This window comes from Nocardiopsis sp. NPDC058789 (assembly GCF_042745575.1).
Classification (GTDB): Bacteria; Actinomycetota; Actinomycetes; order Streptosporangiales; family Streptosporangiaceae; genus Nocardiopsis; species Nocardiopsis eucommiae.
The window spans coordinates 186709-299505 of the sequence record NZ_JBHYOW010000003.1 but is presented as its reverse complement, the minus strand read 5'-3'; the positions used below and the strand labels follow the sequence as shown (position 1 = coordinate 299505).

At 72.4% G+C, this 112797-nt stretch carries 101 protein-coding genes, 1 pseudogene and 1 CRISPR repeat array (2 of these 103 cut by a window edge); of the genes and pseudogenes, 62 read left to right on the top strand and 40 right to left on the bottom strand.

Features of this window, described 5'->3' with window-relative positions:
- The 7 genes from ACFW3L_RS05535 to paaI form a co-directional block, all read left to right on the top strand.
- Positions 1–403 carry the 3' portion of an enoyl-CoA hydratase/isomerase family protein gene (locus ACFW3L_RS05535; protein ID WP_378736695.1) on the top strand. Its footprint begins 386 nt before the window's first position, so the window shows 403 of its 789 coding nt (coding positions 387–789); its start codon lies off the left edge, out of view; the stop codon is at positions 401–403.
- 113 nt (positions 404–516) lie between these two features.
- On the top strand, positions 517–1482 hold the full coding sequence (gene paaA / locus ACFW3L_RS05530) for a 1,2-phenylacetyl-CoA epoxidase subunit PaaA (RefSeq protein WP_378736693.1): 966 nt from the start codon (positions 517–519) through the stop codon (positions 1480–1482).
- A complete protein-coding gene (gene paaB / locus ACFW3L_RS05525) occupies positions 1479–1790 on the top strand; it encodes a 1,2-phenylacetyl-CoA epoxidase subunit PaaB (protein WP_049568999.1) in 312 nt (103 codons plus the stop codon). The genes paaA and paaB overlap by 4 nt, the downstream gene beginning before the upstream one ends.
- A 42-nt stretch (positions 1791–1832) precedes the next feature.
- Positions 1833–2711 (top strand): 1,2-phenylacetyl-CoA epoxidase subunit PaaC, encoded by an 879-nt coding sequence (gene paaC, locus ACFW3L_RS05520; protein ID WP_378736690.1) that lies wholly within the window; start codon positions 1833–1835, stop codon positions 2709–2711.
- Positions 2705–3211 (top strand): 1,2-phenylacetyl-CoA epoxidase subunit PaaD, encoded by a 507-nt coding sequence (gene paaD, locus ACFW3L_RS05515; RefSeq protein WP_378736688.1) that lies wholly within the window; start codon positions 2705–2707, stop codon positions 3209–3211. Before paaC ends, paaD begins: the two co-directional genes overlap by 7 nt.
- 2 nt (positions 3212–3213) lie before the next feature.
- Positions 3214–4314, top strand: a complete 1101-nt coding sequence (paaE, locus tag ACFW3L_RS05510) for a 1,2-phenylacetyl-CoA epoxidase subunit PaaE (protein ID WP_378736685.1) — start codon at positions 3214–3216, stop codon at positions 4312–4314.
- 41 nt (positions 4315–4355) lie between these two features.
- A complete protein-coding gene (gene paaI / locus ACFW3L_RS05505; protein WP_378736951.1) occupies positions 4356–4733 on the top strand; it encodes a hydroxyphenylacetyl-CoA thioesterase PaaI in 378 nt (125 codons plus the stop codon).
- A gap of 103 nt (positions 4734–4836) precedes the next feature.
- A CRISPR array of direct repeats spans positions 4837–5110; the repeat unit is 29 nt; unit sequence GTGAGCCCCGCGCACGCGGGGATGGACCG.
- A 153-nt stretch (positions 5111–5263) separates the two neighbouring features.
- Here paaI and ACFW3L_RS05500 read toward each other — a convergent pair.
- Complete coding sequence (locus ACFW3L_RS05500) at positions 5264–6106, bottom strand: peptidoglycan recognition family protein (protein WP_378736683.1); 843 nt, start codon at positions 6104–6106, stop codon at positions 5264–5266.
- Between the two features lie 421 nt (positions 6107–6527).
- On the opposite strand from ACFW3L_RS05500, the gene ACFW3L_RS05495 reads away from it, so the two are divergent.
- On the top strand, positions 6528–7544 hold the full coding sequence (locus ACFW3L_RS05495; protein WP_378736681.1) for a LacI family DNA-binding transcriptional regulator: 1017 nt from the start codon (positions 6528–6530) through the stop codon (positions 7542–7544).
- On the opposite strand, the gene mmsB is transcribed toward ACFW3L_RS05495, so the two are convergent.
- The 8 genes from mmsB to ACFW3L_RS05455 all read right to left on the bottom strand — a co-directional run bounded on the left by mmsB (position 7510) and on the right by ACFW3L_RS05455 (position 17944).
- Complete coding sequence (mmsB, locus tag ACFW3L_RS05490) at positions 7510–8679, bottom strand: multiple monosaccharide ABC transporter permease (protein WP_378736949.1); 1170 nt, start codon at positions 8677–8679, stop codon at positions 7510–7512. The genes ACFW3L_RS05495 and mmsB overlap by 35 nt on opposite strands.
- Positions 8680–8726: 47 nt before the next feature.
- A complete protein-coding gene (locus tag ACFW3L_RS05485) occupies positions 8727–10292 on the bottom strand; it encodes an ATP-binding cassette domain-containing protein (protein WP_378736679.1) in 1566 nt (521 codons plus the stop codon).
- Positions 10289–11380 carry a multiple monosaccharide ABC transporter substrate-binding protein gene (gene chvE / locus ACFW3L_RS05480; protein ID WP_378736677.1) on the bottom strand — a complete coding sequence of 364 codons (1092 nt, stop codon included), beginning with the start codon at positions 11378–11380 and terminating at the stop codon, positions 10289–10291. The genes ACFW3L_RS05485 and chvE overlap by 4 nt, the downstream gene beginning before the upstream one ends.
- A 79-nt stretch (positions 11381–11459) precedes the next feature.
- Positions 11460–12896: an L-fucose/L-arabinose isomerase family protein gene (locus ACFW3L_RS05475; RefSeq protein ID WP_378736675.1), complete on the bottom strand. Its 1437-nt coding sequence runs from the start codon at positions 12894–12896 to the stop codon at positions 11460–11462.
- A 9-nt stretch (positions 12897–12905) separates the two neighbouring features.
- Positions 12906–13613: an L-ribulose-5-phosphate 4-epimerase gene (locus ACFW3L_RS05470; RefSeq protein WP_378736673.1), complete on the bottom strand. Its 708-nt coding sequence runs from the start codon at positions 13611–13613 to the stop codon at positions 12906–12908.
- On the bottom strand, positions 13610–15280 hold the full coding sequence (gene araB / locus ACFW3L_RS05465; protein ID WP_378736947.1) for a ribulokinase: 1671 nt from the start codon (positions 15278–15280) through the stop codon (positions 13610–13612). Before araB ends, ACFW3L_RS05470 begins: the two co-directional genes overlap by 4 nt.
- Positions 15281–15546: 266 nt before the next feature.
- Complete coding sequence (locus tag ACFW3L_RS05460) at positions 15547–16764, bottom strand: MFS transporter (RefSeq protein ID WP_378736671.1); 1218 nt, start codon at positions 16762–16764, stop codon at positions 15547–15549.
- 196 nt (positions 16765–16960) lie between these two features.
- Positions 16961–17944, bottom strand: a complete 984-nt coding sequence (locus ACFW3L_RS05455; protein ID WP_378736945.1) for a LacI family DNA-binding transcriptional regulator — start codon at positions 17942–17944, stop codon at positions 16961–16963.
- A 148-nt stretch (positions 17945–18092) separates the two neighbouring features.
- On the opposite strand from ACFW3L_RS05455, the gene ACFW3L_RS05450 reads away from it, so the two are divergent.
- The 11 genes from ACFW3L_RS05450 to ACFW3L_RS05400 all read left to right on the top strand — a co-directional run bounded on the left by ACFW3L_RS05450 (position 18093) and on the right by ACFW3L_RS05400 (position 32019).
- Complete coding sequence (locus ACFW3L_RS05450; protein WP_378736669.1) at positions 18093–20471, top strand: protein kinase; 2379 nt, start codon at positions 18093–18095, stop codon at positions 20469–20471.
- Positions 20472–21454: 983 nt separating this feature from the next.
- A complete protein-coding gene (locus ACFW3L_RS05445) occupies positions 21455–22558 on the top strand; it encodes an LLM class flavin-dependent oxidoreductase (protein ID WP_378736667.1) in 1104 nt (367 codons plus the stop codon).
- A complete protein-coding gene (locus ACFW3L_RS05440; protein WP_378736665.1) occupies positions 22555–23172 on the top strand; it encodes an FMN reductase in 618 nt (205 codons plus the stop codon). Before ACFW3L_RS05445 ends, ACFW3L_RS05440 begins: the two co-directional genes overlap by 4 nt.
- 175 nt (positions 23173–23347) lie before the next feature.
- On the top strand, positions 23348–24646 hold the full coding sequence (locus tag ACFW3L_RS05435; protein ID WP_378736663.1) for an extracellular solute-binding protein: 1299 nt from the start codon (positions 23348–23350) through the stop codon (positions 24644–24646).
- Positions 24647–24747: 101 nt separating this feature from the next.
- Complete coding sequence (locus ACFW3L_RS05430) at positions 24748–25617, top strand: carbohydrate ABC transporter permease (RefSeq protein ID WP_378736943.1); 870 nt, start codon at positions 24748–24750, stop codon at positions 25615–25617.
- On the top strand, positions 25614–26453 hold the full coding sequence (locus tag ACFW3L_RS05425) for a carbohydrate ABC transporter permease (RefSeq protein WP_378736661.1): 840 nt from the start codon (positions 25614–25616) through the stop codon (positions 26451–26453). Before ACFW3L_RS05430 ends, ACFW3L_RS05425 begins: the two co-directional genes overlap by 4 nt.
- Entirely contained in the window at positions 26450–27271 is an 822-nt protein-coding gene (locus ACFW3L_RS05420; RefSeq protein ID WP_378736659.1) for an IclR family transcriptional regulator, read from the top strand. The genes ACFW3L_RS05425 and ACFW3L_RS05420 overlap by 4 nt, the downstream gene beginning before the upstream one ends.
- Before the next feature lie 339 nt (positions 27272–27610).
- Positions 27611–29017, top strand: a complete 1407-nt coding sequence (locus ACFW3L_RS05415; protein WP_378736656.1) for a glycoside hydrolase family 6 protein — start codon at positions 27611–27613, stop codon at positions 29015–29017.
- A gap of 82 nt (positions 29018–29099) precedes the next feature.
- Entirely contained in the window at positions 29100–30122 is a 1023-nt protein-coding gene (locus ACFW3L_RS05410; protein ID WP_378736654.1) for a glycoside hydrolase family 5 protein, read from the top strand.
- Positions 30123–30183: 61 nt separating this feature from the next.
- Complete coding sequence (locus ACFW3L_RS05405; protein WP_378736652.1) at positions 30184–31263, top strand: lytic polysaccharide monooxygenase; 1080 nt, start codon at positions 30184–30186, stop codon at positions 31261–31263.
- Positions 31264–31347: 84 nt separating this feature from the next.
- Positions 31348–32019: a maleylpyruvate isomerase family mycothiol-dependent enzyme gene (locus ACFW3L_RS05400; RefSeq protein WP_378736651.1), complete on the top strand. Its 672-nt coding sequence runs from the start codon at positions 31348–31350 to the stop codon at positions 32017–32019.
- Positions 32020–32040: 21 nt separating this feature from the next.
- Here the strand turns inward: ACFW3L_RS05400 and ACFW3L_RS05395 are convergent, their stop codons facing one another.
- The 3 genes from ACFW3L_RS05395 to ACFW3L_RS05385 all read right to left on the bottom strand — a co-directional run bounded on the left by ACFW3L_RS05395 (position 32041) and on the right by ACFW3L_RS05385 (position 35564).
- The gene (locus ACFW3L_RS05395) at positions 32041–32613 is read right to left on the bottom strand and encodes a hypothetical protein (RefSeq protein WP_378736649.1); all 573 of its coding nucleotides are present in this window, start codon (positions 32611–32613) and stop codon (positions 32041–32043) included.
- Positions 32614–32742: 129 nt separating this feature from the next.
- Complete coding sequence (locus ACFW3L_RS05390) at positions 32743–34848, bottom strand: hypothetical protein (protein ID WP_378736647.1); 2106 nt, start codon at positions 34846–34848, stop codon at positions 32743–32745.
- Positions 34849–34970: 122 nt separating this feature from the next.
- A complete protein-coding gene (locus tag ACFW3L_RS05385; protein WP_378736646.1) occupies positions 34971–35564 on the bottom strand; it encodes a flavin reductase family protein in 594 nt (197 codons plus the stop codon).
- Between the two features lie 50 nt (positions 35565–35614).
- On the opposite strand from ACFW3L_RS05385, the gene ACFW3L_RS05380 reads away from it, so the two are divergent.
- Positions 35615–36571, top strand: a complete 957-nt coding sequence (locus ACFW3L_RS05380; RefSeq protein WP_378736644.1) for a threonine/serine dehydratase — start codon at positions 35615–35617, stop codon at positions 36569–36571.
- 60 nt (positions 36572–36631) lie between these two features.
- Here the strand turns inward: ACFW3L_RS05380 and ACFW3L_RS05375 are convergent, their stop codons facing one another.
- Positions 36632–37549: a serine/threonine kinase gene (locus tag ACFW3L_RS05375; RefSeq protein ID WP_378736642.1), complete on the bottom strand. Its 918-nt coding sequence runs from the start codon at positions 37547–37549 to the stop codon at positions 36632–36634.
- 116 nt (positions 37550–37665) lie between these two features.
- The gene (locus ACFW3L_RS05370) at positions 37666–37818 is read right to left on the bottom strand and encodes a hypothetical protein (protein WP_378736640.1); all 153 of its coding nucleotides are present in this window, start codon (positions 37816–37818) and stop codon (positions 37666–37668) included.
- Between the two features lie 179 nt (positions 37819–37997).
- Between ACFW3L_RS05370 and ACFW3L_RS05365 the strand changes: the two genes are divergently transcribed.
- Entirely contained in the window at positions 37998–38303 is a 306-nt protein-coding gene (locus ACFW3L_RS05365; RefSeq protein WP_378736638.1) for a hypothetical protein, read from the top strand.
- Between the two features lie 45 nt (positions 38304–38348).
- On the opposite strand, the gene ACFW3L_RS05360 is transcribed toward ACFW3L_RS05365, so the two are convergent.
- Positions 38349–39806 carry an alpha/beta fold hydrolase gene (locus ACFW3L_RS05360; RefSeq protein ID WP_378736636.1) on the bottom strand — a complete coding sequence of 486 codons (1458 nt, stop codon included), beginning with the start codon at positions 39804–39806 and terminating at the stop codon, positions 38349–38351.
- A 270-nt stretch (positions 39807–40076) separates the two neighbouring features.
- Here ACFW3L_RS05360 and ACFW3L_RS05355 point away from each other — a divergent pair, with 270 nt between their 5' ends.
- Positions 40077–41333: a sensor histidine kinase gene (locus ACFW3L_RS05355; protein ID WP_378736634.1), complete on the top strand. Its 1257-nt coding sequence runs from the start codon at positions 40077–40079 to the stop codon at positions 41331–41333.
- Positions 41334–41412: 79 nt separating this feature from the next.
- Here the strand turns inward: ACFW3L_RS05355 and purB are convergent, their stop codons facing one another.
- Entirely contained in the window at positions 41413–42843 is a 1431-nt protein-coding gene (gene purB, locus ACFW3L_RS05350) for an adenylosuccinate lyase (RefSeq protein WP_378736632.1), read from the bottom strand.
- A gap of 137 nt (positions 42844–42980) precedes the next feature.
- Here purB and ACFW3L_RS05345 point away from each other — a divergent pair, with 137 nt between their 5' ends.
- Positions 42981–44396 (top strand): sensor domain-containing protein, encoded by a 1416-nt coding sequence (locus ACFW3L_RS05345; protein ID WP_378736630.1) that lies wholly within the window; start codon positions 42981–42983, stop codon positions 44394–44396.
- Positions 44363–45052 carry a response regulator gene (locus tag ACFW3L_RS05340; protein WP_378736628.1) on the top strand — a complete coding sequence of 230 codons (690 nt, stop codon included), beginning with the start codon at positions 44363–44365 and terminating at the stop codon, positions 45050–45052. The genes ACFW3L_RS05345 and ACFW3L_RS05340 overlap by 34 nt, the downstream gene beginning before the upstream one ends.
- A gap of 15 nt (positions 45053–45067) precedes the next feature.
- Here ACFW3L_RS05340 and ACFW3L_RS05335 read toward each other — a convergent pair whose 3' ends face one another.
- Positions 45068–45793, bottom strand: a complete 726-nt coding sequence (locus ACFW3L_RS05335) for a nuclear transport factor 2 family protein (RefSeq protein ID WP_378736626.1) — start codon at positions 45791–45793, stop codon at positions 45068–45070.
- Between the two features lie 189 nt (positions 45794–45982).
- Here ACFW3L_RS05335 and ACFW3L_RS05330 point away from each other — a divergent pair, with 189 nt between their 5' ends.
- Both ACFW3L_RS05330 and ACFW3L_RS05325 read left to right on the top strand, forming a co-directional pair.
- Positions 45983–46939 carry an oxygenase MpaB family protein gene (locus tag ACFW3L_RS05330; protein ID WP_378736624.1) on the top strand — a complete coding sequence of 319 codons (957 nt, stop codon included), beginning with the start codon at positions 45983–45985 and terminating at the stop codon, positions 46937–46939.
- Positions 46940–46974: 35 nt separating this feature from the next.
- A complete protein-coding gene (locus ACFW3L_RS05325) occupies positions 46975–47196 on the top strand; it encodes a DUF3099 domain-containing protein (RefSeq protein WP_378736622.1) in 222 nt (73 codons plus the stop codon).
- Between the two features lie 46 nt (positions 47197–47242).
- On the opposite strand, the gene ACFW3L_RS05320 is transcribed toward ACFW3L_RS05325, so the two are convergent.
- The gene (locus ACFW3L_RS05320) at positions 47243–48340 is read right to left on the bottom strand and encodes a pyridoxal-phosphate-dependent aminotransferase family protein (protein WP_378736620.1); all 1098 of its coding nucleotides are present in this window, start codon (positions 48338–48340) and stop codon (positions 47243–47245) included.
- Between the two features lie 162 nt (positions 48341–48502).
- On the opposite strand from ACFW3L_RS05320, the gene ACFW3L_RS05315 reads away from it, so the two are divergent.
- From ACFW3L_RS05315 to ACFW3L_RS05305, 3 genes are all read left to right on the top strand, one after another.
- On the top strand, positions 48503–49036 hold the full coding sequence (locus tag ACFW3L_RS05315) for a GNAT family N-acetyltransferase (protein WP_378736618.1): 534 nt from the start codon (positions 48503–48505) through the stop codon (positions 49034–49036).
- 165 nt (positions 49037–49201) lie between these two features.
- Positions 49202–50695: an aminopeptidase P family protein gene (locus tag ACFW3L_RS05310; protein ID WP_378736616.1), complete on the top strand. Its 1494-nt coding sequence runs from the start codon at positions 49202–49204 to the stop codon at positions 50693–50695.
- A 332-nt stretch (positions 50696–51027) separates the two neighbouring features.
- Positions 51028–52029: a hypothetical protein gene (locus ACFW3L_RS05305; protein WP_378736614.1), complete on the top strand. Its 1002-nt coding sequence runs from the start codon at positions 51028–51030 to the stop codon at positions 52027–52029.
- 51 nt (positions 52030–52080) lie between these two features.
- On the opposite strand, the gene ACFW3L_RS05300 is transcribed toward ACFW3L_RS05305, so the two are convergent.
- Together ACFW3L_RS05300 and ACFW3L_RS05295 are read right to left on the bottom strand one after the other, a co-directional pair.
- On the bottom strand, positions 52081–52989 hold the full coding sequence (locus ACFW3L_RS05300) for a patatin-like phospholipase family protein (protein ID WP_378736613.1): 909 nt from the start codon (positions 52987–52989) through the stop codon (positions 52081–52083).
- Between the two features lie 50 nt (positions 52990–53039).
- The gene (locus ACFW3L_RS05295) at positions 53040–54218 is read right to left on the bottom strand and encodes a saccharopine dehydrogenase family protein (RefSeq protein ID WP_378736611.1); all 1179 of its coding nucleotides are present in this window, start codon (positions 54216–54218) and stop codon (positions 53040–53042) included.
- A gap of 128 nt (positions 54219–54346) precedes the next feature.
- Here ACFW3L_RS05295 and ACFW3L_RS05290 point away from each other — a divergent pair, with 128 nt between their 5' ends.
- A complete protein-coding gene (locus ACFW3L_RS05290) occupies positions 54347–54913 on the top strand; it encodes a TIGR03086 family metal-binding protein (protein ID WP_378736609.1) in 567 nt (188 codons plus the stop codon).
- Between the two features lie 54 nt (positions 54914–54967).
- Here ACFW3L_RS05290 and ACFW3L_RS05285 read toward each other — a convergent pair whose 3' ends face one another.
- Positions 54968–56374 carry a PLP-dependent aminotransferase family protein gene (locus ACFW3L_RS05285; RefSeq protein ID WP_378736607.1) on the bottom strand — a complete coding sequence of 469 codons (1407 nt, stop codon included), beginning with the start codon at positions 56372–56374 and terminating at the stop codon, positions 54968–54970.
- A gap of 37 nt (positions 56375–56411) precedes the next feature.
- On the opposite strand from ACFW3L_RS05285, the gene ACFW3L_RS05280 reads away from it, so the two are divergent.
- Positions 56412–57413, top strand: coding sequence for a DMT family transporter (locus ACFW3L_RS05280; RefSeq protein WP_378736605.1), 1002 nt, complete (start codon positions 56412–56414; stop codon positions 57411–57413).
- Between the two features lie 6 nt (positions 57414–57419).
- Here the strand turns inward: ACFW3L_RS05280 and ACFW3L_RS05275 are convergent, their stop codons facing one another.
- Complete coding sequence (locus tag ACFW3L_RS05275; protein WP_378736603.1) at positions 57420–59048, bottom strand: BCCT family transporter; 1629 nt, start codon at positions 59046–59048, stop codon at positions 57420–57422.
- Between the two features lie 212 nt (positions 59049–59260).
- The gene (locus tag ACFW3L_RS05270) at positions 59261–60301 is read right to left on the bottom strand and encodes a LacI family DNA-binding transcriptional regulator (RefSeq protein WP_378736601.1); all 1041 of its coding nucleotides are present in this window, start codon (positions 60299–60301) and stop codon (positions 59261–59263) included.
- Positions 60302–60616: 315 nt separating this feature from the next.
- Between ACFW3L_RS05270 and ACFW3L_RS05265 the strand changes: the two genes are divergently transcribed.
- The 6 genes from ACFW3L_RS05265 to ACFW3L_RS05240 all read left to right on the top strand — a co-directional run bounded on the left by ACFW3L_RS05265 (position 60617) and on the right by ACFW3L_RS05240 (position 66729).
- Positions 60617–61660, top strand: coding sequence for an extracellular solute-binding protein (locus tag ACFW3L_RS05265; RefSeq protein ID WP_378736599.1), 1044 nt, complete (start codon positions 60617–60619; stop codon positions 61658–61660).
- 116 nt (positions 61661–61776) lie between these two features.
- On the top strand, positions 61777–62571 hold the full coding sequence (locus ACFW3L_RS05260) for an ABC transporter permease subunit (RefSeq protein ID WP_378736941.1): 795 nt from the start codon (positions 61777–61779) through the stop codon (positions 62569–62571).
- Positions 62568–63329 (top strand): ABC transporter permease, encoded by a 762-nt coding sequence (locus ACFW3L_RS05255; RefSeq protein ID WP_378736597.1) that lies wholly within the window; start codon positions 62568–62570, stop codon positions 63327–63329. The genes ACFW3L_RS05260 and ACFW3L_RS05255 overlap by 4 nt, the downstream gene beginning before the upstream one ends.
- Positions 63326–64426 carry an ABC transporter ATP-binding protein gene (locus ACFW3L_RS05250; RefSeq protein WP_378736595.1) on the top strand — a complete coding sequence of 367 codons (1101 nt, stop codon included), beginning with the start codon at positions 63326–63328 and terminating at the stop codon, positions 64424–64426. Before ACFW3L_RS05255 ends, ACFW3L_RS05250 begins: the two co-directional genes overlap by 4 nt.
- A 61-nt stretch (positions 64427–64487) precedes the next feature.
- On the top strand, positions 64488–65264 hold the full coding sequence (locus tag ACFW3L_RS05245) for an MBL fold metallo-hydrolase (RefSeq protein WP_378736593.1): 777 nt from the start codon (positions 64488–64490) through the stop codon (positions 65262–65264).
- Positions 65265–65376: 112 nt separating this feature from the next.
- Positions 65377–66729 (top strand): carboxylesterase family protein, encoded by a 1353-nt coding sequence (locus ACFW3L_RS05240; protein ID WP_378736591.1) that lies wholly within the window; start codon positions 65377–65379, stop codon positions 66727–66729.
- 62 nt (positions 66730–66791) lie between these two features.
- Here ACFW3L_RS05240 and ACFW3L_RS05235 read toward each other — a convergent pair whose 3' ends face one another.
- Positions 66792–67052 (bottom strand): PLDc N-terminal domain-containing protein, encoded by a 261-nt coding sequence (locus ACFW3L_RS05235; protein ID WP_378736589.1) that lies wholly within the window; start codon positions 67050–67052, stop codon positions 66792–66794.
- A gap of 349 nt (positions 67053–67401) precedes the next feature.
- On the opposite strand from ACFW3L_RS05235, the gene ACFW3L_RS05230 reads away from it, so the two are divergent.
- Positions 67402–69279: a calcineurin-like phosphoesterase C-terminal domain-containing protein gene (locus ACFW3L_RS05230; RefSeq protein WP_378736587.1), complete on the top strand. Its 1878-nt coding sequence runs from the start codon at positions 67402–67404 to the stop codon at positions 69277–69279.
- A 51-nt stretch (positions 69280–69330) separates the two neighbouring features.
- On the opposite strand, the gene ACFW3L_RS05225 is transcribed toward ACFW3L_RS05230, so the two are convergent.
- Entirely contained in the window at positions 69331–69894 is a 564-nt protein-coding gene (locus ACFW3L_RS05225) for a snapalysin family zinc-dependent metalloprotease (RefSeq protein WP_378736585.1), read from the bottom strand.
- Between the two features lie 365 nt (positions 69895–70259).
- On the opposite strand from ACFW3L_RS05225, the gene ACFW3L_RS05220 reads away from it, so the two are divergent.
- Together ACFW3L_RS05220 and ACFW3L_RS05215 are read left to right on the top strand one after the other, a co-directional pair.
- Complete coding sequence (locus tag ACFW3L_RS05220; RefSeq protein ID WP_378736939.1) at positions 70260–70979, top strand: class I SAM-dependent DNA methyltransferase; 720 nt, start codon at positions 70260–70262, stop codon at positions 70977–70979.
- A 413-nt stretch (positions 70980–71392) separates the two neighbouring features.
- On the top strand, positions 71393–71716 hold the full coding sequence (locus ACFW3L_RS05215) for a hypothetical protein (protein WP_378736583.1): 324 nt from the start codon (positions 71393–71395) through the stop codon (positions 71714–71716).
- Here ACFW3L_RS05215 and ACFW3L_RS05210 read toward each other — a convergent pair.
- Entirely contained in the window at positions 71703–72323 is a 621-nt protein-coding gene (locus tag ACFW3L_RS05210) for a GNAT family N-acetyltransferase (RefSeq protein ID WP_378736581.1), read from the bottom strand. The genes ACFW3L_RS05215 and ACFW3L_RS05210 overlap by 14 nt on opposite strands.
- Entirely contained in the window at positions 72316–72939 is a 624-nt protein-coding gene (locus tag ACFW3L_RS05205; RefSeq protein WP_378736579.1) for a TetR/AcrR family transcriptional regulator, read from the bottom strand. The genes ACFW3L_RS05210 and ACFW3L_RS05205 overlap by 8 nt, the downstream gene beginning before the upstream one ends.
- Positions 72940–73071: 132 nt before the next feature.
- Between ACFW3L_RS05205 and ACFW3L_RS05200 the strand changes: the two genes are divergently transcribed.
- Both ACFW3L_RS05200 and ACFW3L_RS05195 read left to right on the top strand, forming a co-directional pair.
- Positions 73072–73995, top strand: coding sequence for a UTP--glucose-1-phosphate uridylyltransferase (locus ACFW3L_RS05200; protein ID WP_378736577.1), 924 nt, complete (start codon positions 73072–73074; stop codon positions 73993–73995).
- 41 nt (positions 73996–74036) lie between these two features.
- Positions 74037–74597 carry an AAA family ATPase gene (locus ACFW3L_RS05195; RefSeq protein ID WP_378736575.1) on the top strand — a complete coding sequence of 187 codons (561 nt, stop codon included), beginning with the start codon at positions 74037–74039 and terminating at the stop codon, positions 74595–74597.
- Here ACFW3L_RS05195 and ACFW3L_RS05190 read toward each other — a convergent pair.
- Together ACFW3L_RS05190 and ACFW3L_RS05185 are read right to left on the bottom strand one after the other, a co-directional pair.
- The gene (locus ACFW3L_RS05190) at positions 74578–75930 is read right to left on the bottom strand and encodes a PepSY-associated TM helix domain-containing protein (protein ID WP_378736573.1); all 1353 of its coding nucleotides are present in this window, start codon (positions 75928–75930) and stop codon (positions 74578–74580) included. The two genes, ACFW3L_RS05195 and ACFW3L_RS05190, sit on opposite strands and share 20 nt — an antisense overlap.
- A gap of 105 nt (positions 75931–76035) precedes the next feature.
- Positions 76036–78294: an ATP-binding cassette domain-containing protein gene (locus ACFW3L_RS05185; protein WP_378736571.1), complete on the bottom strand. Its 2259-nt coding sequence runs from the start codon at positions 78292–78294 to the stop codon at positions 76036–76038.
- Positions 78295–78365: 71 nt separating this feature from the next.
- Here ACFW3L_RS05185 and ACFW3L_RS05180 point away from each other — a divergent pair, with 71 nt between their 5' ends.
- A complete protein-coding gene (locus ACFW3L_RS05180; protein ID WP_378736569.1) occupies positions 78366–79451 on the top strand; it encodes a helix-turn-helix transcriptional regulator in 1086 nt (361 codons plus the stop codon).
- Here ACFW3L_RS05180 and ACFW3L_RS05175 read toward each other — a convergent pair.
- Entirely contained in the window at positions 79345–81645 is a 2301-nt protein-coding gene (locus ACFW3L_RS05175; RefSeq protein WP_378736567.1) for a penicillin acylase family protein, read from the bottom strand. The two genes, ACFW3L_RS05180 and ACFW3L_RS05175, sit on opposite strands and share 107 nt — an antisense overlap.
- Before the next feature lie 282 nt (positions 81646–81927).
- Here ACFW3L_RS05175 and ACFW3L_RS05170 point away from each other — a divergent pair, with 282 nt between their 5' ends.
- Entirely contained in the window at positions 81928–82674 is a 747-nt protein-coding gene (locus ACFW3L_RS05170; RefSeq protein ID WP_378736564.1) for a thioesterase II family protein, read from the top strand.
- A gap of 57 nt (positions 82675–82731) precedes the next feature.
- Here the strand turns inward: ACFW3L_RS05170 and ACFW3L_RS05165 are convergent, their stop codons facing one another.
- Positions 82732–84561 carry a glycoside hydrolase family 13 protein gene (locus tag ACFW3L_RS05165; RefSeq protein WP_378736562.1) on the bottom strand — a complete coding sequence of 610 codons (1830 nt, stop codon included), beginning with the start codon at positions 84559–84561 and terminating at the stop codon, positions 82732–82734.
- Between the two features lie 211 nt (positions 84562–84772).
- On the opposite strand from ACFW3L_RS05165, the gene ACFW3L_RS05160 reads away from it, so the two are divergent.
- Positions 84773–85294 carry a GNAT family N-acetyltransferase gene (locus tag ACFW3L_RS05160; RefSeq protein WP_378736560.1) on the top strand — a complete coding sequence of 174 codons (522 nt, stop codon included), beginning with the start codon at positions 84773–84775 and terminating at the stop codon, positions 85292–85294.
- A 90-nt stretch (positions 85295–85384) separates the two neighbouring features.
- Here the strand turns inward: ACFW3L_RS05160 and ACFW3L_RS05155 are convergent, their stop codons facing one another.
- On the bottom strand, positions 85385–86263 hold the full coding sequence (locus tag ACFW3L_RS05155; RefSeq protein ID WP_378736558.1) for an aldo/keto reductase: 879 nt from the start codon (positions 86261–86263) through the stop codon (positions 85385–85387).
- A 160-nt stretch (positions 86264–86423) separates the two neighbouring features.
- Entirely contained in the window at positions 86424–87281 is an 858-nt protein-coding gene (locus ACFW3L_RS05150) for an NAD(P)H-binding protein (protein ID WP_378736556.1), read from the bottom strand.
- 113 nt (positions 87282–87394) lie between these two features.
- Here ACFW3L_RS05150 and ACFW3L_RS05145 point away from each other — a divergent pair, with 113 nt between their 5' ends.
- Complete coding sequence (locus ACFW3L_RS05145) at positions 87395–87973, top strand: TetR/AcrR family transcriptional regulator (protein WP_378736554.1); 579 nt, start codon at positions 87395–87397, stop codon at positions 87971–87973.
- 28 nt (positions 87974–88001) lie between these two features.
- Here the strand turns inward: ACFW3L_RS05145 and ACFW3L_RS05140 are convergent, their stop codons facing one another.
- The gene (locus ACFW3L_RS05140; RefSeq protein ID WP_378736552.1) at positions 88002–88160 is read right to left on the bottom strand and encodes a hypothetical protein; all 159 of its coding nucleotides are present in this window, start codon (positions 88158–88160) and stop codon (positions 88002–88004) included.
- Between the two features lie 26 nt (positions 88161–88186).
- Here ACFW3L_RS05140 and ACFW3L_RS05135 point away from each other — a divergent pair, with 26 nt between their 5' ends.
- The 5 genes from ACFW3L_RS05135 (at position 88187) to ACFW3L_RS05115 (ending at position 93929) form a co-directional block, all read left to right on the top strand.
- Positions 88187–88735 (top strand): CGNR zinc finger domain-containing protein, encoded by a 549-nt coding sequence (locus ACFW3L_RS05135; protein WP_378736550.1) that lies wholly within the window; start codon positions 88187–88189, stop codon positions 88733–88735.
- Between the two features lie 77 nt (positions 88736–88812).
- A complete protein-coding gene (locus ACFW3L_RS05130) occupies positions 88813–90705 on the top strand; it encodes a helix-turn-helix domain-containing protein (RefSeq protein ID WP_378736548.1) in 1893 nt (630 codons plus the stop codon).
- 121 nt (positions 90706–90826) lie between these two features.
- On the top strand, positions 90827–92095 hold the full coding sequence (locus ACFW3L_RS05125) for a hydroxymethylglutaryl-CoA reductase, degradative (protein ID WP_378736546.1): 1269 nt from the start codon (positions 90827–90829) through the stop codon (positions 92093–92095).
- Positions 92092–92544 carry a hypothetical protein gene (locus ACFW3L_RS05120; protein ID WP_378736544.1) on the top strand — a complete coding sequence of 151 codons (453 nt, stop codon included), beginning with the start codon at positions 92092–92094 and terminating at the stop codon, positions 92542–92544. The genes ACFW3L_RS05125 and ACFW3L_RS05120 overlap by 4 nt, the downstream gene beginning before the upstream one ends.
- Complete coding sequence (locus ACFW3L_RS05115) at positions 92541–93929, top strand: tripartite tricarboxylate transporter permease (protein ID WP_378736542.1); 1389 nt, start codon at positions 92541–92543, stop codon at positions 93927–93929. The genes ACFW3L_RS05120 and ACFW3L_RS05115 overlap by 4 nt, the downstream gene beginning before the upstream one ends.
- A gap of 60 nt (positions 93930–93989) precedes the next feature.
- Here the strand turns inward: ACFW3L_RS05115 and ACFW3L_RS05110 are convergent, their stop codons facing one another.
- Positions 93990–94793 carry an IclR family transcriptional regulator C-terminal domain-containing protein gene (locus tag ACFW3L_RS05110; protein ID WP_378736540.1) on the bottom strand — a complete coding sequence of 268 codons (804 nt, stop codon included), beginning with the start codon at positions 94791–94793 and terminating at the stop codon, positions 93990–93992.
- 179 nt (positions 94794–94972) lie between these two features.
- On the opposite strand from ACFW3L_RS05110, the pseudogene ACFW3L_RS05105 reads away from it, so the two are divergent.
- The 6 genes and pseudogenes from ACFW3L_RS05105 to ACFW3L_RS05080 form a co-directional block, all read left to right on the top strand.
- A pseudogene (locus ACFW3L_RS05105) lies at positions 94973–95128 on the top strand (CoA transferase subunit A); the annotation flags it as partial.
- Positions 95129–95332: 204 nt separating this feature from the next.
- Positions 95333–96085 (top strand): protocatechuate 3,4-dioxygenase subunit beta, encoded by a 753-nt coding sequence (pcaH, locus tag ACFW3L_RS05100; protein ID WP_378736538.1) that lies wholly within the window; start codon positions 95333–95335, stop codon positions 96083–96085.
- Positions 96082–96663, top strand: coding sequence for a protocatechuate 3,4-dioxygenase subunit alpha (pcaG, locus tag ACFW3L_RS05095; protein ID WP_378736536.1), 582 nt, complete (start codon positions 96082–96084; stop codon positions 96661–96663). The genes pcaH and pcaG overlap by 4 nt, the downstream gene beginning before the upstream one ends.
- A gap of 30 nt (positions 96664–96693) precedes the next feature.
- Positions 96694–98070 carry a 3-carboxy-cis,cis-muconate cycloisomerase gene (gene pcaB / locus ACFW3L_RS05090; RefSeq protein ID WP_378736534.1) on the top strand — a complete coding sequence of 459 codons (1377 nt, stop codon included), beginning with the start codon at positions 96694–96696 and terminating at the stop codon, positions 98068–98070.
- Positions 98060–99202 (top strand): 3-oxoadipate enol-lactonase, encoded by a 1143-nt coding sequence (gene pcaD / locus ACFW3L_RS05085; RefSeq protein ID WP_378736532.1) that lies wholly within the window; start codon positions 98060–98062, stop codon positions 99200–99202. Before pcaB ends, pcaD begins: the two co-directional genes overlap by 11 nt.
- Positions 99203–99293: 91 nt before the next feature.
- On the top strand, positions 99294–100127 hold the full coding sequence (locus ACFW3L_RS05080; RefSeq protein ID WP_378736530.1) for an oxaloacetate decarboxylase: 834 nt from the start codon (positions 99294–99296) through the stop codon (positions 100125–100127).
- A gap of 18 nt (positions 100128–100145) precedes the next feature.
- On the opposite strand, the gene ACFW3L_RS05075 is transcribed toward ACFW3L_RS05080, so the two are convergent.
- The 5 genes from ACFW3L_RS05075 to ACFW3L_RS05055 all read right to left on the bottom strand — a co-directional run bounded on the left by ACFW3L_RS05075 (position 100146) and on the right by ACFW3L_RS05055 (position 107145).
- Entirely contained in the window at positions 100146–100982 is an 837-nt protein-coding gene (locus ACFW3L_RS05075) for an SAM-dependent methyltransferase (RefSeq protein ID WP_378736528.1), read from the bottom strand.
- 109 nt (positions 100983–101091) lie between these two features.
- The gene (locus ACFW3L_RS05070) at positions 101092–101835 is read right to left on the bottom strand and encodes a hypothetical protein (RefSeq protein ID WP_378736526.1); all 744 of its coding nucleotides are present in this window, start codon (positions 101833–101835) and stop codon (positions 101092–101094) included.
- On the bottom strand, positions 101832–104849 hold the full coding sequence (locus tag ACFW3L_RS05065; RefSeq protein ID WP_378736937.1) for a DEAD/DEAH box helicase: 3018 nt from the start codon (positions 104847–104849) through the stop codon (positions 101832–101834). Before ACFW3L_RS05065 ends, ACFW3L_RS05070 begins: the two co-directional genes overlap by 4 nt.
- 73 nt (positions 104850–104922) lie before the next feature.
- Positions 104923–106320 (bottom strand): MFS transporter, encoded by a 1398-nt coding sequence (locus tag ACFW3L_RS05060; protein ID WP_378736524.1) that lies wholly within the window; start codon positions 106318–106320, stop codon positions 104923–104925.
- Between the two features lie 9 nt (positions 106321–106329).
- Positions 106330–107145 carry a glycerophosphodiester phosphodiesterase gene (locus ACFW3L_RS05055; protein ID WP_378736522.1) on the bottom strand — a complete coding sequence of 272 codons (816 nt, stop codon included), beginning with the start codon at positions 107143–107145 and terminating at the stop codon, positions 106330–106332.
- Between the two features lie 158 nt (positions 107146–107303).
- On the opposite strand from ACFW3L_RS05055, the gene ACFW3L_RS05050 reads away from it, so the two are divergent.
- From ACFW3L_RS05050 to ACFW3L_RS05030, 5 genes are all read left to right on the top strand, one after another.
- Positions 107304–107765: an Rv3235 family protein gene (locus ACFW3L_RS05050; protein ID WP_378736520.1), complete on the top strand. Its 462-nt coding sequence runs from the start codon at positions 107304–107306 to the stop codon at positions 107763–107765.
- Between the two features lie 373 nt (positions 107766–108138).
- Positions 108139–110037 (top strand): S9 family peptidase, encoded by a 1899-nt coding sequence (locus ACFW3L_RS05045; RefSeq protein WP_378736518.1) that lies wholly within the window; start codon positions 108139–108141, stop codon positions 110035–110037.
- 478 nt (positions 110038–110515) lie between these two features.
- Positions 110516–111523: an NlpC/P60 family protein gene (locus ACFW3L_RS05040; protein ID WP_378736516.1), complete on the top strand. Its 1008-nt coding sequence runs from the start codon at positions 110516–110518 to the stop codon at positions 111521–111523.
- A gap of 89 nt (positions 111524–111612) precedes the next feature.
- Positions 111613–111789 (top strand): hypothetical protein, encoded by a 177-nt coding sequence (locus tag ACFW3L_RS05035; RefSeq protein ID WP_378736514.1) that lies wholly within the window; start codon positions 111613–111615, stop codon positions 111787–111789.
- Positions 111790–111952: 163 nt separating this feature from the next.
- Positions 111953–112797: the 5' portion of a glycosyltransferase gene (locus ACFW3L_RS05030; protein WP_378736512.1), read on the top strand. Its footprint extends 859 nt past the window's final position; 845 of the gene's 1704 nt are visible here — the first part of the coding sequence; its start codon is at positions 111953–111955; the stop codon falls past the right edge of the window.

Here is a 112797-nt window from a genome sequence, read left to right as displayed (position 1 = left end):
GTTCGGCACCGCGTTCACCGGGATCGGCCTGGCTTCGGACTCCGGCCTGGCGTATCGGCTGGTGCGGTCGCTGGGCCAGGCGCGCGCGATGGAGCTGATGCTGCTGGGCACGGTGTTCGGTGCTGAGCGCGCCCTGGAGCTGGGCCTGGTCACCGAGGTCGTGGCCGACGAGGACTGGGAGGCGCGCGCCCGTGAGGTCGCCGCGGGACTGGCCTCGGGGCCCACGGCGGCGTTCGTCGCGGCCAAGCGCGAGGTACGTTCGGCCGCCGACGGTCAGAGTGACCTGCCCGAGCTGCTGGAGGAGGAGGCCGACCTCCAGAACCAGCTCGGGGTGACAGCCGACCACGTCGGTGCGGTCTCGTCCTTCCTGAACAAGCAGAAGCCCACCTTCACCGGGCAGTAGCGGGCCCGCTCGCCCTTCGGCTGATCGCGGGGGTCCGGGGACTTGCGTCGGGCCCCCGCGTCCGGGGATACTAATTACTGACCGAACGTTCGGTTATGAATGGGGAGGGATCAATGCCGACCACGGCCCAGGAAGCGCCCCCCGGCGCCGACGAGGCTCTTCAGGCGGAGTTCGACGCCCGGATCGCCGCCAACCAACGCGTCGAGCCGCGCGACTGGATGCCCGAGGCCTACCGCAGGACCCTCGTCCGCCAGGTCTCCCAGCACGCGCACTCCGAGATCATCGGCATGCAGCCGGAGGGCGACTGGATCGCCTCCGCACCCAGCCTGCGCCGCAAGGCGATCCTCCTGGCGAAGGTCCAGGACGAGGCCGGGCACGGCCTCTACCTGTACGCGGCCGCCGAGACCCTCGGCGTGGACCGCGACGACCTCACCGAGCGGCTCATCGAGGGCCGCCAGAAGTACTCCTCGATCTTCAACTACCCCTCGCTGAGCTACGCCGACGTCGGCGTCATCGGCTGGCTGGTGGACGGCGCCGCCATCTGCAACCAGGTCCCGCTCTGCCGGACGTCCTTCGGCCCCTACGCCCGCGCCATGGTGCGCATCTGCAAGGAGGAGTCCTTCCACCAGCGGCAGGGCTACGAACTCCTCATGCGCATGATGGAGGGCACCGAGGGCCAGCGCCGGATGGTCCAGGACGCCGTCGACCGCTGGTGGTGGCCGTCCCTGATGATGTTCGGCCCGCCCGACGCCGAGTCGCCCAACACCCAGCAGTCCATGACCTGGGGCATCAAGATCGACACCAACGACGACCTGCGCCAGCGGTTCGTCGACATGACCGTCCCGCAGGCCGAGAGGCTCGGCGTCACCCTGCCCGACCCCGACCTGGTCTGGAACGCCGAACGCGGCCACCACGACTTCGGTACCCCCGACTGGGACGAGCTCAAGCAGGTCATCAAGGGCGACGGCCCCAAGAACGCCGAACGCGTCTCCCGCAGGCGCGCCGCGCACGAGAAGGGCGCGTGGGTCCGCGAGGCCGCCACCGCCTACGCCAGGAAGCAGCAGGAGGCCACGGTATGAGCAGGAACGACGACGCCACCCCGGCCCGTCCCGAGTGGCCCCTCTACGAGGTCTTCGTCCGGGGCAAGCGCGGCCTCAACCACGTGCACGTGGGATCGCTGCACGCCCCCGACGCGACCATGGCGCTGCACAACGCCCGCAACCTCTACACCCGCCGCAACGAGGGCGTGAGCATCTGGGTGGTGCTCGCGGAGGACGTCACGGCCTCCAGCCCGGACGAGAAGGACCCCTACTTCGAGCCCAGCGGCGACAAGGTCTACCGCCACCCGACCTTCTACCCCATCCCCGAGGACGTCCCGCACATCTAGGCGACGGGGACGACGGTCGGCACGATTCTTCAAGGAACAGGCATGAGTGGCGAGAACATTTTCACCGGACTCACCGAGGAGCACGACGGCGACGCCCGCTGGGCCTTCGGCACCGGCTTCACCGAGGCGCTCGCGGGCGTGGACACCACCCTGCCCGCCGGGGTCGACGGTGCGGACCTGGCGGTCTACTGCCAGATGCTCGGCGACGACGCCCTCGTCCAGTCGCAGCGCCTGGTCCAGTGGGTGACCGACGCCCCCGAACTGGAGGAGGAGGTCGCGCTGGCCAACATCGCCCTCGATCTGCTCGGCCAGGCCCGCCTCCTGCTGGCCCGCGCCGGTCAGGCCGACGGTTCCGGCCGCGACGAGGACGCCTTCGCCTACCACCGGGACCCCGAGCAGTTCCGCAACGTGCACCTCACCGAGGCCCCGCGCGGCGACTTCGCCCGGGCCGTCGCCACCCTCCTCGTGCTCTCCTCCTGGCGGCTGGCCGTGTTCACCCGGCTCGCCGACAGCGCCGACCCGGTGCTGGCCGCGATCGCCGCCAAGGGCGTCAACGAGCTGGCGTACCACCGCGAGTACGCCGTCGCGTGGACCCTGCGCCTGGGCGACGGCACCCCGTACTCCCACGAACGCCTGCGCACCGCCGTGGCGGACGTGTGGCCGCTCACCGGTGAGCTGTTCGCCACCCACCCCCTCGAAGCGGCGCTGGCCGCCCAGGGCGTGGGCGTCGACCCGGCCTCCGTCCGCGACGAGGTCCACGAGGTCGTCACCCGGGTGCTGACCGCCGCGACGCTGCCCGCCCCCGAGCCCTTCCCCGGCCAGACGGTGGCCGGACGCGACGGAGAGCACTCCGCACACCTCGCCCCGCTGCTGGAGGAGCTCCAGCGCGTGGCCCGGGAGCACCCGGAGGCGACATGGTAGCCACCCGCGAGCGCCTGTGGGAGGCGGCCGCCTCGGTCACCGACCCCGAACTTCCCATGCTCACCCTCGCGGACCTGGGCATCCTCCGTGAGGTCGCCGTGCAGGAGGACGGCACCGCCGCCGTGTGGATCACCCCCACCTACTCCGGGTGCCCCGCTCTGACGGAGATGCGGGTCGACGTGGACCGCGCCGTCCGCGCCGCAGGGTTCGACCGGGTGGAGGTGCGCACCGCGCTCTCCCCGGCCTGGACCACCGACTGGATCACCGACGAGGGCAGGCGCAAACTCACCGAGCACGGCATCTCGCCTCCCGGAGAGGCGCCCCGCAGGGGGGCGGGACCGGTCCCGCTCACCCTGATGCCCACCCGCACCGTCCCGCGCTGCCCGCTGTGCGGCGCGGCCGACACCGAGGAACTGTCCCGGTTCGGCGCGACCTCCTGCAGGTCGTTGCACCGCTGCCGGTCCTGCCTCGAACCGTTCGAGCACGTCAAGGAGATCTGACCGTGTCCACACCCGTCACCACCGCCGGGGCGCCGCTTCGCGGTCGCGCCGCGTTCCACCGGCTGCGCGTGGCCGACGTCGAGCGCCTGTGCGACGACGCCGTCGCGGTCACCTTCGACGTCCCCGACCACCTCGTCGAGGAGTTCGCCTTCGCGCCGGGCCAGTCGTTGACCCTGCGTCGCGAGGTCGACGGCGTGGAGGAGAGGCGCAGCTACTCCATCTGCGCCCCCGTGGGAGAGGCACCCCGCGTGGGTGTGCGCCTGGTCTCCGGAGGGCTCTTCTCCAACTGGCTGGTCCGCGAGGTGGAGCCGGGCCAGGAGATCGAGGTGGGCGTTCCCACCGGGAGGTTCAGCCCCGACCTCACCCAGACCGCCCGCCACGTGCTCGTGGCCGCCGGTTCGGGGATCACCCCGGTCCTGTCCATGGCCGCGTCGCTGCTGCGCCGGACCGGTTCCCACGTCACCCTCCTGTACGGCAACCGCCGCAGTGACACGGTGATGTTCGCCGACGAGATCGCCGACCTCAAGGACTCGTTCGGGCCCCGCTTCGAGCTGGTCCACGTGCTCTCCCGTGAACCCCGCGAGTCGGAGCTGTTCACCGGCCGCCTCGACGGCGCGAAGCTGGAGGCGCTGCTGTCCACCATCATCGCGGCCGACGCGGTCGACCACTGGTGGCTGTGCGGTCCCTACGGAATGGTCACCGACGCCCAGGAGGTGCTGGCGCGCCACGGAGTCGAGGGCGAGCGCGTCCACCAGGAGCTGTTCTTCGTGGAAGGGGCCGAACCCCCGCCCCAGGCCCGCCACGAGGACCCCGGGGTCGAGGGACCGGCCAGCGAGGTCACCGTCGTCCTGGACGGACGGACCACCACGCTCACCCTGCCCCAGGGCGTGCCGGTGCTGGACTCCGCGCAGCGCTACCGCCCGGACCTGCCGTTCGCCTGCAAGGGCGGCGTGTGCGGGACCTGCCGGGTCAGGGTCTGTGACGGTGAGGTGAGGATGCGCCGCAACTACGCGCTCACCCCCGCCGAGGTCGAGGCCGGGTACGCGCTGGCCTGCCAGTCCCTGCCGCAGACCGACACCCTGACCGTGGACTTCGACTCGTGAGCGGCACCGCGTCCGAGGGGCGCAACGAGACCGCGTGGCGGATGTTCGAGGCCGACCGGGCCTCCAAGGGGCTCGGGATGCGCCTGGTCGAGGCCCGCGACGGGTTCGCCGTGGTGGAGATGGTCGTGGGGCCCCTGATGCTCAACGGCTACGACATCACCCACGGCGGGTTCGTGTTCGCGCTCGCTGACACGGCCTTCGCCTGCGCGTGCAACCTGGACGGCGGCGACGTCACCGTGGCCTCCGGCGCGGACGTGACCTTCGTGGCCCCCACCAAGGAGGGGGACCTGCTGGTGGCGACCGCCGAGGAGAGGGTCCGGTTCGGGCGCAGCGGCGTGTACGACGTCACCGTCCGCCGGGGTGACGAGGTCGTCGCGGAGTTCCGTGGCCGCAGCCGGAGTCTGCCGCAGAGGAGTTGAGGTCCGGGGAGGCCGGGATCCCGGCGTCTGCCATCATGAGGACGAAGTGCGGCCACGAAGGTCAAGCGGAGATAACGGCCCGCGTTGTCGCAGGTCGTCAAGCGTGAGCCCCGCGCACGCGGGGATGGACCGACGGGAGGGCACCTCTTACGGGGTCAGTCCGTGTGAGCCCCGCGCACGCGGGGATGGACCGGGCTGGTGGCCACCCAACCGCAGCTGCAGGCCGTGAGCCCCGCGCACGCGGGGATGGACCGGTCGGGGGCCCGAGCGCGGACGAGGCGGGGGTGTGAGCCCCGCGCACGCGGGGATGGACCGATCCACGGGGGCGCTCCGGCCTCGACGCGCGCAGTGAGCCCCGCGCACGCGGGGATGGGCCGACGAACACGTTCGCGGGAACGTCAGGCGGCGGAGCCAGAGACAGGTGAACCCTGCGGGCAGGGGGCGCAGGCCCCGGGATCGGGGTCCCGGGTCGTCATTGGAGCCTGAACCCCGGTGCTTCGGGCATGGTCACGACACTTCCGGGGAGGGGATCAGCTCCCGTGGTCGCCGTCGACCGGGGCGCCCAATCCACTGACCGCGCGCTCCGCTTCCCGGCGGGCACACGCCCGGATCAGTTGTGCGTAGGACTCGCCGGTCATGCTCTTGATCGAGCTGACACCCGACCCGACGTACCGGCGGGCCTGGAGAAGACCCTCCGAGGTGGCCGGGCCCCATCGACCGTCGACGCCGTCCGGGTCGAGGGTCGAGCCGAATCCGGCGGCCACGATCAGTCGCTGGACGGCCTTGACGCCTTCGACCGGGGCGCCGGGCAGCAGGCCGTCGCCTTCCTTGAGTCCGAGCAACGAACCTTCTCCTCCTGTGATGGGCCCGGGGGCCTGGGTGAACGTGCCGTCGCGCACCATGGAGTACGCCCGGTCGCCGGGGCACGAGGTGGCGATGAAGTCGCGGTGCCCGAGCACGGTGCCCGCGTTGGAGTAGTCGTCCGCGAGCCACCGGCGCAGCTCGCGGACCGCGTTGATCTGAGCATCCGTGATGGTGTCGGTGGGACCGGTCGCCAGGGTCACGCTGTAGTGCGTCCGGTTCCCGCCGGGCTGCGCGGCCTGCTCACGGCGGGGACCGCGCCCGTCGATGACGTAGCCGTGGGCACAGGCCAGCCAGCTGTAGCCGATGTCCACCCAGCCACGCGAGGGGCCGGTGTGGAACGCGCGGGTGTTGCGCCAGTAGGTGAGACAGGCGGAGTGGTCCCGGTTGGCGAGGTTCTGGTTGCTGCTGTCGTAGTGGACGACCAGACCGGACCGGGGATCGGCGGACGCGGCTGGGGACGTCCCCCATCCCAGGTCGGACCGGGAGACGTACTTGCTGGGTCGGGCCACGTAGGGCCTCCTCCTGGACGTGGCGGACACCGACCGATCGGCGGTCGGGGCTGGGGGCTGCGGGGGCTGGGCTACTCGTGGCTTCCACGGGTCAGGGGCGGGAACCGGTCGTACGTACTCGGTCACCTTGAGGGAATGGTGCCCGGCGAGCCCCGCGACGAACCGGTCCCGGTGCTCTTTGTGCTCTGCCCGGAGCGCCGATCGCGGCACCGTTCAGGTGACCACCCTGCCCGGGTCCCAGCGATCCCCGGCCCCAGATCCGGCCCGAGCGCCTCGCCGGAGCGCACCGCGGTGTTCCGTGAGCGCTAACAAGTTGAGTGCTGGAGGGTCCTCGCAGGGCCCCGGAACATTGAACCTTTGGGGTGAGTGGGATATGTTAGCGCCAACTCAGCCCCCGATAGCAGCAGCCAAGGAGTCATGGGTGGACCACACCTCCTCCTCCACCCGGACCAACCGCGACCCCGCGATGACGGACGTCGCCCGGCTCGCGGGGGTGTCCCACCAGACCGTCTCCCGCGTGCTCAACGGGCACCCCAACGTGCGCGAACAGACCAGGCTGCGGGTGCGCGCCGCCATCGAACAGCTCGGGTACCGCCCCAACCGCGCGGCCCGCACACTGGCGACCGGCAGGTCACAGCTCATCGGTGTCGTGGCGCAGAACTCCACGCTCTTCGGCCCGTCCTCGTTGCTGGCCGCCTTCGAACTGGCCGCCGCCGCCCAGGGCTTCGTGGTGAGCGTGCGCCGGGTCCGGGTCCTGGACCGGGGCTCCATCACCGCGGCCGTGGAACACCACCGTGAGCAGCGGGCCGCGGGAATCGTGGTGATAGCCCCCACCGCCGCCGCCGACGCGGCCCTGACGGAGGTCCCGACCGACGTGCCCCTGGTGACGGTCGACGGCGATCCCGAGCGCGCCGGGGCCGCCCTGGTCACCGTCGACCAGGAGGCCGGGGCCCGACTGGCCACGCGGCACCTGTTGGACGCGGGGCACGAGACGGTCTGGCACGTCTCCGGTCCCGAGGACTGGTTCGACGCCGCCGGACGCCAACGGGGCTGGCGGCAGACCCTGGAGGAGGCGGGCGTCGAGGTCCCCCCGGTCAGCCCCGCCGACTGGAGCGCCGCCTCGGGCTACCGCGCGGGACTGATGCTCGCCCGCATGCCCGAGGTCACGGCGGTCTTCGCCGCCAACGACCACCTGGCCCTCGGAATCCTGCGCGCCATGTCGGAACGCGGCCGCTCCGTTCCCGGGGACGTCAGCGTGGTCGGGTTCGACGACGTCCCCGAGGCGGGCTACTTCATCCCGCCCCTGACCACCGTGCGCCCCGACTTCGACACTGTGGCCGCCGAGGCGCTCAGCCTGCTGCTCTCCGGGATCTCCGGCGAGCAGCGGGCCGAGCGCCGCATCGTCACCCCGACTCTCGTCGAGCGGGAGAGCGCCTAGTCAGCCCCGGAAGGATCGGCGCGGAACCGCCCACCCGCTTCTTGTTGTAGATGTCGAAGGCCACCGCCAGCAGCAGGACCAGGCCCTTGATGAACTGCTGCCAGTCCACACCGAGGCCGATCAGCGACATGCCGTTGTTGAGCACGCCCATGAACAGGGCGCCGATGACCGCTCCGATCACACTGCCCACCCCGCCGGACGCCGAGGCGCCGCCGATGAAGGCCGCCGCGATGGCGTCCAGCTCGAACATGGTGCCCGCGCCGGGGGTGGCGGCGTTCAGCCGGGCGGTGAAGATGAGCCCGGCCAGCGCCGAGAGCACTCCCATGTTCACGAACACCCAGAACGTGACCCTCCTGGTGCGGATCCCCGACAGCGCGGCGGCCCGCTCGCTGCCGCCCACGGCGTACACGCGCCGTCCCATGGTGGTGGAGCGCATCACGAACGCGTAGCCGCCGATGAGCGCGATGAGCAGCACACCGACGAGCGGCAGACCGTTGTGCCCGGCCAGCGCGTAGGTGAACGCGACGATGGCGGCGGACACCACCACGGAGCTCGCGGCCGTCACCGCCGTGGGAGGCACCGGCAGGTCGCGGGCGCGGGAGCGGGCCCGCGAACGCCACTGGACCCACACGATGGCCGCCGCTCCGGCCGCTCCGAGGGCCAGGGTGGGCAGGTGGAGCCCGTCCGACTGTCCGGGCAGGAATCCGCTGGCGATGACCCGCAGCGACTGCGGGAGCGGGGCGATGGACTCCCCGCCCAGCGCCGCGAGGGTGGCGCCCCGGAAGATCAGCATCCCGGCCAGGGTCACGATGAACGCGGGCACGCCCACGTAGGCGACCCAGAAGCCCTGCCAGGCACCGATGGCCGCTCCCAGCAGCAGCGCGATCGGGACCACCACGGGGGTCGGCAGCCCCCAGGAGGTGAGCATGATCGCGGACATCGCGCCGGTGAAGGCCACCACCGAACCCACGGAGAGGTCGATGTGGCCGGTGATGATCACCAGCATCATCCCGATCGCGAGGATCAGGATGTAGGAGTTCTGCATGATCAGGTTGGTGATGTTCAGCGGGGTGAGCAGCAGGCCCCCGGTGAGGACCTGGAAGAGGATGATGACGGCCACCAGGGCGATGGCCATGCCGTACTGGCGGGTGTTGCCCCGCAGCAGGGATCGGGTCGGGAGTTTCACGTCGGGTCCCCGGTTCGGGTCATGAGTCTCATCAGGGTTTCCTGGTCGGCGTCGGCCGCCGCGACCTGGCCGGTGACGCGCCCCTCGCACATGGCGTAGACGCGGTCGCTCATGCCGAGGATCTCCGGCAGCTCGGAGGAGATGAGGAGGACGCAGGCCCCCTCGGCCGCCAGTCGGCGCACGATCAGGTAGATCTCGTACTTCGCGCCCACGTCGATGCCGCGGGTGGGTTCGTCCAGGATCAGCAGTTCGGGCCGGGTGAACATCCACTTGCCCAGCACGACCTTCTGCTGGTTCCCGCCGCTGAGCGTGCGCACGGTCTGGTCGATCCCGTGGCTGCGCACCCGCATGCGCTCGCTCATGCGCCTGGCCTCCACCGTCTCCAGGCCCGGGTCGAGGACGCCTCGGGTGGAGACCCGGTCCAGGGCGGCCAGGGTGGTGTTGTGGCGGATGTCGTCGTCCAGGACCAGGCCCAGCGACTTGCGGTCCTCCGGCACGTAGGCGACGCCCGCGGCGATGGCGGCGGCCACGTCGTTCACTCGCAGCTCGGCGCCGTCGCGGAACAGGCCGCCCCGGACGTAGCGGCCGTAGGAGCGCCCGAACAGGCTCATCGCGAACTCGGTGCGCCCCGCCCCCATGAGTCCGGCCAGGCCCACGACCTCGCCCCGGCGCAGGGTCAGGTCCACGCCCTCGACCATGCGCCGACCCGCCTGGGTGGGGTGGTCCACGGTCCAGTCGCGCACCTCGAAGCGGACCGGGCCGATCTCCCCGTCGGGGTCGGGGTAGCGCTGGTCCAGGTCCCGGCCGACCATCCCCCGGATGACGCGGTCCTCGTCGATCGAGGCCCCGCCCCGGTCGTCGCGTTCCACGGCGAGGGTCTCCACCGTGCGGCCGTCGCGCAGGATGGTGACCTCGTCGCTCACCCGCATCACCTCACCGAGCTTGTGCGAGATGAGGACGCACGCCACCCCCTGCTCACGCAGGTCCAGGAGCAGGTCCAGCAGGCGGTCGCTCTCGGCCTCGTTGAGCGCCGAGGTCGGCTCGTCGAGGATGAGCAGCCGGACGTCCTTGGCCAGCGCCTTGGCGATCTCCACCATCTGCTGGGCACCGATGCTCAGCGCGGAGACGGCGGTGGCGGGGTTCTCGTCCAGCCCGACCCGCAGCAGCAGTTCGCGCGCCCGGGCGTGGGTGGCGCCCCAGTCGATGACGCCGTACCGGGTCTCCTCGTGGCCCAGGAGCACGTTCTCGCTGAGGGACAGCTGGGGGACGAGGGCGAGTTCCTGGTGGATGATGGCGATCCCGGCCCGCTCGCTGGCGGCGACGTCGGAGAAGGCGCGGGGTTCGCCGTCCACCTCCACCAGCCCGGTGAAGGAACCGGCCGGGTGCACGCCGCTGAGCACCTTCATCAGAGTGGACTTGCCCGCACCGTTCTCGCCCATGAGGGCGTGGATGCTTCCGTGGGCCACGTCCAGCGCGACTCCGTCCAGGGCCCGTACGCCGGGGAACTCCTTACGGATGTCCCGCATGCGCAGCAGCGGAGACGCGGGGTTCGGGGCACTCATTCGAGGTCGGTCTCCTCGTAGTAGCCGCTCTCGACCAGCACCTCGTGGTAGTTGTCCAGGTCCACCGAGACCGGCTCCAGCAGGAACGAGGGGACGACCCTGACGCCGTTGTCGTAGGTGTCGGTGTCGTTGACCGGCACCTCGTCGCCCGCCAGGATCGCCTCGGACATGTCGACGGTCTGGGTGGCCAGCGCGCGCGTGTCCTTGAAGACGGTCTGGGTCTGCTCCCCGGCGATGATGGACCGCACCGAGGACAGGTCGGCGTCCTGGCCGGTGACGATCGGCAGCGGGCGGGAGTCGGAGCCGTAGCCCACCGCCCGCAGGGACTCGATCACCCCGAGGCTGATGCCGTCGAAGGGTGACAGGACCGCGTCCACCTCCTCCTCGGAGTAGTTGGCGCTGAGCAGGTTGTCCATCCGCGACTGGGCGACGGCGCCGTCCCAGCGCGGCGTGGCGATCTGCTCCATGGAGGTCTGCCCGCTGCGCACCTCCAGGGTGCCGTCGTCGATGTGCGGCTGGAGCACCGACATGGCGCCGTCGTTGAAGAAGTAGGCGTTGTTGTCGTCGGGGGAGCCGCCGAACAGTTCGATGTCGAACGGACCGTCCTCGTTCTCCAGGTCCAGCGAGTCGACGATGTACTGGCCCTGGAGCACACCGACCTCGAAGTTGTCGAAGGTGGCGTAGTAGTCCACGTTCTCGCTGCCCATGATGAGCCGGTCGTAGGCGATCACCGGGATGTCGTTGTCGGCGGCCGTGTCGATCACGTCGCCCAGGGCCTCACCGTCGATGGACGCGATCACCAGGAGGTCCACTCCGCGCGTGATCATGTTCTCGATCTGGGAGATCTGGTCCTGGACGACGTCCTCGGCGTACTGGAGGTCGGTGCCGTAGCCGCGCTCCTCGAACTCGGCGACCATGTTGGCGCCGTCGTTGACCCAGCGTTCGGACGACTGGGTGGGCATGGCGATGCCGATGACCCCGTTCTCACCCTGGGGGCGGGCGGCGTCACCGACCCCGTCGCAGGCGGTCAGGGCCAGGGTCGCGCCGACGAGGGTCGCGGCGAGGGGTAGGAGTGGTGGTCGTGACATCGGTCCTGCTTTCCTGGGGAGTGTCGTGAGGGGGAGGGCCGGCGCGGGGGCGCCGGTCCGCTGCGGGGCCCGGGCCGTCTCAGACCTGGACGTACTCGATCCCGGCCAGCTCGCACAGGACCTTCCAGTCCTGGGCGATCCGACCGGCGTTCATGACCATGTGGTGGGTGCCGCCCGCGCGCAGCCAGGCGTCCATGCATCCCCGGACACCCGACGCGGGGCGGAACTGTCCGTAGGGCATCTCCAGGGCGGGTAGTTCGGGGGAGTCCAGAACCTCGCCCTCGGCCACCACCAGGCGGAAGCGCTCGCCGCCCAACGAGACCAGGGAGGCCAGGGTGGCGGGCCCGGGCCGGTACCGGAACAGGATGGTCGGCGGATCGGCCAGGCCCCCGATGCCCAGCGGCCGTTTGATCATCCGGGTGGGCTCGTCCTCGCGGGCCAGCCGCCAGTTCCCCTCGCCCATGTGGCTCATCAGGATGGAGTCGCTGGGGAAGTCCATCGCGTACATCTCGGTGAAGTGGCCGTCCCCCGCCAGCCGGTGCCCGGCGTGGACGATGGCGGCCGCCAGGACGTCGCCCTCCCCGGCGAACCCGTAGCCCTGGGCCATGAGGGTGGAGGCGGCCGCCATGGGGAGGCGGGCGAAACGGCCGTCCTCACCGATGGCGTCGAAGTGGGTGGAATAGGCACCGCACCCCGACTCCTCCAGGAGGTGTTCGATGCCCAGCTGCATGCGGGCGTGGTCCTCGCGTTCCTCCCGGGACAGACGGACGTCGACGTCGAACACCTCGTCCTCCCACGAGAGGAGGTCGTTGACGGCCTGTTCGGGCAGGTCGGCCATGGTGCGGTGCAGGGTGCCGGGGGCGATCACGTGCACCTCGGGGCCGAGTGCGCGCAGCAGGGCGGTCTCGTCCACCCGGGCGTCGCCCATACCGTTCATCGGGTAGCCGAACACGCCCACGCGCAGCCGCCGCAGTGCGCTGACGGTGTGCGCGGCCCGGGCCCAGCGGTCCACCCGCTCCGCGAAGTCGGGGCTGTGCCAGTCACCGGTGACGACCTCGAAGTCGACCCCGGCCCGGACCAGTGCGTTGGCGGTGTCCTGGGCCCCGTGGATCCCCTGGTTGTAGGTCATGTCGGCCATGTCCCAGGAGGCGCTGACGGCGGGGTCGGGCTGGGTGTTGGCGAGGGCGAGGGGGAGTCGGGTCCCGGTCAGGGCCCGTGTCACACGGAGGGAGGGGCCGTAGGTGAGCATGACGACGAGGACCCCGTCCAGGTCCCGGCCCTCGAAGTCACGGATCGCCGCCTCTGCGTCCTCCCGGCCACGGACCGGTGGGGCGAGGGTCCACTCGGCCACGTCGGAGAGGCTCTCGGTGAGCCGTCGGGCGTAGGCGGCCTGGTGCTCCGTGATGCCGGGGATCATGGCGTCGTAGAGCGGCTGCATGACGCCGAGGAGCCCGATCCGGGGGCGGCGCGTGCGCACCGCCGGGTTGCTGCTCGCGGGGGGCGTGGGTGGGGGCACGGGGCTTCCTTACTGTCCGTAGGCGTTCTGGTAGCGGTGGTGGAGGGCGTCGATGTCGGCCTGGGGCAGGCGTTCGACGGGGCCGCCCTGGCGGGCGATGTGGATGGTGCGGGCCACGTCCTCGCACATGACCGCGGCCTTGACCGCCGCCTTCGCGGAGGCGCCGACGGTGAACACGCCGTGGCCGCGCATGAGGACGGCGGGGGAGCGGTGGCCCTCCAGGGTCGCGACGATCCCCCGGCCGATGGAGTCGTCCCCGATGAGCGCGAACGGGCCCACCGGGATGTCGCCGCCGAACTCGTCCGCCATGGCGGTGACCGCGCAGGGGATGGCCTCCCCCCGGGCGGCCCAGGCGGTGGCGTAGGGGCTGTGGGTGTGCACGACCCCGCCGACGTCGGGCCGGGCACGGTAGACGTGGGCGTGGGCGTCGGTGTCGCTGGAGGGGTTGTGGTCCCCCTCGACCAGCCGCCCGTGCAGGTCGCACACGACGACGTCCCGGGGCCGCAGGTCGTCGTAGGAGACGCCGCTGGGCTTGATCACCATCAGGTCGGTACCGGGGACGCGGGCCGAGACGTTGCCGCTGGTCCACGTGACCAGGTTCCAGCGGGGCAGCTCCGCGTGGAGCTCGCAGACCCTCAGTCGGAGGCGTTCGACCTCCGTGCGGTGCCGGTCCAGCTGCTGCCGTGTGTCGGTGCGGAGCGGGTCGGTGGGGGTCATCGCTTCCCTTCGGGGGTGGAGCCGGTGGTGAACGCGGCGCCGCGCAGGGCGCGCAGCCGACGCAGGCTGTCGCTGCCGCCCCGGCCGAAGTGGTCGTGGAGTTCGGAGTAGATCGCGAAGAGCGCGTCGTAGGCGGCGGCCCGATCCGGGTCGGGGTCGACGGTGTCCGCGCGGACCCGCCCCATCACCTGGGAGGCCGCGTGGACGTCCGGGTGGGCCCCGGCCGCGACCGCCGCGTGGATCGCGGCCCCCACCGCGCAGCTGTGCTCGGTGTCCACCACGTGCAGGGGCCTGTTCAGCACGTCCGCGTAGACCTGGAGGACGAAGGGGTTGCGGACCATCCCGCCGCCCACAGTGAAGTCGTGCACCGGGATCCCGGCACCGGTGAAGGCCTCGACGATGGTGCGGGTGCCGAAGGCGGTGGCCTCCACCAGGGCCCGGTAGACGTCCTCGGGCCGGGTGGCCAGCGTCATGCCCACCAGCACCCCGGACAGGGAGTGGTCGACCAGGACCGAGCGGTTTCCGCTGTGCCAGTCCAGGGCCACCAGGCCGTGTTCGCCCACGGCCTGGTGGGACGCCCTGTCGGAGAGCAGTTCGTGGACGGAGACCCCCTCGGAGGCGGCCTCCTCGTGGTACGCGGGGGGAACGTGGGTGTCGACGAACCAGCCGAAGATGTCGCCCACGCCGCTCTGCCCGGCCTCGTAGCCCCACATGCCCGGCGTGATCCCGCCCAGGGTCATGCCGCACATCCCCGGCACCTCGGCCAGCACCTCGGAGTTCATCACGTGGCAGGTGCTGGTGCCCATGATGGCGAGCATCCGACCGGGGCCGGTGGTCCGGGCGGTGGCCGCCGTGACGTGCGCGTCGATGTTGCCGACGGCGACGGGGGTGCCCTCCCGCAGCCCGGTCCAGGCGGCGGCGCGGGCCGTGAGCCCGCCCGCGCGCCCGCCCAGCTGGGAGAGCGGGTGGTCGAGCCGTTCGCTGACGAAGTCGGTGAAACGCGGGTCCAGGGCGGCGAGGAAGTCCCGGGAGGGCCACGCGCCGTCCTGGTGGATGCCCTTGTAACCGGCGCTGGACACGTTGCGGGTCTCGCGGCCGCACAGTTCCCAGACGATCCAGTCGGCGCCCTCGATCCAGCGCGCGGTGCGTTCGTAGACCCCGGGATCGTCGCGCAGCACCTGGAGGGCCTTGGCGAACTGCCACTCCGAGGAGATCCTTCCGCCGTACCGGGGCAGCCACGACTCGCCGCGTTCGGCGGCCAGGGCGTTGATCTCGTCGGCCTCGGGCTGGGCGGCGTGGTGCCGCCACAGCTTGGGCCAGGCGTGTGGGCGGTCGGCCAGGTCGGCCAGTTCGCACAGCGGGGTGCCGTCGGCGGTCACCGGCAGCACGGTGCAGGAGGTGAAGTCGGTGCCGACGCCGACGACCCGCTCGGGCGCGACCCCGGCCTCCCGCAGGGCGGCGGGGACGGCGCGCCTGAGGACCTCGCGGTAGTCGTCGGGGTCCTGGAGGGCGGTCTCCGGTTCGAGGGGGCGGTCGTCGCCGGGCAGGTGGTCCGTGATCACCCCGCGCCGGTAGACGTGCTCGGCCGTGCCCAGTTCGGCCCCGTCGCTGACGCGGACCACGACGGCACGGCCGGAGAGGGTCCCGAAGTCGATTCCGAGCACCACGGAGTCGGGCGCCGCGCGGCCCTCCCCGACGTCCGCGTCAGAATTGTGGGCGTTAACATTCGTGGGCAACGGGGGGTCCCTTCGCGGCTGCGCGTGCTGCATGGTTCCTCCCAGGCTCGGTTTTCCGAGACCTGGGGCCATCAGTGTGAGCTGGCCAACATTGTTGGCGTTAACAATCCATGAAGTCAACCCCCCGAGCCCACTCCGTCGTTCCACGACCGAGCGCCCGCACCCCCTGGGGGTACGGGCGCTCGATCGGCGTGGGGTCAGCCGTGGGACACGGGCTCGGCGTCCGCCCCGGCCGCTCGGTCCCGGTGCTCGGGGGTCGGGGCGGCGCCCGGGCCCTCGCGGTCCACCAGTCCGGCCGTCACGGCGATGCCGAGCCCGACCAGGGCGAGGACCACGCCGATCACGGCGGGGGACACGTACCCCAGCCCCATGCCGATGCCCAGGCCGCCCAGCCAGGCGCCACCGGCGTTGGCGAGGTTGAACGCCGAGTGGTTGGTGGCGGAGGCGATGGTGGGCGCCGCCTCGGCCTTGCTCATCACCAGGACCTGCAGCGGCGCGGTCACGCCGAAGCCGACGGCGCCGAGCACCACGACGGTCACGGCCGCGGTCCAGGGGTTGTGCACGGTCAGCGTGAACAGTGCCAGGACCCCGGCCAGCGAGGCGAGGGAGACGTAGATGGTCGGACGCAGCCACCGGTCCGCGATCGGACCCACCACCAGCGATCCCAGGGTCATGCCGACGCCGAACAGCGCCAGGACGATCGGGACCCCCGCGCTGGGCATGCCCGCCAGCTCGGTCATCATCGGTGAGATGTAGCTGTAGACGGCGAACACCCCGGCGAAGCCGAAGACCGCCGTGGTCAGCCCGAGGACCACCTGCGGGTGGCGCAGGGCCGAGAGCTCGCCGCGCAGGCCGCCCACGCGGGAGGCCGGGGTGTGCGGCACGAAGCGGGCCACTCCGAGGATGGTCAGTGCGGACAGGGCGACCACCACGAGGAACGCCACCCGCCAGCCGAGGAGCTGCCCGAGCAGGGTTCCGGCCGGGACCCCGACGATGTTGGCGACGGTCAGGCCGAGCATCACGCGCGCCACGGCCGTCGCTCGGCGGGCCGGGCCGGCCAGGTGCGCCGCGACCAGCGCGGCCAGGCCCAGGTACGCGCCGTGGGGCAGTCCCGCGAGGACGCGGGAGGCGAACACGGCGCCGTAGGAACTGGTCAGGACGGTGGCCAGGTTGCCGACGAGGAACACACCCATGAAGACGAGCAGCATGGTCTTGCGCGGCAGGCGAGTGCCCAGGGCGGTGAGCAGGGGAGCCCCGATCACCACGCCGAGCGCGTACGCGGAGATCAGGTATCCGGCGGTGGAGATGGGCACGTCGAGGTCGGTGGCGACCTCGGGAAGCAGACCCATGATCACGAACTCGGTGGTGCCGATGGCGAAGGCCCCGAGGGCCAGGGCGAGGATGGCCAGAGGCATGGCGGTGCCCCCTTCCGGAGGGTGGACGGCGTGCGCACGGGCCGGGACGGACCTCGCGGCATGGAGTGGTGCGGCGACGGGGAACCGGTCGCCCGGTGGGGAGGGGACGTGATGATTTGGCACGTGCTAAATCAACAATGACACCCGCTCCGGAGAAATTCCAACGGCCCGGTACGTGATCTGCCTCGCGTGGGGCTCAGGTCCGAGGGGGAGCGGTGCTCTCCCGCACGGTGAGCGTGGTCGGGAGCAGCACGTGCGTGCTCTCCGTGCGTCCCTCCTCCAGGCGCTCCGCGACCGCCCCGAGAGTCAGTTCCGCGATGCGGGTCACGTCCTGGCGGACCGAGGTCAGGCTCAGGAACGACAGGCGGGCGGCCCGGCTGTCGTCGTACCCCACCACGGACACCTCGCCCGGGACGGAACGGCCCGCGCGGATCAGGGTCTCCATGAGGCCGCGCGCCGACTGGTCGTTGCAGCACACGACGGCCGTGGGCAGCTCGGACCGGTCCAGGAGCACCGAGGCCGCTCGGGCCCCCGCCTCCTCGGTGTAGGCGCCCGGGACCAGGTCCACGTACGTCCCCAGCCCGTGCGCGCGCATCCCCTCCAGGTAGCCGGTCCGGCGTTCCGGGGCGCTCGGCAGGTCTCCGCCGAACACGTGCGCGATCCGCCGGTGACCGAGGGCGACCAGGTGGTCGACGGCCCGCCGCACCCCGGACACGGCGTCGGTGCGCACGCTGTCGGTCCCGGCCGCGTTGGTGCGCTGGCCGATCTCCACCACCGGCACGCGTTCGGCCACCCTGGCCAGGTCCTCCGGTGCCTGTGCCGACATCCCGATCAGGACCAGCGCCTCACAGCGCAGCCCCACGAGCTCGTCGATCGCCTGCCGTTCGGTGCGGTTGGCGAGCATCGCGCTCAGGGCCACGCCGTAGCCGAGCCGGGCCGCCTCCGGGTACAGCGCCTCGACGAGGTCGGCGTCCATCGGGTGCTCCATGGTGAACAGCACCCCCACCTGGCGGCTGCGGGCACGGCGCAGCAGCTGCGCCGCGGTGTCGGCACGGTAGCCGAGCTCCTCGGCGGCGCGCAGCACGCGTTCACGGGTGGCCGCGCTCGGACCGGGCCGGTCGGCCAGGACCAACGAGACCAGCTGCCGGGAGACGCCGAGGTGCGCCGCGACGTCCGCCATCGTCGGTCGTCCGCCAGTCGCCATCGTGCCCCCTCCCGCGCAGGCGCATCGTACCGTCTGTGGGAGCCGTCGACCCGCGAACCCCGCGTGTCACGGACGCATCAGAGTGACCGCACGCAGTTCCCCCACCCCTGTCTGAAGGGCCCCGATGTCCCCCACCCCTGACACCGTCCCCCCGCCGCACGGACTCTCGCCGCTGGAGGCGGGCGACCCGGCCACGATCGGCCCCTACCGGGTGGTGGGGAGGATCGGCGCCGGAGGGATGGGCGCGGTCTTCGGAGCCCTGGACGGCCAGGGGGTGTGCGTGGCGGTCAAGACCGTGCACGCCGACTTCGCCGGGCGGCCCCGGTTCCGGGAGGCCTTCGCCCGGGAGGTCGAGATGCTGGGGCGGGCGGACGGGATCAGCACGGCCCGGCTGCACGCCGCCGACACCGAGGCGACGGTCCCCTGGTTGGCCTTCGACTACGTGGCGGGGCGGGACCTGCGCCGCCACGTGCGCGCGTTCGGGCCACTGGAGGGCGACATGCTGCGCACCTTCGCGCTGGGCACGGCGGAGGGTCTGGCCGCCCTCCACGCGGCGGGGATCGCGCACCGTGACATCAAGCCGGGCAACGTGATCCTGTCTCCGGGCGGACCGAAGATCGTGGACTTCGGCATCGCGGTCGACATCGGCACGGACAGGACCACGGACGCCTCGGCCTCCTATGGAACACCGGGTTGGAGCGCGCCCGAACGCTACACCGGGGTGAGCGCGGATCCGGCCGCCGACGTGTTCGCCTGGGGCGGGCTGGTCACGCTGGCCGCAAGCCGGCGTGCCCCGTTCGGGACCGGCGACGCCGGGGAACTGGCACGGCGCGTCCGTCAGGGTGAGTACGACGTCACGGGTGTGCCGGAGGAACTGCGGGGCCTGGTCGAGGCCGCGCTGTCGGTGGACCCGCTGCGGAGGCCGACCTCGGAGGAACTGGTCCGGGCGCTGCTGCCCGAGGCGGAGCCGGACGGCCGTACCGGCGGGGGCGCGGTCACTGACGGCCTGCGCCGTATGCTCCGCGACTACTGGCGTGGGGTGGACGACGCCGGACACGACCCCGGACGCTGGGCGGCGGCGCTGGGCGCCGTCTCCGCGGCCGGTCTGGGCGCGAGCGTCGTGGGTGGGGGCGCGCTGGGCACGGGCGGCTCGGCGGGAACCGGCGCGGCGGGGGCGGGAACGGGAGCGGGGGGTTCCGTGGGTGCGGGAACGGCCACGGCCTCCGCCTCGGCTGGCAGCGGTACCACCGGCGGGCTGTTGAGCGCGGTCGCCACCTCCAAGGCGGGCCTCGCGGCCGCGGGTGTGCTCGCGGTGGCCGCGGTGGCCGCGGGCGGCTACGTCGTCTACGAGCAGGTGGTCGGCGGTCCTTCGGAGAGGGTCGCGGCCGCCGCGAGCCTGTTGGAGGAGGGTCCGGGGTTCACCGCGCGGGTGACCCGGAGCTACACCCGGGCGCACGCGGAGCGGGTCGAGGAGGAGACGGGTCAGCCGGTGGAGGCCGTGCTGGAGGAGAGCCGTGCCGAGGAGGAGTACCTGTACTCGGCGGCGGACCAGAGCTTCCTCATCCGGGGCGCGGCGATGGGACCCGACACGACGGCGGTCGCCAGCCACCAGGGCGAGCTGTACGTGTACGCACCTCGCGAGGCGGCGCCCGGGCTGTGGGAGGACTCACCGCAGCAGCTGTCGGTGACGTCCGAAGGGGTGAGCCTCTCCTTCGGTGAGGAGGGGGACCACGGCCTGTGGCGGCCATCGGCGGAGCCACACGGACTCGGCTCCGATGTGAGTCCTGACTCCGTGGCCGCCACACTGGTCACCGCAGGGCTCAGGGCTCTCGCCGACACGGGTGGCGCCGAGGCGGTGAAGGGTGAGGACCGGGTCTACGAGGGAGCCACCGTTCTTCCGCTCTTGGTCGAAGGGGAACTCGTGGAGGAGGACGCGATCGGAAGAACCGAACTCGACGCGGAGGGCGCACCTGTGTGGGCCGAGTACGGCTCGGACCGTTGGGACGTGCGGTTCGACTTCCAGGACGTGGACGTCGACACCCCGATGGAGGACCCGCAGGTGTGGGCGGCCGAGAACGACGGCTTCGGCTGGGAAGTGGTGCACGCCCCCGTCTGCGGTTCGGTGGGTCTGCCGGAATGGGCCGACGAGTGGGACGCGGCGAAGGTGTGGGACGTCCAGGCCAGCGGTTGGGGCGTGGACTGCGACGACGCGATGGACCTGGCGGAGCTGAGGGAGGATTCGAGTCTGAGCCCGGACCGGTCGGAGATGCTGCACGGTTCCCGAGGCACCAGGAGCGGCATCTGGCAGTACGATGACTCGATGACCTGCGGCATCTACTGGAACGAGTACGTCAGGCCGGAGAGCTACCCCGCTCCCTCCTACGAGTACGGGCCGTGTCAGGAGTCCGCTGTGCTGTCACGGGACGACAGCGATCCTCTCAACAGGCTTTCGGAGGTCGACTTCGGCCCCGTGACCCTGATCGACTTCCACGAACGGGCCTGATCCAGCTGGTCCGGCACAGAGAAAGGGGGCGCGCCCTGAGGCGCGCCCCCTGAAGCCTGGCCGGGTCCCACGTCCCCCAACGTGGGACCCGACCGCGCGGCCTGCGCACTAGGTGCGGTCTGGCCGCTGGGAAGGCGGTTGTAGCGATGGTTTCGTGTCAGAAACCCCCATTGCCGACACGAACGCGTACAACCGCGCATGGTCTTGAGGTGATCTCAGAAGCTTCGCACAGACTCGGTGGGTGTGTTGGGGTCGGGGTCGGTCTGGGGTGCTTCACCTGTGAGAACGCTTCTCTGAGCATAGGTGTTCCCGGCCAGTGGACCGATTTTCGGTCCGGCCGGTAAAAAGCGGGTGCGGACTCGGGCACGGGCGTCCTAAGCTCCCCCGATTCGGGTCCGGGATGGGGGGCGATCACGTCCGGGACGACGTCTCCCGGTGCGCCCCGCCGGGGCCGAGGAACGCGCCCTGGTCGGGGATCCCGGCTGGTGGGGAGTGGTCGCGGCGCCCGTTCGCGCGCATCCGCTGACGTCCCCTGGGAACCAGGACCGCGTGACGCGGACCGCCCGGAAGTGGAGCCTGACACGCGGCGGTGAGGGACACGTCACCCACGGGCGTCTGGAGGCCGGGTGCGTCCCGCCGCGACTCCGCCCGACGGGTGGCCGGGACGATCCTGGCAGCCGTGTGTGCCCGCCGAGGAGTGGGTCGCGTTCCACGCGCACCTTGTCGGTGGGAGCGAGTCGGCGCGGTCCCTTCCTGCTCGGGACGGGGTCGACGGGGGAGCGGGATGGTGTCGGTTCCGCTCGGTTCGGTGGAATCCGGGGCATAGTGACCCTTGACGGGCGTTCCCTGTGGCGCGGGGTGCGCGCCACGACCCCGCGCCCGCACGGTACGCGGGCGGGAATACCTGGCTCCCGGACGGGGTTCCGCATGATAGTTTCATCGAAAGCATTTTCCTAGGAAGCTATTTGGATCGGGGAACGGCCATGCAGTTCGGAATCTTCTCGGTCAGCGACGTGACGACCGACCCCACGACGGGACGTACGCCGACCGAGGGCGAGCGGATCAAGGCGATGGTGCGGATCGCGCTGAAGGCCGAGGAGGTGGGGCTGGACGTCTTCGCCACGGGTGAGCACCACAACCCGCCCTTCGTGGCCTCCTCGCCCACGACCATGCTCGGTTACGTCGCCGCGCGGACCGAGAAGATCATCCTGTCCACCTCCACCACCCTCATCACCACCAACGACCCGGTTAAGATCGCGGAGGACTACGCGATGCTCCAGCACCTGGCCGAGGGGCGCGTGGACCTGATGATGGGCCGGGGCAACACCGGCCCGGTCTACCCGTGGTTCGGACAGGACATCCGCCAGGGCATCCCGCTGGCGCTGGAGAACTACAACCTCCTGCACCGGCTCTGGCGCGAGGACGTCGTCAACTGGGAGGGCAAGTTCCGCACCCCGCTGCAGGGCTTCACCTCCACCCCGCGCCCGCTCGACGACGTGCCGCCGTTCGTCTGGCACGGCTCCATCCGCTCACCGGAGATCGCCGAACAGGCCGCCTTCTACGGCGACGGCTTCTTCCACAACAACATCTTCTGGCCCGCCACCCACACCAAGAAGCTCATCTCCCTGTACCGGCGCCGCTTCGAGCACTACGGCCACGGCAGGGCCGAGCAGGCGATCGTCGGGCTCGGCGGCCAGGTGTTCATGCGGAGGAACTCCCAGGACGCGGTCAGGGAGTTCCGGCCCTACTTCGACAACGCGCCGGTCTACGGCGGTGGCCCCTCCCTGGAGGAGTTCACCCGGGAGACCCCGCTCACCGTGGGCAGCCCCCAGGAGGTCATCGACCGTACCCTGGGCTTCAGGGAGTCCTTCGGTGACTACCAGCGCCAGCTCTTCCTGATGGACCACGCGGGTCTGCCGCTCAAGACCGTCCTGGAGCAGCTGGACCTCCTCGGTGAGGAGGTCGTCCCGGTGCTGCGCAGGGAGTTCGCCGCGAAGAAGCCGGACCACGTGCCCGACGCCCCGAACCACGCCTCGCTCCTGGCCGCGAAGGAGCGCGCCACCACGAACACGGAGGTCCAGGAATGACCCGCAGGCTCGTCACCGTCACGGCCGGGCTCAGCAACCCCTCCTCGACCCGCCTGCTCGCGGACCGGCTGACCGCCGCCGCCGAGGAGGCCCTCACCGACCGCGACGAGAAGGTCGAGGTCCGGGTGGTCGAGCTCCGCGACCTGGCCCACGACATCATGAACGCCATGACCACCCGTGTCCCCACGGGCGACCTGCCCGGGGTCCTGGCGGACCTGGCCGAGGCCGACGGGATCATCGCGGTGACCCCGGTCTTCAACGCCTCCTACAGCGGGCTGTTCAAGTCGTTCTTCGACGTGGTCGACACCGAGGCGCTGGACGGCAAGCCGGTCGTGGTGGCCGCCACCGGGGGCAGTCCGCGCCATTCCCTGGTGCTGGAGCACGCGCTGCGGCCCATGTTCACCTACACCCGCTCGGTGGTGGTGCCCACGGGCGTCTACGCCGCCTCCGAGGACTGGGGCGCGGGCGAGGGCGGCGGTCGGGAACTGTCCGAGCGCATCGCGCGGGCCGCCCGCCAGCTGGCGCTGCTCGTCACCGACAGCGCGCCCACGGGGACCGACCCCTACGACGAGCCCACCCCCTTCGCGGACCTGATGTCCGGTCTGGGTCGGTGAACCCGACCCCCTCAGGGGAGCCCGCTCCGCGACCACGTGCCCTGCACTGCGCATCCCGCGTTGTGCAGGGCACAACTTTGTCCCCGCTCCCTTCTGCCTGGTCCGAGCGCGTCCCTAGAGTCATCCCACCGATGGTCGGCTCCCGCTTTCCCTACCTCCGACCTGGGGAGTTTCGATGCGACTCACTACCCCCGCGCGCCTGTGCGCGCTCCTCGGACTCGCGGCCCTGACCACCGCCTGCGCGCCCCTCCAGACCCCCGGGGCCGCCTCCGGTGTGGACGAGCCGGACGGCACCCTGCGCGTCTGGCTCTTCTCCGAGGTCGACCAGGCCCCGAAGGAACGGGTCGTCGACGCGGCCGTCGCGGAGTTCGAGGCCGCGCACGACGGGGTCGACGTCCAGGTCCAGTACATTCCCGTGGAGACCCGGGCCGAACGCTTCCAGGGCGCCTTCCTCGACCCCGGATCGGCCCCCGACGTCGCCGAGTACGGCAACACCGACCTGGCGGGATACGTCGAGTCGGCGGGGTTCGTGGACCTTACCGAGGACCTCGCCGACTGGGAGCCGCACGAGGACATCGCCGCCGACGTCGCCGCCACCGCACAGGTGGACGGCGCCTCCTACGGTGTGCCCTGGTTCCTCGGCGCCCGCGCCCTCTTCTACCGCACCGACGTGCTGGAGGAGCTCGACCTGGAGGTCCCCCGGACGCTGGAGGAGGTCGTGGAGACCGGCCGCGCCGTCCGGGAGGCCCGCCCCGGGATGCTGGGGATCTCCGCTGGCGGCGCCTACACCTACGCCATGATGCCGTTCGTGTGGGCGCACGGCGGCGACATCGCGGAGCTCCGTGGCGACACCTACGCCGCCACCATCGACTCCGCCGAGTCCCGCAGGGGCCTGGAGCTGTACGGACGCATCCTGTCCGACGACGTCTGCCCGCCCCAGACCTGCTCACAGCTGACCGGCGACGCCTCCGTGCAGAACTTCCTCGCCGGGAACGCCGCCATGACCATCGGCGGCAACTTCAACCTCAACGCGCTGCGCGACAGCGAGGTGGCCGAGAACGCCGCCGTCGTCCCGCTTCCCGGAACCGAACCCGGCACCGTGGCCCCCGCCTTCGCCGGGGGCAACAACCTCGGCGTGCTGGCCGGTACCGAGCGCCGCACCCTCTCCGTCGAGTTCGTGAAACTCCTGGCGGGCAAGGAGTACCAGCTGAAGATGTACGAGGCGATGGGCAACCTGCCCGCCTACACCGACGTCCGCGAGGAGCTGGCCTCCTCCGACGAGGAGATCGGCCCCTTCGTCGAGACCATCGACGCCGGGACGCGGTTCGTTCCCGTCACCGGCGCCTGGGCCACGGTGGACGCCGAGGGCATCCTGCCCGGCATGGTGCAGCGGGTGGCGGCCGGGAACACCGACGTGGACCAGGCCACCGACGAGGCCGCGCGCGCCCTCGACACCGCGTTCGGGGGAGAGTGACGCCCGTGGACGCCAGACCCCCCGTCTCCGCCCCCGCCCCCGCCGTACGGCGCCCCACCGGTCGACCTCCGGGATCCCGGAGCCGCCGCGTCGAACCCTGGATGTACCTGGTGCCAGCCGCGCTGGTGCTGGGCGTCATGCTCGTCTACCCGCTCTACCAGCTGGTCCTGGTGTCGTTCTTCGACTACGGCCAGCCCCAGGTCACCGGCGCCGAACCCCTGGAGTTCGTCGGCTGGGCCAACTACCGTGCGCTGCTGGCCGACCCCCAGTTCTGGGAGGTGCTGCTCAACACGGTCGGCTTCGCCGCCGCCTGCGTGCTCGGCACCCTCGCCGTGGGCGGCGCGCTCGCGGTGCTGGCCACCCGCCTGACCCCGTGGGTGCGCACGGTGCTCTTCCTGGCGGCCCTGGGAGCCTGGGCCACCCCCGCCGTCACCGGCAGCGCCGTCTGGCTGCACCTGTTCGACCCCACCCTGGGTCCGGTGAACCAGGCCCTGACCTGGCTGGGCCTCGGTGACTTCTCCGGGCACTCGTGGACCTACGACAAGTGGTCCGCGTTCGCCCTGGTCGGAGCCCAGGTGGTGTGGTGTTCGTTCCCGTTCGTCATGGTCACGCTCTACGCCGGGATCCGGGCCATTCCGGAGGAGGTGGTGGAGGCCGCCCGGCTGGACGGAGCCTCCACGTCCAGGATCGCGTGGTCGGTGATGCTGCCGATGCTGCGCCCGGCCGTCACCATCGTCACCATCCAGTCCATCATCTGGGACTTCAAGATCTTCACCCAGATCTACGTCATGACCGGGGGCGGCGGGATCGCCGGACAGAACCTGGTCCTCAACGTGTACGCGTACCAGAAGGCGTTCGCCTCCGGGCAGTACGGCCTGGGATCGGCGATCGGCGTGATCACGACCCTGCTCCTGCTGCTGATCACCCTCGTGTACCTGCGCGCGCTGCGCCGCCAAGGGGAGGTACTGTGACGCTCCGCAGACTCAGGAACGACGTCGCCGGGCTGCTGGTGGCGCTGGTCGTCGCCCTGCCGCTGTACTGGATGCTGCTCTCGGCGCTCAAGCCGCGGGCGGCCCTGGAGGCAGGTGACCCCACCCCCTACACGCTCGAACCGACCCTGGAGTCGTTCCGCAGGGTGCTGCTGATCGACGGCTTCGGGCAGTACCTGCTCAACAGCGTGCTGGTGGCGGTCGTGGTCGTGACCGCCTCCACCCTGTGCGCCTTCCTGGCGGCGGTGGCGCTCACCCGCTACCGCTTCCGGCTGCGCACGACCCTGCTCGTCATGGTGCTGACGGCGCAGATGGTGCCGGTGGAGGCACTGACCATCCCGTTGTTCTTCCTGATGCGCACCCTGGGGTACGGCATCCCGGGGATCGGGCTGAACCAGCTGGGTTCGCTCATGCTCGTGCACACCGCTTTCGCCATCCCGCTGGCCGTGTGGATGCTGCGCGCCTTCGTCGCGTCGGTGCCGCGGGAGCTGGAGGAGGCGGCCTGGCTGGACGGCGCGGGCAGCCTCACCTTCGTCACCCGGGTGCTCTTCCCGCTGGTCGCCCCCGGCGTGGTGGCGTGCAGTATCTTCTCGTTCATCATGACGTGGAACGACTTCCTGTTCGCCCGCACCTTCATCATCTCCGCGCAGGAGAACCAGACCCTGCCCATCGCGCTGCTGTCCCTGTTCAAGCCGGACGAGAACGACTGGGGCGGCATCATGGCGGGGTCGGTCCTGATGACCCTGCCCGTCCTGGTGTTCTTCCTGTTCGTGCAGCACCGGCTGGCCAACGGTCTGGGCGGGGCGGTCAAGGGGTGAGTTCCGAGCCCGCGCCCCGCCGCAACGCGTCGGCGTCGCTGCGTCGCGCCCTGGCGGTGGTGGAGCAGGTCCGCTCCACCCCGCCCGAGCGCGGCGGCACCACCCTGACCGAACTGGCCGAGGGCCTGGGCGTGAACAAGAGCACCGTGCTGCGCCTGTCCGTGCCGCTGGTGGAGTACGGCCTGCTCACCCGGGACCGGCGCACCGGCCGGTTCCGGGTGGGCACGGCCGCGCTGCTGCTGTGGCAGTCCTACCTCGACCACATGGACCTGCGCTCGGTCGCCTCGGAACACCTGCGCGGCCTGATGCGCCACACCGGTCACACCTGCCACCTGGTGCTGTTGGACGGACACGACGTCGTCTACGTGGACAAGGTCGAGAACGCCGCGACGGTGCGGATGGCGTCGCGGATCGGCGCCCGGATGCCCGCCTACCGCACGGCGGTGGGGCGGGCGATCCTGGCCTTCGGCCCGGACGACCTGGTGGCCGACGTCGTGGCGGCGGGGCTGCCCGCCGTCACCGCCCGGACGGTGACCGATCCGGTGGTCCTCGCGGAGGAGCTGCGCCGGGTGCGCGAGCGGGGGTACGCGATCGACGACCGCGAGAACGAGCCCGAGGTGCGGTGCGTGGCCGCGCCGGTCTTCGACCACAACCGCGATCCCGTGGCGGCGATCAGCGTGTCCGCGCTGGCCAGCCAGTTGCCCGTGGCGCGGGTGCGCGGGCTGGGGCCGGAGGTCGCCGCCGTGGCGGCCCGGGTGTCTGCCCAGTTGGGCGGCCGGGCCGTGGACACTTCGGGCGGAGGGCACGGGGCTCCGTAGGCCGGAGGTGGTACGGACCGGTCACAGCTCGGCGGGCGGACCAGCGGCTTCCGGAATCGGACGAAACCTCCGCAGAGTTTTCTGTCCGTCACCCATTGCAGCCGGTTTTCAATGGTGTTAACTTTCCGGAAAGCGAAGCATGGGAGCGCTCCCGAATCCGGGGTGGCGCCCTCGGCTCGCAGTCCGGACAGCGCCACGACCGACCGGTGCGCGACCGGATCCGAGGGGTCAACCCCGGCCGGGTCCGCACGTCGCGTCGCCCTCCCGGCCCCCTCCGGGACCGTGCGACGCCCCCGCAAGCTCACTCTCCTTGGCACCCCCCTACGCGAGGAAACGACGATGAGCAGATTCTCTTCCCACGCACACCCGACCAGGTCGCGGCGCGCGCTCGCCACGGCCTCCGCCCTCCTGCTGGGCGCGACCACCGCGCTGACCGCCGCCCCCGCGGTCGCCGCCCCCGACGGGGCGTCCGCCGCCAACGAACGGGTGGACAACCCGTACGTGGGCGCTGACGTCTACGTGAACCCGATCTGGTCCGCCAACGCCGCCGCTGAACCCGGCGGTGAGGCCGTCGCGGACGAGCCCACCGGGATCTGGCTGGACCGCATCAGCGCCATCGAGGGCAACGACAGTCCCACCACAGGTGACATGGGGCTGCGCGACCACCTCGACGAGGCGGTCGCGCAGGCCGCCGGAGAACCGCTGGTCTTCCAGCTGGTCGTCTACAACCTGCCTGGTCGCGACTGTGCCGCTCTGGCCTCCAACGGCGAGCTCGGGCCCGACGAGATCGACCGTTACGAGTCCGAGTACATCGACCCGATCGCGGACATCCTGAGCGACTACGAGGACACCTCCCTGCGGATCGTCACGACGATCGAGCTCGACTCGCTGCCCAATCTGATTACCAATGTGTCCCCCCGCAACACCGCCACCCCCGAGTGCGACGTCATGCTGGCCAACGGCAACTACGTCAACGGCGTCGGTTACGCGCTGGCCCAGCTCGGCGCGATCGACAACGTCTACAACTACGTGGACGCCGGCCACCACGGCTGGATCGGCTGGGAGGACAACTTCGCGCCCTCCGCGGCCCTGTTCCACGAGGCCGCCAACGCCAACGGGGCCACCCCCGACGACGTGCACGGTTTCATCGCCAACACCGCCAACTACTCGGCCCTGAAGGAGGAGCACTTCGCGATCGGGGAGACCATCAACGGGACCCCGGTGCGCCAGTCCAGCTGGGTGGACTGGAACAACTACGTCGACGAGCTCTCCTTCGCCCAGGCCCTGCGCGGCGAACTGGTCTCCCAGGGGTTCGACCCGGGCATCGGGATGCTCATCGACACCTCCCGCAACGGCTGGGGCGGTGCCGAACGGCCCACCAGTGCCGGACCCACCACTGACGTGAACGCCTACGTCGACGGCGGCCGCTTCGACCGCCGCATCCAGTACGGGAACTGGTGCAACCAGGCCGGTGCCGGTCTGGGCGAGCGGCCCACCACCGCGCCCGAGCCGGGGATCGACGCCTACGTGTGGATGAAGCCCCCGGGTGAGTCGGACGGCTCCAGCACGGAGATCCCCAACGACGAGGGCAAGGGGTTCGACCGGATGTGCGACCCCACCTACGAGGGGAACCCCCGCAACAACCACAACATGAGCGGCGCGCTGCCCGACTCGCCCGTCTCCGGCCACTGGTTCTCCGCACAGTTCCAGGAGCTGCTGGCCAACGCGCACCCGCCCGTCCAGTAGGAGGCCCTCCCGGATCGGGCGCCCGCCGCCGTCCCCCCGCGGCGGGCGCCCGGCAGGGGCCACCCCTCCGAACGGAGCCCTCGTGAAGCAACGCCTGACACTCGCCCTCACCACGGTCCTCGCACTCGTGACCGCGCTGTTCGTACACATGATCCCCGCCCACGCCGACACCGGGTTCCGGGTCAGCGACGGGCGCCTGGTCGACGCCGCGGGGAACGACTTCGTCATCCGCGGGGTCAGCCACCCGCACACCTGGTTCACCCACGAGACCGGAGCCCTGGCCGACATCGGGTCGCTGGGCGCCAACACCGTCCGCGTGGTCCTCAGCAGCGGCGACCGCTGGCAGGAGAACGACGTCGCGGACGTCGCGGCGGTCGTCGCCGACTGCAAGGAGAACCGACTCGTCTGCATGTTGGAGGTGCACGACACCACCGGCTACGGGGAGGACCCCGAGGCCGCGACGCTGGACCAAGCCGTCGACTACTGGCTGCGGATCCAGGACGCGGTCGCGGGGGAGGAGGACCACGTCCTGGTCAACATCGCCAACGAGCCCTTCGGCAACGACGAGGCGACCAACGCGTCGTGGGCCTCCGCCACCTCGGAGGCGATCCAGCGCCTGCGCGCGGCGGGCTTCGACCACACGTTGGTCGTGGACGCCCCGAACTGGGGACAGGACTGGACGCACACCATGCGCGACGGCGCCCAGGGAGTCTTCGACGCCGACCCCCACGCCAACACCGTGTTCTCCATCCACATGTACGGCGTCTACGAACAGGAGTCGGTGATCGTCGACTACCTGGAGTCCTTCACTGACCGTGGTCTGCCCCTCGTCGTCGGTGAGTTCGGGTTCGACCACAGTGACGGCGACCCCGACGAGGACGCCATCATGCGGCACACCGAACGGCTCGGCCTCGGCTACGTGGGCTGGTCGTGGAGCGGAAACAGCGGCGGGGTCGCCTACCTGGACATGGTCGAGGACTTCGACGTCGACTCCCTGACCCCCTGGGGAGACCGGATCTTCCACGGGCCCGACGGCATCGTCGAGACCTCGGTGCGGGCTCCCGTCTACGGAGCGGAGCAGCCCGGCCCACGAGCACGTACGTGAGACCCCCGGCCGCGCGCCGTGCGCGGCCGGGTTCCCCCAACGCACACACGAGGAGTGACCTATGCGGTCACGTCAGACCATCGCCGCCCTGGCGCTCGGAGGCCTGGCCGTCGGCTACGCCGTCGTCGCCGCGCCCGAACCCGCCGAGGCCCACGGGGCCTTCACCTATCCCGCGTCCCGCACCTACGCCTGTTTCCAGGACGCCACCGGGGGAAGTTCCGGGGGCGCCCTCCAGCCCGTCAACGCCGCCTGCGCCGACGCCCTCTCCGAAGGCGGCGACTACGCCTTCTGGAACTGGTTCGGCAACCTGATCAGCAACTCCGCCGGCCAGCACCAGGAGTTCGTGGCCGACGGAGAGCTGTGCGGCCCGACCGAGCAGTTCGCGGCCTTCAACGCGGCCCGCACCGACTGGCCGTCCACCCCGTTGCAGCCGAACACGACCGTGGAGTTCCACCACAACGCGTGGGCGCCCCACCCGGGAACCTTCTTCACCTACGTCACGGTGGACGGCTGGAACCCGAACTCGCCCCTGACCTGGGACGACCTGGAGCTGATCGACGAGGTCGTCGACCCCCCGCTGCGCAGCGGGGGAGTGGCGGGCGCCGAGTACTACTGGGACGTGGACCTCCCCGACCGGGAGGGGCGTCACCTCGTCTACTCGGTCTGGGAGCGCTCCGACAGCCCCGAGGCCTTCTACAACTGCTCCGACGTGGTCTTCGGCGACGACCCGGGGTCCGAACCCGGGCCCGGCCCGGACCCGACGGAGCCCGAGCCCACGGACCCGCCCGTCACCGAGCCCACGGACCCGCCCGGCCCCGACCCCACTGACCCGCCCGCGCAGGACTACTGCACGGCGGAGTACCGGGTCACCAACGCGTGGAGCGACGGCTTCCAGGCGGAGGTCGAGGTCACCGCGGGCGAGGACGGCGTGACCGGGTGGATGGTGGACTGGGTGTTCGCCAACCGCCAGGAGATCACCAACGTCTGGAACGCCTCGCTCGTCAACCACGGCGCGCACTTCGAGGCCTCCAACGTGGCCCACAACGGCACGCTCGCCGCCGGTGACTCCACCTCCTTCGGGTTCACCGCGACCTTCGAGGGAGCCAACATCCTGCCCGGCGTGGAGTGTCAGCGGCCCTGACCGGTGACACGTCGGACCGGTCCCGGGGCGTCGTGCTCCGGGACCGGCCCCACCCTTCCTAACGCTGTTAGGTAGCCTGGGCCGATGGACTCCGCGCGCATCTACGAGAACTGCCAGGACCGCCTCCTCGACCTGGCCCCCACCCTCGACCGTGACCAGCTCTCCACCGTCGTCCCCGCCTGCCCGGACTGGACCGTCCAGCAGGTGTACGCCCACCTCACGGGGCTCGGCGCCGACGTGGTGAGCGGAGCGGTCACCCCGCCGGTCGGCGACGAGGTGACGGCACGCCAGGTCGCGGACCGCGCCCACCTGGACATCGGTGCCATCACCGACCAGTGGCGCGAGAGCGCTCCAGCCCTGCTGGAGCTGTTGCGGACCCGGACGCGCAGGCGCTACGCCCTGCTCGCCCTGGACCTGTGGCACCACGAGAACGACCTGCGGGGCGCCCTGGGCCTGGCCGCGCTGACCGAGGACGCCGACCAGCTCGCGGACTTCCCGCTGGGCGGGCTGGCGAAGGTCTGGTCGGCCGACCGCCCCGCCGTGCGGGTGGTCGCCACCGACACCGGGCAGGAATGGGTCCTCGGAGAGGACCCCCGGCTCACCCTGCGCGGCACCGCCTACGAGCTGGCGAGGGCGGTGACCGGACGGCGCGGCGTCCGCCAGATCCTGGCCATGGACTGGACCGGCGGCGACCCCGCGACCGTGGCCCCGCTCCTGCCCACCCTCCCCGCGCCCGAGGCCGACCTCACCGTCTGACGGCCCCGGGGACGGGTGGCCTCAGCCCTCGCGGAGGAACTGCTCGGCCTCGCTGCGAAGCGGTTCGGGAGCGACAGCCCAGATCGGGAGGGTCATCAGGGCGCGCAGCTTCACTTCCTTGACCTCACGAGGAGCGTCCCGAGCCAGTCCTACATGGGACCACAGCTGCTCCAGACGGTCATAGGTGAAGTCCCAGGTCGCACCCACGCTGTCCTCGTCGAGAGCCACAGGCGGGACCGACACGACATGGACCTCGTCCGCGGTCGCCGCCGGGGTGATCTCGATCAGCTCCAGCCCGAACCACTCGGTGAGTCCACGGAAGAGGGCGCGGTGAGCCTCCACCGTCGCGGGTGAGGGCCGCCGGCCGTCGAAGTACAGGGCGAAGATCCATCCGTCGTCCTCGAGCCGTCCCAAATCAAGGACCAGCGGGTTCCCGGTTTCGTCCGTGAACCCGCGGTGGGCGATGCTCGCCTCGGCTCCGTGGCCCTCGGTTCGGGCCGTGCCCCGCTGGAGCTGGAGCATGTCATGCAGTTGGTTCAGGCGTTCGTCCGTCAGTTTCCCGTGGGAGAGAGCCACCAGTGCGGGCAGAAGCATGGGCGTTCCTTCGTCAGTCAGGTAGTCGAGAGATGAGGACTGCGGGGTGAGACGCGGTGTTCGGTGCGGTGCCGTGCGTGCAGCGTGGAATACTCGGCAGCTGTCGGTGGTGAGACGGGTGCCACTTCGTCAGCGGTCCATACCCTGGTGCCTGTCGGGCCCTCCACCGGGCTGGCCGGCACTGCGGCCGCTGCCCCTGGGCGGCCTGCTGGCCGGAGAACCCTGGTTGCGTTTCGCCAGATTCGCCAGATGAGCCGCCGTGGTGCCTCGCCCGCCCCCCTGTCCCGCTCCGGGAGATTCCCGCTGCGGCTTCCTCCGAGCGGGTTTCATGGCCAGTGACGGATGAGGCTGTCCAGGATTGTGAATGATCCAGTCGGCGTCGCTGTGGTGACCCGAAATGCTGCGCCCGAGTTTGGCTGTGTTGACGGGTCCGCTGGATTCGAAGGCGCCCAAGGAGATCTCCCGACCCAGTTGCCCCTCCCACTTCTTCGCCCATTGCGTGAGCGCTGGGAAGGCGTCGTGGACCGCCTGTTTGTCGAGGTAACCATGGCCACCCATGAAGTCGCCCGAGTATCTGTCGAGATTCTTCTCCTGCCATTTCCTGCGAGCCGAGCGGATCATGGCGGTGCTGTTGATGTCGATGTCGAAGTCGCTCGGCACCTCCTCCAGCCCGAGTCTGAACATGGCGTCGTGCGGTCGCCTCAGAGGTCGGACGTCAGTGTCTCCGAACCACTCCCGATACCGCCGACTGGCCTCCGGGTCGTTGGCGATCTCCTGTTCCGTCGGCAGCGTCTTGTGCTTTCCGGAGAAGAACCCGGAGCCGGTTCCCTTCAGCCGGATGTCGACCTGTCGCGGATCGAACCCGTCACGACCCAGCGCTTCCATCATCTCGGAGCCGAAACGGTCGTAGAGCGCCGGAGTCATGCCCATGGGGGCCTCTTTCTTGCCCATCCACCGCAGCTGGATGGGACTGATTCCCAGGAAGTCGAGATCACGCTTGGTGATGGAATAACCCGAGTCGTCCTTCGGCCACCATTCGGGCGGGTTGCCCCTTCCGTCGAGGTACCGGAGAACCTGGATGTCGTCCGGGTTGCTGGGGTCGAGTTCGCCGGTGATCCTCATGGGATGCCAGTCCTTGCCGGCTTCCTGAGCGGCTTGGCCGGAGTTGCTTGAAGGGGAGGCGGTGTCGTCGCCCAGAGCAGGGGCTCCGACGTTCACGCTGCTCGCCGCGGTCCTCTCCGCGGAAAGATCTCGTGACTGCCCTGCAGACAATCCGTCCAGAGTGCTCGGACGGTTACCCGGGAGGGTGACCCACTCCTTCTGACCGAAGTAGCCCATACCTGTCGAGGGGACGGAGAGGACGTCGCTTGCCGGGGTGCGGTCCACGAGAACGACTCCGGGGCCGCCACGGGTTTCCAGCCAGTCGGCGACGATCTGGCGGTCGGCGGACCAACTCGCGAGTGGTCTGTGCCGCGCCTCGAAGCTCTCGCCGACCTCCAGCCCGGACCACTCCGGACGTGGAGCGCCCTCAGGCCAGGTCATGGCCCGATAGCCGACGACCTCGGTCACTCCGCGCTCCCGCAGGAGCTCCTGGGTCATTTCGTACTGGGTGCGCACGAAGTCCTTCAGCGCGTTGCGGTTGTAGAGGAGTTCCAACCGCACGGCCTGACGATCCTTGGGATCCATGTGCCAGTCCATGGCTTCAGTCAGGCCGAACTCCTCCTTCGTGGCCTCCTGGATGGCCAACACGCGGATGTTGTTGTTGGAACCGTAGGACCAGGCGCCCATCACTTCACTGACCGAGATCTGGCGAACCAGTGTGTCCGCCTCCGGCAGGTCCATGCGTATCGCCTTCGAGCTGGCCTGGTCCCGTTGCTCCGGGCTCAGCTCGTCCCGATGGCGGACCTCCGCACCCATCGAGGGGTATTTCTCGTTCTCGGGGACCAGGTAGTAGTCCTCGTCCCCGAGCCTTTCGATCATGTCGGTGCCGACCTTGAGACCGAATGCGGAGAGAGCGAGCTCCCGTGTGGCCGATCGCATACGACGTGCGAGAGCTTCGATCGCGATTGTCTTGGCCTGAGGGGTGTCACGGATGCTGCCGTCCAGGCTGAGGAGGTCCTCACCCTTCTGTTGTTGTACGACTCGCTCCGGTGAATCCAGGGGAGGAGGGGGAGCGTGCTCCTCGAACACCGGATCGGACTGGTTCTGTGGCTCATTCGACCGGGGGGACACCATGATCCAATCGTTCCTTGGCGCCGGGGCCAGAGATGGGGGGCGAATTCAGAATGCAGCCTGGTAGATGCCACAACGCCTCCGCCGGTTCACTGCCTGCCGGTAATCGAGTGGGTTTCCGGGGGTCAGGGCCTGTAGGGGATGCGGTCGACGGCCCGCACCTCTCCCAGGGTGGACCACTCGTTGCGCCCGAGCCGCGCCATCGGACGCAGCAGCGTGGCCTCGGGAAGCCCGTCCACCACGACGGACTCGTCCACGGCCACCGTCTGGACCCGGCCGAACACCACGGTGGAGTCACCCAGGCGCAGGGTCGAGTGCAGGGCGCACTCCAGCGCCACGGGCGACGCGGCCACCCGGGGAGGCCGCACCGTCGTGCTCGCCTCCCGCTCGATGCCCAGCTCGTCGAACTCGCTCAGGTGTGGCGGGTACTCCGTCCCTGTCGCGTTGACCTGGTCCTGGAGCGGCTCGGTGGCCAGGTTGACCACGAACTCCCCGGTGGCCTCGGCGTTGCGCAGGGAGTCCTTGCGCCCCACCGAGGTGAACTGCACGATCGGCGGTTCGGTGCAGGAGATGGTGAAGAAGGAGTGCGGCGCCAAATTGTCCACGCCGGACTCGGAGGTGGTGGAGACCCACGCGATCGGGCGCGGGAGGATCACCGACGACATCAGCTTGTAGAAGTCCCGGCCGGGCAGGGCGGCGGGGGTGTGTTCGGTACGCATCACCGACGAGTATCCCGTGTGCCGGGGGTGGGGGCGGGCATACCCACCGGATGGAACTGGTCACCGCCGAAGACGTCCGCGCCGCGGCCTCCCGGATTCGGGGCCACGTCGTGCGCACGCCCCTCACCGTGGGTCCCCACGGGACGGACCTCCTCCTCAAGCCGGAGAGCCTGCAACCCACCGGCGCCTTCAAACTGCGCGGCGCCACCAACGCCGTCGCCCAGCTCACCCCGGTCCAGCGCGAACGCGGGGTGGTCACGCACTCCTCGGGCAACCACGGTCTCGCGCTGGCCCTCGCGTCCGCCCGTCAGGGTGTGTCCTGCACCGTCGTGGTGCCGCAGGGCGCCCCGGAGGTCAAGGTGGAGCGGATTCGCGCACACGGCGCGCGTGTGGTGACCGTGCCGCCCGCCGAACGCCTGGCCACCGCCACCGAGCTTCGCGACCGTGAACTCCGCGCGCTGATCCCGCCCTTCGACGATCCCCGGGTGATCGCCGGGCAGGGCACCGTGGGCCTGGAGGTCCTGGAACAGTCGCCCGAGGTCGCCACCATCGTGGTGCCCGTGGGTGGCGGCGGACTGGCCTCCGGCGTGGCCACGGCCGCGCGGGCGGCGCACCCACGGGTGCGCGTGGTGGGTGTGGAGCCCGAGCTGGCGGCCGACGCCGCCGAGAGCCTGCGCGAGGGGCGCCTGGTCGCCTGGGCACCGGAGCGCACCCACCGGACCATGGCCGACGGGGTCCGCGTCTGCCTGTCCGAACGCACCTTCGCGCACCTGTCGGCCCGGTTGGACGAGATCGTCACGGTCTCCGAGGAGGAGATCGCCCGGGCCGTGTCCGCGCTCGCCCACGGGGCCCGACTCGTCTCCGAACCCAGTGGCGCGCTGGCCACGGCGGCGGTGCTGGCGGGGAAGGTGGAGACGGTGTCGGGGCGGCCCGAGGCCACGGTCGCCGTGGTGTCGGGGGGCAACGTCGACCCGGCCCTGTTCACACGGCTGACCACGGTGGACTGAGCCGGGGGCGACCGAGGTGAGGGACCCACGTCTCGGGGCCCCTCACCGGGCTCCTCGGCCTCAGGCGGAGCGCCATCGGAAGCGTGAGTCCTCCGCTGTGGTGGTGCACTGCATGAGGGTGCCGTTGCTGGTGTGCCCGTACTGCCAGTGCTGCGAGCAGAAGGATCCGGGGTGCACGCCCTGGACCGGCGCGGGTTCCGGGTCCGGCGCGGGTGCCGGATCGGGGTCGGGTGCCGGTGCCGGTTCGGGCTCCGGGTCCGGCGCGGGTTCCGGCTCGGGTTCGGGTTCGGGTTCCGGAGTCGGGCTGGGGTCACCGATCTCCCCGGGGCAGTCCAGGTCCCCGGGGACCGCGAAGAGCTCCACCGCGAAGGCGTCGGAGAACGGGGCGGTGGCATCGTTCCCGTCCGGTTCCTGACCGCACACGGTGTGCCCGTCGGCCCGTGCCGGGTCCGGGGCGTCCGTGTCCCCGAAGGCGCTGGTGACCTCCACGGTGAGGCCCGCGCCCTCGATCCACGCCCGGGCGTCCCCGACACTCCCGTCGACGAAGTCGGGCAGCGTCGGCCACTCCTCGGAGGCGTCGGGGGCCTCGGGGCAGTCGACCCCCTCGGGCGCCACGGTGAGCGCCGCCGTGTCCCGGTCGACTTCCTGGCCGCACACGGCCATGGCCGATCGGGTCCAGGCCACGTCCTCCGCGAGCGCGCCGAGTACGAGGTCACCGAGGTCCAGACCGGCCTCGTCCAGTTGGTCCTCGGCGTCCGGGAGGTCGAGTCCCACCAGTTCGAGGACGGGCTCCTCCGTGGGGGACGCGGACGCGGGTTCCTCGGCCGTCGGCGGCAGGAGGAGTGCGAGCACGACCAGGGCGACGAACCCGAGAAGGGTCAGGGTCGCGCAGCCGCCGCATCCCAGGCCGACCATGGCCAGGGGGGAGAGCTTCTTCCGTCCGGGGGCGGGCCCGGGCACGGAGGGGGGAGGGTTCATACGGCTCCGTCTCAGCTTCTGGGAAGGCGGAGCGGGCGCCGATCACCGTGCCGCACCATGCGGCCGAATCCCACCATAGTGGGGCGGAAGGGGAGAGCGGTCAGTGTGGCGGAGGGTCAGCCGTCGGTGGACCGACGGTCGGAGGCCGCACGGTCCTCGCGTCGGCGCATGGCCATGTCGGACAGGACGGCCAGGCCGAAGGCGATCACCATCGCCGCGATGACCGCCAACGTGGTCAGTGCGGTGCCGAACGAGGTGGGGTCGATCATGGGGAGCTCCGGGGGTCGAGGGCGCCAACGCTCGTGCGTCCGACATGCCGGGCATGTCGGCGCCTCCAACCGTAATAGGTGTTAACTTTCAGACCCAGTGTAAGCCCGAGTGAACTGCGTCATATCCGCGCTCGGGGGGTCCCGGTTGGGGAACGGCGATCCAGGGCAGGTTCCGGGGCATGTCGGACGCCGAACGCACCCCCGACGGACGCCACGTCGTCGTCGGGGGCCGAAGGTGGCGGGCCAGTGACCCCGAACTCCCGGAGTCGGTCCGCCAGCGCCTGGTCGACCTCCTCATGGAGGCGCGCCGCGGTGTGGCCTCGGCCCTGCGCGCCGGGGACGCCGAGGCCGAGGAACGGGCCAGGGCGAACGTGCGGCACGCCAAGGAGGGGCTGGGGGAGAGGGGCACACCCTGGTGGGAGATGCCCGTCGAGGAGCGCCGACACCGCTGGGAACGCGCGCTGCGCGACCTGGGCGCGGAGTGACCACCGGTGTGCCCTCCCACGGGGCGGAGGACACACCGGCCGTGCTCAGGGGGTGGGCGGAGTGGTGCCCGGGCAGGTCTCGGTGACCGGCTCCCGGGTCTCGAAGAACTCCACCGCCACCTCGGCGCAGGGCAGCTCGTCCAGCGTGCCGTGGCCGTCGTCCTCCACGCTCAGCACCCGTCCGCCGACGACCTCGCGCATGTCCAGGGCCCAGCGGTGGGGGGTGACCATCTCACGGGTGTGGCCGACCAGCTGGAGCGGGCTCTCACCCCGGCGCAGCTCCGGAGCCCGGCCCTCCGTGGGCCAGCCCACGCACAGGTGCTCGTAGAAGCCCAGGGTGCCCATGGCGGGCAGGCGCTCGGCCCGTTCGGTCCGGTGCCGCCACACCTGGTCGAAGTCGCGCGGGCTCTCGGAGTCGTTGCAGAGCAGCGCCATCTGGGCGAAGAACGTGCCGCCGTCGGTCTCGGTGTCCCAGCCGAACCCCTGCACCGGAGGCCGCCCCGGCCCGGGGACGCCCCCGTCCAGCAGGGTCACCAGGGCGGCGGCGTTGTCGGGCCACTCGCGTTCGGGCGTGGGCAGCAGCGCCGTCACGGTGTCGCCGTCCACCACCGTCCCGTCGGGCGCGGTGCGCGGATGCTCCGCCAGCTCGTCACGGAGCTCCAGCACACGCGCCCGCACCGGCCCGCCCACCGTGCCGAGACCGTAGACCGCGTCGTGCTCGGCCACCCAGTCGGTGAACCGGTGGAAGACCTCCTCGCCCGCCTCCGCCTGGCCCTCCTCCAGCCGGGACACACTGGTGTCCGGGGAGACCACCGAGTCCAGGAGCATGGCCTCGACCCGGTCGTCGTACAGGGAACGGTAGGCCGCGCCGAGCAGGGACCCCCACGAGATCCCGTAGAAGCCGATGGTCTCGGCGCCCAGCGCCTGACGGACCAGGTCCATGTCACGGGCCGCGTTCTCCACGGTCAGGGACTCGACCAGCTCCGGGTCGTGGGCGTGGCACTCCGCGTTGATCCGGGCGTGCTCCTCGGCGAGTGCACGCGCCCGCTCCTCCGCGCTCGGATCCCCCGTGGGATCGGTCGCGCGGTAGTCGTGGTCGCACTCCAGCGCCGCGCTGTGGCCGACGCCGCGCGGATCGAGCCCGACGAGGTCGTGCCTCAGCCCGAGGTCGCCCGCCTCACTGTCCAGGATGGCTCCGGGCATGGTCACGCCCTGCTGTCCAGGTCCGCCGGGGTTGAACAGCACCGGATAGGTGTTCCCCTCCGCTGCCGGAACCCGGGTGACGGCGAGTTCGATGGTGCGGCCGCCGGGGTCGTCGTGGTCGACGGGCACGGTCACGGTCCCGCACAGGGTGCGTTCGTCGTCCTCGTCCCAACCGGCGGCCACCTCCGCGCAGAGCCGCCAGTCCGGTTCCGGGTCGGGCGCGGCCCCGGCCGGGACGGCGCCGGCGGTGAGCAGCAACCCTGACAGGGCTGTCAGCGAGGCGGCGCGTACAAGGGGCATGAGGGTCTCTCCGCTCGTGGGGGTGGGGGCCGGGAGGGGCGCGGGGGGCGCCGCACGCCCCGGTGTCCCGGAGTCGCCGTCATGCTACGGTCGGCCACCACCTCCGGGCATGCCCCCGGCGAAGGATCCTCGTGGTCTCGGAAGTACCGGGTCGCGGCCGTACCTCCGTCTCCTTGGTCGGTGCCGACACCCACTTTCGTGGGGGGAGCGTGCCCCGGGGATCCGTCCCACGGTCCGGACACGGGGGTGGGCGTCCTAAACTCAGCCCCCATGCGCACCCGGATCCCTCACCCCAGCCGCTGCCTCGCCCGGTGGCGCGGCCTGGACCCCCTCACCCGACGCGAGTGGCGCTGGACCGTCGCCGACTGGCTGTACGCCCTGGGGACCGTGCTCCTGACCCTCCAGTTCCAGATCCAGTCCATGGACGGCTGGGGCCTGGCCGGAACCTGGATGAGAGAGCTCTTCGAGGCCGAGTCCGCCCGCTACGGGCCGGAGCTGCCGGGGCTGCTGTACTACGTGCTCCCCGTGCTGGTCGTGACGGCGACCATGCTGGTACGGCGTGCCCGGCCCCTGTGGCTGCTGGGGTCGGCGCTCGTCCTGCTCCTGGGGTTCGGCAACGTCGTGCCGGTCCTCGTGGCGGTCTACTCCCACGCCGTCCACGCCAGGGGCCCGCTCTCCCCGGTGGTGTGGTCCGCGGCCTACGCCGCCGGGATCGTGCTGGCCTTCCGGGAGGCCGCCGACATCGTCTTCATGGGAGTGACGGCCGTGCTGTTGCTCCTGGCCGTCGGGCTGTACGTGGGCACCCGCCGCGAGCTGGTGGACGGGCTCAGGGAGCGTGCCGAACGGCTCGACCGGGAACAGCACCTGCTCGCGGAGCGCGCGGTGAGCGCCGAACGCAACCGCATCGCACGCGAGATGCACGACGTCGTCGCCCACCGGGTCAGCCTCATCGTCCTGCACGCCGGGGGGTTGGAGGTCTCCACCAGCGATCCCAGGGCCCTGGAGACCGCCGGACTCATCCGAGGAACGGGACGCCAGGCCCTGGGGGAGCTGCGCGACATCCTCGGTGTGCTGCGCGAACAGCCCTCCGCCCCGGCACCGACGCGGCCGCGACCGCAGCCCACTCTGGGACGGGTACGGGAACTGCTCGACGAGTGGCGCGCGGCGGGGATGACCGTCGAACTCCGGGACGGGCTCACGGGAGGGCACGACCTCCCGCCCGCCGTCCAGCGCACCGCCTTCCAGGTGGTGAAGGAGGGCGTCACCAACGCCGCCAAGCACGCCGCCGGGGCCGACGTGACCGTCACGCTCCAGCCGGATGCGGGCTGCCTGACCGTGGACGTCACCAACGCGGAACCGCCGGGCGACCTCGTGCCCCCGCCAGCGAGCGGGTACGGACTGTCCGGTCTACGGGAGCGGGTGGACGCGCTGGGGGGCCGACTCACCTCCGAGGGGACCCCCGACGGCGGGTGGCGGCTGAGCGCCGCACTGCCCACGACGGTGGACGCGGAACCCGAACCCGTCTGACGGGCGGACACGCGACGGTCCGGGAACCACGAAGGGGCCCGGGGACGCCGCGCGCCCCGAGCCCCGACGACGTACGGGCCTACAGGATCGAACCGGGCGTGTAGGCGGCGGCCTCCGGGCGGGCCGAGGTGACCTCCTCGATCCGCGCCACCACGGCGGCCACCTGGTCGGCGGCGGCACCGGTGAAGGTGATCCGGTCGGCCAGCAGCGCGTCCAGGGCGGCGCGGTCCAGCGGGAAGCGCTCGTCGGCGGCCAGCCGGTCCAGCAGCTGGTTGCCCACGCCCTCCTGACGCATGGCCAGCGCCGAGCCCACCGCGTGCTCCTTGATGAGCTCGTGCGCGGTCTCGCGGCCCACCCCGGCGCGCACCGCCGCCATCAGCATCTTGGTGGTGGCCAGGAACGGCAGGTACCGGTCCAGCTCCGCGGAGATCACGGCGGGGAAGGCACCGAACTCGTCCAGCACCGTCAGCATGGTCTCGACCAGCCCGTCGAAGGCGAAGAACGCGTCCGGCAGCGCCACCCGGCGCACGACCGAGCACGACACGTCGCCCTCGTTCCACTGGTCGCCCGCCAGCTCACCGGTCATCGACGCGTACCCGCGCAGGATCACGGTGAGGCCGTTGACCCGCTCGCACGAGCGCGTGTTCATCTTGTGCGGCATCGCGGACGAGCCCACCTGGCCCTCGGCGAAGCCCTCGGTGACCAGCTCGTGCCCCGCCATCAGGCGGATCGTCCTGGCCAGGGAGGAGGGACCGGCGGCGAGCTGCACCAGCGCGGTCAGCACCTCGAAGTCCAGCGAACGCGGGTACACCTGGCCCACGCTGGTGAAACGGTGCTCGAAGCCCAGGTGGGAGGCGACCTCGTCCTCCAGCGCGTCCAGGGCCGCGCGGTCGCCGCCGAGCAGGTCCAGCATGTCCTGGGCGGTGCCGACCGGGCCCTTGATCCCGCGCAACGGGTACCGGGCGATCAGCTCGTCCAGGCGCCCGAGGGCCACCAGGACCTCGTCCGCGATCGACGCGAACCGCTTGCCCAGGGTCGTGGCCTGCGCCGCCACGTTGTGGGACCGGCCCGCCATGACCGTCTCGCCGTACTCGGCGGAGAGCCGACCGAGCCGGGCCAGCAGCGCCACCACGCGGTCGCGCACCAGCAGCAGGCTGTCGCGGATCTGGAGCTGCTCGACGTTCTCGGTGAGGTCGCGCGAGGTCATGCCCTTGTGGACGTGCTCGTGACCGGCGAGGGCGTTGAACTCCTCGATCCGGGCCTTCACGTCGTGCCGGGTGACCCGTTCGCGCGCGGCGATGGAGGCCAGGTCGACCTGTTCGAGGACCTTCTCGTAGTCCTCCACCACACCGGCCGGAACGTCCACGCCCAGACGCGCCTGGGCACGCAGCACGGCCAGCCACAGCCGCCTCTCGGCGACCACCTTGTACTCAGGGGACCACAGCCGGGTCAGCTCCGCGGACGCGTAGCGGGCAGCCAGGACATCGGGGATCACAGGTTTCGCGCTCACGTCGTCCGACCCTATCGCCCCGGGCGGGCCGGGTGCGCGTCGGTCCAGCCCCAGTTCACCGGTAGTGCCGTCCCTACCCCGAACCGGTGGGCCCGGCGGATGTCCCCGCCCCCGCGCCGCGCCCTAGCGTGGGGGACATGATCACCCCGAACGTGCGCCGCAGAGGGCCGAGCACGCTCCTCCAGTCGCTCGCCAGCCCCCGGTACCTGCTCTCGGCGTGGCCGTGGCGGTCCCTGGCCTACTCGCTCACCACCCTGGCTGTCGGGGGCGCGCTGCTCCTCGTGGCGGCGCCCGTGTACGCGCCCTGGGCCGTGTTCGTGGCCCGGCTGGGGAACGGCCACGGCGCCGGAGAGCAGGCGTCGTGGTTCCTGTTCGGACTGCTCATGGTGCTCTGCTTCGCGCCGCTGGTGGCCATCCCCCTGGGTGCGCTGGAGCGGCGGCGCCTGTACCTGGTGATGCCGGAGGAGAACCGCAGCGGGCACCGGTCCCCTCCCGCCGGGCTGTGGGGCTGGGCGCGCACCCGCTACTCCGAGGCCGCCACCTGGCGTGAGGTCGCCTACGCCGCCGTCATGTTCCCGATCTTCGGCCTGGTCCTGCTGGTGACCACGACGCTGACTGTGGCCACGGCCGTCCTGGCGGCCGGCCCCTTCCTGCTGCTCGACGAGAACGAGGGTCCGATCGCCCTGGGCTGGACCACCCTCACCACCCCCTCCGAGGCCCTGCCCTACGCCCTCGCCGCCCCGCTGACCGCCCTCCTGCTCCTCTACGTGTGCGGGCTCACGTCCTATGGCCACGGGGTGATCGCCCGCGCCCTCCTGGTCGGGCCGCCCAAGGAGGTGCTGCGCGCCGAACTCGACCAGGTCACCGAGTCCCGTGCGCGCCTGGTCAACGCCTTCGAGTACGAGCGCCGCCGGATCGAAAGGGACCTGCACGACGGCGCCCAGCAGCGTCTCGTGGCGCTCAGCATGGACCTGGGCATGGCCCGAGTGGACCTGGACGAGGGCACCCCGGCCGACCTCCGCGTGGCGGCGGCCCAGACCAAGGTCGACGACCTCATCACCGAACTCCGCGAACTGGTGCGCGGCATCCACCCGCGCGTGCTCACCGACCGGGGACTGCGCGACGCCCTCCAGGAGCTGGCCGACCACTGCCCGGTCCCCGTCACCGTGGAGACCGCGATCCCGCACCGCCTTCCCCCGCACGTGGAGGGGACCGCGTACTTCGTGGTCGCGGAGGCACTGACCAACGTCTACAAGCACGCCCGGGCCCACGCCGTGACCGTGCGCGCCCACCTGGCACCCGGCGACCCCCGGGCCGCGACCAACGGCACCCCCGGCGGGGCGCGGGAGGACGGAACCGCCGTCCTCACCGTGGAGGTCACCGACGACGGGGTCGGCGGGGCCGACGCCGACCGCGGGAGCGGCCTGACCGGCCTCGGTGACCGGGTCGCCGTGATGGGCGGGACAATGGGACTCACGAGCCCCGAAGGCGGGCCGACCCGAATCCGAGTGGAGCTGCCGTGCGGTCCGATTCCCGCGAACCCGACGCCGTGACCCCCGTACCGACCGTGCTCGCGGAGGACGGCGTGCTCCTGCGAGAGGGCCTGGTGGGTGTCCTGGAACGCTTCGGCTTCCCCGTGGTGGCGGCGGTCGAGGACGGCGACGCCCTGGTCGAGGCGGTCACCGAGCACCGGCCCCGTCTGGTCGTCACCGACATCCGGATGCCCCCCGACTTCACCGACGAGGGGCTGCGCGCGGCCGTTCGCCTGCGCAAGGCCGACCCGGGACTGGCGGTGGTGGCGCTCAGCCAGTACGTGGAGCTCAGCTACGCCACCGACCTGCTCGACTCCGGCGACGGCAAGGGCGTGGGCTATCTGCTCAAGCAGCGCGTGGGTGACGTCCGTGAGTTCGCCTCGGTCCTGCGCAGGGTCGTGGAGGGCGCCACCTTCGTCGACCCCGAGGTGGTGCGGCAACTGCTGCGCCGCAGCTCCGACCCGCTCGAACGCCTGACCGCCCGGGAGCGTCAGGTGCTCGAGCTGATGGCCGAGGGCCACTCGAACGGGGCCATCGCCCGCAAGCTGGTGGTGAGCGACGCGGCGGTCGGCAAGCACGTGGGCAACATCCTCGCCAAGCTCGACCTGCCGCCCGACGACGACGTGCACCGCCGGGTCCAGGCGGTCCTGGCGTTCCTTCGCGCACAGGCCGACTGAACCCGGAGCGATGGCTCAGGCGTCCATGGTCCGGTCCACGACGACCACGGTCTCGTCGCCCACGACCCACGCGTCGTGGCCGGGCGGCACGAACGCCACCTGGCCCGCCCGCAGCTCGCTCTCGGACCCGTCGGACGTGCGGATCCGCAGGGTCCCGCTCATGAGCGTGAGCGAGTGGGTGGCCATGCACAGGTCCGTGCCCGCGGCCGGGCCGATGTGCTCGCTCCACCGCCACCCCGGTTCCAGGGTGAGGCGGTTGAAGCTCTGGCCGCCCAGGTGCACGGACTCGGCGTGCCCGTGGTCGAACTCCATCCGTTCGTCGGAGGCGTCGAAGTCACCGATCCGCACGGCCCCCGGGGACTCCTCGTCCCAGGCCTGCACCATGGACTGGTGGACGATCCGGCCGCCCTCCAGGTCCAGCATGGAGATGCTCCTGACGGTGAGGCCGTCCGGGTAGGTGCACCGTTCCGTGTAGGCGGCGCGGTCGCCGTCCGTCACGCACTCCAGGACCTCGTGGTCCAGGTCCATCGAGTAGACCTGCCGGATCTGCTCCTCGATCGACGCGCGCCCGTGCAGGACGGTGGGTGCGCTGGGCGGGGTGCGACGGTCCACGGTCTCCATGTCCGCGTCCTCCGCGAACTGGCCCACGAGGGTGGCGGTGTCACCGTTCTCGACGGCCCGCCGGAACGCCTCGATGTCGAATTCCGTGCCGCTGCCGCTGCCGCTGGTGTTGACAGACATGGTGCGGACCCCCTTCCGCTGGGAACTCAGAAGGCACGTCGGATTCACGGGTGCCTCTCCCTCCACTCTCCTCGCCCCCCTGCCCCCGGTTCGACCAATCCCGGGTCAGGCCTGGGTTTGCCCGGACCGGGGGAGGGGATCGACCGGTGACGGAGCACGGGGAGCGCGCAGCACCCCGAAGGAGGCAGGATGAGGCCCACGGTCGCCGCACCCGAGAGCGTCACCTGGAGGGTGCACCTGGACCGCGCCATGTGGGTGGCCGGCGTGCGGGCCCTCATGCTCCAGGCACTGCACCCGATCGCCATGCAGGGGGTGTGGCAGCGCTCCGACTTCCGCACCGACCCCACCGGGCGCCTCATGCGCACCGCCCACTTCGTGGCGGTCTCCACCTACGGCAGCCCGGCCGAGGCCGAGGCCCTCGGTCGGCACGTGCGCCGCGTCCACCGCGCGCTGAGCTTCACCGACCCCTCCGGCGGTCGGCTCCACCGGGTCGACCAGCACGACCTCCTCGTGTGGGTGCACTGCGCGGAGGTCTCCTCGTACCTGGAGGTCTGCCACCGGGCCGGGGTGGAACTGGGCGCCGCCGACCGCGACCGCTACCTCGACGAACAGGCGCACACCGCCACCCTCGTCGGGCTCTCACCCGGCGACGTCCCCCGCGACGTCGCCGCCATGCGCCGCTACCTGGCCGCGGTCCGGCCCAGCCTGCGTGTGACCCCCGAGGCCCGCCGGGCCGTGCGGTTCCTGCTGTGGCCCAGGATCCCCGACCGGCTCGCCTGGCTCACGCCGCTGCGACCCCTCTGGTTCCCGGTCGGCGCCCTGTCCTACGCCACCCTGCCCCGGTGGGCGCGCCACGCCTACGGGACGCTCCCGGAGGTCCCCGGGTCGGACGCGGCGGCCACCGTGAGCCTGCGCGCGCTGCGCTCGGGGCTGAACCGGGTACCCGACCGCCACTACGACCGGATCTTCGACGAGGCCACGGTGCGCAGCGCGCACGACGCCAAGCGGAGGCTCCTCGCGGCCGGGTACCGGGTGGAGGACGGCCTGCGCGGGGTGCGCCGTGCCGCCGACCCGCGGGGGCTCCGGGCCACCGCGCCCGGAAACGGGTCTCGACCCTCTCCGACCCCACGGACTACCGTGGAATGAGGGGACGGCCTCACCATCGGTGCACCGGAGGTGACATGGTCAAACGCAGGAAGATCCGGTACGCGCTCGTCATGGGGACGTGCCTGGTGCTGTTCGTCGGAGCCACCCCCGTGTACTACCTGTTCGGCACGGGGTGGGCGGTGGCGATGTGCCTGGTCGCCATGGTGCTGCCGCCGATCGCGGTGACACTGGGGAGCATCTCCGACCCCGACGACCCGCGCGACCACGACAACAGGTACGGGCCCAACGCCGAGTAGGCCGGGCGACCACGCCCGCTCCCCGCGTCGGGGCCCGTACCCGGTGTCAGCGTTCCAGGACGCGCCGCAGGGCGCTCAGGACCAGCTCGGCGCGGTCCAGACGGGCGTTGTGTCCCATCAGGCCGATCCGCCACACCGTCGCCGCGTGGGGACCCACACCCGCGCCGATCTCCAGGCCGTAGTCGCGCAGCAGCCGCTCACGCACCTTGCCCGAGTCCACGCCGTCGGGCACGCGCACCGACGTCAGCTGCGACAGCCGGTGGCCCTCGGCGGCGAACAGCTCCAGGCCCATCTCCTGAAGGCCCTCGCGCAGACGCGCACCGGCCGCCTCGTGGCGGGCGGACACGGAGTCCACACCCTCCTCCTCGATCCGCGCCAGCGCGGCGTCCAGGGAGGCGACCATCGCGGTCGGGGCGGTGTGGTGGTAGGCGCGCCCGCCCGGGCCGCCTCGCACGTACGCGCCGAGCAGACCGAGGTCCACGTACCACACGGGAGGCGCCTGCACCCGGCGCTCCCAGGCCCGTTCCGAGAAGGTGAAGGGGGCCAGCCCCGGAGCCACGCCCAGGCACTTCTGGGTGCCGGAGTAGGCGATGTCCACCCGCCACTCGTCCAGGGCCATCGGCATGCCGCCCAGCGAGGTGACGCAGTCGGCCAGCAGCAGGGTGTCGTCGGACCGCTCACGCAGGGCCCGGCCCAGGGCGCCGATGTCGCTGACCACGCCGGTGGAGGTCTCCGCGTGCACGGCCGCCACCAGCTTCGGCGCGGGGTGGGCGTCCAGGACGCGCTGGACGTCCACGGGCCGACCCCACTCGTGGTCCACCCGGACCACCTCGGCGCCGTAGCGCCCGGCGACCTCGCACATCCGCTCGCCGAACAGGCCGTTGACCGCCACGACCACGACGTCACCGGAGCGGACGGTGTTGGCGAAGGCGGTCTCCATCCCGAGGGAGCCGGTGCCGGAGAGCGGGAGTGTGAGCGGGTTCTCGGTGCCCCAGAGGGAACGCAGGCGTTCGCAGGTGCGTTCCAGCAGGGTGATGAACTCGGGGTCCAGGTGTCCGAGGAGCGGGGCGGCCAGACCCAGAGTCGCCTCCGGGTAGGGGTTGCTCGGACCGGGGCCCAGTAGGGTGCGTTCGCTGACTGACATGGTCGAACACTAGCCGGGAAGGGCCGGTCGGGCCCAAACGGGGGTCACGGGGCCCGCGCGCCCCCGCCCACCTCGAAACCGCCGCCCGAGTGGGCCCGAACCAGGAAGGAGACGGGTGTCCACCACCCAGCCGGAGGCTGGTGCGCGCACACCCGAACCACCATGACCGAGACCAACACCGAGACGGCCACCGGAGCCGACACCGACGGCGTGCGCATGCTGCGGGTGGCCCACGACGACCCCCGGGTGGCGGGACTGCTCGCGGGACTCCTGGCGGAGTACACCGAACGCTACGGGGCCGAGGGCGCCGCCACAGAGCTCAGCCGTTACCCGGTCACCGAGTTCGTCGCCCCGCACGGCTGCCTGGTCCTGGCCGAGCTCGACGGAGAGGTCGTGGCGGGGGGAGCGCTGCGCCCGTACCGGAGGGACCGCGCGACCCAGGCCGAGACGGTCGAGTTCAAACGGGTGTGGACCAGCGCGCGGCACCGGCGGCGCGGACTGGGACGGCGGATCATGACCGCGCTGGAGGGCGCCGCGCGTGACCTCGGCTACTCCCGGGTCATCCTGTTCACCGGTCCCTCGCAGCCCGAGGCCGTCGCCCTGTACGAGCGGATCGGCTACCGCTGGGTGGACCCCGCCACCGTCGAGGACCTGCCCTACCCGAAGGCCATCCCCTTCGCCCACGACCTGGTATGACACGCGCACGCACGGGCCTGTCGGCGCCGCTCCGGACGTTATGGGCAGCGCTATGTCCGGCGTGCGGACAGGGGTACGAACGCCCCCGTACGATGAGGAGGAGGCGGCCGCCACCAGCGGTCCCCGCTCCCCGCACCCTTTCGACGAACTCTGGAGAGTCACAACGTGAGCGAGCAGCAGCGTCCCGAGGCCGAGGTCGACGCCCCCGTGTTCAGGCCACGCAAGAACGGCCAGGCGCAGTCGGTCTCCGACGAGCTCGCGGCGTGGATGACCACCGGCTGGGCCGACACCGAACTGCGGGACCTCGCGCCGATCGAGCAGGCCGAGCACACCGCCCGACGCCGGGCCGCGCTCAGCGCCGCCTTCCCCGGCGACCGGCTGGTCATCCCCTCCGGTCAGCTCCTGACCCGCTCCAACGACACCGAGTACCCCTTCCGTGCCGCCACCGACTACGCCTACCTCACCGGTGACACCACCGACGGCAACTGCCTGGTGTTCACCCCGAGGGCCGACGGTGGCCACGACGTGGTCCTCCACCTCAAGCCGCGCTCCAACCGCGACAACGGCGAGTTCTGGCTCGGCGGCTACGGCGAGCTGTGGACCGGCCGCCGCAACAGCCTCGGTGAGGCCTCCGACCTCCTGGGCGTGCCCACCGCCGACGTGCGCCGGCTGCCCGCCGAACTGCGCGCCGACGCTTCCGTCACCACCCGCGTGGTCCGCGGCCACGACGCCGAGATCGACGCCCTGGTGGACGAGCTGCGGGCCGACGCCGACGACGAGGCCCGCGCGAAGTCCGCGCGGCTGGACGAGGACCTCGGTGTCGTCCTGGCCGACCACCGCCTGGTCAAGGACGAGTGGGAGGTCGCCCAGCTCCAGCTCGCGGTGGACGCCACCGTGCGCGGCTTCGGTGACGTCGCCAAGGCGCTCCCGCAGGCGAAGGACACCTCCGAGCGCTACGTCGAGGGCACCTTCTTCCTGCGTGCCCGTGTGGAGGGCAACGACGTCGGTTACGGCACCATCGCCGCCTCCGGTGCCAACGCCACCACCCTGCACTGGACCCGCAACGACGGCCCCGTCCGCGAGGGCGACCTCCTCCTGCTGGACGCCGGTGTGGAGACCACCACCCTCTACACCGCCGACGTCACCCGCACCATGCCGGTCTCGGGCACCTTCACCGACCTCCAGCGCAAGGTCTACGACCTCGTCTACGAGGCCCAGGAAGCCGGAATCGCCGCCGTGGCGCCGGGTCGGCCCTTCACCGCCTTCCACGAGGCCTCCCAGCGCGCGCTGGCCGAGGGCCTGGTCGAGTGGGGCCTGCTCGAGGGCCCGGTCGACCGCGTCCTGGAGCTGGGCCTCCAGCGCCGGTACACCCTGCACGGCACCGGCCACATGCTCGGCATGGACGTGCACGACTGCGCCGTCTCCCGCCAGGAGAACCACCTGTACGGCGACCTGAGGCCGGGCATGGTCCTCACCGTGGAGCCGGGCCTGTACTTCCAGCCCGACGACCTCACCGTCCCCGAGGAGCTGCGCGGCATCGGCGTGCGCATCGAGGACGACGTCCTGGTGACCGAGGAGGGCCGCACCGTGATGTCGGCCGGTCTCCCGAGGTCCTCGGCCGACGTCGAGGCCTGGCTGGCCGAGCGCCTGCCGCGCTGAGCGCGACGTTCCCGAGCGCACGGGCCGTCCTCCCCTGACGGGAGGCGGCCCGTCGCCGTTCACGCCGTCGGGAGCGTGCGCAGCCGAGATTCGGTCACCGGAGACCCGGTTCGCCGGACGTGGTCGACGGGTTTCGGCTGTCCGTAGCCCGAGCCCTTTCCGGGGCCGGAGTGGGGCATGACCGCCCTGTCCGGATATTCACCGGGGCGGGTGTGGAACCATCGGTGCTGATCCACCTACGGGCTGCCCGATCAGTGGGCGGTCCGATCTGGCACCCGCTACGGTTTTTGTGGCGAGCGGATACGTAGGACGGAACTGGGGGAGGTTCACGCGTGCGCGCGGAACGGCTGTGGCGCAGGGGGTTGAGGTTTCCCCGCCTGTTCCTGGCGGAGCGGACGGTCCTCGTTCACGGCGACGTCGACCCGAACCCCGATCCCCGGAAGTCGCGGTACGAGGCCCGGGCCTTCGACACCCGCTCCCTGCGTCCCCTGGGCACCGCCTTCGAGGCGCAGGGACCGGTCAACCTGGCGCGGTCACCCGAGGGACAGGAGTGGCCCGGCACGGTCCTGGTGCAGGCCTCCCGGCGCTCGGTGACGGTCCGCGACCCGAGCACCGGAACTCCCCTGCTGGAGACCGACCTCGCGGAGCCCGGCGAGCTGTGGCCCGACGACGTGGCCCTGCGCGTCCTGGACAAGGAGGCGGTGGTCCTGCTCTTCGGTGAGGACGGCGACGGCGGGACCCGGTGGTGGGCGGTGGACCCGTTCACGGGAGCCACCGTTCCCGACCTCACGGACTCCCGCCCGGGCCACGAGGCACGGGGGGAGCGGATGTCCTTCGCCGGTGACTTCCTGGTCGCCCCGGGACAGGACCCGGGGTTCGACCCGGTCATCCTCGCTGACTACGAACACCCCCGCGAGCGCGTGTACCGGCTGGAGGACGGCGAGTACCTGGGCGAGGTGGAGAGCCACGCCGACTCCGAGACCGTGGCGGCCCGGGTGGGCGGGCGCTCCCTGCTGGCGGTCGCGGGGCGGATCCACTCCCTGCCCGACCTGGAACTGGTCGCGGAGCTGGGCGGTCCCCGCACGCTGGTGTCCCTGGTCGAGTGGGAGGGCGAGGCGATCGCGGTCTACCAGGAGGAGGACGCCCGGCCCGGCGGCCTGGGCTCCTGGTACCTGGACCGGCTGCGCGTCCGGTATCTGGACCGCCCGGGACAGCCGGTCGTGGAGATCCCCGGGACCTGGCCGGGCGAGCTGGAGGACCTGGTCGCCGCCCCGGATCGGGTGGTGGTACTGGCCACGACCGAGGGAGTGTACGCCCTGCACGTGACGGTCTAGGGCCGACTCCCGGGGGCATCGCGCCCGCCCGTCTCCCGACACCGGTCGGGGTCAGGTCGCCCCGGACCGGGCCAGGTAGCCCCGGGAGGCCTCGTAGGCGCGGTCGATCCGCTCCCGCACGGTGTCCAGCCGCCGGAACGCCAGGGGCCTGTCGTCGCCGTCCAGGGATCCCCCGCTGGGCAGCACGTGCAGGCGGACGTCCTCCGGCAGTGTCGCCAGATCCCGTGCGAAGCGGTGGCGGCGCGCGATCTCGAAGGCCACCCGCGCTGTCTCCACCGGATTGGTCGGCACTGAGAGCGGCTCCTCCACCCGGCCCACCTGCAACACGTACACCGTGCGCGCGCCCGCCCGCACGGCCGCCTCGATCGGGATGGAGTTGACGATCCCGCCGTCCATGAAGTGCTCGCCGTCGATCCGGACGGGCGGCAGCAGCCCCGGGACGGCCGAGGAGGCCAGGACCGCCTCGATCAGCGGCCCCTCCGAGAACCAGTGCTCGGCGGCGCGCTCGATGCTGGCCGCCACCACCCGCAGCGGTACCGCCAGATCCGCGAACACGGGATCCGGCCCCAGCGTCCTGACCAGGAGACGGCGCAGCGGCTCGGGCGAGATCAGGTGGGTGCGGGTCGTCACGATCCGGTGCAGCTGACGGCCCACCGCTTCCCCGAACACCGTGTTGGCCTCCTCGGAGGTCCAGGTCCGGGTCAGCCGCTCCACCGCCGTCCAGGAGGGGTCGGCGGCCAGCACCGCGCCGTTGATCGCCCCGATGGACGTCCCCACCACGAGGTCCGGGGTGATCCCGTCCTCCAGCAGGGCGCGGATCATGCCCACCTCGACGGCGCCGCGCACCCCGCCGCCGCCGAGGACGAAGGCCACCGGTCCCGGGCCCCGTCGGTCCGGAGGGGGTGTGGGGGCGTCGGGAACGGGCGTGGTGCCACGGGGGGTCTCGGGCGTGTCTGTCACCCGGACAGTCTAGGAAGGGAACCCCGACCGGGCGGGGACGCCCGCCTCCCTCAGCCCTCGACCGTGCGCAGGACCTCGAAGTCGACCCCGGCCCGGTGCAGCCGCCGGATGAGGGCCCCGCCCATGGCCACGGCGGTGGTCACCTGGCCGGAAGTCGGCGGCAGGTCGTCCTCCCACAGGCACAGCGCCGACTCCGCGAGCATCCCCGAGGTGGCCCCGTACCCGGGCTCGCCGCCCGACACCAGCGTGTGCACCCGGCGGCCGCCGCCCGAACCCGAGAAGTGCACGGTGAACCACCCGTTGGCGAGCTCCTCCTCGGTGGGTCCCGCACCGGGTGGGCGCAGCGACTTCAGCCGGTCCCGCAACGGCCTCACCTGGGCGGCGGCCATCACCCCGGCCGCCCCGCCGACCGCGCCCAGGGCGCTGCCGAACCGCCGGAAGGCCGCGTAGTGGCCGTAGGTGAAGTCCGGCCCGTACCGTTCGAGGGCCGCCGCCGACCTGACCACCACCCGGGGGTCCAGGGTCGGCAGCGGGACGGTCCACCCCCGCGCCAGCCGGGTGCGGGGACGGCCGCGGTGGTCGATCCGGACCCTACGGTCCCGGGGGCCGTCCTCGACCCGGTGCCGCTCCCGGGCCGCCGCCAGCATGCCCGCCGGGTCCGCGAAGGCGTCCACGGCCGAGTGCAGGGTGCCCCCCGAGACGTTCCCCCGAGCCCGGACGAACCCCTCCACGTGCAACGGCACCCCCTCGGGCAGCCGCTCGACGGTGAACAGCGCGCCGAGGTCGTGGGGGATCGAGTCGAATCCGCAGGCGTGCACGATCCGCGCCCCGGTGCGCACGGCGGTGGCGTGGTGCCGGACGTACATGAGGTCCACGAAGGCGGGCTCGCCGCACAGGTCCACGTAGTCGGTGCCCTCGGCCGCGCAGGCGGCCACCAGGGGTTCGCCGCGTTCGCCGTAGGGGCCCACCGTGGAGACGACCACCCGCGCCGAGGCCGCGAGGGCGCGGATCGAGGCGGTGTCCTCGACGTCGGCCAGCAGCAGCTCCGGCAGCGGCCGGTCCGGGTCGATCTCGGCCAGCTCCGCCCGCACCGCCTCCAGACGGTTCCGGTCCCGGCCCGCCAGCGCCCACCGCAGCCCGCGCGGGGCGTTGGTGGCCAGGTACTCGGCGGTCAGCGCCCCGGTGTAGCCGGTCGCGCCGAACAGGACGATGTCATGACCGCGTTCCACGGGGGTCCAACCTCTCAGATCTGCTCCATGCGCCGCCCTCAGTCTCGCACGCCGGGTCCCACCGGTTTGGCGGGCCGGGGGCACCGGGTAGGCAGCTCCGGAACGGCATCCGATCACGGGGAGACACCATGGCCGACCTGGCCGACCTGCACGGCACCGCGATGGCGGAGTTCGACCGCCGCGTCGCGGAGGTGGCCCTGACCGACTGGGCACGGCCCACCCCCTGTACGGACTGGGACGTGCACGACCTGGTCAACCATCTCACCACCGAACAGATGTGGGTCCCGTCCCTGCTCGACGGCGCGACCATCGAGGAGGTGGGGGACCGGTTCGACGGCGACATGCTCGGCGAGGAACCCGCCACCACCTGGTCCGTCGCCTCCAGGGAGGCCCGCACCGCCTGGCTGGCCCCCTCCTCACTGGAGCGGACGGTCCACCTGTCCTTCGGTGACGTCCCGGGCCGCGTGTACCTGTGGCAGATGACCTTCGACCTGGGGATCCACGCCTGGGACCTGGCCAGGGCGGTCGGCGCCGACGAACGGCTCGACCCCGCCCTGGTGGCGGAGCTCCTGGCCTGGGCCAGCGAGAACGCCGGGGTCCTGTCCGGGAGCTCCCTGTTCGCGGGGCCGGTCCCCGTGGACGACGACGCCGACCCCCAGACCCGCCTCCTGGCCCTGACCGGGAGGAGGGTGTAGGGCGTTCCCCGGACCCACCGAAGGGATCCGGGAGGCGGGGACCGAAGGGAGCCCTCAGCCGTGCGCCAGGGCCCGGCCCAGCACCCGCGCCCCCTCGGGGAAGGCACCGGGTCGGGGACCGGCGTAGTTGAGTCGAAGGTGGGGGCCGGTGGGTTCGGCGGGAAACCACTCGCCTCCCGGAGCCACGAGGACCCCCGCCTCCTCGCACTCACGGACGACACCGGAGAGGTCGGTGGCGTCCGGCAGCCGCAACCACAGGTTGAGCCCGCCCTGCGGGACCGCGTCCAGGTAGGCGGTGGGGGCGTGCTCCCGCAGGGCCTCGACCAGCAGGTCACGGCGGGCGGCCAGCTGTTGCCGCAACCCCCGCAGGTGGGTGCGCCAGGCGGGCTGGGTGACGACGTCCAGCGCCACCTCCTGCAACACCCCGCTGACGTACATGGCCTCGGCCTGGACGTCGGCGAGGACGCGTTCCCGGGCGGGGCCCCGGACGACCATCCCGGCCACGCGCACCGACGGGGACACGCTCTTGGTGAGCGAACGCAGGTACACCACGTGCCCGCCGTCGTCCCGCGCGGCCAGTGGGGTCGGCTCCGCGTCGATCCCGAGGTCGTGCGCCCAGTCGTCCTCCACCAGGAACGCGCCGTGGCGCCGCACGGTCTCCAACACGCGGTCGCCGAGGTCCGTGGACCATCGGGCCCCGGTGGGGTTGGCGAAGTTGGGCTGCGCGTACAGCACCCGGGCTCCGGTCCGTTCGAAGGCGCGGTCCAGCTCGTCCGGGTCCGGGCCGTCGGCCCCGCTCGGGATCGGGACCGCCTCCACGCCCGCACGCGCGGCGGCGCGGGTGGCGCCCCAGTAGGTGGGCGACTCGATCAGGAGCGGGCGTCCGGCACCGACCAGCGAACGGAAGACCGAACCCAGCCCGCTCTGGCTTCCCGGAAGCACGATCACGTCTCCGGCGGCGGGCGGTGTGACCCCCACGGGAGTGTGGGAGCCGAGGCCGTGGGCGAACCAGGTCTGGAGGTCCGGCAGTCCGGTGGTCGGGGGTCGGCTCACGGTCGCCTCACCCCGGGCGGCGCGCGCGAAGGCCGCGCGCACCAGGCGCTCCGGAAGCAGGTCCCGGTCCGGGTATCCCGAGTGGAGCGCGACCGCGTCGTTGGGCGGGGTGCGCAGCGCCGTGTTCAGGCCGGGGGAGTGGTGCCGTGGGGCGCCGAGAGCGGCGGTCTGCCAGCCGTAGTCGTGGGGTCGGGCGACCCGGACCGCGCGCACGAAGGTGCCCACGCCCGGGCGGCTCTCCACGACCCCCTGGGCGGCGAGTGTGCGCAGGGCCCGCTGCACCGTGACCGGACTCGCGGCGTACTGGGCCACAAGTGCGCGGGTGGAGGGCAGGCGGGCCCCGGGCGGCGCGCTGGCGATCCACGTGCGCAGCCCTTCGACGATGCGTGCACTGCTATCGTTGGACATGAGGATCAATAGTAGCGCTACTCTCGATCAGCCCCGGGTGCTATCCACGCGAACCGGGCTCTGGTGGGGGCTTCTCGGGGTCGGGGCCTTCTCCCTGACGGTGCCCCTCACCCGTGTGGCCGTGGCGGGCGGGACTCTGTCGCCCCTGTTCGTCGGCTCAGCTCGCGCTGTGGTCGCGGCCCTGTTGGCGGCCGTCGCGCTCACGCTCACCCGGCAGCACCTGCCCCGGGGTAACCAGTGGGTCCGCCTGGCCTTCGTCGCCGGCGGTGTGGTGGTCGGGTTTCCGCTACTCACCTCGTTCGCCCTCACCACCGCGTCGGCCAGCCACAGCGCGGTCGTGATCGCCCTGCTGCCCGCCGCGACCGCGGTGACGGCGGTGCTGCGCGGCCACGAACGGCCCCCGGTGTTGTTCTGGACCATGGCGGCGGTGGGCGCGGTCGCGGCCGTGGGATTCGCGGCCGTCCAGGGGGCCGGGGGCGGGCACGGCCTGGTCTGGTCCGACCTGCTCCTGCTCGGCGCGGTGGTCGCCGCCGCGATCGGCTACGCGGAGGGCGGTCTCCTCGCCCGCGAGCTGGGCGCCTGGCAGACCGTCTCCTGGGCGCTGGTGGTCGCCGCGCCGCTCATGATCGCCCTCTGCGGCGTCGCCGTGGCCCGGCAGCCGCCGAGCGGGACCCCGGCCGAGTGGGCCTCGTTCGCCTACCTGGCGGTGGTCAGTATGTACCTGGGGTTCTTCGCCTGGTACCGGGGGCTGGCGATCGGTCCCATGACCCGGGTGAGCCAGATCCAGCTCACCCAGCCCGTGATGACCCTCGGATGGGCCGCGCTGCTGCTCGGTGAGCAGCTGACCTGGCCCACGGTCCTCGGCGGGGCCGCCGTGGTGCTGTGCGCGACGGTCGCCGTCCGGGCCAGGCTGGGGCGGGTGTCCGCCGGGGCGCGCGGTTCCGCTGGCGGGGCCCGCGACCAGGACCGCGGGAACGCACGAGGGCGTCGAAGCCGGTCTCACCACCGGTCATCGACGCCCCGTGTGCCCCGTCGCTGACGGGCCCTAGCCGACGGTCACCCGCTCAGCCTCGGTGCCCTCGGTCCCGGCGGAGGACCCGGGCTCCTCGTCTTCCGACTCCGGGCGGGAGGCGGGAGAGGAGACGATCCCCTGCTCCACCGCCATCTCCCTGACCAGGCGCGGCGCGCTCCACAGCGTGGGCAGCAGGATCAGACCCACCGGCACGGCGGTCACCACGATGAACGACTGGAGTGCCTGGACCCCGTTGTCGCCCACGGTCAGCAGCGCGATGGCGGCGGCGCCCATGCCCACGCACCAGAACGCCCGCACCCACGGGATGGGCTCGCCCGCGCGCATGCTGGAGGACGAGATCGAGTACGACATGGCGTCGAGGGTGGCCGCGAAGAAGATGAGCGTCACGACCACCATGACCAGCGCCAGCACGGCGCTCATCGGCAGGGCCTGCACGATGGCGAGCGCTGCGGCGGGCAGGCCGTGCTCCTCGTACGGGCCGGAGATGGCCCCCGGGTCGCGCTGTTCGAGCCACAGACCGCTGCCGCCCAGCGCCGTGAACCACAGGGAGGTGATCACGGCGGGCAGTACGGTGGCGCCCACGTAGATCTGTCGGACCGTGCGGCCCTTCGAGATGCGCGCGATGAAGATGGCCATGATCGGGCCGTAGCCGATGAACCAGCCGAAGAAGAAGACCGTCCAGTAGCCGAGCCACTCGGTGTCGCCCCGGAAGAGCGCCATCGGCACGAACTCACGAACGTGCACGGCGCTGGCCTGGAGGAACAGGTCGACCACGAAGGGCAGGGAGGACAGACCGACGACGCACACGACCAGCGCCAGCGCGGCCCAGACGTTGATCCGGCTGAGCAGCTGGATGCCCCGGTCGAGACCGCTGAGCACCGACACGGTCGCCACGACTGTCAGACCCACGATGATCGCCACCTGGGTGCCGAACCCGGATCCGACCCCGAACATCTCGCCGCCGATGTAGGACATCTGGAGGCCGAGGAAGCCGATCGGGCCGACCGTTCCGGCGACCACCGCGACCACGCAGCTGATGTCCGCGACGGTGCCGATCCAGTGCGTGCGGATCCGGTCACCCATGACCGGCCACAGCAGCGTGCGGGGCCGCAGGGGCAGGCCCTTCTCCACGCCGCGCATCATCACCAGCGTGGCCAGCGAACCGCCGATCGCCCAGGCGGGGAAGCCCCAGTGGACGAAGGTCTGCGCGAGGGCGACCGAGGCGCCCTCCATGCCGCCCGCCGTGTCGGCGTACTGCGGCGGCGGGTCCACGTAGTGGGCGAGGGGCTCGGCGGCGGCCCAGAAGACACCGCCGGCGGCGAGCAGGGTGGTCAGGACCATGGCGACCCAGCGGAACCAGGTGAACGCGGGGGCGTCGGTCCCGCCCATACGTACCCGCCCGTAGCGGGAGAAGGCCAGCACCGTGGCGACGCCGACGGTGGCCAGGAGCAGGACCTGCCAGTAGGCGCCGAACCAGCGCGCCGACCACGCGAACGCCGTGTCGACGGCGGAGTTGACCCCGGCGGGGGCTATGAGCGCGGCCAGGACGAACGCGATCAGCAGGCCGCCGGAGACTCCGAGCACCCAGGGATCGGGACGTCGGCCGGTTTCGGGCACAGGTGTGCTCGGGGTGGAAGACATGGAGAAGAGGTTGCCCCTCAATCGGAAGCGCCCACCGGAGGCCCCGGTAGACCGGCCGAGTCTACGTGCGTTTGTCCAGGTTGGGCCCGAGACGCCGGGGTGCGACCCACCACGCTGGTGTGTGGCCGTGAACGCTTTCACGGTGTGGTCCCCGTCCGGGGACGCCGCGCTGGCCCGGTTCACGGCGTCTCTCCGGTCCGGGGGCTGGTGCGTCAGTCGTGGAGGAGGGCCACCGAGTTCCGCTCCACCAGGTGCACGGGAAGCCGCACACGGCGCCCCTCGGGGGCCTCGTCAGGGGAGACCAGCAGGCGCATGGCGTGGTCGCCCAGCAGCTCGCGATCCACCCCCACGGTGGTCAGGCCGGGGTCGAGCAGCTCCGAGGTGGCCAGGTCGTCGTGCCCGACCACGCTGAGGTCCCGGCCCACCCGGCTCCCCAGGGAGCGGGCGGCGGCGTACACGGCTGAGCCGAGGTAGTCGGAGTTGACCACGAACGCCTCGTGTCCTGCCGTCCCGCCACCGGCGGACGCGCCCACCCGCTCCACGACCATGCGGGCGACGCTGTCGTGGTCCAGCGGACAGCGCACCACCGTCCCGGCCAGCCCCCACTCCGCGCAGCGGCGGACGAACGCCTCCTCGCGCCCCCAGTCGGCGGCCAGGCCCTCGGGTGCCATGACCAGCGTGGGAGCACGGTGGCCCCGGGCACGCAGGTGCTCCAGCGCCAGGTCGACGGCTGCCCCGTCGTCCGGTCCCACCGTGGACAGCCGGTCGCCCTCGGGCGGCGCGGGTTCGGGCGTGCGGTTGAAGGCCACCACGGGCACGTCGGGGTGACGGGGGAGCCAGGCGGCCAGCGGACCGTGGCGGCCGATCGGGCTGATGGCCACCCCGCCCACCCCCTCGGCGGCGAGCCTGCGCAGCGCCGCGGCCTCGCGGTCCACGTCGTAGTCGGAACTGAGGATGAGCAGGAACGCGCCCTCCCGGTGCGCCCGCACCTCCATACCGCGCAGCACGTCGAGGAAGAAGGGGTTGCGCATGTTGCGGATGACCACGCCGTAGGCCGACCGCTGACCCGTGCGCAGCGCCCGCGCACGGCCGTCCACCTGGTAGTCGAGGTCGCTGGCGGCCCTGCGTACCCGTTCCACGGTCGCCGGAGCCACCCGGCCCTGGCCGTTGAGCGCGAAGCTGGCCTGGGCGACCGAGACCCCGGCCCTGGTGGCGACGTCGCGCAGGGTCACGCGCTTGCGGGAGGCGGGCATGGAGGTCCTTCCGAAGGGGAGGTGTCCGGCCATGATGCCGGACGTCGGCGGACGCTCCACGAGCGAGCGGGGCGGGCGGGAGCGGTGTCCACCGGGCGAACACGGCTCGTACCAGGGCCCGCGTCGGATGGTCGGCGGGCGGGTCGCCCGCGGCGGGGCGTCGGGATTGGCCGAGGGTTCCCGGGCCGTTGGCCCTCCGGACACCCGTCACGACCGCGCAGGTCACCCCTGTGGTGAATCGTTTCATCACGAAGCGCCCCCCGACCCACTCCCCGGCCCGCCGCCCGGGCCGCCCGACCACCCTTCGGAGCCCTCATGTCCCACCGACGCACGGCGCTCACCGGCGCCGCCGTGACCCTCTCCGTGCTGGCCCTGGCCTCGTGCGGGAACGTCGACGCCCCGCCGGGGTCGGCCTCGGGTGACGGCGGGGTCGTCATCACCTACAACTCGCCCTCCGAGTGGGGGAACTACGGCGAGGTCCTGCGCGCCTTCACCGAGGAGACGGGAGTCACCGCCCCGAACGACCCCAAGAACTCGGGGCAGGCCCTGGCCGCGCTCCAGGCGGAGAAGGGCTCCCCGGTCGCGGACGTCGCCTACACCGGTATCGCCTTCGGCGAACAGCTGGTGGAGGCGGGGGTCCTCCAGGAGTACGTGCCCGAGGGCGCCGACCAGGTCCCCGACGAGCTCCGTGACCCCGACGGCGCCTGGACCAGCGTGCACACCGGAACCATCGCGTTCATCGTCAACGAGGACCACCTCGACGGCGCCCCCGTCCCGCGCGGTTGGGACGACCTGCTGGACCCCGCGTACGAGGGGAAGGTCGGCTACCTCGACCCCACCCAGGCCGCCGTCGGCTACTCCGCCGCCACCGCCGTCAACGTCGCCCTGGGCGGCGACTTCGACGACTGGGGTCCGGGCCTGGACTACCTCAACGGCCTCAAGGACAACGGGGCCTCCACCTCCGCCCAGACCGCCACCGCCAAGGTCGCCCAGGGCGAGATCCCCATCCTCGTCGACACCGACTTCAACGGTTACAAGCTCCGCGACGAGGGCGCCAACGTGTCCGTCGTCATCCCCGAGGAGGGCTCGCTCCAGATCCCCTACATCGTCGGTCTGGTCGAGGGCGCCCCCAACGAGGACAACGGCCGCGCACTCCTCGACTTCTACTTCTCCGAGCGGGGCCAGGGCCTGTTCGCCGCCGGGTACATGCGCCCGGTGATCGGAGAGATGCCCGACGAGCTGGCCGACAAGGTGCTCCCGCCCGAGGAGTACGAGCGGGCCACCACCGTCGACTACGTCGAGCAGGGCCAGCGGCAGCAGGAGTTCATCGAGCTCTACCAGGACGAGGTCGGCTTCTAGTGCCCTCCCGTACCGCCGCCGGAGGTCGCGCGGCCGTCGTCACCGGTGCGGGCGTCGGACCCGCCACCCGCAGGGGCGCGCCGCACGCCCCCGCCTGGCTCGCCGCCCTCCCCGCCCTGGTCGTCATCGGACTGTTCAGCGCCTGCCCCGTCCTGGTCATGGTCGCCAACTCGCTCGGCCTGGGCCAGCCCCCGGCGGACGGCGGCCCCACACTGGAGCACTACGCTCGGGCCCTCGGCTCGGTGACCGTCCGCGAGGCGCTCCTGAACTCCCTGTACATCGCCGTGGGCTCGGTCCTGATCACGCTCTGCGTCGCGGTGCCCGTGGTGCTGCGCCAGGCGGACGACGACCGCGCGGGCCGCCGGGGCGGCGCCGCCACCGACGCCCTGCTCACCCTGCCCATCGCGCTGCCCGGCATCATCATCGGGTTCTTCGCGATCGTCCTCACCGGACGCACCGGGCTGCTCGGCCTGGCGTGGGACGGCTTCTCCGGGCTGGCCTACACCTTCTCGGGGCTCCTCATCGCCTACCTCTACTTCTCGCTGCCCCGCGTGCTGGGCCCGCTGCGCGGTGCCGCCGCCACCCTGGACCCCTCGCTGACCGAGAGCGCCCGCACCCTGGGCGCCTCCCGCCCGCGCGTGTTCCTCACCGTCACCCTGCCCCTGCTGCTGCCCGCCGCGATCGAGACCAGCGGCACCGCGATCGCGGTCGCCCTGGGCGGGTACGGCACGGTCGCCACCCTGTCCGAGGGGGTGCGGCTCCTGTCGCTCAACGTTGCCAACGAACTCACCACCGGGTACCGGCTCGCCGCCTCGTCCACCCTCGCGGTGATCCTCGCCGCGACGGCCGTGCTGGCTCTGGTCCTGGGCCGTGTCCTGGCCCGTGCCGTCCGCAGGGCGGTGGCCTCGTGACCCGACTCATCACTCGCCTGACCTGCGCGTTCGTGGTCATCCCGCTCCTGGCCACCCTCGTCGCCGCCACCAGCGTCGACTTCTCCCAGGGGCCCTGGGGAGGCGGCCTCACCCTGGACTGGTTCGCCCACGCCTGGCCGCCGCTGGCTCCGGTCATCGGCCGCAGCCTGGCCGTGGCGGCCCTGGTGGTGGTGCTGAACCTGGCCGTCGGCGGCCCCCTGGCCTGGTGGGTGGCCCGCCACCCCTCGGTCCTGACCCGCCTGACCGGCTACCTGGTGAACGTGCCGCTGGCCGTGCCCGGCATCGCGCTGAGCGTCGCACTGGTCGGCACCTACCCGATGCTGCGCCCCAGCGGTCTGCTGCTGGTCCTGGGCCACCTGGTCTTCACACTGCCGTTCACCCTCGCGGCCCTGGTGCCCGCGCTGGCCGACGACGAGCTGCGCACCAACGAGAGCGTCGCGCGCAGCCTCGGCGCCGGTGCGGTCCGTGTCCTGCGGACCATCACCGTCCCGGCCTGCCTGGTCGCCGTCACCCAGGCCGTGACGATGGTCTTCGCCCTGTCCTTCGGTGAGTTCAACGTCAGCTTCTTCGTCAACCCGCCCGCCACACCCACCGCGCCCTTCGCGCTGTTCGACTCCTACTCCACCCAGCGCCTCGAACTCGCCTCGGCGCAGTCGATGATCTTCGTGGCCTTCGTCGCGCCGGTACTGACCGCCATCGTCCTGGCCCGGCGCCGGGCCCCAGGGAGGACCCCGTGAGCACCCCAGCCGCCGTACCCACCACTGACCCCACGCCGACCGCCGTACGCCCGGCCGGGCTGACCGTGGACGACCTCACCGTGCGCTACGGCTCCACGACGGCGGTGGAGCACGTCTCCCTGGACGTGGCCCCGGCCGAGACGGTCGCCGTCATCGGCCCGTCGGGCTGCGGCAAGAGCACGACGCTGCGGGCCGTGGCCGGGCTGGTCCCCGTCGCGGAGGGGGCCGTCGGCCTGGCCGGGCGCGACATCACCGGCCTCAGCCCGGCCCGGCGCGACATCGGCCTCGTCCCACAGAACTACGCGGTCTTCCCGCACATGAGCGTGGCCGCCAACATCGGCTACGGGCTGCGCGCCCGTGGCACCGCGACGCCTCGCCGCGAGGAGCGGGTCAGGGAGATGCTGGAGCTGACGCACCTCTCCGACCTCGCCGAACGCCGCCCCGACCAGCTCTCCGGAGGGCAGCGCCAGCGGGTCGCCCTGGCTCGGGCGCTCGCCATCCAGCCCGACGCCCTGCTCCTGGACGAACCCCTGGCCGCGCTGGACCCGCAGCTGCGCGGGGGACTGCGCCGGGAACTGGCCGCCATGCTGGCCGCCACCGAGTGCGCCACCCTCATCGTCACCCACGACCAACGCGAGGCCCTGTCCCTGGGATCGCGGATCGCCCTGCTGCGTGACGGGAGACTGGTCCAGTTCGACACGCCCCAACGGCTCTGGGACGACCCGGTGGACGCGTTCGTCGCGGACTTCCTGGCCGGCGCGGTGCTCCTGGACGCCGAAGTCGCCGACGGGCACGCCGTGACCCTGGACGGACGCTGGCGGATCCCGGTCGGCGACCTGGCGGTGCGACCCACCGGGCACGGGGCCGTCCGGCTGCTGCTGCGCCACGACAGTCTCACGGTCACGGACGACGCGGACGCGGCGGCACTGCTCGCGGAGGTGACGCACTCGGAGTTCACCGGCGACGGCGTGCACCTCACCGTCCGGGCGGGGGAGCGCCTCCTGGGGGTCCGGGTGCCACCGGACGCCCGGATCGGCCGGTCGGTGTCGCTGGCGGTGGCCCCGGGGCGGGCCACCCTGCTCTCACCCCGGGCCTGAACGGACCCCGGCCCCGCCTCGCCCGACGACCACCGTCACCCCGCACCACGAGAGGAACACGATGCTGGAACTGGAGATCCTCGGATCGAACGCGACCGCCCCCACCAAGGAGGGACCCGCCTCCTGCTACCTGCTCCACACGGAGACCGGTCTGGTCCTGGTCGACGCCGGGCCCGGGTCGCTGCTCGCCTACTGTTCCCGGTACGGGCTCGACCAGCTGCGCGGGATCGTCGTGACGCACATGCACGCCGACCACAGCCTGGACCTCATGGCCTGGGCCTACCGGTGGACCTTCCCGGAGGTGCTGCCCCGCGTCCCGCTGTTCCTCCCGGAGGGCGAGGCCCACCGGGTGGCCGCCTTCGACGCGGTTTTCGGCATCCCCACCCTGCCGACCATGAACCAGCCCATCACGCAGTCCTTCGGGATCACGGCGATGCCGAGGGACGGCCGGACCGTGCACGAGGTGGACGGGGTGGCGTTCCGCTCGTTCGCGGCGCACCACAGCGTGCCCTCGGCCGCGCTGCGCTTCGAGGCACCGGACGGCCGTACCGTGGCGTTCTCCTCCGACACCGGCCACTGCGCCCCGGTGGCGGAGGCCGCCCGTGAGGCCGACCTGTTCGTGTGCGAGGCCACCTACCTGGAGGCGGATGAGCAGGCCCTGCACGGACACGGCCACCTCACGGCCCGGATGGCGGGGGAGCTGGCCGCCGAGGCCGACGCGCGCCACCTGGTGCTCACCCACTTCGCCAGCCCCGCCGACTGGGACGAGGGCCGCCGACACGCGCGGGAGGCCTTCGGGGGGAGGGTCAGTGTGGCCGTCCCCGGGAGCCGGTTCTGAGCCGACGCTCCCGCCGCGTCCGACTCCGGAGGTCGGTGTGGACTATCCTCGCGTCGGGTGTCGCACCTCCGAACGCGGTGTCGACGGCGTGCCCCGCACCAGGATGGGAACCATGACTGAACAGACCTCCGTCGCCCGGGACGAGCTCCGCCGCGTCGAGACCCCGACCGGACCCGTCGTCGGCGTGGTGCGGGGCGAGGTGGTCCGCGCGCTCGGCGTCCCCTACGCGCGCGCCGAACGGTTCGCGCCGCCCCGGCCCGTGCCGCCGTTCACCGAGCCCTTCCAGGCCACCCGGCCCGGACCCGCCTCACCGCAGCTCACCTCCAAGGTGGTCTCGGCGGCGGTCGACGGGGTCTCGGTGGGCCGCCACGACGAGGACTGCCAGCGGCTCTCGGTCACCTTCCCCGCTGACGTCACCGAGGACGAGCGCCTGCCCGTCATGGTGTGGATCCACGGCGGTTCCTATGTCACCGGAGCCGGGGACATGGAGATCTTCGACCCCACCCGGCTCGTCACCGAGCAGCGCGTCATCGTCGTGGCAATCACCTACCGGTTGGGGGTGCTGGGCTACCTGCGCCTCGGAGACACCGCCCCCGCCAACCTCGGCCTCCTCGACCAGATCCAGGCGCTGCGGTGGGTCCGGGCCAACATCGCGGCTTTCGGCGGCGACCCGGAGCTGGTCACCCTCTTCGGTCAGTCCGCCGGAGGCGACGCCGTCGCCCACCTCATGATCAGCCAGGGCGCCGAGGGTCTGTTCCGTCGCGCCGTGGTCCAGAGCGCCCCGCTGGGCATCATCACCGGACGGTCCCGGATGTCCGAGGCCATGGGGCGGGCCGTCGGCGTGCCCGACCCGGAGGCCAGCGCCGCCGACCTGGTCGCCCTCGAAGAACGGGCGAGTGCCGCCGCCAAGGGGCACGGCCTGGCCAGCGCCATGCCGTTCGGCACCCAGTACGGGCACGCACCCCTGCCCGCCGAGACCCTCCGGCTCCGCGCCTGGGAAGCGGCGGCCCCCGGGATCGACCTGCTGATCGGGGCGACCAGCGAGGAGACCGGGCTGTTCGCCGAGTTCCTTCCGCCGATCCAGCGCCTGGCCGCCCTGCCCCTGGCCGGCCCGGTCCTGCGCCGGATCCTGGTGTGGGCCACCACGTACCGCATCTACACGGGTCCGACCAAGCGCTTCGCCCGTCACCACCGCAGGTCCGGCGGCAGGGCCACCCGCTACACCGTCACCTGGCGGCCGGAGGGCAGCCCCTACGGCGCCGCCCACATCGTGGACCTCCCCCTGCTGCTCGGCAACCGGGAGGCCTGGGAGAACACCAGGCTCGTCGGCCGCACCGGCTGGGCGGAGCTCGACCGGCGCGGCCGAGCGGTGCGGCGGGTGTGGGCGGACTTCGCCCGCACCGGGGCGGTCTCCGCGAGCAGCGCCGAAGCCGCCACGGAGAGCCTCACCGTGCACCGTTCCTGACCCCCGACACGAGGACGGGCCCGAGCCCCGGACGGTGGCTCGGGCCCGTGCGCGGCGGAGGGTCAGCGGTACCCGTACTGCTGGGCCGGAACCCGGTTCCGTCCGATCAGGAACCACAGGATCGCGCCGATCAGGGGCGCGAGGAAGACGAGGATGATCCAGACGAGCTTCATGGGGACGTCCAGCCGGGAGAACAGGATGCTGAACACGGCGGCGATGATGAGCACGATCGCCGCCAGACCCACCAGCAGGGCGCCGATCATGAGAACCAGGGCGATCCCGGTCTCGGGGGTCATCGACTCGAACAGGTTCAGCAGTGTCATCGCGGGACTCCTCAGTCTCTTCCGGGGTCCGGCCCCCGTCGTGGTGCGGGACCGGACCCCCTGGCTACGTACTCCACGCTAGGCCCGCCGCACCCTCCCGGACATCCACCTGCGGGACGCTCCGTCGTGTCGCCTAAGAAGACGACACGCGGCCCCGGGTGGGCCCTTTGGTGGAGGGTCCGTACCGACTTTCGTCGGGGGTGCCCGGTCACCGAGTGAGACCAGCCGTCACCGAACCGTGGGTGTCCGTTCGCTGGGGCCTGTGCCCGCGTTCAGCCGTGTCGAGGAAGGTGGCGTTGGTCCGGTCCCCCGACCGGACAGGTCCCCTCACGTATCGGAGAGCAACCGCATGCTCACGACACACACCCCCACCGAACACACCCGCCGCGGCCTCCGCGCCGCGCTGACCGCCTCGACGGTCGTCGCCCTCACCGCCTCCCTGACCGTGGCGATCGCCCCGGCCGTGGCGGCGCCCGCGAACGACGGGGACGACTCCGTCTACCGAGGCGGGATCGAGGTCGTCCGCACCCCCGCCGACGCTCCCGACACCCCGCTGCTCCACGGAACGGTGTTCGTCGACACCGACCGCGACGGCGCCAGCGAGGGCGAGACCGGCCTCGCCGGTGTCGTGGTCACCAACGGCCGCGACGTGGTCCGCACCGACGACCTGGGCCGGTACGAGCTGCCCGCGTTCGACAACATGACCGTGTCGATCACGCAGCCGTCCGGCTACCAGGTGCCGCTGGACGAGCACAACGTCCCGCAGTTCCACTACAACCACCTGCCCGAGGGCTCCCCGGACCTGCGCTACGGCGGCATCGAGCCCACCGGCCCACTGCCGTCGGAGGTCAACTTCCCCCTCGTGGAGAGCGAACTGACCGCCGCCGAGGAGCAGAGCTGCGTCATCGCCGGTGACCTCCAGACCTATGACCGGCAGGAGATCGAGTACGCGCGCGCCGGGGCCATCAAGGACCTGTCCGAGCGGGACGACTACGCGGGCTGCGGCACGCTCTTCGTCGGTGACGTCGCCGGTGACGACCTGTCGCTCTACCCCGACATCAGGGAACTGGTCGCCGAGACCAACGGGCCGGCGCGCTTCCTGCCCGGCAACCACGACCTCGACTTCGACGCCCCCGGCGCGGAGCACGCCTTCGACACCTTCCGCTCGGCGCTGGCCCCCGCGTACTACTCGTACGAGGTCGGTGACGCGCACGTCGTGGCCCTGAACACCGTCGACTACCCCTGCACGGCGGCCGACGACAGCCCCGAGGGCATCGAGGAGCACTGCGCCCCCGACGGCCGGGCGTCCTACAACGGCCGGATCAGCGACGACCAGCTCACCTGGCTCGAACAGGACCTGGCCCACGTGGACGAGGACAAGCTGGTCGTCGTGGCGGGCCACATCGGACTGCTCAACTACGCCGACGAGGGCTCCCCGGTCCACCAGGTCGACCAGGTCGCGCGGGTCCACGAACTCCTCGAAGGCCGTGAGGCCGTCGCGGTGGCCGGACACAGCCACAGCATCGAGAACCTGCGGACGGGCGACGACGTCGAGGGCTGGCGGGAGCTCTTCGGGATCGAGGGTCTGCCCTTCCCCCACCTCACGGTGGGCGCGATCTCGGGTGACTGGTACTCCGGCGAGGTCGGTGAGGACGGATACCCCACGGCCCTCGGCCGTGACGGCGGGCGCCCGGGCGTGGTGACCCTCGACATCGAGGGCAACCAGTTCCGGGAGCGCTACACCGTCACCGGCGAGCCCGACGACGTGCAGACCCAGCTCGGTCTGAACAGCCCGACCTACCGCGCGTGGTACACCGAGCGCCGCGAGTGGAACTCCGACCCCGTCGGTGACGCTCCCGAGCTCGCGGAGCCACTGGTGGTCGGCGCCGAGGACCTGGCGGGCGGCACCTGGCTGACCACCAACCTCTTCCTCGGCTCCACCGGCGCCACCGTGGAGGTCAGCCTCGACGGAGCCCCCGCCACGAAGGCCGAGCGCACCCAGCGGCTCCGTGGTGAGGGCGTCAACGTCGGCGCGGAGTACTCCGACCCCCACGCCGTCGCCCAGCAGCTGGTCCACGGCGGCAGTGTCGCCGACCGCACCATGCACCTGTGGCGGTTCGACCTGCCCGAGGACCTCGAGACCGGTGGGCACACCGCCGAGGTGACCGCCACCGACGTCCACGGACGCACGTTCACCGACACCCTGGAGTTCGAGGTCGTGGAGTAGCCCGAGCGACAGGAGGAGGGCCGGCGCGACAGCGCCGGCCCTCCCGTGTTCCTAGTGGCGGTCGACCAGGAGCTGTCCGTCAGCGACTTGCTGACCGGCGAGCCCGCCACCGTAGTTGGCCTCGACCCGCGCCTGCTCGGAGGCGTTGGGCTGGGCGTTGGTGCAGCCCACCCCGCCGGTGGAGCCCGACATCAGGGAGGAGCAGGGGCCGGGCTTGGCGTCGGGCAGACCCAGGCTGTGGCCCAGCTCGTGCGCGGCGATCCGCAGCGGGTCGTGGCCCTCGGCGGTGCCCTGGCGGCCCATCCAGACGGTGACCTGACCGCCGGGACGCACCGGCCCGAGGTGGGCGCGGGGCCAGCCGTCGTCGGCGATGACACGGATCTCTGCGCGCTGCCCGGCGGAGGCGGGCTCCAGACGGACGTTGTCGACGCTGGAGTTCCACACGTCGACGGCCGAGGCGACGACGGAGGTGAACTCGGCGGCCTGGCTGGAGTCGTAGTAGAGGACGGTGGGGTTCTGGGACTGCTCGGCGGCGCTCGCCGTGACGGTGCCCGCCAGCGTGAGTGCCAGTGCGCTCAGCGCGACCAGGAGGGGTGTGAGGACGCGTCTCAGCATGGGGTCTCCCTGGGGTGAGGGTGCTGATGATCTTCGTGACCCGGTGGGGCCGCGCTGATGCTATGCGTAGTGACATAGGACCACAAGGAGGGCAGAACGCTAAGATTCCGCAGTGGGAAGCCGGTCGCGGGACCGTTCCGCGTCCGGGCGGGCCGCGAGGTCGACCGGATGCGCGGTCACCGCCTCCGGATCCCCGCCCCGGAGGCCGCTGACCGGGACGCGGATCCCCGACGTGCTGGGGATCCGGACCCGAAATCCCCTGGCGCTCGGCCGCGGACCGGCGCTACCGTGCCCGGATGACTGACGCTGAACCGGTACCGGAGCCCCGCGCACCGTCCGCCCCGTCCCCGGTGTGGGACGCCGAGATGGCGCGTTCCTACGACACCCCCGGTGAGGGGATGTTCGCGCCCGAGGAGGTGGATCCCGCCGTGGCGGCGCTGGCCGCGCTCGCGGGGAACGGCGGGGCCCTGGAGTTCGCGATCGGCACCGGGAGGATCGCGGTGCCCCTGGCGGCCCGGGGCGTCCCGGTCACCGGAGTCGAGCTTTCCCCGGCGATGGTCGAGCGGCTGCGCACCAAGGCCGACGAGGCGACCATCCCCGTGGTGGTCGGTGACATGGCCACCACGAGGGTCCCCGGCGACCACTCGCTGGTGTACCTGGTCTACAACACGATCTCGAACCTGCTCACCCAGGCCGAGCAGGTCGAGTGCTTCCGCAACGCCGCCCGCCACCTCGGGCCCGGCGGACGGTTCGTGGTGGAACTGGGCGTGCCCAGCCTGCGGCGGCTTCCTCCCGGCCAGGACGGCCTGGTGTTCGCCCACCGCGACGGGTACGTGGGGCTGGACACCTTCGACCTCGAACACCAGCACCTGGTCTCGCACCACATCCGGTTCGAGAAGGGCGGCGAGCCCAGCGTGATCCGCGTGAAGCAGCGGTACGTGTGGCCGTCCGAACTCGACCTCATGGCGCAGATGGCCGGTTTCGAGCTGGAGTCCCGGCACGCCGACTGGAAGGGCGCCCCCTTCACCGGTGACTCCCGCTCGCACGTGTCCGTCTACCGGCTGCCGGAACGGGAACGGGCCTAGGGGCGGTCCTGGCCACTCGCCGTACTCCGGGGTGAACACGTCGGTTCGGCTGGAGGGCCCACTCGGCCGTCATCACCGGGACGGGGTGCGGACCTTCGGGCGGGAGGCGGGCGTTCCGTGGCCACGGGCGCCGCGCTGCGCCGACTCCGCGAGGAGGGGTCGTCGTCACCGGAACCGGGGCCGGTCACCCGAGTGTCGAGCTCATCTCCGGGACGTGGGCGCGGGTGCGGGCCCGCCGGGTGCCAGGCGCGGGTGCCGGGTCACCAGGGTGTCCGGTTCTGCGCCCCCTGGACTCTCTGAGGGAGTTGTCCACAGCCGGGAACCCCGCGCTTGTGGCCCACGCACCCGCCGCGCAGACTGGGATCGGGGGTGACCACGCCCCTCCTCGCCCCCTCTGACCAGTAGGGACGTCCATGCCGGAACCCCTCTTCGCCACGCACGCCTGCCTCGACGCCATCGTCCTGTACACCTCCCGGGCGCAAGAGTGCCGGGACTTCTACAACGCGCTCGGCCTCGCCTTCGGTGAGGAGCCCGGCCCGGACGGGCCGAGGCGCTACTCCAGCAGGCTTCCCCTGGGGCCGGTCCTGGAGATCCACCCGGCCCCCGACGTTCACCGGGCCGGTGACCTCAGGCTGAGCCTGGCCCTGGACGTGACGGAGACCGACCCGCCGCTCTCCCGGGGCGAGCACCTGCTGACCGACCCCGACGGCCGCAGGGTGGACGTCACGGTCCTGTAGTGCGCCTCATGGACACGTAGGCGTCGAACCCGCTCCACCGGGCGTGCCTGGTCGGGTTCCGCCTGTACTCACGGAAGCCGAGGTGTTCGTAGAGCCCGAGGGCGGGCGCGTTGTTGTCCTTGATGTCCTCCAGCGTGTACTCGTCGTACCCGGGCAGGGCGAGGAGGTGGTTCAGGACCGCCTTGGCGGCGCCCCGGCCCCGGAAACGCCGCGCGCTGGCGACGAAGCCGATCTCGGCGCGGCCCGGTCGGGACGTGGCGGTGCCACCCTGGAAGTGCGTTCGGAAGACCCGGTCCGCGATGGTGCCCTTGACCAGGCCCAGGTGCCCGCGCAGCGTGCGGGCGTCGTGGTCGATCGCCTCCTGGTCACCCTCGGTGAGGCTGGCCAGCGCCGCCGGTCGGCCGTCGATCAGCGCCACGTGGAAGCGCTCCAGCACCAGCATGTGCTCGACGGCCTCGGTGAGTCGGGCCGGATCCCTGGCGAAGTACGCCAGGTCGTCACCGAAGCCTTCGACGAACACCTCCGCGATCGCCCTCCGGTACTCCTCGCCCAGCTCGTCGCCGCGTCTGACCTCGATCCGCATCGTTTCCCCGCTTCCGTCAACCATCGTTTCCCTCCTTGAGGAGCAGACCCATCACCGTGGACGTGCTCGGCAGCACACACCGCTCGCCCAGGGCGGACCGCATCGTCACCAGACCGTCCAGCAGGGCGAAGTAGCAGGACGCCAGCTCGTCGGCGGGGCCGGGGCGCAGCGCCCCGCGGGACTGCCCGCGCTCCACCAGCTCCACGGTCGCGCCGAGGAGCTCCGAGTTCCGGCTGACCAGTGCGGCCACGGCGGGGGCGCCTCCCTCAGGGGAGTTGCCCTGGGTGAACGCCTGGTGCATGAGCTGGAAGAACTCGACGAAGTCCCCGGTTCCGGCCAGATCGGATAGGAACTCCTCCGTGAACGCCCGCAGGGACTCCACGGGGTCGCCGGGCCCCCGGAACAGGGCGACGACCTCGCCCATGCCGGTGGCGGCCTCGGTGACCAGGTCCTCGAACAGCTCCTCCTTGGTGGTGAAGTGGCGGTAGATGGAGCCGGTACTGATGCCCGCCTCCTCCGCGATCCGCCGCATGTTCACCGCCGCGAACCCCTGGCGCGCGAACAGCCGAACCGCGGCGGACCGCACCCGTTCCCGGGTCGCGGCGCGCATCGCCTCGTGCTGTTCCGGAGTCCGTGGCATCGACCCTCCTGTTTTTGAATGAACACATGTTCATTCTATACCCGAGGTGCACCGGCCCTGTCCTCCGTGCCCGCCGACGTCCGCGCGGATACGATCGGCCTCCACCGCACCTGCCACGACCAGGGGAGACACATGACCAGGACGATCCGACGCGCCGTGATCCCCGCGGCCGGTATGGGTTCGCGGTTGCTGCCGCTCACCAAGGCCACGCCCAAGGAGATGCTCCCCGTCGGTGACAAGCCGGTCATCGAACACACCGTCCGCGAACTCGTGTCCTCCGGCATCACCGACATCACGATCGTCGTCTCCGGTGGCAAGTCCCTCATCCAGGACCACTTCCGCCCCGACCCGACCCTGGTCGCGCGGCTGCGTGGCGACGGAAAGCAGGAGTACGCCGACGCCGTGGAGGAGGTCGCCGAACTGGCTCGCCTGGGGCACATCACCTATCTGGACCAGCACGGTCCCTACGGCAACGGCACCCCGGTCCTCAACGCCTACCGGGACGCCCGTGACGAGCCGACGCTCGTCCTGTGGCCCGACGACGTCTTCGTCGCGGAGGTCCCCCGGGCCCAGCAGCTCGTGAGCGCCTTCGAGCGCACCGGCCACCCCGTGCTGGCCCTCATGCCCATGGACAGGGAGGAGTCCCGCCGCTACGGGGTCCCCCGCGTGGCGGAGGACCTCGCCGACGGGCTCCTGCGCATCTCCGGACTGGTCGAGAAGCCCAAGCCCGAGGACGCGCCCTCCGCCTACGCCGCGATCGGGGGCTACGTGGTCACGCCCGACGTCGTCGCCCAGCTGCGCGCCCAGACCGAGCGTTGGTTCACCCACCGCACCGGCGAGATCTACCTGACCGACGCCATCAACGCCCACGCCGCCGATCACCCGGTCTACGGTCAGGTGATCCAGGGGCGCTGGTACGACACCGGCAACCCCGCCGACTACCTGGTCGCCCAGTTCGCGTCCGCCCTGGCCCACCCCGAGTACGGTCCGCTGCTGCGCCGCCTCGCCGCCGACCCCGTCCCGTCCGTACGACCGGACGCGGAATCCGCCGGGTGACCGGCCCCCGGCCTGGGCCCGGCCGCGCGTAGCATGCGCGCATGCTGCTGCACATCAACGGACCCTTCGGCGGAGGGAAGACGACCACCGCCGAACTGCTGGTCGAACGCGTGCCCGACAGCCGTCTCCTGGACCCGGAGGAGATCGGCTTCATGCTCCGTCACCTGCTGCCCGACCACCCCGGAGACTTCCAGGACCTGCCGCCCTGGCGCGCCCTGTTCGCCACCGTCGCAGCCCAGGTGCACGCCTTCACCGGCCAGACCCTCATCGTCCCGATGAGCGTCCTCCGCCGGGAGTACGCGGAGGAGATCCTCGACGGCCTGCGCGTCGAGGAGATCGAGGTCCGCCGGGTCCTGCTGCGGCCGGACCGTGCCGTCCTGGAGGCGCGCGTCGCCGCCCACGACGTCGCCCCGGACCACCCCGAGGCCAACGAGGGCGCCCGGGCCTTCCGGCGGTCCAGGATCGACCCCTTCTACCGGGCCGACCGGGAGTGGCTGGGCGCGTGGGCGGACCTGGCCGTGGACAACACCGACCTCGGCCCGGCCCAGGTGGTGGACCGGGTGCTCCAGCGGTTCCCCGAACTCACCCGGAACCGGACCTGAGCCGCCGGGCGCCCTCGGAGAACCGGCCGACCAGGACGTCGACCACCAGGAAGACCAGCAGCGAGACCCCCAGCACGGGCAGGGCCAGACCGACCCCCGCGCAGGTCAGAACGACCGCCACCCTCAGGGGCCAGGACAGTGCCAGGAACGAACCGCGCTGGTAGGGCCGCCCCAGCCCCCAGGCGCCGCCGCGCGTGGGCCTGCGCTGCCACCACATGCGGTAGCCCAGGACGATCACCCAGAGCAGCCCGCCGCAGACCGCCGTGAGGACGAGCTGGTTGGGTACCCCGAACAGCAGGCCCATGTGGGCGTCCACGCCCCAGCGGCTGAGTTTGGCCATCAGCGGGTGGTCCTCGAAGCGGACGACGTCCACGACCTCGCCCGTGTCCTGGGCGACGGCGACCGAGTCCGCCTGGGTCGGCCAGGAGCGTTCGAGCTGGGTGACCACGTAGGGAGAGGTGTGGTCGGAGGGCAGGTCGACGGTGACCCGGCCGTCGAGTCCGGCCTCCCGTGCGCTGGCCAGGACCTCGTCCGGGCCGACGTCCACACCGGGGCTGGCGGAGGGGACCTCCGTGGACGCCGCCGGAGTGGTCCAGGACATCCGTTCACGCAGGTCGGAGATGTTCGACCCCGCGTACTGGGACCAGGTCAACCCGGTGGCGGACAGGAACAGCAGCCCCAGAAGGACCCACGCCCCCACCGTGGCGTGCAGGGAGACCGAGCGTGCCCGGCCCGACCGCTGACGGCCGCGCCGACGCCGGGCCACCCACAGGGCCAGGCCGCCCAGGGCGACCACCCCGAGCCAGCTCGCGGCGAGCTCGCTGTACAGCCGGCCGACCTCCCCCAGGTGCAGTTGCCGGTGGAGCAGGTCGATCCAGGTGCGCACCGGCAGCGCCCCGCTGGTCCCGTAGCTCTCGGACACCCCCAGGACCTCGCCCGCGTGGGGGTCGACGAACACCGTCGTGCGCGCCCCGTTGCCGCTCTCGGCCAGGTCCATCAGGACCCATGTGGAGTCCTCCGGGGTGGTGGCCGGGCGCACCGAGTGGACGCTGGCGTCGGGCGCCTCCGCGCGGGCGATCCGCACCTGTTCGGCCAGGGGCAGGGACCCCTCGGAGGCGGGGACGCGCAGCTGGTCGGCGTACAGCACCTGCTCGACCTGGGGTGTCCACACGTACAGCAGCCCGGAGACCGTCGCCACCAGGAGGAAGGGCGCCACCAGCACGCCCGCGTAGAAGTGCAGCCGCAGTACGAGCGGCCTGAGCTGCTGCCACACGCCCGTCCTCGGCGGGGGTGTTCCGTCCTCGGTCACGGGTCTCGTGCTCGCCGGGTCCATGGATCTCCTCCGCCGTCGCCGTTCCGGTCGACACTGACGTCGTTCGGAGGGGTCCGTGAGTTCCCGCGACTTACGAACCGGTCGTGGGAACCCGGGGGGCGGGCGTCACCCGGACAGGTGGGCGCGCAGGGCGTCGGCGGTGGCGCCCCTCCCCGCGTCGGCCATCCGCGCGGGCGTTCCCTCGAACACGACCCGGCCGCCCTCGTGTCCGGCTCCGGGGCCGAGGTCCACCACGTGGTCGGCGGCGGCCACCACGTCCATCCGGTGCTCGACGACCACCACCGTCGCGCCCGCGTCCACCATGCCGTCGAACAGGTTCACGAGCCCGGCCACGTCACCGCCGTGCAGGCCGGTGGTGGGTTCGTCCAGCACGTACAGCCGTGCGGGCTCCGCCAGCTCGCGGGCCAGCCGGAGGCGCTGCCGCTCCCCGCCGGAGAGCGTGGTCAGGGACTGCCCCAGCCGTAGGTAACCCAGCCCGACCCGTTCCATACGGTCCAGCGACTCCGCGACGGGCCCCGCGAGGACCTCCCGGGCGCGCGCCGCCGTCAGCGCCAGCACCTCCGCGATGGTGCGGCCGTCCAGGGTGTACGACAGCGCGCGGTCGTTGAACCGCAGCCCGCGGCAGCGCTCGCACTCCGTCTTGACGTCGTCGAGGAAGGCGAGGTCGGTGATGATCACCCCGCGTCCCCGACAGGTCGGGCAGGCGCCCGTGGAGTTGGCGCTGAACCAGCCGGACGCCACCCCGTTGGCCCGCGCGAACAGCGCGCGCAGGGTGTCCTGGATCCCCAGGTAGGTCACGGGGGTGGACCGGGGTCCGCCGTGCAGGGAGCCCTGGGTGAGCACCACCGCGTCCGGGCGCACCCGGGGCAGTTCCCCATGGGCGAGTGAGCTTTTGCCCGACCCCGCCACCCCGGTCACGGCCGTCAGCACCCCGGTCGGAACGGACACGTCGATCCCGCGCAGGTTGTGCAGGCGGGCGCCGCGAACCTCCACCGAACCGTCGGGGGTGCGGGTGCGGGACCGTACCGAGCGGGGTCGGCGCAGGTAGCGGCCGGTGGGGGTGGGCGCTCGGCGGAGCCCGGCCACGGGGCCCTCGTAGACGACGCGGCCGCCCTCGTGTCCGGCTCCGGGGCCGAGGTCCACCACGTGGTCGGCGGCCTCGATCACGTCCGGGTCGTGTTCGACCACCAACACCGTGTTGCCCTTGTCGCGCAGGCGGCGCAGCAGAGCGGTGAGCCGGTGCACGTCGGCCGGGTGCAGCCCGGCACTGGGTTCGTCGAGCACGTAGGTCAGGCCGGTCAGCGCGCCCCCCAGGTGCCTTACGAGCCGCACGCGCTGGGCCTCGCCACCGGACAGCGTGGCCGAGTACCGGTCCAGGCTGAGGTAGCCCAGGCCCACCTCCTCCAGCCCGCGCAGGCGCTCCAGGAGCGCGGAGGTCACCGGGGCCACCCGCGGGTCGTGGATCGCGGCGATCTCCGGGACGAGCCGGACGACCGGCAGGGCGGAGAGGTCCGCGATGTTGTGCCGACCGATCCGGCAGGCCAGCGCGGCCGGGTTCAGCCGCGCGCCCCCGCAGGCGGGGCAGGGGCCGCGCCACACCACCCGTTCCAGTTCGTCCCTGTCCCTCGCGTTGACCGACGTCGCGTCCAGCAGGCTGCGGGTGATGCGGGGGACCACCCCCTCGAAGACGCCGCTCGCCGGGAACTCCGGGTCCGGGTCCGTGAGCCTGACCCCCTCGGCGTGCAACAGCAGGTCGCGTTCCCGGGCGGTGTAGCGGCCCACCGGTTTCTCCCTGTCGAACAGTCCGGCGTGCACGTAGCGCTTCCACCGCCAGGTCCCCGGCGCGAAGGTCCGGAGTCGGATGGCCCCCTGGTCCAGGGAGAGGCCGTCGTCCAGCAGGGCGTCGGCGTCGATCCGGCGGAGCGTGCCCAGGCCCTGGCAGTCCGGGCACATACCGCCGGGGTCGTTGAAGGAGAAGGCGGGCGAGTACCCGGTCCAGGGCCGACCGATCCGGGAGAACAACAGGCGCAGGAGCGGTGCGAGGTCGGTGGCGGTGCCCAGGGTCGAGCGCGCGTTGCCACCGAATCGCCGCTGATCCACGGCGACGGTGACGGTGAGGTTCTCCCACCGGTCGGCGTCGGGCACGCCCAGGTGGGCCATCCGGCTGCGGGTGAAGCTGTCGTGGGCCTCGTTGAGCTGGCGCTGCGCCTCGGCGGCGATGGTGCCGTACACCAGGGAGGACTTGCCCGATCCGGACACGCCGGTGAAGACGACGAGTCGCTCCCGGGGCAGGGTCAGGTCCACCCCGCGCAGGTTGTTCTCGCGGGCTCCGGTCACGGTGATGCCCGTGGTCGTGGTGCTCATGGCCGTCACACTAAGTCGGATTGTGGTCAGAAACCGGCCACAACTGCTCGGCGATCGGGAAGAATGCGGGTATGGCCGACACCAGTCAGCGCATGCTGCGCCTGCTCTCCCTCCTGCAGAACGGACGGGCCTGGTCCGCCGCCGCCCTCGCCGAGGCGCTGGGCACCAGCCCCCGGTCCCTGCGGCGCGACATCGACCGCCTGCGCGAGCTCGGCTACCCGGTGGAGAGCCTGCGCGGCCCCGGCGGGCACTACCGCCTGGTGGCGGGCAACGCCGTTCCTCCGTTGATGTTCGAGGACGACGAGGTGGTCACTGTGGCGCTGGGGCTGCGGATGGTCGCGGGCGGGCTCAGCGGCGTCCAGGGTGCGGAGGAGGGCGCGGAGCGGGCCCTGGGCAAGATCGAACGGGTGCTGCCCTCCCGACTGTCCCACAGGGCCAGCACCCTGGCCTCGGCGGTGGAACCCGGCCGGAGCGTGTGGCCCGGGGCGTCGGTCGACGTGCTCACCGGGCTGAGTGACGCCGTCGCGGCGGGCCACCGGATCCGGATGACCCACCGGGGCCGCGACGGGCGGGAGCTCCACCGCCACGTGGACCCCTACCGTCTGGTCCTGCTGCGTCGGCGCTGGTACCTGTTCGCCTGGGACCGCGACCGCGAGGACTGGCGCTCCTTCCGGCTGGACCGGATCACCGAGATCACCCCGACCCGCGCCGCGTTCACCCCCAGGGCGCTCCCCGCCGAGGACCTGGCCGCGCACCTGGAGGAGGGGTTCGGTCCGGGCCGGGAGAGGCACACCGTCACGGTCCTCTTCCACGCGACGGCGGCCGAGGTGGCCGCCCGTCTCACCCGGGTGGACGGTTCGCTGGAGGCGGTCGGCCCCGACCGCTGCCGGTACGAGGCCCTCGTGGACTCCTATGAGTGGATCGTCATCGTGCTCGCCCTGGCCGGTCTGGACTTCACCCTGGAGGCACCGGAGGAGTTCGTCGCGCGCACCGCCGAGCTCTCCACCCGGCTCGCGCGGGCGGTGCCCCCGGAGGCCCGGCGGGGGCCGCTCACCACGCGGGCGGGAGCAGGTGGAGGGTCGAGGCACGGTGCCGGTCCACGGCCGCGCGGGAGTAGAGCAGGGGGAAGTGACGGCCCCGAGCCCACGGTTCGGTGAGGTCGTCGTGGTGGGGACTGCGGGGGTCCCCGGACTGGCCCGGAGCGTTGACCGCGACGGACTCGTCCCACGCACCGACGTCCACCACGATCCGGAAGGACGCGCCGTGGTACTGGCGGCCGGAGGCGTCCGCCGCCGTCAGGTCGACGGTGTCCGCGCTTCCCGGGCGCGCGATCCGCCGTCCCCGTGCCCACGGCGGGGGGTCCGGGAGCGCGGCGAGGGGGTGGTCCAGGCGGGCGAAGTGGTGTTCGCCCCAGTGCCAGGCCGGACCGGGCGGACCGAGCCGCTCGCACAGGTCCCGGTGGGCCGCCCCCAACGAGCGCGCCACCAGCGCGCGTCCCTGTTCGCTGAGGACCGCCTCCGCCAGCAGGCGCAGCGGAACACGCGGGTCGGCGGCCCGGTCCGGATCGGGGGTGAGGGCGGCCACCGCCGCGTCGACACGGTCGGAGGAGACCAGCTCCGGCAGACGCGCACGCAGCAGCGCGGGACGCAGACGGTGCGCGAACCAGTGCTCGAACAGGGTGGGCTGGGGCAGGTCGACCGCCATGGTCCCGTCCCAGCCTCCGGCCCGCAGCAGCTCCAGGGCCGGGGCGGTCCCCGGGAAGCCGTCCGGCAGTGCGTCCAGCACGGACAGGGCGGCGCGCGCGACCGGGCTCCGGTGGTCGCCCTGGAGGCGGCAGGCGTCCTCGACGGTCCAGTCGGAGCGTGCGGACAGCTCCTCGGCGATGCGCTCGTACCGCAGGGGGGCCGCCCAGTCCCGGGTCACGGTGAACGGCTCCCAGCCGGGCGCCCGCTGCGTGTTGTGTTCGTTGGCGGAGGCGAACCACCCCTGCCCGGGCCGGTGCGCGGAGGGCATGCGGCCGTGGAAACCCGCCCACTCGTGGCTTCCGTCGCCGGGAACGGGCAGTGAACCGTCCCAGTTCGGGCGTACGGGGACGCGGCCCGCCGCGATCCAGCCGAACCCCTCCGCGTCGGCGTACACCTGGTTCTCGCCGGGAGCGCCCCACACCCGCAGGGCGTCGCGGAACTCCTGGCTGTCCCGGGCCCGCATGTACTGGACGCTGCCCAGGTAGGGAGCCATTCCGGGACCGAGCCAGGCGGCGCGTACGGCGAAGGCGGCGTTCCGCTCGGGGTCGGAGCGCACGAGCGGACCGTGCACGGTGAAGTCCAGCCGCACCTCGCGGTCGGGACCGCCCCGCACCGGGACGCGTTCGGTGACCGTCTCCAGCTCCCGCCAGCCGTCGCGGTGACGGTACCGACCCGGGTCGTCCGGGTGGAGTTGGTAGACGTACAGGTCCTCCTGGTCGATCGGGAAGATGGTGAGCCCGAAGGCGACGTGCCCGTTGTGCCCGATGGAGACCCCGGGCAGGGCGGGCTCGCCCGCGCCGATCACGTCGAACTCCGGACAGCTCAGATGGGTGACGTAGCGCAGTGCCGGGGCGCCGACCACGCGGTGCGGGTCGTTGGCCAGGATCGGGCGGCCCGTGGCGGTGCGCTCGGCGCCGATCACCCAGTTGTTGCTGCCGTCTGGTTCGGGTGGGGTGGTGCACGGTGCGGCACCCGACAGGTCCAGGGGCGCGCAGGCCAGCCGGTACACGTCCAGGACCTCGGGGTGGAGGACGTCCAGGTCCAGGCCCTCGGGTACGCGCAGGGGACCTTCGGGCTCGCGGACCGCGCGCAGGTCCTCGACACCCGGGCCGAAGTCACGGAGGGTGAGGGCGCGCGCCAGCTCCTTCTCGACGTTCGCGTGGAGGCCGTGGGACCGGATCCGGGCCAGGTCCTCGGGGGCCCAGCGGGCGGGGGTGAACCCGAGCTCCGCGAACTCCGGCCCGAGCAGCGCGGGCTCGCGCTCGGTGAGGGCGACGTAGGCGTTGATCCCGGAGGTGAAGAGCTCGGCGGTCCGGCGCACGCCCGCGCCGTAGGCGGCCCACTCGGTGTCCATGTCCCCCCGGTAGAGGAAGAGCCGGGCCGCGCGGTCGCGTTCCAGGTACCGCTCGCCCAGGACCTCGGAGAGCAGGCCGAGGCCGCGGCGCCGCCAGAGGTCGAGCTGGAACAGCCGGTCGCGGGCGGCGGTGAAGCCCTGGGCGACGAACGCGTCGTCGGCGTCGTGGGCGCGCACGTGGGGGACGCCCCAGCGGTCGTACACCACCTCGACCGGTGCGGTGAGCCCGTCGACGACGTGGCCGTGTTCCATGCGAACCTCCCAGTGGGCGGGCGGGGGACGGGCGCCGTCGGACGGGGGCCGAGGACGCGGGAGCTTCGTACCCCGCGTGGGCCTTTGTCACCGTGGGGGAACGGGAAGGTCTCCGGGCACGGCGTGGAGCCGTGGGGGTCCGCCACGGGCGAGGGGTGGCGACCGGTCGGTGTGTGGCCCTGCTCACGCGATGGAACGGTCCGGGTTCACCGGGTTACCCGAAGCCGATTACCGACTGGTAGGTTCGCGTTGTTACCCATCGGTAGAAAGGAGGGGAGGGCCGTGCACGAGGGCGCCCTGAACCGGCTCAGACCCGTCCCCCACAGCCGGTTCCGGCTCTTCGTCCTCCACCACGCGGGCGGCTCCCACCTGGGCTACCGGGGCTGGGTCCGGCACTTCCCCGAGGACTGGGAGATCTGCCTCCTGGACGCGCCCGGACGCGTCCGCAGCGCCCACGAGCCGCCCCTGCGCGACGCCGACGCCCTGGCCGAGCGCATGCACGAGGTGATCCGCCCCGAACTCGACCGGCCCTTCGGCCTCTTCGGGCACAGCATGGGCGCGCTGGTCGCCTACGAACTCACCCTCCGCCTGACATCCGCCGGGACGCCGCCGGTCTGGCTCGGAGCCTCCGCCTGGAGCCCCGCTCCCGGACCCGAACGCGCCGCGCCGCGCCACCTGGTCTCCGCCGACCGTCTGCGCGAGACCATCGCCCGCATGGGCGGCACCCCCCGGCGCGCCCTGGACGACCCAGACCTGTGGTCCTTCGTCGAACCCCTGGTCCGCGCCGACCTGCAACTGGTGGACACCTGGAGCCCCGACCCGCGGACCCCGCCCCTGAGGGTCCCGCTCTCGGTCTTCGGCGGCGCGCGAGACCAGGGGATGACCCCCGAACGCCTCGCGGGCTGGTCCGACCACGTAGAGAGCGGCTTCGCGCACCACACCCTGCCCGGCGACCACTTCTACTTCACCGGTCGGACCGTGGACGTGGTCACCCGCATCACCCAGGACGTGGAGCCCCTCCTGAGGTGAGGACCGGCCCGCGGCCCGGCGGTCCGGGCGGGGGCGGTCGCCCCCCGCCTGGAGGAGTCAGCCCTCCGAACGGGTGCCGACCGCGAACAGGTAGCCGGGGCCGTCGGCGGACAACGCCACCACGCCGTCCAGCCGCACCCGCACCGCGCCGTCGCTCTCCACGACCTCCCATCCCGTGGCGTCCAGGTCGCCCGTGGCCGCGACCCGTTCCCCGTGCGGCCCGTCGGTCAGGTGCACCAGCACCACCTGGTCGCCCAGCGTCCGCAGGAACGTCATGTGGTGCTCGCCCGCGTCGAGCCAGCGGAGTCCGCCCTCCTGGAGCGCGGGCAGGTCCCGGTGCAGGGCGAGCAGACGGCGGTGGGAGTCCAGCACCCTCTGGTCCCAGTCCTGGGGACGGTGCCAGGGCATCGTGCGGCGGGAGTTCTCACCGTCGCGCCCCTCAAGCCCGATCTCGTCCCCCGCGAAGACGAACGGGACACCCGGCAGCGCCGCCTGCGCGGCCACGCCGACCGCCTGGCGGAGCGGGTCGCCCACCACGGTGCGGAACCGGGCGGAGTCGTGGGTGCTCAGCGCGTTGACGCTGTGGGTGCGCACCCGCCAGGGGAGCCCCGCGTTGGTGGCGCGCATCGCCCGCACCGCCTCGACCGCACCGCTGCTGGGCAGCGGCGCCGACGTGTGCGTGGCCGCGTACCGGACCCCCTCCGGGCCGGTGTTCAGCCAGGCCCACACCGGCCGCGTGAAACCGGCGTAGTTCATCACCCCGTGCCATCCGTCGTGGCGGGTGTCGGGCCCGGCGTCGTAGAAGTGCTCGGCCAGCAGCCAGGCCTGCGGGGCGGCCTCACGCATCCGCGCGGCGATCTCGCCGGACACCTCGTGGTTGACGTCCTGGCTCCCCAGGCGCCCGGTCATGTTGGCCACGTCGATCCGCCAGCCGTCCAGCCCCTCCTCCCCACCCAGCCGGTCCACCAGGACCGAGTCGTCGGCGCCGTAGACACGCTCGCGCAGAGCGGTCGAGGAGTAGTCGAGCTTGGGCAGGGACCGCACGCCCAGCCAGCTCACGTAGGAGTCGGGGTGCTCCTCGAAGTAGTAGTACCCAGCCTCCTCCGAGTCCGGGTCGGACCGGGCGGTCAGGAACCACTCGTGCTCGTCACCGGTGTGGTTGGTGGTGAGGTCGCCCATCACCCTCATGCCGCGCGCGTGCGCCTCGCGGACCAGGGCGAGCAGCGCCTCCTCGCCGCCGAGCAGCGGATCCACCCGGTCGAAGCTGGAGGCGTCGTAGCGGTGGGTGGAGCGGGCGGGGAAGAACGGGGTCAGGTAGACCACCCGGGCTCCGAGCTCGGCCAGGTGGTCCAGATGGCGACGGACCCCCTCCAGGGTGCCGCCGTAGTACTCGCCGGGCGCGGCCGGTCCGAACCCCGAGGGTTCGTCGTCCCAGGCGCGCGGGACCGCCCAGTCCGGGTGCTCGGTGAGGGGTTCCAAGGTGTCCTCGTCGCGCGCGAAGCGGTCGGGGAAGATCTGGTAGACGGTGGTCCCCGGGACCCAGGAGGGCGGGCGCGGCGCGTTCACCAGCCGGAAGTCGGCGTCGTCGGTGACCTCGTGGTCGTGCGCGCCCTCCTGGTTGAGCCAGGTGTAGCGGCGGTCGCGCACGATCGCGAAACGGTAGGGGGTCGCCACGGGCAGGAGGGGGATCTCCACCACGAACCAGCTCACCCCGTTCGCGGAACTCTCCAGCACCCCCTCGACCAGGCCCGCCTCGCCGTCCTCCACCACGTACGCGTACACGGAGTCGGCGCCGCCGGGCACCCGGACCCGGAGGCGCGCCCGGTCCCCGTCGAGGGTCACGTGGTCGGGGGAACCGTCGTGGTGGGGGTCGTGGGTGAAGAGCATGCGGGACTCCAGGGGACGGAGGAAAGTTCACGTCACATAATGGCAAGAAAACGTCGTTGAAGCGAAAGGTTTTGCGTCCTGCTCTTGCGGCTTCGGTGTTCGACCTCCTCCGCGGCCCCGATCGCGCTCCCTGACCAGGTTCGCCGGGCGCGGGGCAGTCTCTTGGTCCGCACCCCTGTCCCGCCGGATTCTTCCGGGTTACCGTTGGTATATGAGCCTTGAGCTGCCAACCGAAAGACTCCTGATCAGGGAGTGGGAGCTGGGCGATGCCGACGCGGCCCTCCAGATCTACGGGGCCGAGGAGGTCGCGCACTGGCTGACACCGGAGTGGCACCCGGTGACCGACATCAGCGCGATGCGCTCGGTGCTCCACGCGTGGATCGAGGCGGGACCGAACCTCATCCCACCCGCCGGGCGCTGGGCGATCGTGGACCAGAAGGACGGACAACTGGTGGGAGGGCTGTCCCTGAAACTCCTCCCGCCGTTCGAGGAGGACTTCGAGCTCTCCTGGGTGCTGCGTCCGGACGTGTGGGGCCGGGGCTACGCGACCGAGGCGAGCCGGGCCATCATCGGCTGGGCGTTCAGTCAGGGGATCGAGGAGGTGTTCGCGGTCGCGCGCCCCCACAACGAGCGGGCGATCGCCGTGGCTCGCAGGCTCGGGATGGAATGGGTCGGTGAGACCGAGAAGTACTACGACATGCGCCTGCAGGTGTTCCGCATGCGTCCCGGTTGATCCGGGACGGCACGGCCTCCGTGTGAACGGACGGCCGCGCGGGCGCGGCCCGTCGGAGGGTTCCTCCGCCGGGCCGCGCCCGTGTTCGGGTCAGGACAGGAGCTGACTGATCCGCTCGACCTCCTCCTCAGAGAGCCGCACCGTGGCCGCCTCCGTGTTCTCCTCCAGGTGGGACACCCGTGAGGTGCCCGGGATCGGCAGCATCACGGGGGAGCGGTGCAGCAGCCAGGACAGCGCGAGCTGTACCGGGCTCACCCGGTGCTGGGCGGCGATCCCGGCCAGCGGGGAGTCGGTCGCCGCCATCTCGCCCCGGCCGACCGGCGCCCACGGCAGGAACGCGATCCCGTCCTTCTCGCACTGCTCCAGGACGTCCTCGGACTGGCGGAAGGACGGCGCGTACTGGTTCTGCACCGAGGCGATCGGGGCGATCGCGCGGGCCGCCGACAGTTCGTCCACGCTCACTTCGCTCAGTCCGATGTGCCGGACCTTGCCCTCCGTCTGGAGGTCGGTGAGCACGCCGAGCTGGTCGGCCAGCGGCACCTCGGGGTCGATCCGGTGCAGCTGCATCAGGTCGATGCGCTCCACCCCCAGGTTGCGCAGGCTCAGCTCCACCTGCTGCCGCAGGTACTCCGGGCGTCCCAGCCGGTGCCACTCGGCGGGACCGGTGCGCACGAATCCGGCCTTGGTGCCGATCACCAGGTCGTCCGCGTACGGGTAGAGCGCCTCGCGGATCAGCTGTTCACTGATCTGGGGGCCGTAGGAGTCGGCGGTGTCGATGAAGTTCACCCCGAGCTCGGCGGTCCTGCGCAGGACCGCCAGGGCGCCGTCCCGGTCGCGGGGCGGCCCCCACACCCCCTCACCGACGATCCGCATGGCTCCGAAGCCCAGGCGGTGGACGGGCAGGTCCCCTCCGAGGAGGAGGGTGCCCGCCTGTTCTGCGACGGGGGGAGTGGTGTGTGCGTCGGTCACTGTCTTCCTTCCACTGCGGCACGACGGCCGGGTTCGTGCCATGGTGCCAGGTCGGCGGGGGCGCGACCCGTGTCCGCCGCCCCGTGTCGCCCCGGCCGGGGTCCGCAGGATTCCAGGTGGCGCGGGAGCACGCAAGGCGTTCGGGGCCCGGACGCGGGGGCTACCGGAAGGCGTCGAGGTGGTCGTCGACCCACCGGGCGTAGGTGCGCCCGGGACGGCCCATGACCCGTTCGTAGTCCGGTGACACACAATCGTCGGGGGCGGCCGCGTCCTCCTCGCCGGGATCCGACTCCCACAGCAGCCAGTCGCAGATCTCCGGTGGGACGCCCTGGGCGAGCCACAGGTCGCGTGCCTCGGCCAGGGTCAGCGCCACGAACGTGATCTCCCGTCCCAGCGCCCCGGCGATCACGGCGGCGCGTTCGGCCGGGGTGATCGGTTCGGGGCCGGTGATCTCGTATGCCCGTCCGTGGTGGCCGTCCTCCAGCAGCGCGACCGTCGCCACGTCCGCCATGTCCGCCTCGTGCACGGGCGCCCCGGGCTCGTCTCCCCGGGGAGCCCGGACCACCCCCTCGGTCCGGATCGAGTCGGGGAGGGAGTCGAGGTCGTTCACCATGAACTCGCCCCCGCGCAGGTGGGTCCACTCCAGACCGGAACGCTCCACCGCCTCCTCCACGGGGCGGTGGTGCAGGTGGCCGAAGTCGTGCTCGGCGTCGGGGTCGGTCCGGACCGAGGCCGAGGACATCAGGACGATCCTGCGTACCCCGGACCGACGGATGCGGTCGACGACCTCCTCGGCGGTCTCGGGGTGCGGGTAGAGCAGGACCGCCTCCACGTCGTCGAAGACGCCGTCCAGGGTCGCGGGACGTTCCAGGTCGCCCTCGACGGGGTCGACGCCCTTGGGGAAGATCCGGCGGGCGGGGTCGCGGCTGAGCGCGCGGACGGCGGCGCCGCGATCGAGGAGTCTCCGGATCACCAGCGAGCCGACGGTTCCGCTGGCTCCGGTCACCAGTACGCGCATGGCGCGGGTTCCTCTCCATGAGTCGATGGGGTCACCGTCGATCATAATGGGACATGAGAGTCCCATAAAGAGGGTTCAAGGTCCCTTTTTGGAGCACGCGGTAGGTTGGCGCCATGACGAGCACGGAGAACCCGAGGGCGGGGGTGCGGGCCCGGACGCGGGGGGCGATCCTGCGCGCCGCCGCCACCGTCCTGGCCCATGACCGCAACGCCCCGCTCTCGGAGGTGGCCGAGGCTGCGCGCGTGGGTCGCAGCACCCTGCACCGCTACTTCCCCGACCGCGACGGGCTGCTGGCCGCGACCTACGAGGAGGCGCTGTCGGAGATCGGGCGGGTCATGGAGGAGGCGCGCGTGGAGGAGGGGTCGGCTCTGGAGGCCATGCGGCGCGTGGTCGCTGCCCACGTGGAGGTGGGGGACTGGGTGGTCTTCGCCTTCGGTGACACCGCCAACGAGGTCTTCGACGACGCCCCCGACGCCGCCGACCCCGAACCCGAGATCCTTACGGATCTCGTGCGCAGGGGGCAGGCGGAGGGCGTCTTCGACCCGGACGCCGATCCGGCCTGGGCGGTCCAGGTCCTGTGGGCGCTGGTCTTCACCGGGCTGGAGCGGGCCGGGCGCGGGCAGATGCCCCGGCACGCGGTGGCTCCGGCGGTCGTGCGCACCCTGGAGCGGGGGATCGGCGTCCGGACGTGAGCAGGGGGCGATCGGGGAGCGGGACCGTTCAGCGGCCGTGCCGCTCGGGGGCGGTCGTGTGCGCCTGGAGGACCGGTGGGGTCAGGGCCACGCGGTGCTCTCCGCAGTGGCACCGCTGGTAGACGACCATGCCCTCACTGGTCGGATGGGAGGAGTCGGTGGTCCAGAGGTGTTCGTGCTCGGTCATGGCACCCAGTCTGGTGTAATGGCATTATGCATCTCAACCCTTACGGACAGGGGCCGCTCTCCCTGGCCGTGGACCTGGCCAACCGGCCCTGCTCCGACACCGCGGACCTGGAACGGCGCTGTGCCGAGGTGGGCTTCCTCCTGGAACGCCCGGTGGGGGAGCACGACCTCTCCGAGGTCCGCGCCTTCCTGACCGGGTGGGCCGCGGTCGTGGACAGCGCGGACCCGCCCGCCCGGGCCGAACGCCTCAACGCCCTCCTCACCGAGTACTCGGGTCCGCCGAGGCTCACCGACCACGCGGGCACCGGCTGGCATCTGCACTACCGCCCCGACGACCTGCCCGCCCACCGGCAGATCGCCTCCCTCATCGCCGTCGGCACCGCCCTGCACCTGACCGGTCGCGGTATGCACCGCCTCGGCCGCTGCGCGGCCGGAGGCTGCGCGCACGTGTACGCCGACTTCTCCCGCAACGGGAGGCAACGGTACTGTTCCCCCGCCTGCGGCAACCGCGACGCCGTCCGCCGCCACCGCGCCCGCACGGGCGCGGAGACCGAGGGAGCCGACGCCGGGCTCTGAGCCGTGCGCCCCCTGTCACCGCCGGGGACGCGGGGTCGCCCGTACCGTCTCACCAGCGAGGATGTGACACTGGTGCGATGGAAGAAGGTCTCCCGCGTTTCGACGCGAGCAGCCAGCGCGCGCTCGCGGATCTGCTGGTCCGGTTGGAGGAGGGAACGCACCCGTCCACGGACGACGTCACCGCCCTCCTGGGGCCCGTGGACGGCGCACTGGTCGAGCGGGTCAGGAGCCTGTCCTCGCGCCTGGCGCGCCTGCGGCGGCGCGAGGGCGAACTCTCCGCGCTGATCGCCAGCACACGCGACCTCGTCGAGGTGCGGGACGTGGAACCGCTGCTCAGGCGGCTGGTCGACCGCGCGCACGACCTCGTCGGAACGGACGTCACCTACCTGTCCGTCCACGACAGGGAGACCGACGAGCTCTTCGTGCGCGCCAGCCGGGGGACCGTCTCCCCGCGCTTCCCGGGCCTGCGGGTCCCGGCCGGAGCCGGGATCGCCAGCCGCGTGGTGCGCACCAACACCCCCCAGTGGACCTCCGACTACGGCGTGCGGGACGACTTCGACCGCGATCCGGGGATCGACGCCGCCATCGCGGAGGAACAGCTGCGCTCCCTCGTCGGGGTGCCGATGTCCGCCAACGGCGAGATCCTCGGGGTCCTCTTCGCCGCCGACCGCGCCTCCCGTCCCTTCGCCCGTGAGGAGATCGCCCTGCTGTCGGCCTTCGCCGACCAGGCGGCGGTCATCCTGCACACGGCACGCCTGTTCGCCGCCGCCACGGAGGCGGCGGACCGGGCCGAACGCCACTCCGAGGCGATGGCCGCCGCCGCCCGTGTGCACGAGCGGCTGACCGCGCTGGTCCTGTCCGGGCACGGACCACACGAGGTGGCCCTCACGCTGGCCGAATCCCTGGGACGTCCCGTCGCGGTCGCGGACCGGGACCACCGCACGGTCACCCGCACCTCGGAGGCGGCGGACGCGTGGTGGCCGGGCGGGCGACTCGCCCCGGCGGTCGCGAGGGCCCTCGCCCGCAGCCGCGAGTCCGGACACTGCGCCTCGGTGGAGGGCCCGGGCCCGGACGTGGTGGTCGCCGTCTCCGCCGGGGCCGAACTCCTGGGGGTGCTGCTCGTGGGGGCCGGCGACGCACCTCTGAGCGACGTCGAGCGCCGCACCATCGAACGGTCCGGGCAGATCCTCGCCCTCCTCACCATGCAGAGCGAGGCGGTCACCCACGCGGAGGAGCGGGTACGCGGGGAGCTCGCCCTCGACCTGTTCTCCGGCGCCGCGGACACCGACACCCTCCGACGACGGGCCTCGGCGCGCGGCATCGTCCTGGACCAGCCCTGGACCGTGGTCGTCGTCCCCGTCCCCGACCGCCACCGGCACGCGGCGCACCGGTCCCTGGCCGTCCACGAGGGGTGGATGGCCGCGGCCCAGGGGGAGGGCGTGAGCGTGCTCGTCCCCGGCCGGGACCCGACCGCCGCCGCCGAACAGGTCGCCCAGCGTGTCGGGGCGGCCACGGAGGCGCCCGTGCTGGCGGTGGGCTCCGCCGTCGGCTCCCTCGCCGACCTGCCCGCCGTCCTCACCGAGGTTTGGGAGTGCGCGGCGTTCCTGCCCGCGCTGGGCGTGCGCCGTGGGGCCTTCGAGGTGGACGACTACGCGCCCTACCTGGCGATGTTCGGCACCGACGGTGGTCGTGCGCTCTCCTTCGTGGACCGCGTGATCGGACCCGTCGTCGCCTGGGACGCCCGGCACCACTCCGACCTCACCGGAACCATCACCGCCCTCGCCGGAAACGGCGGGAGCGTGACCCGTGCCGCGCGCGCCCTGTACGTCCACCCCAACACGGTCAAACAGCGACTGGAGCGGGTGACCTCGCTCCTGGGCGAGGACTGGCGGTCCGCCGACTCCCTGTTCCGGGTGACCGTGGCCACCCGCCTCCACCTGCTCCGACAGGGCGGGAAAGTGACAGGGTGACCGCGGGTTTCCTGTCCGTTTCGGACATGTCGCCGAGGTGAACGGCGCTGCTTGGATGGACCAATCCGCAGTGACGTACCCCACACCGGGGGCGCCCCTTCCCTCAGGAGTGAATCCACACGTGGTGCAAACCAGCAGGTTGTCCGGTTTCCGTTCCCTCAGCGTCCAGGAGCGGCGCGCGAGCCTGGCCTCCGTCAGCGGCCTGGACGCGTCCGTGTTCGACGCCCTCGACCAGCACGGCCTGAGCGTGGCCGCCGCCGACCACATGATCGAGAACGCCGTCGGCGTGATGGGTGTCCCGGTCGGCGTCGCCACCAACTTCACCGTCAACGGACGTGACGTCCTGGTGCCGATGGCCACCGAGGAGCCCTCGGTGGTGGCCGCCGCGAGCAACGCCGCCCGCATCGCCCGGGTCCTGGGCGGCTTCCACACCAGCGCGACCGGCCCGGTGATGCAGGCACAGATCCAGGTCGTGGACGTGGCCGACCCCGAGGCCGCGCGTCTGCGGGTCCTGGAGGCCCGCGCCGAACTCGTCGCGCTGGCCAACGAGCAGGACCCCCGTCTCGTCGAGGTCGGCGGCGGCGTGCGTGACCTCACCGTCCGCACGGTCACGGCGTTCGACGAGACCTACGTCGTCGCCCACCTCGTGGTCGACGTGCGCGACGCCATGGGGGCCAACGCCGTCAACACCATGGCCGAGGCGGTGGCGCCCCGGCTGGCCGAGGCCGCCGGGGGCCGTCCGGTCCTGCGCATCCTCACCAACAAGGCCGACCTGCGACTCACCCGCGCGCGGGCCGTGCTGGACACCGAGGCCCTCGGGGGCGAGGCCATCGCCACCGACATGATCCACGCCTACCGCCTGGCCGCCGCCGACCCCTACCGCGCGGCCACCCACAACAAGGGCATCATGAACGGCGTCTCCGCCGTCGTGCTGGCCACCGGCAACGACACCCGCGCGGTCGAGGCCGGGGCCCACTCCCACGCCGTCGACGCGCAGGGCCGCTACACCTCGCTGTCCGCCTTCGAGCGCGACACCGACGGCAACGTCGTGGCCACCCTGGAACTGCCCACCCCGGTGGGCCTGGTCGGAGGCGCGACCCGCACCCACCCCGCGGCCCAGGCCGCCGTCGCGCTCACCGGGGTCGCCGACGCCACCGCGCTCGGTGAGCTCGTCACCGCCGTGGGCCTGGCACAGAACATCGCCGCCGTGCGGGCCCTGGCGGGCGAGGGTATCCAGCGCGGCCACATGTCCCTGCACGCCAGGAACATCGCCGTCGCCGCCGGAGCCAGCGGCGACGAGGTCGACCGCGTCGTGGCGGTGCTCGTCCAGGAGAAGGCCATCCGCCAGGACCGCGCCGAGGCCGTCCTCAGCCAGATGAGGGGTCGATGATGTCCGGGCCCGCGACGGAGCCGGAGGAGGACGGCGGCCGCCTGCTGGAGATCTGGGGCGACACCGTCGACTCCCGTCACACGATCTGGGCCATCGCCCTGGGCGTCGGCCTGACTGTGCCCCTGTACCTGGGCGCCGAACTGCTGTTCTCCCGGCTGGTGGACGACGCGACGGTCGCCGGGACCTACGCCCTCCTCGTCGGGCTGGTCGGCTGCCTGCTCGCCGGGTTCGTCGGTGCCCTGCTGTTCGCGCCCAAGCGCGTGGTCACCGAACACGCGCCCACCGAGGAGAGCCGCCGCGCGGCCATGGACGCCGTCGAGGCCGACTACGGCCCGCTCGGCGACCCCAGCGAACTGTCCGAACCCGTGCGGAGTGAGCTGCGGGCGCTCGGGCTCTACGACGACCTGCTGGCGCAGCACCGCCGCCGCGAGGAGAGGGAGGCTCCGTGAGTCCCGAACTGCTGACCGACGCCTCCTGGGCCCTGGGCATGGGCCTGATCGGCGCCGTGGTCTTCGCCTTCATCGGCCTGGCCTCCTACACCGACGAGACGGCCACCATCGCCCCGCTGACCCTGCTGGTGGTCCTGCTCGGTGTCCCGCCCGCGGGTGTGTTCACGTTCTTCATGGCGGGGATCGTCGCCAAGCACATCACCCACGCCATCCCCACCGCACTGCTGGGCATCCCCGGGGACACGCTGGCCGTGCCCATGCTCAGGGACGCCCAACTGCTCCGTGAGCTCGGGGTGCCGCACATCGCGCTGCGCAAGGCGATCTCCGGTGGCGTGGTCGCCGCCTTCCTGTCGGTGCCCCTGGCCGTGCTGTTCGCGTGGGCCCTGAGCCCCTTCGCGGACGCCATCGGAGAGGCGGCGCCGTGGATCTTCGTGGTCGCGGCCGTGCTCATCGCCTACACGTCCAAGGGCCGGCTGGCGGCGGTGCTCGCCCTGATCCCGTTCGTGCTGCTGGTCGTGGGCATGCAGGCCTTCGTCTCCCAGACGACCGGAGGGACGCTGACGATCAGCTTCTTCCTGGGCATCGCCACCGGGCCGCTGATCGCGGACCTGTTCCTGTCCCTGGCGCCCTCGGGGCGGGAGTCGCTGCGGCGCCGCGCCCGTCGCCGCTTCGACCTGGCGCCCGACACCCGGACCTGGTCCGGCCGCATCCCCAACCCGCTCAAGGTCCTGGACCGCAAGCAGGTCGGGTACACGAGCGCTGCCGCGGGCGTGTCCAGCGCGACCTTCGTGTTCTCCCCGGTCGCCATGACGGTCCTCATGGGCGAGATCGTCGGCGCCCGGATCAAGAACGGGTACCACCGGCTCACCACGGTGATGTCGGTGCGCAACGGCACCACGGAGTCCACCTACATCGCGGAGACCCTGATCCCGCTGATCGCGCTGGGGCTGCCCCTCTCGCCGATGGCCGCCGGACCGGCCGCGCCGCTGTTCAACGCGCCGCCGGTGCACACCGTCAACACCGAGACGGGGGAGACGCACAACCTGCACGACCTGCTGTCCAGCGGCGAGTTCCTCCTCTACGGACTGCTGGGCGTGGTCATCGCCTCCGTCATCGCCTACCCGTTCGCGATGACCTACGCGCACCGGGCGGCCTCGTTCGTCATGCGACGGATCTCGCACGAGGCGATCATCGGCGCCTTCGCCGGGCTGATCCTGGTGATCTGCCTGTACGAGGGCGGCCTGCTCGCGGTGGGAGTGACCCTCACCGTGGGCCTGGTGGGCGGGCTGTTCGGGAAGATGTTCAACATGCACAGCGGCGTGCAGTTCATGGGCTTCTACGTCGCCGTCCTGACCGTCCCCCAGCTGCTCGCGCTGGCGGCCTGAACCCCCGGACGCTCCGCGGCCCGACCCCGTCCTGGTCGGGCCGCGGAGCCGTGTCCGGGGTCAGCGAGCGGTGTCGCGTCGGGCCACCGAGGCGAGGTCGGCCTCGATGCGCGCGGTGGTCTCCAGCAGGGCGGGGAGCAGGTCGCGCCGGACGTCCTCGATCGAGGCTCGGTTGGCCTGCGCGGACACGTTGGTCGCGGCGATGACGTGACCGCTCGCGTCGCGGACGGGGGCGGCCAGCGAGCGTAGCCCCTCCTCCAGTTCCTGGTCGACGATCGCGTACCCCTGTTCGCGCACGCGCAGGATCTCGGACCGCAGGTCGGCGGGGCGGGTGAGGGTGAACCGGGTCAGCGGCCGCAGCTCCACCCGGTCCAGGTAGGCGTCGAGCTCGGCGTCTCCGTACCCGGCCAGCAGCACCCGGCCCATGGAGGTGGTGGAGGCGGGGAAGCGGGTGCCCACGGCGATGGACACCGCCATGATCCGCGAGGTCGCCACGCGGGCGACGTACAGGACGTCGTCCCCTTCGAGCACCGACACCGAGGCGGACTCGCGGACCTTCGCGGAGAGGTCCTCCAGGTGCGGTTGGGCCACGTCGGGCAGCCCGGCCGAGGCGACGTACGCGTACCCCAGCTCCAGCACGCGCGGTGTGAGGGCGAACATGCGGCCGTCGGTGCGTACGTACCCGAGGTCCACCAGCGTCAGCAGGAACCGCCGGGCCGCGGCCCGGGTGAGGTCGGTGACACGGGCGACCTCGCTGAGGGTCATCGACGGGCGCTCGGCCGAGAAGGCGCGGACGACCATGAGGCCCCGCTCCAGGGACTGCACGAAGTGTGCGCCGCGTTCGGGGGCGTCTTCGGTGGTCATGGGGCCTTCCAGGTCCGGGTGCGGGGGTCGTGTCGGTGCCGCGTCGGGTCGCGGCCCTCGCGATGTTCTCATACCGAACAGTCGGGCCGTGTCTTGACCCGTCCAGGGATCGGCGCTAACGTCGTACCCGATTGTTCGCACTGTGAACATTGATTCGCTATACGAACGGGAGGGTCGCCATGGCCGTGCCCCTGGACGAGGCGGTCCGGCGGCTCGTCCGCGACGGTGACACCGTCGCTCCGGAGGGGTTCACCCACCTCCTTCCCGTGGCGGCGGGGCACGAGGCCATCGGCCAGGGCCTGCGGGACCTGACCCTGGTCCGGATGACACCCGACCGCACCCCCGCGCCCACCGACACCGAACCGCCCGTGCTCCGCGCCCTGACCAGCGTCGCCTGAGACCCGGTGGGCCCTCACCACCCGGGCCCCGAACCGCGTCCTCGGCCGGGACGGACCGGCCCCCCACCACCCCCCACGGCGGCGCCATCGCGCCGAGCCACCCCCTCGGGGCCTCCGGGCCCGTCCGAATGGAAGGACCACATGTCCACCACCCCCGACGGCGGCGGGCCGTACGTGCCCGGCTACGTGCGGGACCACGGTTCCCACCCGCCCCTGGACTACCCCGGCTACCGGAGCACCGCGCTGCGCCACCCCCGGCGCCCGCTCACGCCGCTGCCGCACACGCTCACCGAGATCACCGCGCCCGTCCTGGGGGAGGACCGCCTCGGCCCCCACGACCACGACCTCACCCGACAGCACGACGGCGAACCCCAGGGACAGCGCGTCATCCTGCACGGCCGGGTCCGCGACAGCGGAGGCCTCCCCGTCCCGCACACCCTCGTGGAGATCTGGCAGGCCAACGCCGCCGGACGCTACCGCCACGCCGGGGACACCTGGCCCGCCCCGCTCGACCCCCACTTCAGCGGGGCGGGGAGGGTCCTCACGGACGCCGAGGGGCGGTACCGGTTCGTCACCGTCCGGCCCGGTGCCTATCCCTGGAAGAACCACCGGAACGCCTGGCGTCCCGCCCACGTCCACTTCTCGCTGTTCGGACGCGCCTTCACCCAGCGCCTGGTCACCCAGATGTACTTCCCCGACGACCCCCTGTTCTTCCAGGACCCGATGTGGCAGTCGGTCCCCGACGAACGTGCGCGCGAACGCATGCTGGCCCGGTACGACCACGACGCGACCGAACCCGAGTGGGCCCTCGCCTACCGGTGGGACATCGTGCTGCGTGGACGCGAGCAGACCCCGTTCGAGTCCGAGGAAGAGGTTCAGGAGGAGGACGAGTGAACGCCCGGACCACCGAAGACGAGGTGCCCACCACCCCGTCCCAGACCGTCGGCCCCTACCTGCACCTCGGCCTGCCGTGGCCGGACGGCCCCTTCGCCGTGGCGGAGGGCACGCCCGGCGCGGTCCACCTGCGCGGCACCGTGTACGACGGGGCGGGCGCCCCGGTCACCGACGCCCTGGTCGAGACCTGGCAGGCCGACCCGGACGGGCGCTTCGACCACCCCGACGACCCGCGCGGGGCCCGCTCGCTGCCCGGGTTCCGGGGGTTCGGCCGGTGCCCCACCGACGCCACCGGCTCCTACGGGATCCTCACCCTCAAGCCGGGCGGCGTCCCGGGACCCACCGGCGCGCAGGCGCCCCACGTCGACGTCTCCGTCTTCGCGCGCGGCATGCTGCACCGGGTCGTCACCCGCCTGTACTTTCCCGAGGAGGAGGCGGCCAACGCGGCCGACCCCGTCCTGAACTCGATCGAGGACCCGGCGGCCCGCGCCACCCTCGTGGCCCACAGGGAGGAGGACGGCTACCGCCTCGACATCCGCCTCCAGGGGGAGGGGGAGACCGTCTTCTTCGACGTCTGACCGCGCGCCCGTCCGACCCAGGGAGCACCCATGACCGGCCTGTTCGACGGTGTCCTCAACCACGGCCCCCTCGGACCGCTCACCGACGACACCGCCTGGATCCGGGCCATGCTCGACACGGAGGCCGCCCTCGCCCGAGCCCTGGCCGACACCGGTGTCATCACCCGGGAGCGGGCCGAGACCATCGCCGCCACCTGCGTCGCCGCCCACTACGACCCGGCGGCCCTGGGGCGGGCCGCCGAGGGCGGTGGCAACCCGGTCATCCCGCTGGTCGGGCAGCTCACCGCGGACGTCCGTGAGGTGGACCCCGAAGCGGCCCGTCACGTCCACCAGGGCGCCACCAGCCAGGACGTCATGGACACCGCCGCCATGCTCCTGGTCCGCAGGGCCGGTCACGCCCTGCGCGCCGAACTCGCCGCCCTCACCCAGGAGCTGCGCGCCCTGGCCGACCGGCACCGCACCACCCCCGTGCCCGGTCGCACCCTGCTCCAGCAGGCGCTGCCCACCACCTTCGGAGCCGTCGTCGCGAGCTGGACCTCGGGCCTGACCGGTGCCGCCGAGCGGCTCGGCGAGGTGCTGGACCACCGCCTGGCCACCCAGCTCGGCGGAGCCGTGGGCACCCTCGCCTCCCTGCACCCGCACGGTCCGGCGGTGGCGGCCGCCTTCGCCGCCCGCCTCGACCTGCCCGAACCCCTCCTGCCCTGGCACACCGAACGCGGTCGCGTCACCGAGATCGCCGGCGCGCTCGGCCGGGTGAGCGGAGCGGCGGGGAACGCCGCACAGGACGTCGTGCTGCTCGCCCAGACGGAGGTCGGTGAGGTCAGCGAGGAGGGCGGGAGCGGCGTGGGCGGATCCTCCACCATGCCGCACAAGCGCAACCCGGTCGCCGCCGTCAGCGCCCTCGCCGCCGCCCGTCAGACACCCGGGCTGGTGGCCACCCTGTTCGCCGCGCAGATCCAGGAGCACCAACGCGCCGCCGGTGCGTGGCAGGCCGAGTGGCTGCCCCTGACCGACCTGCTCCGGCGTACCGGCTCCGCGGTCTCCTGGTTGCGCGTGAGCGTCGAACGGCTCCGCGTGCACCCCGACCGCATGGCCGCCAACCTCGACCTCACCGGCGGGTCCGCGCTCAGCGAGCGCCTCACCGCCGACCTGACCCCCGAGCTCGGCCGCCTGGCGGCCCACCAGCGCGTCGGCGCGGCCTGCCGGGCCGCCGTGGACGAGGACCGCGACCCGGTCGAGGTCCTGGCCGAACACCTCCACGACCTGCGCACCCGTGACCGGATCAGATCCCTGCTCGACCCCGTCGACTACCTCGGCGCCGCACCGGTGTTCACCGACCGGGTGACGGGTAGGACCGGCCGGACGGCCTCCACCGACCAAGAAGAAGTAGGAACCGATGAGCGTTGACCTCCACCACGTCGTGAGCGGACCGGCGGACGCACCGCCCCTGGTGCTGGCCGGATCCCTCGGCACCACCCATCGGATGTGGGAGCCGCAGGTGGACGCGCTCTCCGCCGTCTTCCGGGTGATCCGCGTGGACCTGCGCGGACACGGGGCGTCGCCCGCGCCCGAGGGCCCCTACAGCATGGCCGACCTGGGCGGGGACGTCCTCGCCCTGCTCGACCGGCTCGGGATCGGTCGCGCCCACTACGTGGGCCTGTCCATCGGTGGCATGGTCGGCCAGTGGCTGGCCGTCCACGCCCCCGAACGGGTCGACGGGCTCGTGCTCCTGGCCACCTCCCCACACATGGGGCCCGCCCGGAACTGGCGGGACCGCGCCGCCCTGGCCCGGGACCAGGGCACCGTCGCCCTGGCCGACGGGGTCGTGCAGCGGTGGTTCACCCCGGCCTTCGCCTCGGAACACCCCCACGACGTCACGCTCCTGCGCGACCAGATCGTGGACACCCCCGACGAGGGTTACGCGGGCTGCTGTGGCGCCATCGAGCACCACGACGTACGGGACGACCTGCACCGCGTCACCGCTCCCACACTGGTCGTGGCCGGAGCCGACGACCCCTCGACCCCGGCCGAGGAGCACGGGGCGCTCATCGCGGAACGCGTGCCCGGGGCGCGGTTCGTGGTGCTGGAGGGCGCCGCCCATCTGCTCTCGTGGTCGCACGCGGCCCGGGTCAACACCCTCATCACCCAGCACCTGGCCGCGATCGACCGCCATGGCGCCGGGACGCGGGTGCGCCGGAGCGTGCTCGGTGACGCCCACGTGGACCGGGCCGAGGCCCGCACGAGCGCCTTCACCGAACCCTTCCAGGACCTCATCACCCGCTACGCCTGGGGCGAGGTGTGGACCCGGCCCGGCCTGGACCGGCGCACCCGTAGCTGCATGGTGCTCACCGCCCTGGTGGCCAAGGGCCACTGGGACGAGTTGGCCCTGCACGTGCGGGCCGCCCTGCGCAACGGCCTGACCCCGGACGAGGTCGGGGAGGTGTTCCTCCAGGCGGCCGTCTACTGCGGGGTCCCGGCCGCCAACAAGGCGTTCGCGATCGCGCAGGGGGTCTTCGACGAGGATGCCAAGGAGGCGTGAACCGGCGCCGCGCCGGAGGGGGCGGACGGCGCACCGCCCAGGAGCGCGGCCGTTCCCCGCTCCGTCGGTGGTCGGGTGTACAAGGGAGGGCATGGACCACAACGGACAGGATCTGACGGCGCGGGGCGCACGCCTACGCGAGCTGCACCGGGGGCCGGAACCCTTCGTGATCGCGAACGTCTGGGACGCCGGGTCCGCCCGGCTGCTGGGCGGGCTCGGCTTCGCGGCCCTGGCCACCACCAGCGGGGGGCTGGCGCACGGGCTGGGACGCCGGGACGGCGCCGGGCTGGTCTCGCGCGAGGAGACCCTGCGCAACGCCTCGGTGATCGCGGCCGCCACGGACCTGCCGGTCTCGGCGGACCTGGAGGACGGCTTCGGGCGCGCCCCCGAGGAGGTGGCCCGCACCTTCATGGCGGCCGGAGCCACGGGGATCGTGGGCGGTTCGGTGGAGGACACCACCGCCGACCCCGACGCGCCGATCCACGAGTTCGGGCTGGCGGTCGAGCGGGTCCGGGCCGCCGTGGAGGCGGCGCGGACCCTGCCCTTCCCGTTCACGGTCACCGCCCGGGCGGAGAACCACCTGTACGGACGCCAGGACCTGGAGGACACGATCCGAAGGCTCAGAGCCTTCGAGGAGGCCGGGGCCGACGTGCTCTTCGCCCCGGGGCTGCCGGACGCGGACGCCATCCGGGCGGTGTGCTCCTCGGTCGGCCGCCCCGTCAACGTGCTGGCCTCGGGGGCGGCGGCCGGGATGTCCGTGGCGGAGCTGGGTGCCCTGGGGGCCCGGCGGATCAGTCTCGGGTCGGGGCTGTCGCGGTCGGCGCTGGCCGGAGCGCTGGCGGCCGCCCGGGAGATCGCCGAGGAGGGGACCTTCGGGCGGATGTCGGCCGCGGCGTCGAAGTCGGAGATCGACGGAATGCTGTGAACGGGACGGCGTGAGGGGTCAGCGCTTGTAGGCCACCCCGGCCGTCTCCCACCGCTTGACGTCGGGGTCGACGGGACGTGGACGCGGCTCGTTCCCGGGGTGGCGCCAGCTGGCGCAGTCCACCAACGTCGGGTCCGCGTCCCGCCCGTCGGTCCAGGGGCTGACCGGTTCCAGGCCCTCGAACACCTGGGAGGCCTCCGCGGGGGTACGGACCCGCCCCCAGGCGGTGCCGAACTCCAGCATCATGCCGTCCATCCAGGCGGCGGCAGCCGGGTCGTCGGAGACGACGTGCGAGTAGATGACGGCGGAACCGGGCACGACCCGCTCCATGAGGGAGCGCACCATGCCGAACGGGTCGCTGTCGTCGGGCAGGCAGTGCAGCAGGGAGACCAGCATGACGCAGATCGGCTGGTCGAGGTCGATCAGCTTCTCGGCCTCGGGGGAGTTCAGGATCTCGTCCGTGTCGCGGACGTCGGCGTGCAGGAAGGCGGTCGACTGGCTGTCGCCCAGGAGCGCCCGCCCGTGCGCGAGCACGATGGGATCGTTGTCGACGTAGAGGACCCGGGCCCTCGGCTCGGTCCGTTGCGCGACCTGGTGGGTGTTGTCCGTGGTGGGAAGGCCCGCGCCCAGGTCCAGGAACTGGTCCACCCCCTGGGAGACGACGTGGTCCACGGCACGACCGAGGAAGGCCCGGTTGTCGTTGGCACAGGCGACGAGCTCGGGCATGTGCTCGGCCAGCGCCTCACAGGCCTTGCGGTCCGGCGCGAAGTTGTCTTTCCCTCCCAGGAGGTAGTCGTACATCCGCGCGATGCTCGGAGTGTCCATGTCGATGTGTGGGGGGAAGCGATCGGCCATAGAGAGAGGTACCAATCAGGACTAGTCGTGCGGGGTCATCTCCAGGCGAATCGTAACCGTGTTTCGGTGTCCTTACCGGCGTTTTCCACAAGAAAATCGATCGGGAACGTCAAGTGCCATCCCCGGTTCCCGAATAGCGCTTCGCGGAACGGTCGAAACCGGGCAGGTGATCCGCGACATGCCCTGGGGCCACGGCCCTGACACGGTCTCCGACCCCCTCCGGCAGGGGAGGTGGCGGGGGTGTGACGGGAGAGGACCAGAAGCCCGCCGGGGAAAGGGGATTGGTTGTTCGTGCCTGTGCGGCGACAACATCGATTCCGGTTTCACCGTGTTCCCGGGAATGGTCTCCGTCCCCGCCGTTCCCGAACTCGGTACCCACGGAGGAGGAGCCCTTCGCGCCGCCCGGCAGGCCCCGGACCAGTCCCACCAACGCGCGCCGTTCCCGGCCCGCCCACCGGGTCAGGACGAAGGGGTCGCGGTCGGCCTCGGCCCCCAGCGCCGCCGCGACCGCTCCCAGGTGCGCGCAACGTCCGTCCCAGTGGTCGCAGGAGCACGTCGCGACCAGACCGGCCCACCCGTCCGGCACCAGGTCCAGACCGAGCAGCGCGAACACGCGGGCCGCCGCCTCGGGCAGTTCCCCGGCGAGAACACGGGCGCGGAACAGCGACTGCGAGGCCAGCGCCGCGCCCACCCGATCCCACTCCGGTCCCTCCCAGACGGTCCGGATCAGGCTCACCTCGTGCCCCAGGACCCGGGCCGACACCTCACCGGGCCGCACCGAGAACCGCTCCACCGCCGAGCCACCGCCACCGGCCCCGCCCAGCGCTTCGCGCACCAGCTCCGACCAGCTCATCCCGAGACCGCCTCCGGCGCCAGCCGCACCACCTCGCGCAGGTCCTCCACCGACAGTCCGCCCAGCCAACCCTCGCCGGTGGCCACGGCGCCGTCGGCCAGCACGCTCTTGCGCGTGATCATCTCGTCCACCCGTTCCTCCACGGTGCCCACGCACACCAGCTTGCGTACCTGCACGTTCCGGCGCTGACCGATCCGGAAGGCCCGGTCGGTGGCCTGGTTCTCCACCGCCGGGTTCCACCACCGGTCCACGTGCACGACGTGGTTGGCGGCGGTCAGGTTCAGCCCGGTCCCGGCGGCCTTGAGCGACAGCAGGAACACGACCGGCCCCGCCACCGTCTGGAAGTGCTCCGTCATCCGCTCGCGCTCGGCGCGGGAGGTCCCGCCGTGCAGCCACAGCACGGGCACCCCCAGCCGGGACCTCAGATAGGGAGCCAGGCGCTCACCCCAGCGGGCGTACTGCGTGAAGCACAGCGCCTTGTCCCCCTCGGCCACCGCCTCGCCCAGGATCGACTCCAGACGATCGAGCTTGCCCGAGCGGCCCGCCAGCGCCGAGCCGTCCCCGAGGAACTGCGCCGGGTGGTTGCAGATCTGCTTGAGCCGGGACATGGACGACAGCACCAGCCCCTTGCGCTCCTTCTCGTCGGCCTCCGCCATCCGCTCGGACAGGTCGTCCACCACCGCCTTGTACAGCGAGGCCTGCTCGGGGGTGAGCGTGCACCAGGTGCGCATCTCCTGCTTCTCCGGCAGGTCCGCGATGATCGTACGATCGGTCTTCAGACGTCGCAGCACGAACGGCCCGGTGAGCCGCCGCACCAGGTCCGTTCCCTCGCCGGTGCCCTCCTCCGCCTCGGCCCGGTCGGCCACCGCGCGCTGGAAGTCGGCCGCCGTCCCCAGCAGCCCGGGGTTGGCGAAGTCCATCACCGACCACAGCTCACCCAGGTTGTTCTCCACCGGGGTTCCGGTGAGCGCGATCCGCGTCGCGGCGGGCAGCGAGCGCACCGCCCGCGCCTGCCGGGTGGCGTGGTTCTTCAGCGCCTGGGCCTCGTCGCAGACCACCCGGTGCCAGGGCATGCCCGACAGCTCCTCGGCGTCGCGCGCCACCACCCCGTAGGTGGTCACCACCAGGTCGCAGCCGCCCACGAGGCGCGCCAGGGCGTTGCCGGTCGGCCGGTCGGGCCCGTGCTGGACGTGCACCCGCAGCCCCGGGGCGAACCGCTCCGCCTCCTTGCGCCAGTTGCCGACCAGCGACACCGGGCAGACCAGCAGGGTCGGGCCGGGCACCGCCTCCCCGGCGCGCTCGTCGGTGAGCAGGGCCAGCAGCTGCACGGTCTTGCCCAGCCCCATGTCGTCGGCGAGCACGGCGCCCAGCCCGAGCTCGCCCAGGAACCGCAGCCAGGCCGAACCCCGGTCCTGGTAGGGGCGGAGCGTCCCCTCGAACCCCGGTGGGGAGCCCATGGGGCGGAGCGCGGCCTCGGCCCCGCCGTCCAGCAGGGCACCCAGCGGACCTCCGGCCACCACGTCCGCCACCGGCAGCGGGGTCGGCTCGGCGCCGATCGCCGTCCGCAGCGCCTCCTCGCGCCGGACCGGCCCCCGGCCGCTCCGGCGCATCAGGTCCAGGGCGGCCTCGACGCGTCCGGGATCCATCTCCATCCACCGGCCGCGCACCTGGACCAGTGAGCGCTTGAGCCGCGCCAGTTCCGCGAGCTCGGCCAGTTCCGTCTCGTCCAGCGGCTCCTGCCCGCCGGGGCCGCGCAACAACGCCTCGAAGGACACGTCGACCAGTGCGGTGGGGCCCACCCCGCCGCGACCGCGCCGTTTCGGTTCCTCGCTGACCGTCATGCGCAGCGCGAGGGCGCCGCGGCCGCTCCACTCGGGCAGGACCACGCCGAACCCCGCCGAGGTGAGCCGGGCGGCGGCCTCGCCCACGAAGTTCTGCGCCCGCGCAGTGTCCATGGTGAGACGGGCCGGGGCCAGGTCCGCCAGGGCGCGCCGGAGGGCGGGCAGGTGGCGGGCGGCCCGGCGCAGGTCGGCCAGGGCGGCCGACCCCACGTCCTCGGGAAGCCAGGCGGCGCCCTCACCCAGCCAGACCCGTTCCAGGGGCAGGCGCAGTCCGGGGTCGGAGGTGGAGCGCACCCAGAACTCCAGGGTCCAGGGGCGCGGGCCGCCGTGCGCGCCCTCGGGCTCGGGTTCGCGCAGGACGAAGAGGAGTTGGGCCCGGCCCCCGCCCCGGACCCGGGAGCGCCACTCCCGCAGCGGCCCGCGCAGCGCGCGTGCGGTGTCGGTGTCCACCCGGGTGTGCCGCCCTGTGAGGGCCGCCGCCAGCCGGGCGGCCGGCGGGACCTCGGGGCCCGGGAGTGTGTCCTCACCGGTCGCCCCGGGCGCGGCGGTGGCCAGGCGCCGGGCGACGGCGTCGGTGAGCAGTTCGAGCGGGGCCAGCACGCACAGCCGGGCCGCCTCGGCCCGCTCCGCCGGGGGCAGGTGGGCGACCGCCGCCGGAGGGAGCGCGCGGGTGAGGGCCGCCAGGTGCTCCTCGGCGGTGTCCAGGGGGGCGGGACGCCACCGGGCCAGGGGCGGGTCACCGACGAGGTCGGGCAGGACGCCTCCGGCCCGGACCAGGTTCTCGGCGAGGACGTGCACCGCGCCCAGGTGCGTCAGGGCGGGCCCGGCCGCCACGGGCAGGGAGTCGAGCGCCGACAGCAGGGTGTCGGCCTCGGCAGGGGTCAGCTCCAGCCCGGGCACCGTCCAGGCGCGGAACTCGGCGGGCGCGGTGTCGTCGGTGTCGGACGGGGCGGGCGCCCCGGAGCTCCCCGGCAGCCACAGGAGCGGCGCGGTCGCGCCGGGGGAGTCGGGATCGATCCCCGCCTTGGCGGCCACCGCGCGCAGCTGCGCCAGCCCGGCGGCCCCGGGGTGCGCCCCCGCGTCAGAGGCACCCGAGGCCTCTCGGGCCCCGTCCCCGCCCTCACCCCAGAGCACCAGCGTGTCCCTGGACCACACCGCGTGCAGAACCCGCACCACACCCCCCGCACCGAACACGAACGTCGTCGGCACCCAGTATCACCGGGGCCGACGACGTTCCGGGACGCGGTCAGAGGTTGTTCGGCACGGTGTTGCCGACCGACTCGATGCCCTTCCTCAGGTCGGTGCGCCACAGCAGGACGCCGCCGATGACGAAGAAGACCACCAGCGAGAAGATGGCGGTGCGGAACCCGCCGGTCAGGTTGACCACCAGGGTGATCGAGGCCGCGCCCAAGAGCACCGACCCCCGGTCGGCCAGCTGGAACAGGCTGAAGTACTCGGCCTCGCGCCCGCGGGGGATGAGCAGCGAGTACAGCGCTCGTGCGAGCGACTGGGTCCCGCCCAGCACCATGCCGATGCCCGCGCCCAGCAGCAGGAACAGCGCCGGGTCGTCGGGCGGCAGGTAGTAGCCGCAGGTGACCAGGGCGCACCAGACGACCAGACTGGCCAGGACGGTGTTCTTGGTACCGAACCGGCGGCCGATCCACCCCATCAGCAGGGCACCCGCGAAGGCGACGAACTGGATGAGCAGGATGGTGGCGCTCAGGATGGCCAGGGACAGGTTGAGGTCCTGACTGGCGAAGCTGCCCGCGAAGTAGATGACGGCCTGGATGCCGTTGTTGAACAGGACGAACGCGATGAGGAACTTCAGTGTGTTCGGGAAGTGGCGCATCTCCCGCAGGGTGCGCCAGTACTGCTTCAGGGAGGCGCCCAGTCTCGGGGGGCCCGGCTCTGCCGCCAACCTGCCGTAGCGGTTGCGCAGCATTCGGATGCCGATCACGGAGAAGACGAACCACCACAGGCCCACCGACGCGAAGGCGATGCGGACCGCGTGTCCCTCCGAGACCCCGAGGGAGTCGGCGGAGGCGAGCAGGCCCATGTGGGCGGCGAGCAGGAGACCGCCGCCCAGGTAGGCCATCGCCCACCCGGTCACGGACACGCGGTTGCGTTCGTCGGAGGTGGCGATCTCCGGCAGGAAGGCGTTGAACACCACCAGGGACATGCCGTAGAAGGTGTTGCCCGTGATGAACAACAGCGCCGCCAGCTGGTAGTCGCTGGTGAAGTACAGCGAGCTGACACACAGGGAGCCCGCGGCGGCGAGCCAGAACAGCCAGCGCTTCTTGTGCTGGGTGTGGTCGGCCAGGGCGCCCACGACCGGCAGCATCACGAGAAGGAGGAGACCGGCGACCGTGGTCACCATCGGGTGCAGGGAGTTCGGGTGCATGCTGATCCACTCGACCCCGAGCGGGTAGAGCACCAGGCCCGGCTGTGAGCAGTCACCGGCAGCCCCCGCCTCCGAGCAGGCCAGCCCCGACAGGTAGGGGCCGATGAGCACGGTGACCACCGAGGTGATGAACACCTGGTTGGCCCAGTCGTAGGTGTACCAGCCGCGCTGTTCGCGTCTGCGCTGGGCGGGGTCGGACGCGGGGGAGTTGTCCGCCGCCGGTGGCGAGGGTGTGGTGGACATGGAGGGGGGCTATCCGTTCTTCGTGGTTCTGGGGCCGGGCTGGTTCCAGCGTCCCCGCCGGACGAGCACCTCGCGCAGGGCGACGGTGTTGTCGGTGATGATTCCGTCCACGCCCGCGTCCAACAGGCGCTCCATCACCTCGGGCTCGTTGACCGTCCACACGTGCACCTGCATGCCGAGCCGGTGCGCGGCGCGGATCACGTCCCGGCTGAGGATGGGGAAACCACCGTGGCTCATGGGGATCTGCGCGCAGACGGGGACGCGGCTGGCGGTGGGGCGCAGCAGCGGAGAGAGCGAGGCCAGCCGGAGCCGGGCCACGTCGACCGGCCCGCAGGAGGTGGCCACCCGGGGGCCGTAGAGGCGTCGGGCGCGCTCCAGACGGGCCTGGTCGAAGGAGCCCACGCACACGCGGTCCCAGGCCTGGGTGCGGCGCAGCACCTCGAGCATGGGCAGGACGGCGCCGTCCGACTTCAGGTCGATGTTGAAGCGTGCCTCGGGCCAGGCACCGAGCAGGTCCTCGAGGAGGGGGACCGGTTCCTTGCCCGCCACCCGCGCGCGTGCGACCTCCCGGTGGGGCAGCGCGGAGATGGCGCCGTTCCGGTCGGTGGTGCGGTCCAGGGTGGCGTCGTGGAAGGCCATGAGCACGCCGTCACTGGTGGCGTGCACGTCCGTCTCCAGGTACGTGTAGCCCAGGTCGACGGCGTGCTGGAACGCCACCGCCGTGTTCTCCAGCTCGGTGCGGCGCACACCCTGGTCGTCGGTGAGCCACCCGCCCCGGTGGGCGAGGGCGACGGGAACGGGGGAGGAAAGGTACGCGTGAGTCACGTCTTGAAGTATGACGGTTCCCAGGTGGCGGACGCTCGCGGAGGGGCGGCCGTGTCGACGCTCGTGAGGAACCTGGAATGCCAGGTGGCACGGACCCGTCCCCGCGCGCTCCTGGAAGGGCGTCAGGGTGTCGTTCCTCCTCCGGAAGGAATCCGTTCATGTCGCACGCCTCCCACGGCCACCCCTGCCGTCAACGGCTCTGCTCCCGCGCCACCGCCAACCCCTGGCGGCCGGTGCGGACCCCCGCCCGCACCCCGCGCGGGGGCATGACGACGGGCCGGTGCGCCGCGTCGCCGCTGGCGGGCCATCGGACCCCCGGTGACGTGCACCGGCTGGCCCAGCAGATGGCGGAGGTCCTGGTGGGCAGGCGTGCCCCGGAAGTGCTGCGCGACCACGTGACCGTTCCGGTCCGCGAGGAGCTGCGTCGTCTCCGTGGCACGGTCGACTGCGCGATGGCGCCCCGGTTGACACGCGTGTTCCACCAGCCGCTCGGTGCCGGAGGGATGGAGGCCAGCGCCGTGATCGCCTGCGACAGCCGCACCCGGGTGTTCGCCTTCCGCCTCCGCCGTGAAGGGGACCGCTGGGTCTGCACCCGCCTGGAGACCGACCGGACCGGCTGAGCACGCGTCGCCACCGCCCTCACCCGCTCCGCACCCGCCCCGCCCCGCCCCGCGCCGGACGCGGGGCGGGTCCCGGCGGGGCCGGATCCCTGCCCGCGTTCCTCAAGGGGCTCCGAGCCGTCGAAACCGGGCGGGGTCCCGGCGTGCTCGCGCCGCGGCCGAGGCCCCCCGGGAGCCGTCCGCCCAGCGGGCGTGGCGCGGCGGAGGCCGGTGCGGACGCACTCAGGACGCGAAAGGTATGGATGTGACGAATCGTGCGTCGATAGGGTCCGTGTGGGATGACCCCCTGACCGGGGGCACCTTCGGTCACCGGCATCCCCGTACCCCAAGGGAAGGAGACGGCGGACCGCGCCCGCGCGGCCGCCACTCGTGTATGAAACCCGTTGACATCGCTCGCCTGCACGGCCTCAGCGCACCCTCACTCTCCCCGGACGGCACCCGAGCCGTCCTCGCCGTGTCCCGCCCCGACCTGGAGGAGGACGCCTACCTGGGTTCCCTCTGGAGCGTTCCCACCGACGGCTCCGAGCCCGCCCGCCGGATCACCCGGGGCACCCGCGACAGTGCCCCCGGCTTCTCACCCGACGGTCGCTGGATCGCCTTCCTCCGCCCCGACGAGGACAAGCGCCCCCAGATCCACGTCCTGCCCTCCGACGGCGGTGAGCCGTGGAAGATCACCGACCACCCGCTGGGCGCCGGGGCGTTCGCGTGGAGCCCGGACTCCACGCGCCTGGCCTACAACGCGCGGGTCCCCGAGGAGGGCCGCTACGTGGACGGCGCTCCGGACCAGGAGCCCCCGCGCCGGATCACCGCGTTGAAGTACCGGCTCGACGACTTCGGTTTCACCAACGACCGGCGCCAGCACGTGTTCGTGAGCGCCCCCGTCGACCCCTCGGGTGAGGTGGGTGAGCCGGTCCGGGTCACCGAGGGTGACGCCGACCACGGTCGACCGACGTGGACCCCGGACGGCACGGGGCTGGTGTTCGACGCCGCCCTGCACGCGACGCGCGACACGGACCTCGTCGGTGACCTGTGGGTCTGCCGCCCCGAGGCGGGGGCGGAGCCGCGCCGGATCACCCGGGGCGACCTGAAGGCCGGTTCGGTGAGCCTCTCCGAGGACGGCTCCACCGTGTACTTCGTCGGCGACGAGCTCGGCCCGGACCTCGACGACTTCGTCGGCCGGGGGACGGGCCTGTGGTCGGTGCCCCTCGACGGTTCCGAGGCGCCTCGGAGGCTGACCGGGACCGAGGACCCCCGGATGAGCGCGCGCCCCCGGGTGACCGGCGAGGGCGTCCTGGTCGCCGGTGAGAACCGGGGCGCGGTCGAGCTGTACCGGGTCACCCCCGGTGGCGTGCGCACCACGGTGTTCGGCGGGCGTGTCCAGGTGGGCGCCTTCGACCACGCGGGTGGTGTCACCGTGGTGACCGCCGCCGGTGAGCGCGACAGCGGCGAGCTGTACGCGGTCACCGAGGACGGCACCAAGGCGCTGACCTCCTTCACCGACCAGGAGCTGGACCCGTTCCCGGTCACCGAGCTGACCGCCCGCACCGAGGAGGGCAACGAGGTCCACGGTTGGCTGGCGGTGCCCGAGGGTGAGGGCCCGCACCCGGTCGTGCTCATGATCCACGGCGGACCGTACGCCCAGTACGGCTGGCAGCTCTTCGACGAGACCCAGGTGTACGCGTCAGCCGGGTACGCGGTGCTCTACTGCAACCCGCGCGGCTCGTCGGGCTACGGCCAGGAGCACGGTCGGGCGGTCATCGGCTCGGTGGGCGCCACCACCTCCGTCGACGTCCTGTCCTTCCTGGACGAGGCGTTGAAGGACGACCGGTTGGACGCCACCCGGGTGGGGGTCATGGGCGGCTCGCACGGCGGCTTCATGACCACGTGGATCGCGGCCCACCACGGCGAGCGCTTCCGCGCCGCCATCAGCGAGCGCGCGGTCAACGCGATCGACAGTTTCCAGGGGTCGTCCGACATCGGCTCGTACTTCCCGGAGCCGCTGTACGGCCCGGAGGAGACCTGGGCGAAGGAGAGCCCGCTCAGCCACGCGGACCGGATCGACCTGCCGTTCCTCATCATCCACTCCGAGCAGGACTGGCGCTGCCCCGTGGAGCAGGCCCAGCGCCTGTTCGTGGCGCTCAGGAAGCGGGGCCAGGAGACCGAGATGCTCCTGTTCCCGGGAGAGGGGCACGAGCTGTCGCGTTCGGGCCTGCCCAGCCACCGGGTGGCCAGGTTCGAGGCGATCCTCGACTGGTGGGACCGCCACCTGTGATCCGTCGGGGTCGGGCTCCCCGAGGAGGCCGACCCCCTTCCCCGTTCGAGTGTGATACGCGTCATGGTCACGTCGCGGCTTGGTCCGTTTGTGACCCGGCCGCCTCGGGAAGAACGGAGCGCCACCCTCGTCCCCGGCGGGGTTCCGGGCGGCGGCGTGCCCGTTCCGGGAGGGGCGGGTCAACCATGGGGAGGTAACGAACGGGTCGCGTCCGGTCCAGGGGATGAATTAGTGTTCCCCCAGGTCGGAACGCCCCAGTTCGTCACCACCAGGGTGACAGCGTACGACCTGCCGTTGCACCCCGCTCAGCAGCTGTCCTTGTCCCAGGAGCGGGGGCCGTCACGACGCCCGGCGAGTTCCCGCGACCCTTCCCGTCGCCGCCGGTATCCCTCCGCCACGCATCCCCGCGCCGTCCCTCGGCGCTCCTTCGGGATGCCCCGTGCCGGTAAACGGATGTGGGAGAAAGGCAGTCGGTGCTTTGACTCGCAACCCCGAACCCACCCGTCGCCTGACGACGGTCGGCTTCGTCGCTCTCGGCGCCGTGGTCCTGTCCTCCGGCGTGGCGCTGGCCGACCAGACCGAGTCGGAGGCCCGCGAGCGCTACGAAGAGCTCCAGGAGGAGCTCTCCGGGCTGAACGCGGACTTCAACGAGGCCAAGGAGGACCACGCCGCGACCGAGGCCGAGCTGGAGGACCTCCAGCAGCGCCTGGAGGACGCGCAGGAGGAGCTGGACGCCAAGTCCGGACAGGTCTCCGTCATCGTGCAGGGTGCCTACACCGGCGCCACCCACAGCTCGATGGGCGTGCTGTTCGGTGGTGACGCCGACAACGCCCTCCAGAACATCGCCGATCTCGACTACCTGTCCGAGGGGCAGCAGACGACCCTGGCCGACTACGTGACCGAGGTCGAGAACGCCGAGGAGCTGTACAACGCGGCGGAGGCGACCGAGGAGGCCGCCGCCCAGTCCCTGGAGGCCGCCGAGGAGGCCGTGGCCCGGGGCGAGGCCGCGCTCGACGAGCAGGCCGAGGTCCTGGAGAGCCTGGGCGGTGTCGACCCGACCGTGGGCGAGGCCGCCGCGGACGGGGGCGCCGCCGGTGCCTCCGGCGGTACCGCCGCCGTCTCCGGTGACGTCCAGGCGGTCCTGGACTTCGCCCGCGCGCAGATCGGCAAGCCCTACGTCTGGGGCGGTACCGGGCCCGACGGCTACGACTGCTCCGGCCTGACCCAGGCCGCGTGGGCACAGGCGGGCGTGAGTCTGCCGCGCACCACCTACGACCAGGTCAACGCCGGTACCCCGGTCTCGCGCGACCAGCTCCAGCCCGGCGACCTGATGTTCTTCTACGACGTCTCGGCCCCGAGCCACGTGGGCATCTACGCCGGCAACGGCATGATGATTCACGGCTCGAACCCGTCGAAGCCGCTGGAGGAGGTCTCGCTGGCCGCCTACTGGGACGGTGTGTTCACCAGCGCCGTCCGGCCCGGCTAGGACCGGTACGCGCGGTGTTCCCCGGTCGGCCCTCTCCGGAGGGCGGGCCGGGGTTCCGTCGTTCGGGGCGCCCGCGTATCCTTCGGCGCATGGCTCGTCTCGTTCTCAGGGTCGCCGCGGGTGTCGCGGTCGTCGTCGCCCTCTTCTGGTTGTTGTCGGTGATCGTCGGCCTGTTGGTGTGGGGCGTCATGATCGCGCTGGTCGTCGGAGTCGTCCTGCTGGGCCTGCGCATGCTGAGGTCCGAGGGGTCCGACCCGCGCCGCTGACCCGGCCGTTCCGAGCCGCCGGGCGGTCGGACCACGCCCCCGTGGCCAGCCGGACCGGCCACGGTGACACAGCGAGCAGGGGTGCCACTCACTCTGTGTGGGGAAACATCGCTATAGTGACTCTGTGTCACTGAATAAGCACGTAGGGTCCCATGTTGACGGGGTGTCGCACCGTGGCCGGGTGGAACGGGTCGCGACCCGCGTCTTCCGCAACGACTGGAGCGCGCTGACACCACCCGCCACCGGCTGCTGGACACCGGAACTCACCGTCAGCGTCATCATCCCCGCGAGGGGCGGCCAGGACCACCTCGACCTGGCGCTGGCCTCCCTGTCCGCCCAGACCTACCCCGAGCACCTCTTCGAGGTCGTGGTGGTCGACGACCACTCCGCCCCACCGCTCACGCTCCCCGACCAACGCCCGCGCCGCTGCCGCGTGGTGGCCTCCCCCGACGGCGGCTGGGGCGCCGGATACGCCCGCGCCTACGGAGCGCACGCCAGCACCGGCGACATCCTCATGTGGATGGACGCCGACATGGTCGCCTGCCCCGAGTTCGTCGAGGCCCAGGCGCGCTGGCACCACGCCCACGCCGAGTGCGTCACCCTCGGCCGCGTCCGCTTCGCCGACGCCGACCCCCTCGACCCCGGGGCCCTCCTGGCCGCCGCCCGTTCCGGAGACCTCCACCGCGACCTGGACACCGGGGGCCGCCACGACTGGATCGAGCACCTGCTGGACCAGAGCGACGACCTGCGCGACGCCGACCACCTCGGCTTCCACGCCTACCTGGGCGCCGCGGCGGCGGTGCGCCGCAGCCTCTACGAGGCGGCCGGCGGCGTCGACCCCGACCTGGACCTCGGCCAGGACACCGAGTTCGGCTACCGGCTCTGGCAGGCCGGAGCGGTCATGGTCCCCGAGCACACCGCGACCGCCTGGCACGTCGGCCCGGCCTCCACGGCACGCACCCGCCTGCCCTCGGAACGCTTCCGTACCGAGGTCCTGGCCGAACTCAT

Excerpts from the sequence above, each read along its gene's own strand:
- ACFW3L_RS05415 (WP_378736656.1), top strand. The coding sequence starts at position 27,611 with ATGAGCAGATTCTCTTCCCACGCACACCCGACCAGGTCGCGGCGCGCG.
- ACFW3L_RS05135 (WP_378736550.1), top strand. The coding sequence starts at position 88,187 with ATGCATCTCAACCCTTACGGACAGGGGCCGCTCTCCCTGGCCGTGGAC.
- ACFW3L_RS05185 (WP_378736571.1), bottom strand. The coding sequence starts at position 78,294 with ATGAGCACCACGACCACGGGCATCACCGTGACCGGAGCCCGCGAGAAC.
- ACFW3L_RS05245 (WP_378736593.1), top strand. The coding sequence starts at position 64,488 with ATGCTGGAACTGGAGATCCTCGGATCGAACGCGACCGCCCCCACCAAG.
- ACFW3L_RS05390 (WP_378736647.1), bottom strand. The coding sequence starts at position 34,848 with ATGGTGTCCCCCCGGTCGAATGAGCCACAGAACCAGTCCGATCCGGTG.
- ACFW3L_RS05215 (WP_378736583.1), top strand. The coding sequence starts at position 71,393 with ATGCCGGAACCCCTCTTCGCCACGCACGCCTGCCTCGACGCCATCGTC.
- ACFW3L_RS05395 (WP_378736649.1), bottom strand. The coding sequence starts at position 32,613 with ATGCTTCTGCCCGCACTGGTGGCTCTCTCCCACGGGAAACTGACGGAC.
- ACFW3L_RS05440 (WP_378736665.1), top strand. The coding sequence starts at position 22,555 with ATGACCCGCAGGCTCGTCACCGTCACGGCCGGGCTCAGCAACCCCTCC.
- ACFW3L_RS05485 (WP_378736679.1), bottom strand. The coding sequence starts at position 10,292 with ATGAGTGCCCCGAACCCCGCGTCTCCGCTGCTGCGCATGCGGGACATC.
- mmsB (WP_378736949.1), bottom strand. The coding sequence starts at position 8,679 with ATGGCCATCGCCCTGGTGGCCGTCATCATCCTCTTCCAGGTCCTCACC.
- ACFW3L_RS05265 (WP_378736599.1), top strand. The coding sequence starts at position 60,617 with ATGTCCCACCGACGCACGGCGCTCACCGGCGCCGCCGTGACCCTCTCC.
- ACFW3L_RS05470 (WP_378736673.1), bottom strand. The coding sequence starts at position 13,613 with ATGACCCCCACCGACCCGCTCCGCACCGACACACGGCAGCAGCTGGAC.
- ACFW3L_RS05325 (WP_378736622.1), top strand. The coding sequence starts at position 46,975 with ATGGTCAAACGCAGGAAGATCCGGTACGCGCTCGTCATGGGGACGTGC.
- ACFW3L_RS05060 (WP_378736524.1), bottom strand. The coding sequence starts at position 106,320 with ATGTCCACCACACCCTCGCCACCGGCGGCGGACAACTCCCCCGCGTCC.
- ACFW3L_RS05145 (WP_378736554.1), top strand. The coding sequence starts at position 87,395 with ATGACGAGCACGGAGAACCCGAGGGCGGGGGTGCGGGCCCGGACGCGG.
- ACFW3L_RS05050 (WP_378736520.1), top strand. The coding sequence starts at position 107,304 with ATGTCGCACGCCTCCCACGGCCACCCCTGCCGTCAACGGCTCTGCTCC.
- ACFW3L_RS05230 (WP_378736587.1), top strand. The coding sequence starts at position 67,402 with ATGCTCACGACACACACCCCCACCGAACACACCCGCCGCGGCCTCCGC.
- ACFW3L_RS05360 (WP_378736636.1), bottom strand. The coding sequence starts at position 39,806 with ATGCCCCTTGTACGCGCCGCCTCGCTGACAGCCCTGTCAGGGTTGCTG.
- ACFW3L_RS05110 (WP_378736540.1), bottom strand. The coding sequence starts at position 94,793 with ATGACCACCGAAGACGCCCCCGAACGCGGCGCACACTTCGTGCAGTCC.
- ACFW3L_RS05355 (WP_378736634.1), top strand. The coding sequence starts at position 40,077 with ATGCGCACCCGGATCCCTCACCCCAGCCGCTGCCTCGCCCGGTGGCGC.
- ACFW3L_RS05460 (WP_378736671.1), bottom strand. The coding sequence starts at position 16,764 with ATGCCTCTGGCCATCCTCGCCCTGGCCCTCGGGGCCTTCGCCATCGGC.
- ACFW3L_RS05455 (WP_378736945.1), bottom strand. The coding sequence starts at position 17,944 with ATGGCGGACGTCGCGGCGCACCTCGGCGTCTCCCGGCAGCTGGTCTCG.
- ACFW3L_RS05205 (WP_378736579.1), bottom strand. The coding sequence starts at position 72,939 with ATGCCACGGACTCCGGAACAGCACGAGGCGATGCGCGCCGCGACCCGG.
- ACFW3L_RS05330 (WP_378736624.1), top strand. The coding sequence starts at position 45,983 with ATGAGGCCCACGGTCGCCGCACCCGAGAGCGTCACCTGGAGGGTGCAC.
- pcaB (WP_378736534.1), top strand. The coding sequence starts at position 96,694 with ATGACCGGCCTGTTCGACGGTGTCCTCAACCACGGCCCCCTCGGACCG.
- ACFW3L_RS05190 (WP_378736573.1), bottom strand. The coding sequence starts at position 75,930 with ATGGACCCGGCGAGCACGAGACCCGTGACCGAGGACGGAACACCCCCG.
- ACFW3L_RS05335 (WP_378736626.1), bottom strand. The coding sequence starts at position 45,793 with ATGTCTGTCAACACCAGCGGCAGCGGCAGCGGCACGGAATTCGACATC.
- chvE (WP_378736677.1), bottom strand. The coding sequence starts at position 11,380 with ATGTCACGACCACCACTCCTACCCCTCGCCGCGACCCTCGTCGGCGCG.
- ACFW3L_RS05345 (WP_378736630.1), top strand. The coding sequence starts at position 42,981 with ATGATCACCCCGAACGTGCGCCGCAGAGGGCCGAGCACGCTCCTCCAG.
- ACFW3L_RS05175 (WP_378736567.1), bottom strand. The coding sequence starts at position 81,645 with ATGGAACACGGCCACGTCGTCGACGGGCTCACCGCACCGGTCGAGGTG.
- ACFW3L_RS05445 (WP_378736667.1), top strand. The coding sequence starts at position 21,455 with ATGCAGTTCGGAATCTTCTCGGTCAGCGACGTGACGACCGACCCCACG.
- ACFW3L_RS05075 (WP_378736528.1), bottom strand. The coding sequence starts at position 100,982 with ATGGCCGATCGCTTCCCCCCACACATCGACATGGACACTCCGAGCATC.
- ACFW3L_RS05045 (WP_378736518.1), top strand. The coding sequence starts at position 108,139 with ATGAAACCCGTTGACATCGCTCGCCTGCACGGCCTCAGCGCACCCTCA.
- paaI (WP_378736951.1), top strand. The coding sequence starts at position 4,356 with ATGTTCGAGGCCGACCGGGCCTCCAAGGGGCTCGGGATGCGCCTGGTC.
- ACFW3L_RS05435 (WP_378736663.1), top strand. The coding sequence starts at position 23,348 with ATGCGACTCACTACCCCCGCGCGCCTGTGCGCGCTCCTCGGACTCGCG.
- ACFW3L_RS05120 (WP_378736544.1), top strand. The coding sequence starts at position 92,092 with ATGATGTCCGGGCCCGCGACGGAGCCGGAGGAGGACGGCGGCCGCCTG.
- ACFW3L_RS05290 (WP_378736609.1), top strand. The coding sequence starts at position 54,347 with ATGGCCGACCTGGCCGACCTGCACGGCACCGCGATGGCGGAGTTCGAC.
- ACFW3L_RS05160 (WP_378736560.1), top strand. The coding sequence starts at position 84,773 with ATGAGCCTTGAGCTGCCAACCGAAAGACTCCTGATCAGGGAGTGGGAG.
- ACFW3L_RS05195 (WP_378736575.1), top strand. The coding sequence starts at position 74,037 with ATGCTGCTGCACATCAACGGACCCTTCGGCGGAGGGAAGACGACCACC.
- ACFW3L_RS05285 (WP_378736607.1), bottom strand. The coding sequence starts at position 56,374 with ATGTCCAACGATAGCAGTGCACGCATCGTCGAAGGGCTGCGCACGTGG.
- ACFW3L_RS05150 (WP_378736556.1), bottom strand. The coding sequence starts at position 87,281 with ATGCGCGTACTGGTGACCGGAGCCAGCGGAACCGTCGGCTCGCTGGTG.
- ACFW3L_RS05240 (WP_378736591.1), top strand. The coding sequence starts at position 65,377 with ATGACTGAACAGACCTCCGTCGCCCGGGACGAGCTCCGCCGCGTCGAG.
- ACFW3L_RS05380 (WP_378736644.1), top strand. The coding sequence starts at position 35,615 with ATGGAACTGGTCACCGCCGAAGACGTCCGCGCCGCGGCCTCCCGGATT.
- ACFW3L_RS05235 (WP_378736589.1), bottom strand. The coding sequence starts at position 67,052 with ATGACACTGCTGAACCTGTTCGAGTCGATGACCCCCGAGACCGGGATC.
- ACFW3L_RS05370 (WP_378736640.1), bottom strand. The coding sequence starts at position 37,818 with ATGATCGACCCCACCTCGTTCGGCACCGCACTGACCACGTTGGCGGTC.
- ACFW3L_RS05225 (WP_378736585.1), bottom strand. The coding sequence starts at position 69,894 with ATGCTGAGACGCGTCCTCACACCCCTCCTGGTCGCGCTGAGCGCACTG.
- ACFW3L_RS05405 (WP_378736652.1), top strand. The coding sequence starts at position 30,184 with ATGCGGTCACGTCAGACCATCGCCGCCCTGGCGCTCGGAGGCCTGGCC.
- ACFW3L_RS05130 (WP_378736548.1), top strand. The coding sequence starts at position 88,813 with ATGGAAGAAGGTCTCCCGCGTTTCGACGCGAGCAGCCAGCGCGCGCTC.
- ACFW3L_RS05430 (WP_378736943.1), top strand. The coding sequence starts at position 24,748 with ATGTACCTGGTGCCAGCCGCGCTGGTGCTGGGCGTCATGCTCGTCTAC.
- paaA (WP_378736693.1), top strand. The coding sequence starts at position 517 with ATGCCGACCACGGCCCAGGAAGCGCCCCCCGGCGCCGACGAGGCTCTT.
- ACFW3L_RS05070 (WP_378736526.1), bottom strand. The coding sequence starts at position 101,835 with ATGAGCTGGTCGGAGCTGGTGCGCGAAGCGCTGGGCGGGGCCGGTGGC.
- pcaH (WP_378736538.1), top strand. The coding sequence starts at position 95,333 with ATGTCCACCACCCCCGACGGCGGCGGGCCGTACGTGCCCGGCTACGTG.
- paaC (WP_378736690.1), top strand. The coding sequence starts at position 1,833 with ATGAGTGGCGAGAACATTTTCACCGGACTCACCGAGGAGCACGACGGC.
- ACFW3L_RS05165 (WP_378736562.1), bottom strand. The coding sequence starts at position 84,561 with ATGCTCTTCACCCACGACCCCCACCACGACGGTTCCCCCGACCACGTG.
- ACFW3L_RS05450 (WP_378736669.1), top strand. The coding sequence starts at position 18,093 with ATGTCCCCCACCCCTGACACCGTCCCCCCGCCGCACGGACTCTCGCCG.
- ACFW3L_RS05270 (WP_378736601.1), bottom strand. The coding sequence starts at position 60,301 with ATGCCCGCCTCCCGCAAGCGCGTGACCCTGCGCGACGTCGCCACCAGG.
- ACFW3L_RS05180 (WP_378736569.1), top strand. The coding sequence starts at position 78,366 with ATGGCCGACACCAGTCAGCGCATGCTGCGCCTGCTCTCCCTCCTGCAG.
- ACFW3L_RS05140 (WP_378736552.1), bottom strand. The coding sequence starts at position 88,160 with ATGACCGAGCACGAACACCTCTGGACCACCGACTCCTCCCATCCGACC.
- ACFW3L_RS05320 (WP_378736620.1), bottom strand. The coding sequence starts at position 48,340 with ATGTCAGTCAGCGAACGCACCCTACTGGGCCCCGGTCCGAGCAACCCC.
- ACFW3L_RS05385 (WP_378736646.1), bottom strand. The coding sequence starts at position 35,564 with ATGCGTACCGAACACACCCCCGCCGCCCTGCCCGGCCGGGACTTCTAC.
- ACFW3L_RS05275 (WP_378736603.1), bottom strand. The coding sequence starts at position 59,048 with ATGTCTTCCACCCCGAGCACACCTGTGCCCGAAACCGGCCGACGTCCC.
- ACFW3L_RS05315 (WP_378736618.1), top strand. The coding sequence starts at position 48,503 with ATGACCGAGACCAACACCGAGACGGCCACCGGAGCCGACACCGACGGC.
- paaB (WP_049568999.1), top strand. The coding sequence starts at position 1,479 with ATGAGCAGGAACGACGACGCCACCCCGGCCCGTCCCGAGTGGCCCCTC.
- ACFW3L_RS05365 (WP_378736638.1), top strand. The coding sequence starts at position 37,998 with ATGTCGGACGCCGAACGCACCCCCGACGGACGCCACGTCGTCGTCGGG.
- ACFW3L_RS05375 (WP_378736642.1), bottom strand. The coding sequence starts at position 37,549 with ATGAACCCTCCCCCCTCCGTGCCCGGGCCCGCCCCCGGACGGAAGAAG.
- ACFW3L_RS05035 (WP_378736514.1), top strand. The coding sequence starts at position 111,613 with ATGGCTCGTCTCGTTCTCAGGGTCGCCGCGGGTGTCGCGGTCGTCGTC.
- ACFW3L_RS05400 (WP_378736651.1), top strand. The coding sequence starts at position 31,348 with ATGGACTCCGCGCGCATCTACGAGAACTGCCAGGACCGCCTCCTCGAC.
- paaD (WP_378736688.1), top strand. The coding sequence starts at position 2,705 with ATGGTAGCCACCCGCGAGCGCCTGTGGGAGGCGGCCGCCTCGGTCACC.
- pcaD (WP_378736532.1), top strand. The coding sequence starts at position 98,060 with ATGAGCGTTGACCTCCACCACGTCGTGAGCGGACCGGCGGACGCACCG.
- ACFW3L_RS05200 (WP_378736577.1), top strand. The coding sequence starts at position 73,072 with ATGACCAGGACGATCCGACGCGCCGTGATCCCCGCGGCCGGTATGGGT.
- ACFW3L_RS05080 (WP_378736530.1), top strand. The coding sequence starts at position 99,294 with ATGGACCACAACGGACAGGATCTGACGGCGCGGGGCGCACGCCTACGC.
- ACFW3L_RS05220 (WP_378736939.1), top strand. The coding sequence starts at position 70,260 with ATGGCGCGTTCCTACGACACCCCCGGTGAGGGGATGTTCGCGCCCGAG.
- ACFW3L_RS05210 (WP_378736581.1), bottom strand. The coding sequence starts at position 72,323 with ATGGTTGACGGAAGCGGGGAAACGATGCGGATCGAGGTCAGACGCGGC.